Origin of the sequence: Flavobacterium sp. HBTb2-11-1, from assembly GCF_009826975.1 — a bacterium.
GTDB lineage: Bacteria > Bacteroidota > Bacteroidia > Flavobacteriales > Flavobacteriaceae > Flavobacterium.
Genome location: NZ_WUMO01000001.1, coordinates 173,015 through 288,357, shown reverse-complemented (window position 1 = coordinate 288,357; position 115,343 = coordinate 173,015). Strand labels below are relative to the sequence as shown.

The 115,343-nt window shown below is 33.9% G+C and carries 99 protein-coding genes and 1 tRNA gene (2 of these 100 running past the window's edge); 59 read left to right on the top strand and 41 right to left on the bottom strand.

The annotated features are described in order from the left end of the window. The 5 genes from GR162_RS01345 to GR162_RS01325 all read right to left on the bottom strand — a co-directional run. A protein-coding gene (locus GR162_RS01345) for an HlyD family secretion protein (RefSeq protein WP_160780707.1) crosses the window boundary here: on the bottom strand, nt 1-244 show its 5' end (the start). Its footprint begins 1,052 nt before the window's first position; only the first 244 of its 1,296 coding nucleotides appear in the window; it begins with the start codon at nt 242-244; the stop codon falls past the left edge of the window. 2 nt (nt 245-246) lie between these two features. Further along, nucleotides 247-2,439, bottom strand: a complete 2,193-nt coding sequence (locus GR162_RS01340; RefSeq protein ID WP_160780706.1) for a peptidase domain-containing ABC transporter — start codon at nt 2,437-2,439, stop codon at nt 247-249. A 316-nt stretch (nt 2,440-2,755) separates the two neighbouring features. Then, the gene (locus tag GR162_RS01335; RefSeq protein ID WP_160780705.1) at nt 2,756-2,989 is read right to left on the bottom strand and encodes a hypothetical protein; all 234 of its coding nucleotides are present in this window, start codon (nt 2,987-2,989) and stop codon (nt 2,756-2,758) included. A gap of 224 nt (nt 2,990-3,213) precedes the next feature. Then, the gene (locus tag GR162_RS01330) at nt 3,214-3,396 is read right to left on the bottom strand and encodes a hypothetical protein (protein WP_160780704.1); all 183 of its coding nucleotides are present in this window, start codon (nt 3,394-3,396) and stop codon (nt 3,214-3,216) included. A gap of 63 nt (nt 3,397-3,459) precedes the next feature. Continuing rightward, nucleotides 3,460-5,016, bottom strand: coding sequence for a vitamin K epoxide reductase family protein (locus GR162_RS01325; RefSeq protein ID WP_160780703.1), 1,557 nt, complete (start codon nt 5,014-5,016; stop codon nt 3,460-3,462). Nucleotides 5,017-5,585: 569 nt separating this feature from the next. On the opposite strand from GR162_RS01325, the gene GR162_RS01320 reads away from it, so the two are divergent. From GR162_RS01320 to GR162_RS01310, 3 genes are read left to right on the top strand one after another with little or no spacing between them, the layout of a single operon-like run. Further along, complete coding sequence (locus GR162_RS01320) at nt 5,586-5,729, top strand: rSAM-modified peptide (RefSeq protein ID WP_085949278.1); 144 nt, start codon at nt 5,586-5,588, stop codon at nt 5,727-5,729. 42 nt (nt 5,730-5,771) lie between these two features. Then, nucleotides 5,772-5,915 carry an rSAM-modified peptide gene (locus tag GR162_RS01315; protein WP_085949277.1) on the top strand — a complete coding sequence of 48 codons (144 nt, stop codon included), beginning with the start codon at nt 5,772-5,774 and terminating at the stop codon, nt 5,913-5,915. A gap of 41 nt (nt 5,916-5,956) precedes the next feature. Next, a complete protein-coding gene (locus GR162_RS01310; RefSeq protein ID WP_085949277.1) occupies nt 5,957-6,100 on the top strand; it encodes an rSAM-modified peptide in 144 nt (47 codons plus the stop codon). Nucleotides 6,101-6,123: 23 nt separating this feature from the next. Here the strand turns inward: GR162_RS01310 and GR162_RS01305 are convergent, their stop codons facing one another. Then, nucleotides 6,124-7,899, bottom strand: coding sequence for a helix-turn-helix domain-containing protein (locus GR162_RS01305; RefSeq protein ID WP_160780702.1), 1,776 nt, complete (start codon nt 7,897-7,899; stop codon nt 6,124-6,126). A gap of 165 nt (nt 7,900-8,064) precedes the next feature. Between GR162_RS01305 and GR162_RS01300 the strand changes: the two genes are divergently transcribed. From GR162_RS01300 to GR162_RS01280, 5 genes are all read left to right on the top strand, one after another. Beyond that, nucleotides 8,065-9,243, top strand: coding sequence for an acyl-CoA dehydrogenase family protein (locus GR162_RS01300; protein WP_160780701.1), 1,179 nt, complete (start codon nt 8,065-8,067; stop codon nt 9,241-9,243). Nucleotides 9,244-9,334: 91 nt separating this feature from the next. After that, the gene (locus GR162_RS01295) at nt 9,335-10,117 is read left to right on the top strand and encodes a DUF3050 domain-containing protein (protein WP_119788994.1); all 783 of its coding nucleotides are present in this window, start codon (nt 9,335-9,337) and stop codon (nt 10,115-10,117) included. 132 nt (nt 10,118-10,249) lie between these two features. Then, nucleotides 10,250-11,023: a helix-turn-helix transcriptional regulator gene (locus tag GR162_RS01290; RefSeq protein ID WP_160780700.1), complete on the top strand. Its 774-nt coding sequence runs from the start codon at nt 10,250-10,252 to the stop codon at nt 11,021-11,023. 67 nt (nt 11,024-11,090) lie between these two features. After that, on the top strand, nt 11,091-11,519 hold the full coding sequence (locus GR162_RS01285; protein WP_160780699.1) for a hypothetical protein: 429 nt from the start codon (nt 11,091-11,093) through the stop codon (nt 11,517-11,519). A 52-nt stretch (nt 11,520-11,571) separates the two neighbouring features. Continuing rightward, nucleotides 11,572-12,324 carry an SGNH/GDSL hydrolase family protein gene (locus GR162_RS01280; RefSeq protein WP_160780698.1) on the top strand — a complete coding sequence of 251 codons (753 nt, stop codon included), beginning with the start codon at nt 11,572-11,574 and terminating at the stop codon, nt 12,322-12,324. 189 nt (nt 12,325-12,513) lie between these two features. On the opposite strand, the gene GR162_RS01275 is transcribed toward GR162_RS01280, so the two are convergent. Together GR162_RS01275 and GR162_RS01270 are read right to left on the bottom strand one after the other, a co-directional pair. Then, nucleotides 12,514-12,600: transfer RNA gene (locus GR162_RS01275), tRNA-Ser, on the bottom strand. 60 nt (nt 12,601-12,660) lie between these two features. Continuing rightward, complete coding sequence (locus GR162_RS01270) at nt 12,661-13,533, bottom strand: LysR substrate-binding domain-containing protein (RefSeq protein ID WP_160780697.1); 873 nt, start codon at nt 13,531-13,533, stop codon at nt 12,661-12,663. Nucleotides 13,534-13,624: 91 nt separating this feature from the next. Between GR162_RS01270 and GR162_RS01265 the strand changes: the two genes are divergently transcribed. Next, nucleotides 13,625-14,866, top strand: coding sequence for an MFS transporter (locus GR162_RS01265; RefSeq protein WP_160780696.1), 1,242 nt, complete (start codon nt 13,625-13,627; stop codon nt 14,864-14,866). A 225-nt stretch (nt 14,867-15,091) separates the two neighbouring features. Here GR162_RS01265 and GR162_RS01260 read toward each other — a convergent pair whose 3' ends face one another. From GR162_RS01260 to GR162_RS01235, 6 genes are all read right to left on the bottom strand, one after another. After that, a complete protein-coding gene (locus GR162_RS01260) occupies nt 15,092-16,120 on the bottom strand; it encodes an asparaginase (RefSeq protein WP_160780695.1) in 1,029 nt (342 codons plus the stop codon). After that, a complete protein-coding gene (locus tag GR162_RS01255) occupies nt 16,110-17,246 on the bottom strand; it encodes a 1-acyl-sn-glycerol-3-phosphate acyltransferase (RefSeq protein ID WP_160780694.1) in 1,137 nt (378 codons plus the stop codon). Before GR162_RS01255 ends, GR162_RS01260 begins: the two co-directional genes overlap by 11 nt. A 64-nt stretch (nt 17,247-17,310) precedes the next feature. Continuing rightward, nucleotides 17,311-18,090, bottom strand: coding sequence for a TatD family hydrolase (locus GR162_RS01250; RefSeq protein WP_160780693.1), 780 nt, complete (start codon nt 18,088-18,090; stop codon nt 17,311-17,313). Between the two features lie 379 nt (nt 18,091-18,469). Further along, nucleotides 18,470-20,119: a S41 family peptidase gene (locus GR162_RS01245; RefSeq protein ID WP_160780692.1), complete on the bottom strand. Its 1,650-nt coding sequence runs from the start codon at nt 20,117-20,119 to the stop codon at nt 18,470-18,472. A 132-nt stretch (nt 20,120-20,251) separates the two neighbouring features. Beyond that, nucleotides 20,252-20,977, bottom strand: a complete 726-nt coding sequence (locus tag GR162_RS01240; RefSeq protein WP_160780691.1) for a tol-pal system YbgF family protein — start codon at nt 20,975-20,977, stop codon at nt 20,252-20,254. 2 nt (nt 20,978-20,979) lie between these two features. Next, nucleotides 20,980-21,564, bottom strand: coding sequence for an RNA polymerase sigma factor (locus GR162_RS01235; protein ID WP_160780690.1), 585 nt, complete (start codon nt 21,562-21,564; stop codon nt 20,980-20,982). A gap of 130 nt (nt 21,565-21,694) precedes the next feature. Here GR162_RS01235 and GR162_RS01230 point away from each other — a divergent pair, with 130 nt between their 5' ends. The 5 genes from GR162_RS01230 to GR162_RS01210 all read left to right on the top strand — a co-directional run bounded on the left by GR162_RS01230 (nt 21,695) and on the right by GR162_RS01210 (nt 28,380). Then, a complete protein-coding gene (locus GR162_RS01230) occupies nt 21,695-21,994 on the top strand; it encodes a hypothetical protein (RefSeq protein WP_066033048.1) in 300 nt (99 codons plus the stop codon). A 182-nt stretch (nt 21,995-22,176) separates the two neighbouring features. Next, nucleotides 22,177-23,154, top strand: a complete 978-nt coding sequence (locus GR162_RS01225) for a hypothetical protein (protein WP_160780689.1) — start codon at nt 22,177-22,179, stop codon at nt 23,152-23,154. Nucleotides 23,155-23,266: 112 nt separating this feature from the next. Continuing rightward, nucleotides 23,267-25,219 (top strand): PKD domain-containing protein, encoded by a 1,953-nt coding sequence (locus GR162_RS01220; RefSeq protein WP_160780688.1) that lies wholly within the window; start codon nt 23,267-23,269, stop codon nt 25,217-25,219. 151 nt (nt 25,220-25,370) lie between these two features. Then, nucleotides 25,371-27,998: a CHAT domain-containing protein gene (locus GR162_RS01215; protein ID WP_160780687.1), complete on the top strand. Its 2,628-nt coding sequence runs from the start codon at nt 25,371-25,373 to the stop codon at nt 27,996-27,998. Beyond that, the gene (locus tag GR162_RS01210; protein ID WP_008466159.1) at nt 27,943-28,380 is read left to right on the top strand and encodes a retropepsin-like aspartic protease; all 438 of its coding nucleotides are present in this window, start codon (nt 27,943-27,945) and stop codon (nt 28,378-28,380) included. The genes GR162_RS01215 and GR162_RS01210 overlap by 56 nt, the downstream gene beginning before the upstream one ends. A 67-nt stretch (nt 28,381-28,447) precedes the next feature. Here the strand turns inward: GR162_RS01210 and GR162_RS01205 are convergent, their stop codons facing one another. From GR162_RS01205 to GR162_RS01180, 6 genes are all read right to left on the bottom strand, one after another. Further along, nucleotides 28,448-29,698 carry a TCR/Tet family MFS transporter gene (locus GR162_RS01205; RefSeq protein WP_160780686.1) on the bottom strand — a complete coding sequence of 417 codons (1,251 nt, stop codon included), beginning with the start codon at nt 29,696-29,698 and terminating at the stop codon, nt 28,448-28,450. Between the two features lie 621 nt (nt 29,699-30,319). Then, complete coding sequence (locus tag GR162_RS01200) at nt 30,320-33,496, bottom strand: efflux RND transporter permease subunit (protein WP_160780685.1); 3,177 nt, start codon at nt 33,494-33,496, stop codon at nt 30,320-30,322. A 91-nt stretch (nt 33,497-33,587) separates the two neighbouring features. Further along, complete coding sequence (locus GR162_RS01195) at nt 33,588-34,655, bottom strand: efflux RND transporter periplasmic adaptor subunit (RefSeq protein ID WP_008466154.1); 1,068 nt, start codon at nt 34,653-34,655, stop codon at nt 33,588-33,590. A 12-nt stretch (nt 34,656-34,667) separates the two neighbouring features. Beyond that, on the bottom strand, nt 34,668-35,999 hold the full coding sequence (locus tag GR162_RS01190; RefSeq protein ID WP_160780684.1) for a TolC family protein: 1,332 nt from the start codon (nt 35,997-35,999) through the stop codon (nt 34,668-34,670). Between the two features lie 88 nt (nt 36,000-36,087). Next, nucleotides 36,088-36,687 (bottom strand): TetR/AcrR family transcriptional regulator, encoded by a 600-nt coding sequence (locus tag GR162_RS01185; protein ID WP_160780683.1) that lies wholly within the window; start codon nt 36,685-36,687, stop codon nt 36,088-36,090. 107 nt (nt 36,688-36,794) lie between these two features. Next, on the bottom strand, nt 36,795-37,316 hold the full coding sequence (locus GR162_RS01180) for a YceI family protein (RefSeq protein ID WP_008466148.1): 522 nt from the start codon (nt 37,314-37,316) through the stop codon (nt 36,795-36,797). A gap of 265 nt (nt 37,317-37,581) precedes the next feature. On the opposite strand from GR162_RS01180, the gene GR162_RS01175 reads away from it, so the two are divergent. Both GR162_RS01175 and GR162_RS01170 read left to right on the top strand, forming a co-directional pair. Next, nucleotides 37,582-38,556, top strand: a complete 975-nt coding sequence (locus tag GR162_RS01175; protein WP_160780682.1) for a polyprenyl synthetase family protein — start codon at nt 37,582-37,584, stop codon at nt 38,554-38,556. A gap of 75 nt (nt 38,557-38,631) precedes the next feature. Then, a complete protein-coding gene (locus GR162_RS01170; RefSeq protein WP_091128762.1) occupies nt 38,632-38,985 on the top strand; it encodes a hypothetical protein in 354 nt (117 codons plus the stop codon). A gap of 21 nt (nt 38,986-39,006) precedes the next feature. On the opposite strand, the gene GR162_RS01165 is transcribed toward GR162_RS01170, so the two are convergent. Both GR162_RS01165 and GR162_RS01160 read right to left on the bottom strand, forming a co-directional pair. Next, nucleotides 39,007-39,402 carry a hypothetical protein gene (locus GR162_RS01165; protein ID WP_160780681.1) on the bottom strand — a complete coding sequence of 132 codons (396 nt, stop codon included), beginning with the start codon at nt 39,400-39,402 and terminating at the stop codon, nt 39,007-39,009. Nucleotides 39,403-39,476: 74 nt separating this feature from the next. Then, entirely contained in the window at nt 39,477-40,028 is a 552-nt protein-coding gene (locus tag GR162_RS01160; RefSeq protein WP_066033057.1) for a hypothetical protein, read from the bottom strand. Nucleotides 40,029-40,145: 117 nt separating this feature from the next. Between GR162_RS01160 and GR162_RS01155 the strand changes: the two genes are divergently transcribed. The 7 genes from GR162_RS01155 to GR162_RS01125 all read left to right on the top strand — a co-directional run bounded on the left by GR162_RS01155 (nt 40,146) and on the right by GR162_RS01125 (nt 50,598). Then, the gene (locus tag GR162_RS01155) at nt 40,146-42,923 is read left to right on the top strand and encodes a 2-oxoglutarate dehydrogenase E1 component (RefSeq protein WP_160780680.1); all 2,778 of its coding nucleotides are present in this window, start codon (nt 40,146-40,148) and stop codon (nt 42,921-42,923) included. 97 nt (nt 42,924-43,020) lie between these two features. Continuing rightward, the gene (odhB, locus tag GR162_RS01150; protein WP_160781216.1) at nt 43,021-44,271 is read left to right on the top strand and encodes a 2-oxoglutarate dehydrogenase complex dihydrolipoyllysine-residue succinyltransferase; all 1,251 of its coding nucleotides are present in this window, start codon (nt 43,021-43,023) and stop codon (nt 44,269-44,271) included. Between the two features lie 217 nt (nt 44,272-44,488). Beyond that, entirely contained in the window at nt 44,489-46,942 is a 2,454-nt protein-coding gene (locus GR162_RS01145; protein ID WP_160780679.1) for a TonB-dependent receptor, read from the top strand. A 63-nt stretch (nt 46,943-47,005) separates the two neighbouring features. Beyond that, the gene (locus GR162_RS01140) at nt 47,006-47,338 is read left to right on the top strand and encodes a hypothetical protein (RefSeq protein WP_008466137.1); all 333 of its coding nucleotides are present in this window, start codon (nt 47,006-47,008) and stop codon (nt 47,336-47,338) included. Nucleotides 47,339-47,353: 15 nt separating this feature from the next. Next, nucleotides 47,354-47,653, top strand: coding sequence for a hypothetical protein (locus tag GR162_RS01135; RefSeq protein ID WP_111368866.1), 300 nt, complete (start codon nt 47,354-47,356; stop codon nt 47,651-47,653). Between the two features lie 5 nt (nt 47,654-47,658). After that, nucleotides 47,659-49,209, top strand: a complete 1,551-nt coding sequence (locus GR162_RS01130) for a PepSY domain-containing protein (RefSeq protein WP_160780678.1) — start codon at nt 47,659-47,661, stop codon at nt 49,207-49,209. Between the two features lie 276 nt (nt 49,210-49,485). After that, the gene (locus GR162_RS01125; protein ID WP_160780677.1) at nt 49,486-50,598 is read left to right on the top strand and encodes a PepSY domain-containing protein; all 1,113 of its coding nucleotides are present in this window, start codon (nt 49,486-49,488) and stop codon (nt 50,596-50,598) included. 58 nt (nt 50,599-50,656) lie between these two features. On the opposite strand, the gene GR162_RS01120 is transcribed toward GR162_RS01125, so the two are convergent. Both GR162_RS01120 and GR162_RS01115 read right to left on the bottom strand, forming a co-directional pair. Then, nucleotides 50,657-51,004, bottom strand: a complete 348-nt coding sequence (locus tag GR162_RS01120; protein WP_066033062.1) for a toxin-antitoxin system YwqK family antitoxin — start codon at nt 51,002-51,004, stop codon at nt 50,657-50,659. A 211-nt stretch (nt 51,005-51,215) separates the two neighbouring features. Beyond that, nucleotides 51,216-52,211 carry a TlpA disulfide reductase family protein gene (locus GR162_RS01115; protein WP_066033063.1) on the bottom strand — a complete coding sequence of 332 codons (996 nt, stop codon included), beginning with the start codon at nt 52,209-52,211 and terminating at the stop codon, nt 51,216-51,218. A 158-nt stretch (nt 52,212-52,369) separates the two neighbouring features. On the opposite strand from GR162_RS01115, the gene aspS reads away from it, so the two are divergent. The 18 genes from aspS to GR162_RS01025 all read left to right on the top strand — a co-directional run bounded on the left by aspS (nt 52,370) and on the right by GR162_RS01025 (nt 72,426). Continuing rightward, nucleotides 52,370-54,121: an aspartate--tRNA ligase gene (aspS, locus tag GR162_RS01110; protein ID WP_160780676.1), complete on the top strand. Its 1,752-nt coding sequence runs from the start codon at nt 52,370-52,372 to the stop codon at nt 54,119-54,121. Nucleotides 54,122-54,429: 308 nt separating this feature from the next. After that, nucleotides 54,430-54,624, top strand: a complete 195-nt coding sequence (locus GR162_RS01105) for a cold-shock protein (protein ID WP_007137066.1) — start codon at nt 54,430-54,432, stop codon at nt 54,622-54,624. 244 nt (nt 54,625-54,868) lie between these two features. Continuing rightward, nucleotides 54,869-55,234 (top strand): NADH-quinone oxidoreductase subunit A, encoded by a 366-nt coding sequence (locus GR162_RS01100; protein ID WP_008466117.1) that lies wholly within the window; start codon nt 54,869-54,871, stop codon nt 55,232-55,234. Nucleotides 55,235-55,377: 143 nt separating this feature from the next. Then, nucleotides 55,378-55,926 (top strand): NADH-quinone oxidoreductase subunit B, encoded by a 549-nt coding sequence (locus GR162_RS01095; protein ID WP_008466114.1) that lies wholly within the window; start codon nt 55,378-55,380, stop codon nt 55,924-55,926. Between the two features lies 1 nt (nt 55,927). Next, nucleotides 55,928-56,449, top strand: coding sequence for an NADH-quinone oxidoreductase subunit C (locus GR162_RS01090; RefSeq protein ID WP_066033065.1), 522 nt, complete (start codon nt 55,928-55,930; stop codon nt 56,447-56,449). A 21-nt stretch (nt 56,450-56,470) separates the two neighbouring features. Beyond that, nucleotides 56,471-57,709, top strand: coding sequence for an NADH-quinone oxidoreductase subunit D (locus GR162_RS01085; RefSeq protein ID WP_160780675.1), 1,239 nt, complete (start codon nt 56,471-56,473; stop codon nt 57,707-57,709). Between the two features lie 76 nt (nt 57,710-57,785). Then, nucleotides 57,786-58,316 (top strand): NAD(P)H-dependent oxidoreductase subunit E, encoded by a 531-nt coding sequence (locus tag GR162_RS01080; protein ID WP_008466111.1) that lies wholly within the window; start codon nt 57,786-57,788, stop codon nt 58,314-58,316. A 1-nt stretch (nt 58,317) separates the two neighbouring features. Further along, the gene (nuoF, locus tag GR162_RS01075) at nt 58,318-59,688 is read left to right on the top strand and encodes an NADH-quinone oxidoreductase subunit NuoF (RefSeq protein ID WP_160780674.1); all 1,371 of its coding nucleotides are present in this window, start codon (nt 58,318-58,320) and stop codon (nt 59,686-59,688) included. 92 nt (nt 59,689-59,780) lie between these two features. After that, a complete protein-coding gene (locus tag GR162_RS01070) occupies nt 59,781-60,812 on the top strand; it encodes a 2Fe-2S iron-sulfur cluster-binding protein (RefSeq protein WP_008466109.1) in 1,032 nt (343 codons plus the stop codon). Between the two features lie 3 nt (nt 60,813-60,815). After that, nucleotides 60,816-61,868, top strand: coding sequence for an NADH-quinone oxidoreductase subunit NuoH (gene nuoH, locus GR162_RS01065; protein WP_160780673.1), 1,053 nt, complete (start codon nt 60,816-60,818; stop codon nt 61,866-61,868). Between the two features lie 88 nt (nt 61,869-61,956). Continuing rightward, complete coding sequence (locus tag GR162_RS01060; protein ID WP_160780672.1) at nt 61,957-62,502, top strand: NADH-quinone oxidoreductase subunit I; 546 nt, start codon at nt 61,957-61,959, stop codon at nt 62,500-62,502. After that, entirely contained in the window at nt 62,503-63,042 is a 540-nt protein-coding gene (locus GR162_RS01055; protein WP_066033069.1) for an NADH-quinone oxidoreductase subunit J, read from the top strand. It begins immediately after the preceding gene. Further along, entirely contained in the window at nt 63,042-63,362 is a 321-nt protein-coding gene (gene nuoK, locus GR162_RS01050) for an NADH-quinone oxidoreductase subunit NuoK (RefSeq protein WP_008466103.1), read from the top strand. The genes GR162_RS01055 and nuoK overlap by 1 nt, the downstream gene beginning before the upstream one ends. A gap of 6 nt (nt 63,363-63,368) precedes the next feature. Continuing rightward, nucleotides 63,369-65,252 (top strand): NADH-quinone oxidoreductase subunit L, encoded by a 1,884-nt coding sequence (gene nuoL, locus GR162_RS01045; RefSeq protein ID WP_160780671.1) that lies wholly within the window; start codon nt 63,369-63,371, stop codon nt 65,250-65,252. 10 nt (nt 65,253-65,262) lie between these two features. Continuing rightward, nucleotides 65,263-66,702, top strand: coding sequence for a NuoM family protein (locus GR162_RS01040; RefSeq protein WP_160780670.1), 1,440 nt, complete (start codon nt 65,263-65,265; stop codon nt 66,700-66,702). A gap of 67 nt (nt 66,703-66,769) precedes the next feature. Then, the gene (locus GR162_RS01035) at nt 66,770-68,161 is read left to right on the top strand and encodes an NADH-quinone oxidoreductase subunit N (protein ID WP_160780669.1); all 1,392 of its coding nucleotides are present in this window, start codon (nt 66,770-66,772) and stop codon (nt 68,159-68,161) included. Between the two features lie 163 nt (nt 68,162-68,324). Continuing rightward, the gene (locus GR162_RS01030) at nt 68,325-69,095 is read left to right on the top strand and encodes a Bax inhibitor-1/YccA family protein (RefSeq protein ID WP_160780668.1); all 771 of its coding nucleotides are present in this window, start codon (nt 68,325-68,327) and stop codon (nt 69,093-69,095) included. 481 nt (nt 69,096-69,576) lie between these two features. After that, nucleotides 69,577-72,426 (top strand): T9SS type A sorting domain-containing protein, encoded by a 2,850-nt coding sequence (locus tag GR162_RS01025; protein WP_160780667.1) that lies wholly within the window; start codon nt 69,577-69,579, stop codon nt 72,424-72,426. 68 nt (nt 72,427-72,494) lie between these two features. Here GR162_RS01025 and GR162_RS01020 read toward each other — a convergent pair whose 3' ends face one another. Beyond that, nucleotides 72,495-74,048 (bottom strand): aldehyde dehydrogenase family protein, encoded by a 1,554-nt coding sequence (locus GR162_RS01020; RefSeq protein ID WP_160780666.1) that lies wholly within the window; start codon nt 74,046-74,048, stop codon nt 72,495-72,497. 180 nt (nt 74,049-74,228) lie between these two features. Here GR162_RS01020 and GR162_RS01015 point away from each other — a divergent pair, with 180 nt between their 5' ends. After that, nucleotides 74,229-75,185, top strand: a complete 957-nt coding sequence (locus GR162_RS01015) for an MBL fold metallo-hydrolase (RefSeq protein ID WP_160780665.1) — start codon at nt 74,229-74,231, stop codon at nt 75,183-75,185. Nucleotides 75,186-75,237: 52 nt separating this feature from the next. Beyond that, nucleotides 75,238-75,528, top strand: a complete 291-nt coding sequence (locus GR162_RS01010; RefSeq protein ID WP_091128809.1) for a type II toxin-antitoxin system RelE/ParE family toxin — start codon at nt 75,238-75,240, stop codon at nt 75,526-75,528. Nucleotides 75,529-75,530: 2 nt separating this feature from the next. On the opposite strand, the gene GR162_RS01005 is transcribed toward GR162_RS01010, so the two are convergent. The 3 genes from GR162_RS01005 to GR162_RS00995 all read right to left on the bottom strand — a co-directional run bounded on the left by GR162_RS01005 (nt 75,531) and on the right by GR162_RS00995 (nt 77,730). Next, the gene (locus GR162_RS01005; protein WP_160780664.1) at nt 75,531-75,842 is read right to left on the bottom strand and encodes a hypothetical protein; all 312 of its coding nucleotides are present in this window, start codon (nt 75,840-75,842) and stop codon (nt 75,531-75,533) included. Between the two features lie 138 nt (nt 75,843-75,980). Beyond that, the gene (locus tag GR162_RS01000; protein WP_160780663.1) at nt 75,981-76,520 is read right to left on the bottom strand and encodes a 3-hydroxyanthranilate 3,4-dioxygenase; all 540 of its coding nucleotides are present in this window, start codon (nt 76,518-76,520) and stop codon (nt 75,981-75,983) included. A gap of 118 nt (nt 76,521-76,638) precedes the next feature. Beyond that, complete coding sequence (locus GR162_RS00995) at nt 76,639-77,730, bottom strand: endonuclease/exonuclease/phosphatase family protein (RefSeq protein ID WP_160780662.1); 1,092 nt, start codon at nt 77,728-77,730, stop codon at nt 76,639-76,641. 229 nt (nt 77,731-77,959) lie between these two features. Between GR162_RS00995 and GR162_RS00990 the strand changes: the two genes are divergently transcribed. The 3 genes from GR162_RS00990 (at nt 77,960) to GR162_RS00980 (ending at nt 80,162) form a co-directional block, all read left to right on the top strand. Next, complete coding sequence (locus GR162_RS00990) at nt 77,960-78,859, top strand: LD-carboxypeptidase (protein ID WP_160780661.1); 900 nt, start codon at nt 77,960-77,962, stop codon at nt 78,857-78,859. Between the two features lie 151 nt (nt 78,860-79,010). Beyond that, nucleotides 79,011-79,382: a YraN family protein gene (locus GR162_RS00985; protein WP_160780660.1), complete on the top strand. Its 372-nt coding sequence runs from the start codon at nt 79,011-79,013 to the stop codon at nt 79,380-79,382. A 123-nt stretch (nt 79,383-79,505) separates the two neighbouring features. Beyond that, nucleotides 79,506-80,162, top strand: a complete 657-nt coding sequence (locus GR162_RS00980; protein ID WP_008466087.1) for a hypothetical protein — start codon at nt 79,506-79,508, stop codon at nt 80,160-80,162. Between the two features lie 504 nt (nt 80,163-80,666). On the opposite strand, the gene GR162_RS00975 is transcribed toward GR162_RS00980, so the two are convergent. The 3 genes from GR162_RS00975 to GR162_RS00965 all read right to left on the bottom strand — a co-directional run bounded on the left by GR162_RS00975 (nt 80,667) and on the right by GR162_RS00965 (nt 85,364). Further along, nucleotides 80,667-81,221: a DUF5683 domain-containing protein gene (locus GR162_RS00975; protein ID WP_160780659.1), complete on the bottom strand. Its 555-nt coding sequence runs from the start codon at nt 81,219-81,221 to the stop codon at nt 80,667-80,669. A gap of 176 nt (nt 81,222-81,397) precedes the next feature. Continuing rightward, on the bottom strand, nt 81,398-84,763 hold the full coding sequence (gene mfd / locus GR162_RS00970; protein ID WP_160780658.1) for a transcription-repair coupling factor: 3,366 nt from the start codon (nt 84,761-84,763) through the stop codon (nt 81,398-81,400). Then, nucleotides 84,756-85,364: a hypothetical protein gene (locus tag GR162_RS00965; protein ID WP_160780657.1), complete on the bottom strand. Its 609-nt coding sequence runs from the start codon at nt 85,362-85,364 to the stop codon at nt 84,756-84,758. The genes mfd and GR162_RS00965 overlap by 8 nt, the downstream gene beginning before the upstream one ends. 321 nt (nt 85,365-85,685) lie before the next feature. Between GR162_RS00965 and GR162_RS00960 the strand changes: the two genes are divergently transcribed. Then, complete coding sequence (locus GR162_RS00960; protein ID WP_160780656.1) at nt 85,686-86,624, top strand: L-threonine 3-dehydrogenase; 939 nt, start codon at nt 85,686-85,688, stop codon at nt 86,622-86,624. A gap of 74 nt (nt 86,625-86,698) precedes the next feature. Here the strand turns inward: GR162_RS00960 and GR162_RS00955 are convergent, their stop codons facing one another. Next, the gene (locus GR162_RS00955) at nt 86,699-88,579 is read right to left on the bottom strand and encodes a M1 family metallopeptidase (protein ID WP_160780655.1); all 1,881 of its coding nucleotides are present in this window, start codon (nt 88,577-88,579) and stop codon (nt 86,699-86,701) included. Nucleotides 88,580-88,643: 64 nt separating this feature from the next. Further along, nucleotides 88,644-90,278 (bottom strand): S8 family peptidase, encoded by a 1,635-nt coding sequence (locus GR162_RS00950; protein WP_160780654.1) that lies wholly within the window; start codon nt 90,276-90,278, stop codon nt 88,644-88,646. A gap of 598 nt (nt 90,279-90,876) precedes the next feature. Between GR162_RS00950 and GR162_RS00945 the strand changes: the two genes are divergently transcribed. Further along, nucleotides 90,877-95,925, top strand: a complete 5,049-nt coding sequence (locus GR162_RS00945) for a LamG-like jellyroll fold domain-containing protein (RefSeq protein WP_160780653.1) — start codon at nt 90,877-90,879, stop codon at nt 95,923-95,925. 73 nt (nt 95,926-95,998) lie between these two features. Here GR162_RS00945 and GR162_RS00940 read toward each other — a convergent pair whose 3' ends face one another. Continuing rightward, nucleotides 95,999-96,856: an MBL fold metallo-hydrolase gene (locus tag GR162_RS00940; protein WP_008466075.1), complete on the bottom strand. Its 858-nt coding sequence runs from the start codon at nt 96,854-96,856 to the stop codon at nt 95,999-96,001. Between the two features lie 74 nt (nt 96,857-96,930). Beyond that, complete coding sequence (locus tag GR162_RS00935) at nt 96,931-97,851, bottom strand: hypothetical protein (RefSeq protein WP_160780652.1); 921 nt, start codon at nt 97,849-97,851, stop codon at nt 96,931-96,933. A 332-nt stretch (nt 97,852-98,183) separates the two neighbouring features. Between GR162_RS00935 and GR162_RS00930 the strand changes: the two genes are divergently transcribed. The 4 genes from GR162_RS00930 (at nt 98,184) to sufD (ending at nt 102,335) form a co-directional block, all read left to right on the top strand. Further along, nucleotides 98,184-98,513 carry an iron-sulfur cluster assembly accessory protein gene (locus GR162_RS00930; RefSeq protein WP_160780651.1) on the top strand — a complete coding sequence of 110 codons (330 nt, stop codon included), beginning with the start codon at nt 98,184-98,186 and terminating at the stop codon, nt 98,511-98,513. Nucleotides 98,514-98,598: 85 nt separating this feature from the next. Next, a complete protein-coding gene (gene sufB / locus GR162_RS00925; RefSeq protein ID WP_008466071.1) occupies nt 98,599-100,047 on the top strand; it encodes a Fe-S cluster assembly protein SufB in 1,449 nt (482 codons plus the stop codon). Nucleotides 100,048-100,205: 158 nt separating this feature from the next. Further along, nucleotides 100,206-100,952, top strand: a complete 747-nt coding sequence (gene sufC, locus GR162_RS00920; RefSeq protein WP_008466070.1) for a Fe-S cluster assembly ATPase SufC — start codon at nt 100,206-100,208, stop codon at nt 100,950-100,952. Between the two features lie 66 nt (nt 100,953-101,018). After that, nucleotides 101,019-102,335 carry a Fe-S cluster assembly protein SufD gene (gene sufD / locus GR162_RS00915; RefSeq protein ID WP_008466068.1) on the top strand — a complete coding sequence of 439 codons (1,317 nt, stop codon included), beginning with the start codon at nt 101,019-101,021 and terminating at the stop codon, nt 102,333-102,335. A gap of 111 nt (nt 102,336-102,446) precedes the next feature. Here sufD and GR162_RS00910 read toward each other — a convergent pair whose 3' ends face one another. Both GR162_RS00910 and GR162_RS00905 read right to left on the bottom strand, forming a co-directional pair. Beyond that, nucleotides 102,447-102,815, bottom strand: coding sequence for a hypothetical protein (locus tag GR162_RS00910; protein WP_160780650.1), 369 nt, complete (start codon nt 102,813-102,815; stop codon nt 102,447-102,449). Nucleotides 102,816-102,817: 2 nt separating this feature from the next. Beyond that, nucleotides 102,818-104,167 carry a serine hydrolase gene (locus GR162_RS00905; protein WP_160780649.1) on the bottom strand — a complete coding sequence of 450 codons (1,350 nt, stop codon included), beginning with the start codon at nt 104,165-104,167 and terminating at the stop codon, nt 102,818-102,820. A gap of 217 nt (nt 104,168-104,384) precedes the next feature. Here GR162_RS00905 and GR162_RS00900 point away from each other — a divergent pair, with 217 nt between their 5' ends. From GR162_RS00900 to GR162_RS00870, 7 genes are all read left to right on the top strand, one after another. Continuing rightward, on the top strand, nt 104,385-105,599 hold the full coding sequence (locus GR162_RS00900) for an aminotransferase class V-fold PLP-dependent enzyme (RefSeq protein ID WP_160780648.1): 1,215 nt from the start codon (nt 104,385-104,387) through the stop codon (nt 105,597-105,599). A gap of 14 nt (nt 105,600-105,613) precedes the next feature. Beyond that, a complete protein-coding gene (locus GR162_RS00895; RefSeq protein ID WP_160780647.1) occupies nt 105,614-106,039 on the top strand; it encodes a hypothetical protein in 426 nt (141 codons plus the stop codon). 2 nt (nt 106,040-106,041) lie between these two features. Next, complete coding sequence (locus GR162_RS00890; RefSeq protein ID WP_160780646.1) at nt 106,042-106,467, top strand: SufE family protein; 426 nt, start codon at nt 106,042-106,044, stop codon at nt 106,465-106,467. A gap of 129 nt (nt 106,468-106,596) precedes the next feature. Next, a complete protein-coding gene (locus GR162_RS00885) occupies nt 106,597-107,007 on the top strand; it encodes a GxxExxY protein (RefSeq protein ID WP_160780645.1) in 411 nt (136 codons plus the stop codon). Between the two features lie 94 nt (nt 107,008-107,101). Next, nucleotides 107,102-107,425, top strand: a complete 324-nt coding sequence (locus GR162_RS00880; RefSeq protein ID WP_008466058.1) for an SUF system Fe-S cluster assembly protein — start codon at nt 107,102-107,104, stop codon at nt 107,423-107,425. Between the two features lie 74 nt (nt 107,426-107,499). Then, the gene (locus GR162_RS00875) at nt 107,500-108,009 is read left to right on the top strand and encodes a DUF2480 family protein (RefSeq protein WP_160780644.1); all 510 of its coding nucleotides are present in this window, start codon (nt 107,500-107,502) and stop codon (nt 108,007-108,009) included. Nucleotides 108,010-108,088: 79 nt separating this feature from the next. Continuing rightward, on the top strand, nt 108,089-109,039 hold the full coding sequence (locus GR162_RS00870; protein ID WP_160780643.1) for a DUF3078 domain-containing protein: 951 nt from the start codon (nt 108,089-108,091) through the stop codon (nt 109,037-109,039). A 96-nt stretch (nt 109,040-109,135) separates the two neighbouring features. On the opposite strand, the gene hflX is transcribed toward GR162_RS00870, so the two are convergent. The 4 genes from hflX to GR162_RS00850 all read right to left on the bottom strand — a co-directional run. Next, on the bottom strand, nt 109,136-110,368 hold the full coding sequence (hflX, locus tag GR162_RS00865) for a GTPase HflX (protein ID WP_160780642.1): 1,233 nt from the start codon (nt 110,366-110,368) through the stop codon (nt 109,136-109,138). A gap of 166 nt (nt 110,369-110,534) precedes the next feature. Further along, the gene (locus GR162_RS00860) at nt 110,535-111,392 is read right to left on the bottom strand and encodes a hypothetical protein (protein WP_160780641.1); all 858 of its coding nucleotides are present in this window, start codon (nt 111,390-111,392) and stop codon (nt 110,535-110,537) included. A gap of 137 nt (nt 111,393-111,529) precedes the next feature. Continuing rightward, nucleotides 111,530-112,867, bottom strand: coding sequence for a DUF5689 domain-containing protein (locus tag GR162_RS00855; protein ID WP_160780640.1), 1,338 nt, complete (start codon nt 112,865-112,867; stop codon nt 111,530-111,532). 18 nt (nt 112,868-112,885) lie between these two features. Further along, on the bottom strand, nt 112,886-115,343 hold the 3' portion of the coding sequence (locus tag GR162_RS00850) for a TonB-dependent receptor (RefSeq protein ID WP_160780639.1). Its footprint extends 362 nt past the window's final position; only the last 2,458 of its 2,820 coding nucleotides appear in the window; its start codon lies off the right edge, out of view — the gene reads right to left on this strand; it ends in the stop codon at nt 112,886-112,888.

The following is a 115,343-nucleotide window of genomic DNA, read 5'->3' as shown; positions in this document are numbered from 1 at the left end:
CTAAAATCGCTTCAATTCGCCCAGAAGACTTGGATACTATTTTTTCTGGCGGAATATTAGTTGTAATTACAATTTCTGTTTTTACGGCATCTGGATACTTCACAAACCAAGAAACAAAAAACAGCATAATAATAATGGCAAATATCAAAACGGTTCCCCATCGTATCATCCAATGCGGCACTTTGGTCAGGATATCCTGAACCTCTTCACTTCTTAATTCAAATGTATTGTTATTTTCTGCCATGACTAATTTCCTAACTGTAATTGATTTTTAACCAATTCAAAATAATTTCCTCTTTGTTCAACCAACGTGGTATGATTTCCTATTTCAATAATTTTACCTTTATCCAGAACTACGATCTGGTCTGCATTCATGACTGTGCTTAGTCGATGCGCAATTACAATAACTGTTTTGTTCTTAAAGAAAATACCAAGCTTCTGCATAATCTCTTTTTCATTGTTGGCGTCAAGGGCTGAAGTTGCTTCATCGAAAAATAAAATTTCAGGATTTTTATATACTGCTCTGGCAATCAGCAATCTCTGTTTCTGCCCAGTGCTCATTCCTAATCCTTCTGCACCAATTTTGGTGTTATAGCCCAATGGGAGTTCGCTTACATATTGTGTAATATTCGCTACATCAGATGCATAAAGCAATCGTTCTTTGTCGATTCTATCAGCCCCAACTGCAATATTATTTGCAATTGTATCAGTGAAAATATACCCCTCTTGCATAACCGCTCCAATATTAGATCTCCATGCTTTCTGTGAAATATTTTTCAATTGAGCACTTCCAATACTGACTTCACCTTTGTCTGGATTATAAAACTTTAGCAGCAGCTTCATCAAAGTTGTTTTTCCACTTCCGCTTACTCCCACTATTGCTGTCACCTTATTAGCTGGAATCTTTAAACTTAAGTTATCTAAAACAGGAATGTCTGAACCTAAATACCTATACGAAACATTTTTTAGTTCGATATCTGAATCATACGGCACATCTATAGACTGATGTTCCTCTTCTTGTGTTTCATCTTCTTTTTCGTGAATTTCAGATAATCTTGCCAATGAAATTTTAGCATCCTGAAGCTCTCTCACAAATTGGATCAGCTGTGTAATTGGCCCATTTAAACTGCCTACAATCGAATTAATGGCCAACATCATCCCTAGCGTTATAGAACCATCGATAACTAATTTTGCTGATAAAAAAGTAATGAAAATATTTTTTAATTCATTTATTACCGATGAGCCAATGCTTTGCGACTGCTCTAAAACCAGACCTTTTATCGAAACTCTAAACAATCTTGCCTGAACATATTCCCAACCCCAGCGTTTCTGTTTTTCTGCATTATGAAGCTTAATTTCTTGCATTCCGTTTATCAGCTCCATTACTTTGCTCTGCTCAACAGAAACTTCAGCAAAACGCTTGTAATCCAAAACTTCTCTTCGTTTTAAAAACATGCTTATCCATCCAAAATAAAGGAGGCTACCGACAAAAAACACCAAAAATATCTTTAGATTAAAATAAGCCAGAACTGCTCCCAATACAAACATATTAATAACAGAAAATAGCACATTTAAAGAGGATGTTGTAAGTATTTTTTCGATTCTACGATGATCATTAATTCGCTGCATGATATCACCAGTCATCCTTACATCAAAAAAAGAAATCGGAAGATTCATTAACTTAATAAAGAAATCAGAAATTAATGAAATATTGATGCGAGTGGAGAGGTGAAGCAGTATCCAGCTTCTTATAAGTTCTAAACCTGTTCTCCCAGCAAAAAGAAACAGCTGTGCAAATAGAATTAGGTAAATGAAATGAATATTCTGATTCTGAATTCCGACATCGACAATGCTTTGGGTTAAAAATGGAAATATCAATTGTAATAAACTACCCGCAAAAAGCCCAATAGCAAGCTGAATAAGAAATGATTTGTATTGAAAGAGATATTGGGAAAGGAATTTGAATCCTAATCCTGAATTTTCTTCTTTATCAAAATTAGATTGAAAAAATTTTGGAGTTGCTTCAATCAATAATGCAATTCCTTCCTTTGTTTGATCATCAGCATTGTTACCTATCCAAAACTTTACAAATTCATCTTTAGTGTATTCTAAAAGACCAAAAGCTGGATCTGATATATAATACTTCCCTTTTTTTATTTTATAAAGTACGACATAGTGATTATCGTTCCAATGCAAAATACATGGCAGCGGAGCTTCTTCGATTCTTTTTACAGAGAGTTTTACTCCTAAAGTTCTAAATCCTATTTTTTCGGCAGCATCACTTAAAAAAAGCAAATTGCTTCCTTCACGAGTTGTTTCGCTAATATCTCTCAACTCCTGAATATTGATTGTTTTACCGTAATATTTAGCAATAATTTTTAAACATGTCGGTCCGCAATCTTTATTATCTGCCTGCGTATAATGAGCAAATTTTTTCAATTTATTATGATTTATTCTAGACCAAATTAAGAAAAAAATTTCTTGTTAATCCATAAAAAAAACAGAGAAGACCTAAATCTTCTCTGTTTCAGTATTTAAAAACAAATTTTTAGCAACACAATTTCTTTAGGACATGGCCGCTGGTTACCCTAACCAAATAAAAACAACCTTGCGGCCAACTCCTAAGAATCTCAGCACCAATCATCAATACTGAGAATATGCTCAATGTTCCACGATTGAGCGCCTATACATTCAAAAAAAACATGACTAAATTCTAAATAAGGCTATATCGTATTACTTTTAAAAAAGTTAAAAATCAACAACAAAGACGACTTGTATCACAAATACCTGATGATGTATTTAGCGGACAAGTTTCGCCTGATGGTATTAAAAAACATCCTGCCTCTAAAGCATAAACCCAGCACTCTGGAATTCCTCCTTTCATGGTTTTCTGTTCGGCTTTATTAATGCACTGAGCACCCTCTAGGTTTAAAATCTTCTTTATCATAATTAATACCGTTTTTTTATCTAGCAACGGCATTATTTCCATTGCTTTTTAATATTAAAAATTAGCAAGCAGAATATTTCTCAACAGCAGAATCATGGCAATTGAGTTCTTGCAGATACTCGCTTTCCAAAATGTTTTTCTGTTCTTTTTTTGTCAGCTTTCTTGTTTCTTTGCTTTTCAAAATCTTTTCTAACATAACTGGCTATTTACATTTTTTGGTTTAAGCCTCAAATCTGTAATAAATAACTTGATGCTTAAAAATCTTCTTAACAGCCTCCAACATAACTATCTGGTATACAGTTCCAGTACGCCGGAACAGCTCCAAATTCTGTACATCTTTTAGCTTTAAATCCATCTTCACAAATCGGAGCGTGATCTCCATTCATTGTTTTCATCTCATTTGCAGTCAATTCTACCGCGCCTTTCAATTTCAAAATGTTTTTTAACATCACTGCAGGTTTTTAAGTTGGGGTTAACTAATTTCTATTTTAACAGTCGAAATTTCTGTTTTCTTAGGCTATTTTTTCTAACACTTGAACTTCATCTACATAATCATTTAAGAAATATTTCAATTCGTTCAATTCATATTCATTCGGAAATAACCTTTCGTTTACAATTTTAATAGGTGTATAATTAAAATTGTTCATCGAGCACCAATCATATTGTTTCTGAATTTCTTGATTTATCATCATGCTAACAGAATCAACATTCCATTTTTTTAACCACTTTTTGTGTGGCATTCTTTTAATATACCAATCTGAAATCGCTTCAACTGTTTTTCCAGGTGTTGTTCTGTTAATAGTCAAAAGCCTTTCGACAATTGCTTTGTAAGGATTGTCATTATTTTCTGGATTAATATTAAAAAGAATGTTCAAAAATATTTTATCTGGAAACTTCAATACCAATTCAAAAGCTTCTTGAAAAGTTTTATAACAGTGTCCGCAGCTTGGACTAAGAATTACAGAAAGTCTAACTCCCGCATTTCTATTTCCGAATGTCAAACCTCTTAAGTCTTCAAACCCTTTGTTGTATTTTACTTTTTTAGATAAGAAATTCAATAACGAATAGTTTCTTTTAAATTTCTTAAGTTCTTTGAGCGAATTTTCATTATCAAGCATTTTTCTAATCATCACTTTAACTGCCGCCCAGATTGGTATTAAAAGCAATAAAGAGAATACATAAGGAAAAATTTCATTAAAGCTGAAACTTAAGGTAAAAAGATCTGACGAGAACCAAACAATGCTTTGCGCCAATATTAAAAATGATATTGCCAAACACATGATGCACCATTTTTGAATCTCAAATTTCTGAATCCAGATCGAGCAAACTATTATTGGAATAGCCAATAAACTCAAGAATCCAACAAAAACCGCTGAACTTAAAGGCTGAACCAATATGGCTATAATACTTGAGCTAAAGAAAAGCAATGGCAAATCTGAAAAACTCAACCATTTATTTGCAATATCATCATTGAAGCTTATTACAGAGTGACAAGAAGAATTGGAACTTAAATTACAGAATTTTGAAATTACTGTGTTTTTAACTCCCCATCTCTCTTGCACGATAAATATACTTACAATTAAACCTAAAACCGATGTTATCAAAAACGAAGCGCTAAACCAATCAAAATGGTTATAGTATAAAGATAATCCTGCTACAAGTGCAAGAGGCAGAAAATATTTTAACCAGTTGTATTCTATTTTTAAATTATCTCTTGCCACAACATTGTTTGGTTCAATGGCCACAATTACTCCATTCCAATCTAAAAGGAATTTATCATAAGATAATTTTTGGCTTCCTTTTTTTGATGTAGTGATTCTAACACCACTTTTAATCTTTTCAACAAGCGTCAATTCATCTTTAAAATATGCTAAAAAGTTTGATGGTAAATCTTCAATCTGTTCTTTAGAAACTCTTACAGCAGCATTCTCTACAGAAAGCAAATCAAACGAGTCTGTAATGGCAAACAAACTCGGATAATTTGGGTGAGACAAAAACAGATCCTTAAACTCATTTTTGATATCTGAGTAGCGGTTGATTTGCAGAAATTTTTGGACAAGTTTTAACATCGCTTTTGATCGTTTTTAAATCATTTTACACTGCAAAGATTGGGGATTTTATTGATAAAAATCGCATAAACACATACATTTTATTAATTATACCACATACAATTTATAAATTATACCAAGTATAGCAACCTTTACAATATACTGATTAACAATTACTTAGAAGTTTGTTTTTTCAATAAAAAGCTTAGAAAGCCTATTTTCGATTAACGGCTTTGCTTTTTATCTAGTTTTGGATAAGCAATAATCTAAACATTAAAAAACATGAAAAATAGACTCATAAAAATAGATGTTTTTTTTAAAAAAAATCACACGAATTGGGTTTGAAAAAAAGACTAAAGAGTCAATTTAAGTTTCTAAAAGATAAAAAAAGCATTTCCAAAAATTGATCTAAGCAGTACATTTTCCGACAAAATTAACCCACTTACAAAGCTCTTTTTCTCACTGCTTTTAAGCCTAAAAAATCCCTAATAAACTATTTATAATAATGCATTTAGGGATCTCATAAAAATCGTTTAAAAATATTACGAAAGATTTATAGTACTAATTTATTAATTCAAACAAAATATATCATGAAAAAGTCAAAATTAACATTCGAAGATTTTCTACTAGATACAATTTCTAAGAAAGAACAGAAAACAATTAAAGGAGGAGATGAAGAGCCGCTTCCTGAGCCATATCCAAGTAAAGGAAATGGTGGAAATGGAAGTACATAAACAGAACGAAAACATTTAAAAGTAAATCAAAAAAATCAAGTCATGAAAAATAGCAAATTAACATTCGAAGATTTTCTACTAGATACAATTTCTAAAAAAGAACAAAAAACAATTAAAGGGGGAGATGAAGAACCGCTTCCTGAGCCATATCCAAGTAAAGGAAATGGTGGAAATGGAAGTACATAAACAGAACGAAAACATTTAAAAGTAAATCAAAAAATCAAGTCATGAAAAATAGCAAATTAACATTCGAAGATTTTCTACTAGATACAATTTCTAAAAAAGAACAAAAAACAATTAAAGGGGGAGATGAAGAACCGCTTCCTGAGCCATATCCAAGTAAAGGAAATGGTGGTAACGGAAGTACATAAAAATTACAATCAATTTATTAAAACTAGATATTATTCGCAAACTGAGCTGGAGACACTCCAGTTCTTTTGCGAAATGATTTTGCAAAAGAAACTGCATTTTTAAATCCTACGCTTTCCGCAATTGCTTGTGTAGAATATTTGCGGTACAAATGGTTTGTAATCATTTGGTTAATAACATAATTAATCTTCAACTCATTAGAATATTCACTAAAAGATTTTCCAAATCTTTTATTCACAACATAAGATAGATAAGTAGTATTGGTTTTTATTTTTTTAGCGACATAAGAAAGCGTAAAATCAGCATTTAAATATTCTAGTTTTTCTTCTAAAGCCAATAATTTTTCGACTATCTTATTTTCTTTAGCCTCATCAATACTCAAATTTGCATTTTCCTTTTTCAAAGCCACATCTTCTGTTTCAACAACCTCCTTAGCCGCTTTTTCAAAAGGTTCTTTCTCTATTCTTGTTTTTTCAATTTCTTTTTTCTCCAGATTAGCTTTGAACTCTTCAATTAAAGCGTTCATTTTCTTTTGGGCTTTATTTTTATCCCGAATATTTTTGATGAGGAAAAATACAATTCCGATTACTAGAATAACATAAAATATTTTTAATGCTTTATTCCAAAACACTTCATATTTATACTTCTCCTGAACACTAATCATCTCGTCACTAAGGTCTGCTGTTCCCAGTTTGTAGTTTACCTCTAATGTCTCTTCCCTAAGATTTCCTTCATATTTCTCATAAGCATCCAAGTATAGCTTGGAATATTTATAAGCCTGCTCGGGTTCATTTTTGATACTGTAGATTTTAGCTTGTATATAATTAGACTTAAAATAACTATTATCTATAGTCTTAGTCTTTTGGCTAATAGAATCTACCTTTTTTAAAAATATAAGAGCTTTATCGTATTTCTTTATAGAATAATAAAGATCCCCTAAATTATAATTCGCAATTTGATACAAATCTTCATTATCAGTCTGTTTTGCATAAAAAGAGATATCGTAATAAATTTTTTCCGCATTTACATAATCCTTTTTAATCAAATAAATATTTCCTAAACTAAGTTTAGAAATAGTCTTATTGTCAATAAATCTATCCGAATAGGCTATACTTTTTTTATAATAATACTCTGCAGAATCTAATAGATATGCTTTCTCTCGATTCTTATAATAATATCCTTCATAAGAATTTCCAAGGTTTGTGTAGGTATTACTTTTAGAATTCTGAAACTGATCTTTTTCATACAAACTCTCATTCTTATCGAGGAATGCATCATTCTGTCTTAATATTTTTATAGACAACTGATAATTACCAACGCCTTCATTTAGTAAAGCAATATTGGCTTTAAATTTTACAATTTGTACAACATCATTTATTTTAGAAGAAAGTTTGACTCCTTCCTGATAACTGCTAAGAGCTTTACCATAGTTTGATCTTTTCCAGAAAGTAAGGCCTCTGTAGTTGCATAAATACGCATGTAACTTTATTTTATCATTAGACTCTGGAATTTTAGCTAAATGCTTTATTGCTTCTGTATACATTTTATCAGATTGACTAGCATTTCCTTTTAGTTGATACAGGTAAGAACCTGCAGCATAAGCGAAGGCTTGATGAATCTCATTTTTAGACTTAATCATCTGATTTACATAGGATAAACCCTCATCATAATTTCCATTAATGCTAAAACGGATTTTATCCTGTAATTCTAAGTACTTTTGTTCCGTGAGCTCTCCTGTAGTTTGAGCAGACCCAGTGGAAAATATTAGTAGTAAAAAGAAAAAAGAGATGATCAGCCTCATTAAGTTTGTTTTTGGAATTCAAAAATAGTCTATAAATTATCAAAAAACTACAATTTATTTGCCAAATTCCTATTAATTTTATTTTTGCGATAAATAAATATAACATTTTAACTTGTATTTGTTATATTTTTATTATGTAAATTTGCTTTGCTAAATTTAAAAATCATGAAACCAGACCTATTTCAATCTCCAGATTATTTTAACTTAGACGATTTACTATCTGACGAACATAAATTAGTTCGCGAATCTGCTCGTGCTTGGGTTAAAAAAGAAGTTTCTCCTATTATAGAAGAATACGCGCAAAAAGCAGAATTTCCTAAACAAATTATTAAAGGTCTTGGAGAAATCGGTGGTTTCGGACCTTATATTCCTGTAGAATATGGCGGAGCAGGATTAGACCAAATTTCTTATGGTTTAATTATGCAGGAAATAGAAAGGGGCGATTCTGGTGTAAGATCAACCTCATCTGTTCAATCTTCTCTAGTAATGTACCCAATTTGGAAATATGGAAACGAGGAACAAAGAATGAAATATCTTCCAAAGCTTGCTACTGGAGAATATATAGGCTGTTTCGGATTAACCGAACCAGATCATGGTTCTGATCCTGGAAGTATGATCACTAATTTTAAAGATATGGGAGATCATTATCTTTTAAATGGTGCTAAAATGTGGATTTCTAACGCCCCTTTTGCTGATATTGCGGTTGTTTGGGCTAAAAATGAAGAAGGAAGAATTCACGGTTTAATTGTAGAACGAGGAATGGAAGGCTTTACAACGCCAGAAACTCATAACAAATGGTCACTTCGTGCCTCTGCAACAGGAGAATTAATCTTTGATAATGTAAAAGTTCCAAAAGAAAACCTTCTGCCAAATAAATCTGGTCTTGGTGCTCCACTGGGCTGTTTAGATTCAGCTCGTTACGGAATTGCATGGGGAGCAATCGGAGCTGCTATGGATTGTTATGATACGGCTTTACGATATTCGAAGGAAAGAATTCAGTTCGGAAAACCGATTGGAGGAACTCAATTACAGCAGAAAAAACTGGCAGAAATGATTACCGAAATCACAAAAGCACAATTATTAACTTGGCGCTTAGGTGTTTTAAGAAATGAAGGTAGAGCAACTTCTGCTCAAATTTCGATGGCAAAACGCAACAACGTAAATATGGCCATTACCATCGCTAGAGAAGCAAGACAAATGCTCGGAGGCATGGGAATTACTGGCGAATACTCCATCATGCGCCACATGATGAACCTTGAAAGTGTTATTACGTATGAAGGAACTCACGACATACATTTATTGATAACGGGTATGGATGTGACTGGAATTCCAGCATTTAAATAAACACTAATTATTAAAATATACATAAAATCAATCTAAAAAGCTTCTTCTTGACGGAGAAGCTTTTTATCTTTGCATCAAAATTTTTTCAAAAATGAATATCGAAACGATAAACAAAAGCATTCAACCTCAAAAAGACCAACTATTAAACCACTCTTTATACAATAAGATTCAAAATATAAATGATCTTCACAGTTTTCTAGAAACTCACGTTTTTGCTGTTTGGGATTTTATGTCACTTTTAAAAGCCTTACAGGCCAAACTTACTTGTACAACAACACCTTGGTTTGCTACCAAAAATCCAGAAACACGTTATTTGATTAATGAAATTGTTCTTGCAGAAGAGAGTGATTTAAGTATTGATGGAAGAAGACAAAGCCACTACGAAATGTATCTTGAAGCTATGGAAGACTGTGGCGCAGATACAACAGGAGTTTTAAAATTCTTATCAGAGGTGACCTCTCTTCATAATATATTCGTTGCAATCAAACAAAGTTCACTGCATCCCAATGTAAAAGCCTTTTTAGATTTTACTTTTAGAGTTATCGAAGAAGGAAAACCACACGAAATTGCAGCAGCATTTACTTTTGGAAGAGAAGATTTGATTCCGAGTATGTTTACTGAAATTTTGAAAAACTTCCAGAAAAACCTTCCGGAAACCGATTTAGCAAAATTACTATACTATTTTGAAAGACATATCGAATTGGATGCCGATGAACATGGACCAATGGCTATGCAAATGATTACAGAACTGTGTGAAAACGATGCTCAAAAATGGAAAGAAGTTGAAGAAGTTTCGATTCTTGCTCTAGAAAAACGCATCGGACTTTGGAATGCTATCGAGGAAGAAATTTTGATGAAAGCCGAAATGGTTTAAAATTACTATAAGTTATGTAACATAACTTATTTCTTAAAAATTCCAATAACTGAAACTGTTTAATGACAGATAAGTTATTGGAATTTTGTTTTTTCATACCTTTGACATTCAGCCTGTTGAAAATACTTTCAAATGAACATTATCGATTTCATTCCAACAGAACAGTTAAGACCTTTTATTAAGACTTACAGAATTATCGAAAGCGAAGACGAATTGGTAAACCGGGTTTTGCCCAGCACTTCTCTAGCAATTGCTTTTCGCTGCAAAGGCGATGTTAATTATATTAAAGAAAATCAGAAAGATAAACTACCCATTTCTACAATTTCGGGTATTCGCAAATCAGTACGATTAATTAATTATGCAAAAGATACGGCAACTCTTGTCGTTCAATTTAAAGAAGCTGGAGCTAAAGCTTTTTTTAAAGAACCACTTCATGAATTATTCGAAGAAAGTGTTTCGCTCGACAACTTTATTCCACAGCAAAAAATCGCCGTTATCGAAGAACTTTTAGCGGAAGCAAAAACCAACAATCAAAAAATTGCTGTTATAGAACAGTTTCTTTTATCAAGACTGCACAATTACAAACCCGACAATTTAATCTCTGCGGCCATTACTATCATACAATCTAAAAAAGGTATCATTAAAATAAAAGAACTTGCCGATGCGCTTTTTATCAGTCAAGATGCATTTGAGAAAAGGTTCCGAAAAACAATTGGATCTTCTCCAAAACAATTTTGCTATGTTGTTCGCATAAAATCAATCATCGATCACAAACAAAAAAATCAAAACCTCATCGATCTGGCTATTGATGCCGGATATTTTGACCAGCCACATTTTAATAAAGATTTCAAGTTGTTTACAGGACAAACTCCAAGTGAGTTTTTCAATTTCCCATCTTTTTGGTAAATCAATGATTTTTTACAAGGATTAAGTTTTCGCAATTCTGAATTTTACATCAATAAAAACAGGAGTTATGAAAACAAATATTTTAATCGGAATTGTCTTTTTGACATTATTCAACTATAGAACAAATGCTCAATCCTCAAGAATTAATCCAGAAATTGAAACTAAAAAATCAGAAACCATGCAACAAATTTTTATCGACCAATTTATCGTTCCCGAAAAATCAAAACAAGAGTTTTTAGAACGAGTACAAATCAACCGCAATTTTATAAAGCATTTAGACGGATTCATAAATGACAATGCATATGAGCGTACTGACGAAAATGGTAATTTAATTTACATAACAATTGCTGTTTGGGAAAATGAAATGGTCTTGAAAAACGCCAAAGAGGCCGTGCAAGCTTACTATAAAAAAGAAGGTTTTAATATCTCTGAAATGTTCGCAAGATTAAATATCACCATGGAAAGAAATATTTATAAAGAAGCCATAAAACCGTAACACCCTATTTAACGTAACTATTTGTTTAAAGCCATTTTAATTTAAAAAAATTATGAAACCAGATTTTAAACAGATAGTTATTGTTATACTTTCAGGATTTCTTCTAAGTTGCAGTTCAGACGAACCCTCATCTCCTATTACAACAACTCCGCCAGTTGTAAATCCACCCACTACAAATCCTCCAATTTCAAGTTCTGTAAATTATTTAGCATTAGGCGACAGTTATACTATTGGTCAGAGCGTTTGTGAAACGTGTCGTTTTCCAGAACAGCTAAAAGCAAGTTTAAACGCCATGTACTCCAGTACAATTTCATTAAAAATAATTGCAACAACTGGCTGGACAACATCTAATTTGCTTTCAGCAATCGAATCGCAAAAACCAGAATCCAATTATGATTTGGTAACGCTTTTAATTGGAGTTAACAATCAATATCAGCACAAAAGCTTTTCAGTTTACGAAAAAGAATTTCCTGAATTGGTCAATAAAGCCATTATGCTGGCTAAAGGTGATCGAAAAAATGTTGTAGTCATTTCTATCCCAGATTATGCTTACACGCCTTATGGAAAAAGTTTATTTGGAGAGCAAACCAGTACAATTTCTTCAGAAATAGATCAATACAATTCTTTCGCAGAAAACTATTGCAATAACAGTCAGGTTGCTTTTGTTTCGATTACAGATATTACACGTATGGGATTAAGCAATCCAAATCTTGTTGCCTCAGACGGTTTACATCCCTCTCAAGCAGCTTACAAAATGTTTGTAGACAGAATGATGCCGAAAGTCAAAATCGCTTTACAGAATTAGATTTTTAATTATTAGACGCAGAATATTCATTTAAAATAAGTTAATCCCCTCGCGGTAACTATCGGGAGACTTTCATTCTTTTACATTATTAAAATTGAATTTAAAAGCAATATATAAAATAATCATCACTATTTTGACAAATAAAAATCCCGCAATTCCATTCTGGATGAAATTGCGGGATTAGTTTTGCAGAGAAGAAGGGATTCGAACCCTCGATACAGTTACCCATATACTAGCTTTCCAGGCTAGCTCCTTAAACCACTCGGACACCTCTCTATTTTGGTCTGCAAATAACACAAAAAAATCTGACTTTACAAAAGTAAAATCAAAGTTACTTCAGATGCTCTTTCTAAATTCTTCCATAAATAGTTTTACGGCCTTTTTCTGGTAACCCCCCATTGTCAACATATATGAATCTCTTTTGGTCGAAACTCCCGTAATTTGTATTGCTTTAAGGCTATGTTCCCAACCTTTCAAAGCTTTTTCAGCTACAATAGTTGCCCAATCGCTATTTTCTACCATTTGCAGTAAAGCATGAATCGAATTTAATTCGATCGAAATTTTTGGTTTCATGTTATGTTTTACAAACAGCAACTCTACGTATTCGCGTGAATTAGAACCTTTTCCCGGAATAATCAAAGGTACTTCAGCTATTTTTTTAAATGGTATTTTGTCTATTTCAGCCAAAGCATGATTTTTTGAAACTGCCATAACCATATTTGAAGTAAACAAGGGCACTTTCTGAATTGGAGGACCAATTTCGTGAGACGAAATTACCAAAACCAAATCCAATTCATTATTAATCAGTTTTTGTTCTAAAGCTTCTGTCGTACCATATTCTACAATTATCCTCAAATTCTGGTATCTTTTGGCAAATGCATTTACTACGGGCAGAATCAATAATCCAAAAATATAGGTTACGCCAATTCGGAGTTCGCCGCCAATCATTTCGTTTAAATCCTCAATCGCCTGTTTACCGTTTTCTAGATTTTCAACCACTTTTTTAGCATGAATCAGAAAAACAGCTCCTGCTTCTGTCAACTGCACTTTTTTTCCAATTCGCTTAAACAATGGCATTCCGAGCTCTTCTTCCAGCTTTTTAATTTGTTGCGAAAGTCCCGATTGCGTTACAAAACACAATTCTGCCGCTTTGGTAAAGTGCAAAACCTCAGCCGTTTTAATAAAATATTGCAATTGATAGAGTTCCATATTGATAAGTTTTAGTACTCATTATAAGTAAAATTATTAATTTTTCTAATGAAATCATAATTCCGAACTTTGTAATCAAATAATAAAGATCATGTTTAAAGCCTTAAAATCTAAAAATTTCAAGTTATTCTTTTACGGACAATCTGTTTCAGTTATCGGAACCTGGATGCAGAAAACAGCCGTAAGCTGGATGGTTTACAGCATAACAGGATCAGTCTTTTTGTTGGGATTGGCGACTTTTTTAAGTATGATTCCGTCTTTGTTTCTTGCACCGCTTGCGGGAAGTATTATTGGACGTTACGATAGACACCGCGCTATGATGGTATTGCAGTCTTTAGCCATGCTTCAGGCAGGAACCTTGGCTCTACTTATTTATCTCAAAATTTATAATATCAATTTTATTCTAGCACTGAGCCTTATTCAAGGAATTATCAATGCTTTTGATATGACTTGCCGCCAAACCATGATGATTGACATTGTTGACAATAAAGAAGACCTTCCAAACGCAGTTGCTCTTAACTCGACTATGAACAATTTTGCCCGAATCGCGGGGCCTGCACTTGCGGGAATTATTCTGCATCAATATGGAGAAGACATCTGTTTTATCGGAAATTTTGTGAGTTATGTGCCCGTTTTGATTTCGCTAATGCTAATGAAAATCACACCACATATCAAAGCCGAAAACAAACTTAAAATGCTGGACGATCTTATGGAAGGACTTGATTATGTAAAAAAAGAAACTGAAATGGCAAGAATGCTCTTAATGTTAACCTGCAGTAGTTTATTTGTAATTTCTTTTAATACTTTGATGCCTGTTTTTGCAAAAGATATTTTTAGCGGAAATGCTGAAACTTTCAGCTGGTTTGAAAGCGCTGCCGGAATCGGTTCTGTTTTATCTGCGGTTTATTTAGCCAATTTAAAATCAGCTGAGAATATGGGAAAATTAATGATTGCGGCTAGTTTATTATTAGGATTCAGCATTATTATTCTCGCAGTTTCAAGCAGTATTACCCTCGCATTGATCTGTATGACGCTAAGCGGAATCGGAATGATGGGACAAACTTCTTCTATCAATATTTATATTCAAACGCACAGTATTGTGAGCATGCGTTCTAGAAGCATCAGTTATTATATGATGGCGTATCAAGGAATGATTCCTGTGGGAAGTTTAATTATTGGATATGTTTCTCACTTTGTAGGTGTAAGAGCTACTGTTGCGCTTCAGGGAGTTATCTGTATTCTTTCTGTGATTGTTTATGTGTATTATAAAAAACATAAAGCTTCTGATGAGTTGGAAACTTGTCCGATTGAGTATAGAAATTCCAAATTTTAAAAATTCCAAATTCCAATTTTTTCCGCAATGTTGTCATCCTGACGAAGGAAGGATCACACTAGTAATTCCGTATGCAAGAAAACCAATCTTTGTCGAGTTTCTTGTGTGATCCTTCCTCCGTCAGGATGACAAACTGAAACGGATAAAGGAAACTTTCAACAAAAAAATCCCATACTCCAACTTTACATTTTGGAATTTGGGATTTTAAATATTGGAATTTTGAAACTACGAAATTTCCCCGCGAAGTGCAGTTTCAAAAATATCTTTAAACTCGTTTTGCGGAATATTATGCCCAAGCAAATACATTAATTTGGTAATTGCAGCTTCTGTCGTGATGTCTTTCCCAGAAATAACTCCTAAAGATTTCAAAGCTGTACTGGTTTCGTATTGTCCCATGTTTACGCTTCCGCCCGAGCATTGCGTTACGTTTACGATATGTATTCCAGATTTGATGGCTTTTTCGATTAAGTTTAAAAACCAATCTTCAGTTGGTGCATTTCCAGAACCGTAAGTTTCGAGAATAATTCCTCTCAAACCTTTAGTTGCAAGGATGGAAGCCAGAACAATTTCACTCATTCCTGGGAACATTTTAATGATGGCAACGTGATTGTCTAAATTCTTATGAACAATCAGTTTTGCATTTTTATTTACAGGAAGAAATAAATGTCTGTTTAATGTTAAATGAACACCAGATTCTACCAATTCAGGATAATTTGGTGCTGTAAAGGCTCTGAAATGTTCAGCATTTACTTTAGAAGTTCGGTTTCCGCGGTATAATTTGTATTCAAAATATAAGCAGACTTCTGTAATAACTGGCTTTCCGTTTTCCTGAAGAGAAGCAATTTGAATTGCTGTTATCAGATTTTCTTTGGCGTCGGTGCGCAAATCTCCAATTGGCAATTGCGAACCTGTAAATACAACTGGCTTTGACAAATTTTCCAGCATAAAACTCAATGCCGAAGCCGAATACGACATGGTATCAGATCCGTGAAGCACCACAAATCCGTCGTAAGAATTATAATTTTCCTCGATAATTGTGGCAATCTTCGTCCACATTTCGGGATTCATATTTGAAGAATCTATTGGATGTTCGAACGAAATTGATTCAATTTCACAATCCAATTGTTTGATTTCGGGAATCTTCTGAATTAATTTACCAAAATTGAAGGCTTTCAGTGCTCCAGTTTCAAAATCTTTGCTCATACCGATAGTTCCTCCGGTATAAACCAATAATATTTTTGCTTTAGATGACATCTTGGTATTTTAATTTGTTGACAACAGGATTGGCGTACATAGCTAAAAATCCTTGTCTTGTCACAGGATTATCGCTTCCGATTCTCATTTCTAAACGACGTTCAAAAAGCTGTTTTTCGCTCTCTTTGTATTTATGAGCAAATTTGTCTATTTCGTTTAAAATATCGTAAGCAATAAAATTTGTCGGCCATAATTGATAGTTGGTCAAAATAACATCATCGATCTTTTGCGCCAACGCTTGAACCTGCTTGTTTGCATTGTCATTTTCAGCTACAATCTGATCAATTTCTGTATTCAGAACATCTCCGACAGAAATATGTATTCTTTTTTTAGTTCCCATGATACCACTCAAAATGGTCATGAAATCTTCATTTTTGTCTTTTACGTAAACCTCGTTGTTTGCTTCCGCCATCAATTGTGGCATTTTCAAAACATCTGTCGGATCGTATTCGTATGAAATAGAGACAGGAACTATTTTTAATTTCTTAAGATAATTCATCAAATCTTCTTCATCAGAAGCCATTCCAATCATTTTTAAAACTCCTGGATTGGTTTCGTCATTTCCATCTTTTGTTCTTCCTTCTCTTTGAGCAATCCAAACCGAACGGTTTTCGCGAAGCAGCAATTGTCCCATATATTCAGACAACAATTTTGAACTTTGAAGCATTTCTCTTGGAGACAAACCTCTTAGAACCAAGAAGTTTCTATTTAATTTTGCCAAAGTTGCCAAAAAAGCTTTCTTCACTAAATTGTCTCCAATTGCCGAAGCTGTCATTACTAAACCATGTTCAAACAAACAGACATTTAGCAAGGTTGTATCCAAAAGAATATCTCTGTGATTTGAGATAAATAGATAAGAAGTATTGGGTTCCAGTTTTTCAAAACCTGATGTGGTAAGACCTTCAGAGCTTTTTTCTAAAACTTTTTGGATCGTGTTATAAATAAAGTTGCATTGAAAATCTCTTATCGAATGGGTTTTCTTCAATTGTTCCTTCCAAACCTCATCTTCTACATCCGGAAAAGTAAAGTTCATCATGGTTTTCATCATAGGATGATTGACCACCGCATGAAGTGCTTCATTTATTTCGGAATCATAAAACGGTCGAATGGCATCAAATTTCTGCATTATTTATAATTGTTTAAAGTGGGCAAAAGAACAAAAAAAAATTTAAAGTTTTGTAAGGCTCAGGTTAAATCCCAAAAACGTCTTTTGAGTTTTGGGTTGTGATTGCTGCAATTTCTTCTGTAGAAACGACATACACATCACTTAATTTAGCTATAACGTTGACCAAATAACTGCTTTCATTTCTTTTTCCTCTATATGGAATGGGCGCTAAGTACGGTGAATCGGTCTCTAAAACAATATGTTTTAAATCGATTTGATTTAAAAACTGATCAATTTTCCCGTTCTTAAAAGTAACAACTCCACCAATTCCCAATTTCATATTATAAGAAATGGCGCGCTCTGCTTGTTCTAAAGTTCCGGAAAAACAATGAAAAATCCCAAATAAATCTTCAGATTTTTCTTCTTCTAATACTTCAAAAATCTCATCAAACGCTTCTCTGCAATGAATTATAATGGGTAATTTATACTGTTTTGCCAGCTGAATTTGTCTTTTAAAAGCAATTTGCTGTTCTTTTAGATGTGTTCTATCCCAATACAAATCGATTCCGATTTCGCCAACTGCGTAGAATTTTCTTTTAGACAATTCTGTTTCCACATGAGCCAATTCTTCCAAATAATTATCTTTCACATAAGTGGGATGCAAACCCATCATTAGAAATATATTTTCAGGATAATTTTTTTCTAAATCGTACATCGATTGTGTTGCTGCAGCATCGATTGCAGGAATAAAAAAACGTGTAATTCCCGCATCAATAGCGCGCTGAATCATTTCGTCACGATCCTGATCAAATTCTTCAGAATATAGATGCGTGTGAGTATCGGTAATAATAGGTTTTGAATTCAAGGCTGTAATTTTAAAGTGCCAAAATTACGACAATATTAAAAGAATAGCAATTCTGTTGCGATTGAGATACGCGGATGAAACGAATTCACTTTGTGAAAACACGGATTGTCACGGATTTTATTTTTGTCACGCTGAGAGGAGTCGAAGCCTTAATCGCTAATCTTTATGGATTCTCAATGAGATTCTTCGACTTCACTCAGGGGTGAAAAAAAACCTTTGTCAAAAGTTGTACACTTTGACAAAGGCCAGAACAATAACAACCTATTCTTTATCATTCTAAGGAACGAAGGACCTCACAAGAAGCTTCGAGGAGAAAACCCCCATTTTTTCTCTCGATCAGCTAGTGCGATCCCTCGTTACTCAGTACGACAAACTAGATTTATTTTCCTGTTTCTATATATAGCAAAGCGCGTTCCAAAACTTCATCTCTGCCTTCTTTTATCCCTTTTATTGTTGGTTTTACCTCAATATCGGGTACAATTCCTACACGTTGGGTTTCTCTTCCGTCTGGATAATAAACTCCAATTCCTGAAAAGCCTGTATGAAACCCGCTAAAATCAAATTCAAAAACGTTTCCGTCTGCTCCTGCAGTCTGACTTCCTATTATTCTGGTATTTCCCGCTGTTTGAAAACACATTGCCGTCCATTCTGACTGGCTTATAGAATCTTCATTAAGCAATACAATGACTTTCCCTTTATAATTTTCTTTATTTTCGGTTCCACATTTTCTTCCCTCTGTCCATTCATAACGTCCAGGATAGTTTAAATAAGGCATTGTGTACTGGCAAAATTCTTTTTCCTGCGAATTCAAAAATGCAGCAATCTCTTCAAAAGTTCCGTTTGGATAATTTCTCATATCAAAAACAATTGCTTTTGTCAATTTGAGAGCATCAATCATATCAGGAACATTTTTAGGTTTAATAACACCCATGTTTACATAACCGATATTATGATCCAAGAGTTTGAATTTATCTTTCTTTTTCTGAGCTCCTTTTTTAAATTCATTTCGGTGTGAATCATGATAATTAAACCAAGTCATTTCTTTTGTCTCGCATTTTCCATCATTCATAAATTCTACATTTACCTTTTCAGATTCGCTTACTAAAATTGAGCGTAGAACTTTGTCCAGAAAAGCGGCTTCGTTTGAAGCAGAAATCATATCTCTTTTCTCTTCGATAATTTCTCTGATGCTCCTATTGTTTATTTTAGTAATTACAGTTCCTATTTTGATGTTGTCAGCTTCTGCCAGACTATCTCCCAAAATTTCAGTAATTACCAATTTTTCATCTATTACTTTACCAGTCGCAGGAAAATAATAAAAGCTCTTTTTAGCTGTAGCTACAGATGGATATATATGAAACTCTACATGACTGTCATCAAGTTTTGCTGCTGTCTTTCTAAGTACTTTATAAAAATCTTCTGGAGTATTCGACTGAACAACAGAAGGTAAAATTTCATTTAAAGTTTTATCCCATCTCTGATCCATTACATATTTGTACGGGAAATAATATTCTACCACATTCCAATATGCATACAGCATCAAAAGCTTTGTGTTTTTATCAGTATAATCTAGATTAAAATAATTTTTTAAATTTTTAAAACCGTCGAAACTGGGTCCAAATTCTTCATTGCTCTGAAATCTATTTTCTTCAATAAACTTCAATTTCTTCGAAAGTTTTTTAGAAAACAGTTTATCATTAAACCAGCTTAAATCGAAATTTTTGTCAAAGAATTTAACGTCTTTTGGCACAGCAATCGGAGCAACTTCTTTTATTGTCCCCAAATCATCGATCCAATTTTCTAAGATCAACGAAAACTCTTCTTTGGTTTGTGCTTTGTCTATTAAAGGCAATTTTTCTAAAAGCTGATTGTCCCAATTCAATTCTCCGCTGGCAACTTTCGGATGATAATATTTTAAAAATCCCCAAACTTTACAAGTCGCAGCCAATTTTTCGGTCTGGGTAATATTACCCAAACCAAAAATGGTCTGAGAAAAAACAAGAAGAAAAATTATTACAATTTTTTTCATTTAGTTTTCTGGTTAACTTAAATTGTTTTTGGAACAAGTTCTTGTAAAAAGAAAATCGAATTTAGAACTAAAATTCCAAATTCGATTGAGGTTTCCCGTAAAGGGATAAAATTTTTCTTAAATAATTAGAATTTAATCCAATTCTTCTAAAAGCTGTTCTACTTCATCATAATCTTCATAGTCTTGCGAAATGGTCTGTAAAATGGCTTTACAGTCATCATATTTCCCTTGTTTTAGTTTAGATAAGGCTAGATTCCATTTTGCTTTTTCTTTATAAACAGAATTTCCAGCTTCCAATTCTTTAAATATATTTTCTGCTTTTACGTATTTGCCAACTTGCAATAATGAAACGGCGTAGAAATACTTAATCTCGTCTGAATTGTTTTCTTTTAAAATCATTTCAAAAATCGGAATCGCGGTTTCATATCTTTTCCCGTTGAAATTATTCTCTGCTTGTTTTAAAATGGCTTCAGAAACGCCTCTTTCTGTAAAATAAGCACTTTCTGGATGATTATAATCTTCAAAATTTGGATAATGCTTATAATCAAAGAAAAACAATCCGAACATAATAATTATAGATGCCGCTGCCGCAAAATACCACGGTTTGAGCGAAGCCACTTTATTTTCCTTTTTATTAAAATATTTATCTGAAATTTTGGTCAAGTTTCCTTTAAAGATTTCTCTTTCCTGTTCTTGTCCGAATTTATTCTCCAACTGAAAATGCATTTCTTTGAAACTTTCAAACTCGGAGGCTAAAGCAGCATCTTCAGATAATTGTTTCTCAAAACTGTTTTTTTCATCAACGGTCAGTTCGCCTTGAAGATATTGATCAAATAATATATAGCGTTCTTCGTTCATGATTAATTGTTTTTTAAAGAGTTAAAATTTTTCGCTTCTTGAATCCACTGCGTCAGCTGGCCCACACACAACGATTTCTTCTTTCGGACATAACCGTAAGTCACATTGAGTTTTTGGGCTACTTCTTCCATTGATTTCAGAGAAAAACTGAGTTTCAAAACTTCTTGGCATTTCTCTCCCAATTTTTGGAACATGGTTTCGAAAAGCTTCTGTTTTTCATCAAATTCTTCTGCCTGTGCAATCAATTCGTGAGCAGATTCATTGATAGATACCACATTCTCATAAATTGTTACCCCTTTATTGGCAGAATTTTTCAATTCGTTTAGCCAGCGTCTTTTGCAGAGCAAGAAAAAATAGGCGTCAAACGGACAAGTGAGCTGAAGTTTCTTGGCTTTCGCCTGATTAAAAAGCAAAATCATAATTTCCTGAATCACATCTTGCGCCTGATCTTTATCTCCAGAATTATTGGTGATAAACTGAACTACTTTGGGCGCAAATTTTTTATATATCATTTCGATAACTCGTGAATCGTTTGCAACAAGTCCGTCGATATATTTTTGATCAGGATGAATTTTATTTTGATCCATAAAAAAGCATTTTACAGCTAATTTAAAAAAAGAATCTTAAAAATTTTAAAAAATAAGAGGTAACAATATTACAATCAATTGTATATATCGAAACGAAAGTCTTTTAAAAACCTTTAAAAAATTAAAAGAAATGGAAAGTTACCAATATATCAATGAAAAAAATCTAGACCGGTTTTACGAAATAATCGCTGCTAAAACACGTAACGGTTTTGTAATTACAGAACAAAATGAAAAACTGCCTTATGTGGTTTTGTCTAAAGAAAAGAAAAACATAAATCATACTTTTCATTTGTTTCTAAGCGTATTCACTTTTGGCATCTGGCTAATTGTCTGGATTTATCTTATTCTAAAATTCTCCCGCAAAAAAGACATTTTGGTCGCTGTTGACGAAGATGGAAATCTTTTTGAAGACAAATGCATTTCTATTTAAAAAAAACTGGGTAACAAATTTTAAAGTCAATTGATATAACCACATAAAAGCCCTTTAAAAATAATTTTTAAAAAAGAGGGTAACAAAATCTAACCCGAGTTGATGTAACATTAAAATTAATTAACCAAATCTGAAAACTACTTGAAAAACAATCAAGCCAGATTTATAAAAACTAGAAAATTATGAAAACAAATTTTAAAAAAATCGGACTTTTAATAATAGCGATGACAATGTTCGCAAGCTGCGACAATAGTGACGGAGACGATATCAAACTTTCGCCACCCACTTCTGCTGCGTTTAAAAGCATTAATGAAAAAGGAGTAAAAAGAAACACGCAAAATTTTACCATTACCGCGGGAAACGGCGTTGTTACCTTAACTTCAGCAAAGGGTGTAAAGCTCTATATTAATGGTGATTGCTTAACCAAAAACGGAAATCCTGTAACCGGACAAGTCGATATTGAATACATCGAACTTTTTGATAAAGGAAATATGTTGGTTACCAACAAACCAACTATGGGAATTACCGCAGACGGGAAGAAAAATCTTTTAATTTCTGGAGGAGAATTCTTCATTAAAGCAACTCAGGGAGGGGTCGAATTGCAAACTTCTTGCAGTATGAACATGATTGTTCCGACAGCATTGACAAATGGTTTTGATAACTTAATGACTTTATGGACTGGAGTTATCGAGGAAGATGGCGATTTGGCTTGGAGGGAAGCAAATGCTGATGGTACTGATGGAAAAGGCGGTGTACAAGGTGAATTAAACAATTATTATGTGACTTTCGGTAAATTCGGTTGGACCAATGTAGACCGTTTTTACCACGATCCAAGACCAAAAACAACTCTTTTAGTTGATGTTCCAGACGGATACAACAATACAAACAGCGCCGTTTTTCTTTCTTACGATGGAGAAGGCAAAAATGCACTTGCTCAATTGGACACTTACACAGCTGAAGGATTATTTAGCGAACATTACGGTCAAATTCCGATTGGATTAGCGTGCCACATCATTTTTGCAACCGAAGATAATGGCAACTGGCGCTACGCCATAAAAGGAGTTACAATCTCTGCAAACGCAGTTTACGAATTTAATTTAGCCGAAACAACAGTCGGCACCGAAGCTCAACTAGTTGCTGCAATTAATGCCATACAGTAACTTCTAAATGCTTTTTTTGAGAAAAAGTGGTGATTTGCTCATCACTTTTTTTTACATTTAATCTTGTTTGAGATTTCAGTCAGAAATTTTTAAACCTCAAAACTATCTAGTTATGAAACCACAACTGTCTATTTTCTTTATTTTATTTTCTATTCTCGCAGTAGGACAAACCAAAGTGAAAGACACCATAACACGAAGAGCCAATATAGGTTTTATTCAAAACGGAAATCAGGTTAATTTTAAACCAGAAACCCCGCCTTTGATTCCGATTGCGGGTGCGCCCAAACCAAGTTATTCTTATTTATGGGAATTGGGAGACGGCCATTACAGCAAAGAAGCCGAACCTAAACATGTATATAAAAACAAAGGAACTTACACGACAAGGCTTGCTGTAACGAATAATTATGACAACGGAAAACCTCCAGCAACTCGCCCAAAGAAAGTGGCCATAAACGATATTACAGACACCAATTATAAGGACATTGCTTCTATTGCCGATCAGAATGGTTTTGCGATTATTAAAAATTGCGATCCAATTCCAGAACAAGAAATGGTAGTTGTGGTAAGTTATCAGAATCTTGAAAATTATGTTTCTAGCGGAAAGCTTTATTTATTTTATAATGAAAAACAATTCAAACACCATAATTTCGAATTAAGTGATTTCAGAACGTATGCAGGCGAACGCGAAGTGAAAGAAAATCTAGTTGCTGCGACTGATGATTTAAATGACTCGAATACTTTTTTGGCTTCCGCCGAAGGGAATTTCAAAACCAAAAAATACAGAAATACCACAACAGAAGAAGATTTGGAAGCTTCACTTTTAGATGCCAATAAAACCTATCACAATGTTTCTATTTTAGAATTTGATGATGCGAATCCGGGAGAAACACGAAATGTTTTTTACACTTTCAAAACCACTCCTGAAATGATAAAAGATACTAGTGCAACGGTTACCATGAGAGGAATTTTTGTGCCAAACAGAAGCTATAAAAACCATAAAGTGAAAAATCTGGAAATGGAAATTGTAACTTCTCACGATCCAAACAAAATGGGCTCTAACGGAAGTTTTATAAATTACAGATTAGTGCGTTTCAAACGAGTAAATTTTAAAACCCGTTTTCAAAATAATGGTGAAGGTCCAGCAAGAAAGATCCGTTTGGAAACCGATGTTCCCGACATGTTTGACAAAAAAACTTTTCAGATTGAAAGCATGTATCCCGAATGTCCGATTTGTCCAAAAGGTGAAGAACCAACCGTAAGCTGTCTCGATACGATTATCAAACAGAAACAAATCATTTTTACTTTTAAAAACATTTATCTTCCTGGAAGCGAACAGAAAAATGTACATGAAAAAGATTCTACAAAAGGTTTTGTCAAATATTCCATGAAGTTTGGTGAAGATTTTCATAAGGTAAAAACCAAAAGCCGAACTGCCATTATTTTTGATAAAAACGAACCTATTATTACCAATTATGCGACTACCAGATTCCTTCCTGGAATTTCGATTGGCGCCAAAGCAGGTTATAATTTTTATCCAGATCTAGATAAATCGACGAGCTATTTTGTGGGCGCGACGCTTTCGCCTTTCAAATCGTATCGTTTTTATTGGCAGGTAGAATGGGAAAATGCTTTAAACCAATACGACAGCAAAGTAAACGTCTCTGAAGAATTTAATACAAATGCCAATGGAATGAGACAATTGGTACGCACAACGACGGCAACCGAAAATAAAAATGTCAATTGGGAAATTCCTGTTTTAATTCGATATAATATCAATAACTACATTGGAGTTGGAGCGGGAATTCAGGCGAATGTAAATGTGTATTCAGAACAGAATCAAACGATCACGGTCGATACTTTTGAAGGCGATAAAGAAAACTTTTTGATCAGTTCGACAACAAGTTCTAATACGATAAAAAACAATTTCTCAGGCTTTAAAACAGGGCTTTTATTTGACTTAACAGCTGGTTTCGCCAGAATCGGACCTAGTTTGGGCGCGCGCTATGTGATTAATTTTGAACAGAATTTTAATTATTTTCAGGTGTATGGAATTTGGAAGTTTTAGAGGTTATACCGCAGAGATGCACAAAGGTTACGCAGAGATACACAAAGAATATTTTGCCACGAATTTCACTAATTTCCACTAAATTTAAGTAATGCTATTTTGAGTTTCGATTTATAAAAATTCGTGAAATTAGTGGCAAAAACAATATAATATGAACTTACATCACTTATATGGTTTTATTTTCCTTTTCCTGTGTCTGAATGTTTTCGGACAAAGTCAGGAGGATAAAATATATAATGCTGTTGACAGTTTTACCGCGAATCCTTCCACGGAAGCGTTGCAGAATTTAAGAAACATAGAAAGTGATTTCTGGAAAAGTGCCAAGACCAAAACCAAAGATGAATTGTTGGCAATTGTCATTTTAAATTGCAACAAAGCGTATTATGAAAATCAGTTTGGACAGAATTTAGATGCGGTGAAAAGCTACGAAAAAGCTTGGATGATTTACCAGAAAAACAAACTTAAAAATTATGATATAATTGAATTCTGCCTGAAACCTTTGGGCAATTTATATACCGTTTTGGGCGATTATGAAAATGCCGAAAATACGATAAAACAATATTATTTTATTGCCAGCCAGGAGAAAAACAAGAGCCAAAAAACGGCCGCCATTCTTAATCTTTCAAATGTTTATCAAAATACTGGTAACGTTTATAAAGCAATAGAATTGATTGAAAAAACAATCCAGACCGAAAAACTTTCTGCTGTTGAAAAAGGTCTATTATTGAATAATTTGGGAACAAACTATGTTTTATCTTCTAAAAAGGCTGAAGCTGAAACTTCATTTTTGAAAGCGGTTTCTCTTTTAAAAAATGACAAATCGCAAACCGAAACTTTAGCAAATGCATATCGAAATCTGGCTCAGTTAAAAGTAGATCAAAACGATTTTAAAAAAGCTTCTGAATTTTTCGAAAAGGCGAAAACTGAATTCAATAAAAATCCGAAACGGGAACCTCGAAAAATAGGGCAATTTTATTATGAAGCCGCTTTTATTTCTTTTTCTGAAGGCAATATTGTTGATGCTCAGCAAAATCTAGAAATCGTTTTTAAAACACTTCTTCCTAATTATTCGGCTTCCAAAAATAGGCTCCCAAATGGGAATTCGCTTTATGCCGAAACGGTTTTATTAGATGCTTTAGATTTGCAGGCCTTAATTTATTTAACCGAAAATCAGCCGAAAAATGCCTTGAAAAGTTATGAGCTTTCTTTTAAAATCGAAGAAATGATTCAGTCGCTTTTGGTTTATGAAAATTCAAAAATTATAACACAAGTAAGAAACCGAAACAGAACAGAAAAATGCATTGAAATTTATCTTTCATTGTTTGAAAGAGAACGAAAAATGAATTATATCGAAAGTGCTTTTCTATTGTCTGAACAAACAAAATCGGTTGTTTTAAAAAAGCATCTTAAAAATATTGAAACGATTTCAAGAGAAGAAAAACTGATTTTGCAACAGCTTCAAAATTGGAATACCGCCATTTTGAAAGAACAGCAAAAATTAGAAGCGGCTAATATTTCTAAAATCAATGAAGCCGTTAAAAAACAGAATGAATTGATGCTGCTTTTGAAAACAAAGCAAAACAAAACCGATCAGAAAAAGAGTGCTGAATTGGACTTGGCTAAGTTATATAACAAACTGGAAAAAGACAATGCGGTATTACTGGAATATTTTTTTGGAAGTCATTGCATCTATAATTTCATTCTCGAAAACAAAAAAATCACACTGCACAAAATTGAAACAGCTGATAAGGAATTGCTTTCATTCATTGACTTTTTTAAAGATCCATCTGCAATTGCCAACAATCCTAAAAAGTATAATGCACTTGGAAATAAAATCTATCAGAAACTTCAAATTCCAAAAGTTGAAAAACATAAAAATTTGATTCTTGTTCCAGATGGAATTCTGTCTTTTCTGCCTTTTGAAGCTTTAATAAGCGAAACCTCAAACACAACCAATTTTACAAAAATGCATTATCTGCTGGATAAGTTTGATGTTTCTTATAACAATTCTGCAGAATTATATTTGAACACAAATCCGCTTTCAAATGGCAAAAAGAATATTTTAGGTCTTTTTCCAATTTTCGAAAAAACCAATTACGAACTTCCTTTTTCGAAAAATGAATTGCAATCTATAAAACATAATTTTGACGGACAGTTTTTTGAGAATAAAAATGCTGATTTCTCAAACTTTAAAAACAGCGCAATAGGAAAATCGATTATACATCTCAGCACACATGCCTCTTCGGGCGATCTGGAAACTCCGGCAAGCATCAAATTCTACGATCAAGAAGTTTTATTTTCTGAATTGTATAATTTACAGCTCAATCCTGATTTGGTGGTTCTGAGCGCTTGTGAAACCGGAATTGGAAAACTCTATAAAGGCGAAGGTGCTCTTAGCGTAGCAAGAGGTTTTCAGTTTGCGGGAGCACAAAATCTATTATTTTCTTTGTGGAATGTAAACGATTATACAACTTCTGTTTTCATGGATTATTTTTATAAAGAGGTAAAACATAATTCGTCTTTTGCACAGGCAACGGCAAATGCAAAAAGGGAGTTTTTAAAAGATGAAAACGTTCCAAATGCAAAAAAGTCACCTTATTATTGGAGTGCTTTTGTGTATTATGGCACTCTTGAAAAGCCTGAAAAGCAACCCAATTATATGTTGTATATCATTAGTTTTTTGGCGATAATTGGCTTATTTTTGGTTTTCAATCATTACAGGAATGGAAAATCTTCACCAAATTCTCAAAATAGAGAAGTACAAAAAAATAAAGTTTAAAATCACCAAAACCCAGCATTTGCAGATAAAAGCCAAAATAAACGGCATTTCTGGAAATTTCATTTTAGACACTGGCGCATCCAATACCTGCGTAGGCTTTGAGTGTATTGAACGCTTCGAACTTTCTGCTAAGAACTCTAAAACAAAAGCTTCTGGAGCAGGCGGAACTGGAATGACAACACAGATTTCGTCTCAAAATAAATTGCAGTTAGGAAGCTGGAAAAGCAAAGATTTCAGCATCGTAATTTTTGATCTTTCGCACGTAAATGAGGCTTTAGAATCTTTTAAGGCAAAAGCTGTTCATGGCATTATTGGCGCTGATGTCCTATTGGAAGGAAAAGCGATTATTGACTATTTTAATCATTATTTGTATTTGAAATAGAAATTCCAATCAAAAAAAATTCAAATTCCAACTAAAAAGTCTTCAGTAAAATGAAGACTTTTTAGTTTTATAGTATTTCCTGACTCTCGATTTCTGTTTTCTGAATGGCGTGTTTTTTCAATGAAAAATAAGCAACAATAGTACTCAACAACATTAAAACTCCACCCAAAATAAAAGGTGCTCCAGCAAATTTAAACGGCGCATCGTCGTGTGTGAAAAAGTAAAATGTATTAGCCATCATGGGCGGACCAATAATCGAAGAAGCACTCATTAAACTAGTTAAAGTTCCTTGAATTTCTCCTTGTTCACTTGGCGCTACTTTACTTGCTACAACAGATTGCAATGCCGGACCAGCAATTCCGCCAAGGCAATAGGGAATTAAAAACACAAACATCATCCAGCTTTCTGTTGCAAAAGCAAATAATAGCATTCCGATTGTGTATAAAGCTAAACCAATGTAAATGCTTTTCTCATTTCCGATTTTTGGATTGATGTAACGAACTAATCCTCCTTGGACCACTCCAACCAATAAACCTATTATTCCCAATGAAATTCCGATCATTCTTTCATCCCAATTAAATTGATAGATGGTAAAGAAACTCCAGTTGCTTTGCACCGCATGAGAACCCACATATAGTAAAAAAATGGCAACAATTAATCCGATTAATGTTGGGTGTTTTCTTAAGCCTAAAATGGCTCCAATGGGATTGGCACGTTTCCAATCGAATGGTCTGCGGTTTTCTTTTTTAAGTGATTCAGGTAAAATGAAAAATCCGTAAAGGAAATTAAGCATGCACAGAACTGCAGCCGCATAAAAAGGAACTCTTGAACCGTATTGTCCTAAAAGACCTCCAATAACAGGTCCGATGATGAATCCTAATCCAAAAGCAGCACCTACTAAACCGAAGTTTTTAGCTCTGTTTTCAGCCGTACTAACATCGGCAATATAAGCGGAAGCAGTTGTAATACTCGCGCCTGTTATACCCGCAATAATCCTTCCGACAAAAAGCCAGATAATAGTTGGCGAAAATGCCAATAAAAGATAGTCTAATGAAAATCCGAAAAGCGAAATTAAGATAATTGGCCTTCTTCCAAATTTATCACTTAAATTTCCAATTACAGGAGCAAATACAAACTGAGTTATCGCATACGCGAAAGTCAACCAACCGCCAATTTTTGCGGCTTCGCTGATGTCTCCGTGAATCAATTCTTCGATTAATTTTGGTATTACAGGAATAATAATTCCCCATCCTGTAATGTCTATTAACATAGTTATGAAAATAAAACCAATCGCTGCAGATTTGTCTTTTTGTAGCATAATATTTTTTGTAAGGTGATGCAAATAAACAGATTTTTCAATTAACAATAAAAAAATCCCAAATCTCAAACGGTTAAATTCCAAAGTTCAAATTCCAAATTCCAATTGAAAGAGCTCTTTTTTTCACGCAGATTTAAAAAAGATTTAAGCAGATACACGCTAATCTTTTCCTATTAATCTGCGTGAAAAATTTTTAAAGAATCAATAAAAAACCCAAATTCCAATTTGAAGAACTTAGTATTGAATTATTAAAACTGATATATTTTTTCACGCAGATTTAAAAAAGATTTAAGCAGATCAACCCAGATTTTTTCTAATTAAATCTGCTAAAATCTGTTGAATATGCGTGAAAATTTTTAAAAGAATCAATAAAAAAATCCAAATTCCAATTTGAAGAATTTAGTATTGAATTATTAAAACTGATATATTTTTTCACGCAGATTTAAAAAAGATTTACGCAGGTCAACCCAGATTTTTTCTAATTAAATCTGCTAAAATCTGCGTGAAAAATTTTAGTATTAATTAAAAAAAATCCCAAATTCCAATATGAAGGAATCTGAGATTTTTCATTGTGAAATTCCGAATTCGGGCTCGGAATTTCACTATCAAAAATTAAAACTATTAATGAGTGTGTTTAGGATTGAAACCGTCTTCGCTTAATTCTGCTGGCGTATAATCCGCGTGCATTTCAGCTTCGTAGTCGATTTTTTCGCCTTTAGAGAATTTTCTAATGATTTTCTCCATAATATCATAGATTACAGGAACCACAATTAAAGTAAGGAATAATGAAGAAATCAAACCTCCAATGATTACCCATGCCAATCCATTTTTCCATTCAGCTCCTGCTCCAGATGCCAATGCAATTGGGAACATACCAAACACCATCGCAATTGTTGTCATCAAGATCGGACGTAAACGAGCGTGGTTTGCCTGAATCAAGGCATTTCTGATTGATTCTCCAGCCGCTCTTCGCTGATTGGTATAATCCACAAGCATGATCGCATTCTTACACACCAGACCAATCAACATGATTACCCCTAAGATGGTAAAGATATTTAAAGTATTGTTTGTTAATGCCAAAGCAAATAAAACTCCAATGAACGAAAGCGGAATAGCAAATAATACGACAAACGGGTGAACGAAACTGTCATACAATCCAACCATTACAAGGTAAACCAAAATAATAGCTGCTAATAATGCGATTCCTAAAGTACCAAATCCTTCCGATTGGTTCTCTTGGTCACCACCCCAGATGTAGTTAACTCCAGTTGGTTTTTGCAATTTATCTAATTTTGCCTGCCATTGCTGAACGATTGTTCCTGCTGGCACCCCAACGTTCTGACCTTGTACGGTTACAGAAGCTGTTTTATCTCTACGCTCTAATTTACTTGGTCCAGAACCTTCAGTAATTGTTGCAAATTGATTTAATTTAATCTGCTGACCAGCATTGTTGATGAAAATCAAGTTACTAACGTCAGTGATGTTTTTTCTATCAAATTCGTTGTATTTAATGTTGATGTCATACTCGTATTCACCAGCTCTAAATTTACCATCTGTGTTACCACTGTAAGCAGTCTGCATGGTTAAACCAACTGTTTGAAGGGTTAAGCCTAAAGCAGCCATTTTATCTCTGTCAACTTGAACGTTGATCTCTGGGTTTCCGTCCTCAACTGTTAATTTAATCTCAGTTGTTCCAGGAATGGTGCGTAATTCAGCTTCAGCAAGTTTAGCAAATTTCATGGCACTTTCTACGTTTGGACCTGTTACGATCAAACCTAAAGTGGCATCTTCTGCTGTACCTAAGATACCGACTGGAACTGTTTTTACTTTTGCTCCAACTAAAACTTTTTCTAGTTTACGTTTTACTTTTGCAGCGTATACGTTGGCATCATCTGTACGATCTTTTTGATCGATCATTTTAACGTCAATCTCTGCTTTGTATGCAGTTGCCTGAGCTGCTCCTAAACCTTCACTGGTTTGTCCAACTGTTGTAATTTGGCTGAAAACATATTTCTCTCCTTTTAAGAAAGCTTCTGCTTTTTGCGTCATAAAGTTTGTCTGTTCTAACGAAGCGTCTTTTGGCATCTCGATTTGAACCAAGAACTCACCACTATCAGATGATGCGAAGAACTCTCCTCCAATGTATCCGCCTCCCATTAACCAGAAGATCGTTCCAAAGAACATTACCACAATAGCAACCATTGTTTTAATATAGTGATCTAAACACCAGTTTAATAAGTTCGATACCCAGTCAGTAAAACGAGTTAAGTAGCTTTCAAATCCAAGGATAATTCTTCCGAAAAGATTTTTACCTTCAATATGCTCTAATTTTCCGAAACGTGATGATAACCACGGAATAATCGTAAATGAAGCCAATAATGAGAACATTGTAGAAATAATTACTGTAACACAGAATTGTGTAATAATGTTTGACACTAATCCTGTACTCATTGCGATCGGTAAGAACACCACCACAATTACTAAGGTAATCGAAGTTACGGTTGCACCAATTTCTGCAGTTCCATCATAAGCGGCACGAATTCGGCTTTTACCCATCTCCATGTGTCGGTAAATATTTTCAAGTACAACGATCGCGTCATCCACAAGAATACCAACTACAAGAGATAAACCAAGTAAAGACATTAAGTTAAGTGTATAACCTAATAAATAGATTCCAATAAATGTTGCAATCAACGATGCTGGAATAGACACCATTACGATCAATGAGTTTCTAATACTGTGCAAGAAGAACAACATTACGAATGCTACCAGAATAACCGCAATTAACAAGTCATGTACAACAGAATCTGCAGCTTCAAGAGTAAAGACTGTACTATCTTTTGCTACTTCTAATTTTAATTGAGCCGATTTATAATCGTTCTCTAATGTTTTAATTGTTTTAATCAACTGCTCACTTACCGCAACGGCATTCGCATCTGATTGTTTTACAATTTGAAGTACAATTGCACTTTTTTGATCTACACGCGCAATTTTCTCTGCAATTTTTTGCGTATCCTGAACATCTGCAATTTCTCCTAAACGAATTTGAATTCCGTTTTGAGAAGAAACCACTAAGTTTCTTAATTCGTCAACATTTTTATATTTACCCGCTAAACGGATTAAGATTTTTTGATTACGAGTCTGGATGTTACCCGTTGGGAAATCCAAGTTTGAACTCAAAATGGTCTGCTGCACTTGAGGAACTGAAAGTCCATAACCTTGCATTTTTACTGCGTCAAGGTTTACCTGAATCTCACGCTCTTGACCACCAATAATGTTTACCTGAGCAACCCCTTGTACACGAGATAAAACTGGAGCAATCTTTTTATCGATCAAATCGTAGAAAGCTGCTTCGTCCATTTTACCATTCGCACCAAGCGTCATAATTGGTAAATCACTCAAAGAGAATTTAGTCAATGACGGCGGATCCGCATCTTCTGGCAAATCACTCAAAATCGCATTGATTTTACGCTGTGCATCATTCATCGAAATATCAACATTCGCATTTGAAGTCAATGTGATTGATACAATCGAAAGACTCTCGTAAGACTTCGAGTCGATTTTTTTGATATTTTCAAGAGACGCAATCGCATCTTCAATTTTCTTTGTTACTGTATTTTCAACCTCACTTGGAGAAGCTCCAGGATAAACAGTTGAAACCGTAATTACGTTGGTTTCGAATTTTGGGATCAGCTCGTAGCCTAATTGGCTGTAACTGAACAATCCACCTAGTGTCAGAATCGTAAACAATACAATTACTAACGACGGACGTTTTATGGATATTTCGGCTAATTTCATATATTTTTTCTTTATGCTTTAAGCTGTAGGCAGTAGGCTTTAAGCTTTTAAATTGCTTATAGCCTATCGCTTAATGCTTATAACCAAATAATTATTTAATAATTTCTACTGTATTTCCGTCTTGTAGGTTGATTTGACCTGTAACAATTACAGTTTCTCCGTCATTTAAACCGCTGATAATTTCAACTTTATCTCCTAAAATTCTTCCAGCAACTACTTTTCTTAATTTAGCAACACCGTTTTCTACAACAAAGATTTCGTTACTGCTCACACTACCAACAAATGCATTTCTAGGAACTACTTTTAAGTTTTGTTTTTGGTTTGTAGAACCGAAAGTTGCAGTTCCGTACATACCTGCTTTTAAGTCATTGCTTGCATTGTTTGTAATTTCAATTTCAACAGGGAAATTTAAAGATGCATCTGCTTTTGCAGCGATGAAAGTAATTTTTCCTGAGAAAGTTTTGTCAGGATAAACGCTAGCAGTAATATTTACTGTGCTTCCTAATTTTAAGCTTGCTACTTGAGTTTCGTTTACAGTAACATTCAATTTTAATTTAGAAACATTTACGATGTCAAATAAGGCTGTTGCTGGCATTCCAGCTAAAATAGAACCTGGTTCAATATATTTTTTGTTGATATATCCGTTAATTGGCGCTTTTACTCTTGTATCTCCAACATTGATTTTTGCTTGAGTATAATTAGATTGAGCGTTAGTCAAAGCCAATTTTGCCTGATCTAATTGCTGTTTTGTAACACCGCCAGTTTTAAAAGCGTTTTCATATCTAGCATAATCAGATTTTGCATTTTGGTAAGCTGCTTCAGCTGCCTGAGCATTTACGTTGATAACGTCTCCTCTCACTGTTAAAAGAGTTTGTCCTACTTTTACATAGTCACCTTCTTTTACTAAAACACTAATTACTTTTCCAGATTTTTCAGCAGAGAAAGTCAATTCCTGAATTGGCACAAAGTTTCCATTAGCAGTAAAAGCCAAATTAACATCTTCTGTTTTTACTGTTGCTACTTTTACAGAAACTGCTGCGTTTTTTTCTGCTACAATTGCAGTTTTCGCTTCGTTTTCTGCTTTGTTCTTATTTAAAATGTAGCTCACTCCAAAAAAAGCTACAATTATGATTACGACTGTTATAATTATTTTCTTCATTGTAATAATTTGTTATTTAGTAAGAGATTTAAGTTCGCCTTTTGATTTGATTAGAGATATTTCGGCAATTTTATAATTTAAAACCGCTCTTGTAAAGTTATTTTGAGCTTCAAGTGATGCATTTTCTGCGTCTAGCAAATCGGTTAAAGATGCTAAACCTTGAAGGTAATTGTTTTTAGTGTTGCTTAGAATTTCTAACGCTAAACGCATATTTTCCCTTTGGTTTTCAATAGTTACAAGATTATTATTAATCTGCGTCATTGCATTTCTATAATCTAAATCAAGAGAAAGTTTAGTGTCTTTGATATCTTCTTGCAGTTCTCTAATTTGAACATCAGCTTGTCTAACTTTGGCACGGGTTCCGAAACCAGTAAAAATTGGTACGTGCAGGTTTAAAGCAACAGCTGAGAAATCCGACCAATACACTCCTTTATCTGGTTTTGCAAACCAAGGCATTTCTGGTCCTTGTCCGATATAGTTATAACCTGCGGATAGTGAAAGCGTAGGATAATAACCTGCTTCAACCGCTTTTTTATTGAATACTAAAAGTTCTTCTTGTTTTTTCAAAAGCAAATATTCTGTTCTGTTTTCAATATTTGGCTCTTGTGTCAAAGCAGCTGGTACAACTTCAAATTCTTCTTTTGGCATAACGATTTGAGTTTCTATAGGCATACCCATATAAAACTTTAATGCATTTTCCTGTAACTCGATCTGATTTTTAACCTGCTGACGATCTGTATCAATGTTAGACAATTTTACGATAATACGGTCTAAATCAATTTTTTTAGCTAAACCGTTATTAAACTGACCTTGAACGATGTCGCGAACTTTTTGAGTATTTACGTAGTTACTGTCTAAAAGAATAAGTCTTTCTCTTTGCACATAAACTGAATAGTAGTTATTTGCAACTCTTTCAATAACTTGCTCTTCAGTTAACTGATCATTTATTTGATAAAACTCACGAGTCGTTTTTGCGGCTCTCAAACCTGTAAAAACAGATTGATCAAATAATGCTTGAGTTAAAGAAATCCCTGCAGTTGATGTCCATTTTTGACCAAATGCTGCCTGAATCGTAGTTCCTGGTGCGCCGAATGCAGCTCCATCAATAACCGTTGTCTGAATTACCGGATTATAAGTTAAATTCCCGTTTGCACTAATTTGCGGTAAAGCTCTCGAACGTATTTCCTGAATCTGATACTCACTATTTTCTACCTGAAGTTTTGCTTTTTTAGCATCAGCCTTATTTTGAAGCGCATAATTGACCGCGTCTTTCAGGGTTAAAGTGGTTTGTGCGTTGACAGAGAAGCCAATGGTGCACAAAAATATAAGAAGGATTCTTTTCATAAGTAGTTAAATATTTATTTTTAAATTTTGAGATAGTATCGTCATTTTCCTTCCTCACTCAGAATAATGGCGATTGAATATATTTGGATTAATTATTTATTCTTTTTAGCTGTTTTTCTAATTCTTCGACTCCTTTTTCAGTAGCCATTGCACGAGTATGATATTCTAATGCTTCAAGCTCAATTCTTTGCGCCTCGCTTTCAGAAACCGTATTTTCGTTAATATGAAAAATGAGTGTATAGTAAAACTTAACATATATTTCTACATTTAGATCACTTCTGTAAAGTCCTTCGCGAATTCCTTTTTCGATGTTATCTCTAAAACATTGTGTACACTGGTCGATTTCGAAAGAAAGAATATTTTGGTAAATCTCAGGATAATGTTTTTTTAACTGATAAATTGGAGACGTGTCTGCATTATTTTTAAACATGTCGCGGAACATTTCTCTGATCTCAAAATTCTCATGAATAGCATTATAATTCTTCGCTATAATGGTATCCATAATTTCGTGAACTTGTCTATGAACCATTGAGGTACTTTCTTCAATCAAAACTTCCTTATTGCAGAAATATTTGTAAATCGTTTTTTTTGAAATACACATTTCACCTGCAATATCATCCATCGTAACACTCTTAAAACCAAGCTTCAAAAATAATTCACTTGCTTTTGCTATAATCTTCTCTTTCATTTTAAATTCTCGATTGCATCACAAATATACTTTGGAAACTAAAATTAAAAAAATAGTTTCCTTATTATTTGTAATAATTTTACATCAAATTATTGATTTGGTAAGATTTATATGCTAAATTCTAAATTTGCTATAAGTTTAATATCTTTACCTAAAGCACCTCCCGAAGCATGGTTGAAAGAACTGTAATCTAAACCAAAGTCCTCACGTTTGATATTTCCTTTGATTTCAAAAGCTACTTTCTTTTCTCCGTTATAAATATTTTCTCCCAGAAATTCAGCATCTAATTCAACTACTCTAGTAATATCTTTTATAGTTAAATCTCCTTTGAAAAAATTGATGTTCTGATTTACTTTTTGAAACGATGTCGATTTGAAACTGATGATCGGATGCTCATCTTCTTCAAAAAAATCCTGAAGCTGTAAATAAGCATCTATAGATTGGAAACTTTCATTTTTGTTGTTGATGTCTAATGAGAATTCGACAGAAGCATCTTCAATTTCATTATCTTCAATATTCACATACCCATCAAATTTATTTGCATCTCCTCCCAAATAAGCAGTTCTTGATCGTCTCATTTTCAATAAAACATCTGACTGGCTAGAATCTAAGGTCCATTTTGTTTTCATAAATACTTGATTTAATTGATTTTACGAATCATTAAAACTTTTCACGGAAACTTTTATAGTATTCTAAGTTTCCATTTTATCGCTGCAAATATAGACAGGAAACTTTGAATACCAAAAAAGTTTCCAAGTTTTTTGATTTTTTTTTTAACATATTAGAAATGAGAAAGGTTAAAAGCCCTTTTTAATGATCTATACGCTTTTAACATTTCATCTCCAGAAATTAATATTTGAATTGTATCTTTGGGGCTCGAAATCAGAATTCATTATGCACGATATAAGTCAGTACCAGGATTTTTTCATTAATTATCTACAAAGCCAAAACATACATAAAGAGCCTAAAAATCTTTACGAACCTATAGAATACATTTTAGGACTTGCCGGAAAACGTATCCGTCCAGTTTTAACATTAATGGCCGCAGAAGTTTTTGATACTGAGTACCAGACGGCACTTCCGGCAGCAATGGCAGTTGAAGTTTTTCATAACTTTTCGTTGGTTCATGATGATATTATGGATGATGCGCCTTTGAGAAGAGGACAAATTACCGTGCACGAAAAATGGGATTTAAATACGGGAATTCTTTCTGGAGATGCCATGCTTATTTTGGCATATCAATATTTCGAACAATACGAACCAAGTGTTTTTAGAAACTTGGCCAAATTATTTAGCAAAACAGCTCTTGAAGTTTGCGAGGGACAGCAATGGGATGTAGATTTTGAAACTCGCAAAGATGTTACGATTCCTCAATACCTTAAAATGATTGAATACAAAACAGCTGTTTTGGTGGCGGCTGCCATGAAAATGGGTGCCATTGTTGCTAAAACTTCTGAAAAAGAAGCTGATTTAATTTATGATTTTGGATTAAATTTAGGTTTGGCTTTCCAACTTCAAGACGATTATCTAGATGCTTTTGGCGACCCAGAAACATTCGGAAAACAGGTTGGAGGAGATATTATAGAAAACAAAAAAACGTATTTATATCTGAAGGCTTTAGAATTTTCTTCTGATGAAAAAGCTTCTGAATTAGAAAAATTATTCACGCTTCAACTGGAAGATAATACAGAAAAAATAGCAACCGCTAAAGCCATTTTCAACGAATCCGGAGCATCAAAAGCCACTCAGGAAGCAATCGAAATGTACACTTTTAAAGCTTTTGAAACATTAGAAAAAATGGAAATAAGCAATGAGAAGAAAAACGTTTTGAGAACTTTCGGAGAAAATTTAATGGGACGTAAAGTTTAAAAACTAGCAATTCAAAAATCAATTTCAATAACAAATTCTACAATCATAAATCAGTAATCTAAAATCTAAAATCATATGTTTGTAGCACCAGCAAATACCGAATCATTATTAGCGCAGGCGCAAGCAGAGACTTTATATCTGAGTCTTATTGAACAGCTTAATAAAGATTTTAATTTAGCGAATGAAGGAATTGATTTTCCAATGAGCATTTCTCCAGATGAATTAAAAATTCAGCTTCACGAAAAAGTCTATAGAATGATTCAGTATAAATTTGCTGAATATTTAAATCTCCTTTATATCATTGACGTTCCCGAAAATGAAATCAAACAATTAGATGGTTCTGATTTAGTCATTCTTGCTGAACAAGTTGCTTTCTTAATTTTAAAAAGAGAATGGCAAAAGGTTTGGTTTCGAAATTATTATAAATAAGGTTCTAAGTTTTTTCAATACTTATATCTCATCCCATACATATAACTTTTCATTTTCTTTTACATCTATCTCATCATTTTTATCTAATGGAATATATTTACCATCTTCCAAAATAAAAACCTGTTCGTTATTTAAAATTTTATTTAGTTCTTTAGTCAATAGCTCTAGCTCTTCATTTAGGCTATTTCCTCCTGAAGCTCCAATGTGAAAATGCCAATCACATTCTTTATTATGATTTTCAAAGCCAATGGTTATTTCCAAATCATAAGTCGCTACCCACAAAAATCTGTTTCCTTGGATACTTTTAATAAAACAATCAAAAGATTGATCTTTTTTAAAATCAATATTTCCTACAAAATCAGGATAATTCTCTTTTAAATATTGCAAGGTTATTTTAGAAAATAAAGCTTGGTCCACTTAAATATTTTTTTTTACAAATTGAAGACTTAGAATCTTAGCATCTCAGTCCCGATAGCAATCGGGATAGCAACTTAGAAATACACTCTCACAAAAGGCATAAATCCGGAGCCGTAAAGACTTTTATTGGGATCATAAAGAACATCGTAACGTGCTCCAATTGTTACATTTTTTGTTCTATAACCTGCTCCTAGATATAAAGCTGTGTTCCAATAAGAATCAGAAAAACCTGGATGATAATAATTCTCTTCATAGTCAGTATCAACCCTAACCTGCTCTAATTCAGCTGACAACTGGATTTCGGGGATTGGATTTACTAAACCTATAAGACTTCCTCCCCAAACGAAAGATTCGTAATAATTTTTTTGATATAAATAGCCAAATTGAAGACCCGCTCCAACTGCTACAATTTCGTTAACATTGTAAATGGCGCTTGGCATTACCGATATATTGGTATATCCTGAACCAAATCCGAGACCTAAACCGCCTCCAAATTGAACTTTATCCCAAAAATGGTTACTATTGTCAATGACATATTTTTGTTGTGCAATACTATAACTTGAAAATAAGACAGCCAAAATCACAAAAAAATATCTGCAATCGATTGAAAATTGAATTTTATTCATAGTTAACGTTTATTTTAACAAATTTTTACGTAAAAGTACGTAAAAAAAAGATTTAAATAAATGCGATTGTTGTACTTTTGCCTTTCTATATAACAAAAAAGTATATTCACTCATATTATGGATAGGTTTTCATTTTTAAACGCAGCGCATACTGAGTTTTTTGCACAATTATACGATCAATATTTAGTTAACCCAGACAGCGTTGAGCCTAGCTGGAGAAGTTTCTTTCAAGGTTTTGACTTTGGGCAAACGACTTATAATGACGAAAATCCGGTGCAAACGATCGTTGAGTACGTGACTAGCGATAACACAGATTACAGTCAGATTTCTGAAAAACTAAAGAAAGAATTTAACGTTCTTAAATTAATTGACGGATACCGTACGCGCGGGCATTTATTCACGAAAACAAATCCTGTTCGTGATCGTAGAACTTCATCTCCAACTTTGGATATTGAAAACTTCGGATTATCTACAGCAGATCTTTCAACTGTTTTTGACGCTGCTCAAACAATCGGAATGGCGCCTTCTTCATTGCAAGATATCGTAAATCGTCTAAAAACTATTTACTGCCAGCATATCGGTATTGAGTATATGTACATTAGAAATCCTAATGTTGTAAAATGGATTCAGGACAAATTAGCTGTAAATACAAATCAGCCTAATTTCTCTACAGAGGAAAAGAAAATAATCTTAAATAAATTAAACGAAGCCGTTTCTTTTGAGAACTTCCTTCACACTAAATATGTTGGACAAAAACGTTTCTCATTAGAAGGTGGAGAATCTATCATCCCAGCTCTTGACGCTTTAATTGAGCAAGCTGCAGAAAAAGGTGTTGAACAATTCGTAATGGGAATGGCTCACCGCGGTCGTTTGAACGTTTTGGCAAATATCTTCGGAAAATCTACTCAAGACATTTTTGGTGAGTTTGATGGAAAAGACTACGATCAAGAGTATTTTGACGGTGACGTAAAATACCACTTAGGTCTTACTGCAGACAGAAAAACAAGATCTGGAAAAAGCATCAATATCAATTTAGCGCCAAACCCTTCTCACTTAGAAACTGTTGGAGCGGTAATTGAAGGTATCACAAGAGCAAAACAAGAAAGACATTTCCCAGAAAATATTTCAAAAGTATTGCCAATCGCTGTTCACGGTGATGCGGCTATCGCTGGTCAAGGTATTTTGTATGAAATCATTCAAATGTCTTTATTGGACGGATACAAAACTGGTGGTACAATTCACATCGTAATCAACAACCAAGTTGGATTTACAACAAACTATTTAGATGCTCGCTCATCTACTTACTGTACAGACGTTGCCAAAGTAACGCTTTCTCCAGTATTACACGTAAATGCTGACGATGCAGAAGCTGTTGTTCACGCGGTATCTTTTGCATTAGATTACAGAATGCAGTTTGGACGTGACGTATTTATCGATTTATTAGGATATAGAAAATACGGACATAACGAAGGTGACGAGCCTCGTTTCACTCAACCTGTTTTATATAAAATCATTGCTAAACATAAAAACCCAAGAGACATCTATGCTGAGAAATTACTTTCAGATGGTGTAATTGATGCTTCTTATGTAAATGCTTTAGAAAAACAATACAAATCTGCTTTAGAGGAAAATTTAGAAGCTTCTCGTAAAAAAGATTTAACCATTATTACTCCATTCATGAAAAACGAATGGGAAGGTTTTGTTCAGGTTACAGACACGCAAATGCTTCAAAAAGTTGATACTTCTTATCCAAAAGAAAAATTAACTCAAATTGCAAATGCACTTTCTAATTTGCCTGAAGACAAAAAATTCATCAGTAAAATTCAAAAATTAATCAACGACAGAAAAACAATGTTCTTCGAAACTAATCTTTTAGATTGGGGTATGACTGAGCATTTAGCATACGGATCTTTATTACAAGAAGGTTTTGATGTTCGTATTTCTGGACAAGACGTAGAAAGGGGAACTTTCTCTCACCGTCACGCTGTAGTTAAAGTTGAAGATTCTGAAGAAGAAGTAATCTTAATCAACAGCTTAGAGGACAAAAAAGGAAACTTTAATGTTTACAACTCTCACTTATCTGAGTACGGAGTTTTAGGTTTTGATTACGGATATGCATTGGCAAGTCCAAAAGCTTTGACAATCTGGGAAGCACAATTTGGAGATTTCTCTAACGGAGCTCAAATTATGATTGACCAATACATTTCTTGTGGTGAAGATAAATGGAACAACCAAAATGGTATTGTTCTTTTATTACCTCACGGATACGAAGGACAAGGTGCTGAGCACTCTTCTGCTAGAATGGAGCGTTATTTACAGCTTTGTGCAAGACATAATATGTATGTTGCAGATTGTACAACGCCTGCTAACTTCTTCCACTTATTAAGAAGACAATTAAAAACAAATTTCCGTAAACCGCTTGTAGTATTTACTCCAAAAAGTTTACTACGTGATCCAAGATGCGTATCTCCAGTAGAAGATTTAGCAAATGGAAGTTTCCAAGAAACTATTGACGATACTACAGTTAACAAAAAAGATGTTAAAACATTAGTTTTCGTTACTGGTAAGTTCTACTATGATATTACTGCAGAAAGAGAAAACAACGGAAGAAAAGACGTTGCTGTTGTTCGTATCGAGCAATTATTCCCTTTCCCAGTTGAGCAGATTAAAGAAATCATTGCACAATATCCAAATGCAGATGACTATGTTTGGGCTCAGGAAGAACCTAAAAACATGGGAGCTTACAGCTATATGTTAATGAACTTTGATCTAGTAAAATGGAGATTGGCTTCATTAAAAGCATATTCTGCTCCAGCATCAGGAAGTTATACACGTGCTAAACGCCGTCATGCTGATGCAATTAGAATGGTATTCGATAAAAATTTATTTAGATAATTAAAAAATAATTGTTTCAAGTTTCATGTTCCAAGTTTCAAGTCTAACACCCTGAAACATGAAACATGAAACGATAAAAACCTTAAACAAAAACAAGATGATTTTAGAAATGAAAGTCCCATCACCAGGGGAATCAATAAAAGAAGTTGAAATTGCAACTTGGTTAGTAAAAGACGGAGATTATGTAGAGAAAGATCAGGCTATTGCTGAAGTTGATTCAGATAAAGCTACTCTTGAATTGCCTGCTGAAATGAGCGGTGTAATTACACTAAAAGCTGAAGAAGGTGATACAGTTGCAGTAGGTGCTGTAGTTTGTTTAATTGATACAGATGCTGCTAAACCAGCAGGAAGCGGATCTGCAGCTCCAGCAGCAGAAGCTCCAAAAGCTGAGGCTCCTAAGGCTGAAGTAAAAGCAGAAGCTCCAAAAGCTGAGCCAGTTCAAGCTCCAGCTGCTACAAGCTATGCAACAGGAACTCCATCTCCAGCAGCAAGAAAAATATTAGACGAGAAAAATATTGCTCCAGCTTCTGTAACAGGAACTGGTAAAGGTGGCAGAATTACTAAAGACGATGCAGTAAATGCAACAGCTGTAGCTTCAATGGGAACTCCAACTGGAGGAAACCGTGGAACTGAGCGTACAAAATTATCTATGTTACGTCGTAAAGTAGCAGAAAGACTAGTTTCAGCTAAAAATGAAACAGCTATGCTTACTACTTTCAACGAAGTAAACATGACTCCAATCAACAATATCCGTAATGAATACAAAGATGCTTTCAAAGCTAAACACGGTGGTTTAGGTTTAGGTTTCATGTCATTCTTTACAAAAGCAGTTACAAGAGCGCTTCAATTATATCCAGATGTAAACTCTATGATCGATGGAGATTACAAAGTAGGATACGATTTCTGTGATATTTCTATCGCAGTTTCTGGACCAAAAGGATTAATGGTTCCTGTTGTTCGTAATGCTGAAAATTTAACTTTCCGCGGAATTGAAGCTGAAATCAAAAGATTAGCTTTAAGAGCTCGTGATGGTCAAATTACAGTTGACGATATGACTGGAGGAACTTTCACAATCACAAACGGTGGTGTTTTCGGAAGTATGTTGTCTACTCCAATCATCAACCCTCCTCAATCAGGAATCTTAGGAATGCACAACATCATCGAGCGTCCGATTGCTGTAAACGGAAAAGTTGAAATTCACCCAATGATGTATGTGGCTCTTTCTTACGACCACAGAATCATCGACGGACGTGAGTCTGTTGGTTTCTTAGTTGCTGTAAAAGAAGCTTTAGAAAACCCATTAGAATTATTAATGAATGGCGACGCTAAACGTGCTTTAGAATTGTAATTTTTAAATAATTTTCGACAATACAAAAGCCTGTTCTTTCATTAGAACAGGCTTTTTTTGCTTAAAATTAGCTTAAGATTAGCTTAAGATGTTAATTTTTTGAATTATTGAAAATTTTATCCTTTAAAAAATATTTTATTTAGAATAAATAAAAACAACTTGTTTGATTGCTCTCCAGCAATTAAATTTGCACTATCAAAATTAATTCTAAATAAAAATGAAATTAAAATTTACGATTTCTGTTTTAACTTTTTGTTTTTTCTTATTGATGGGCAATACAATCTCTGCACAAGAAAAAGCTACTATAAAAGGAAAAATATCTTTAAATAATAATGAATCTCCTGAGGGAATTTCTCTAGCTTTAAAAGGTACAAGATTTGGAACAACTACCGATGAAGAAGGTAACTACAAAATAAAAAATGTTAAGCCCGGAACTTATACCTTAAAAGTCTCAGCTGTTGGTTATAATGCTACAGAAAAAAAGATTACAGTTTCTGAAGGACAGGAATTAACTGAAAATTTTAATATCTCATCAAACTCAGAAGAATTAACAGAGGTAGTCGTAAATGGGCGTAAGAATCAATTTGTGCGCAAAGAGAATCAACAAGTTTCAAGATTGCCACTTAAAAATCTTGAAAACCCACAAGTTTATACTACCATTACTGCTGGAGTTTTAAAAGAACAAGTAGTTACAACATTTGATGATGCATTAAAAAATGCTCCAGGCGTAACACAGCTATGGGCTTCAACAGGTCGTGGAGGAGATGGAGCAAGTTACTATTCATTAAGAGGATTTCCGGTTCAGGCAACTATTGTAAATGGCGTACCAGGTTTAACAAACGGTAGTCTAGATCCTGCAAATATTGACAGAGTTGAAATTATCAAAGGCCCTTCTGGAACTTTATTTGGAAGCAGCTTAATTTCTTATGGAGGATTAATCAATACTACAACAAAAAGACCATACAAAGGGTTTGGTGGAGAAGTAACCTATACTGGAGGGAGCTACGGACTAAACCGTGCAACTGTAGATCTTAACACTTCGCTTAACGACAAAAAAACACTTAACTTTAGAGTTAATTCAGCATACAATAAACAAGAGAGTTTTCAAGATGCTGGATTTATAGAATCATTTTTCATAGCACCATCATTATCTTATGAAGTGAATGACAGATTATCATTCTTAGTAAATACAGAATTCATGAGCAATGAAACAACAAACCCAACAATGTTGTTTCTAGACAGAGCAAATCCGTTAAGAGTTCACAATATTGCTGAATTAAAATACGACAACAACCGTTCTTACACAAGTAACGAATTAACAATCAAAACGCCTTCTTATAACATTCAGGCACAAATAAATTACAAGCTTTCTAGCCAATGGACTTCACAGACTATTTTCTCGACAAGTAATGCTAAGTCAACTGGTAATTATGCTTATCTATATGAAGGAACCAGTAATCCTGCATTTGCGTCTATTAAAGAAGGTATTGTTTTAGCAAGATTTTTCAATTATCAAGATAACAAAAACACCACTTTTGACATACAGCAAAATTTTATCGGAGATTTTAAAATCGGAAATTTAAGAAACAGACTTGTAGTTGGTTTAGATTACTACAACAGAGTTGGTCTTGATCGTGGTACAGGATATTTTGGAAATGGATATGTTTATATTGGAGACGATTTAGCATCTTTCAACGCAATCTTTGGTCCCACAAATGGCGATACAGGAAATTTAACAAAAGCTGGATCTGATGCAATTGTAGGAAACGCTCCAAGAAACAACAACAAAACAAAACAAGAAGTTTACAGCGCTTATTTCTCTGATGTAATTAACTTCACTCCTGCTCTTTCTGCAATGGTAAGTTTACGTGCAGACCGCTTTATAAATACTGGAGATGTTTCAACTGACGATGATAATTACAACCAGACTTCTCTATCTCCAAAATTCGGATTAGTTTATCAGCCAATCATTGATAAGGTATCTATTTTTGCAAACTACATGAATGGTTTTTCAAACGTAGCACCAAGCGAAAATGTAAATGGAACAGTTAGAACTCCAGTGACATTTGATCCAGAACATGCTAATCAATTAGAATTTGGTACAAAACTGAATATTTTTAAAGATAAAATTTATGCTACTTTAAACTACTACGATATTAAAGTTTCAAACATGGTTTATAGCGTTAGACCAAATGCAACTGACGTGACAAACTATCAAGATGGTGCGCAGCACAATAAAGGTTTTGAAGCTGAATTTATTGCCAATCCAATTACTGGGTTAAATATTATTCTGGGTTACAGCTATAATGACGCAACGCTAACCAAAGGAGATGCTGACTTCGTAGGATTCAGACCAGAAAGTGCAGGAGCTTACAACTTGGCAAACTTATGGGCAAGCTATAAATTCACTAATGGATTACTAAGAGGATTTGGTGTAGGATTTGGAGGGAATTATGTTGGAGACAATAAAATCATGAACCGATCAGTTTCAGGAACATTTACAATTCCAGAATATACTGTACTTAACTCTTCTTTGTTCTATAACACTGAAAAATTCGGGATAACACTTAAGTTAAACAATATCGCAAACAAAGAAATCTATGACGGATGGTCAACAATACATCCAAAAGACCCTAGAACTTTTGCAGCAAGTTTTATTTATAAGTTTTAATAAAAGTCAAACAAAAACACCTTTCTTTCATTGGAAAGGTGTTTTTTATATTTTTTAATGATTATGATTACAATTGCCAGCCTTATCGTTTTCTTAGCTTTTTACACACTGTATTATACTTCTAAAAGAGCAGTATTGTCGTATGATTTAGGTTTTGAAAAATGGATGCAGAAAAATCCAAAGCAAACCAAAATCATCGGATTGATGCTTTTGCTTTCTGCTTATGCAATGTGGCTTTTTACACAATCATTGGGTTGTGGCACTTTGATGTTTTTCATTCAGCTAATGACTGTGGGAAGTTTAATCATTATCCTTACGCCTTTAAAAAAAATAAACAGCAAGTTACTTTTGGCCTTACTCATTTTTGTTGCTGTAACTGAACTTTATTACAACTAAAATCCACTTTAAAATATGCCAGCAAATCCAAAATATCTAAATCCTTCTTTTTGGCCTCGTTTTTCCAAAATTACTGCTGCAATTTTAGGAGGATACTTTGTTTCTGTTACTTTTCATTTGGCTTTAGCGGCTTGGTTTAGCCGAAAAGATGTGTTAATCACAATGGCTTTCAGCGGTTTTATCCTTTGGGTGGCCTTAATGATTATTGCTTTCTTAGCCAAAAGCGGTTGGAAAATTTGGGGAGTTTACATTCTGCTGTCTCTACTTTTTTGTCTTTTCATTTATCTCGGTCAAACCTATAATACGGCACAATAATATTTATGAATAACCGTCATTACAATATCTATTTTCACACGCATACTGTCAGCGGAATTGTTATCAGCGTAGTTCTTTTTGTAATTTTCTTCGCTGGATCTTTTTCTTTTTTTAGAGATGAAATCATCAATTGGGAAAGAAGTGAATCTACAGCAATTACAAGAGAAATTCAATTAGATTACAATGATGCACTTCAGCATCTTGACAAAAAATATGTTTTGTACGGAAGAAATCTTACCATTTCTAAACCGTCTGTAGAAAATAGAGTTGCTGTATATATGGAAGGGACTAAAGATACCTTAGCTCCAAAAAAACAGCAAGCGGGAGAGTTCTTTTATCTAGACAATAAAAATTACAAAACCTACACTTACGAAGAGTCTTATTCATTAGGCGAACTTTTATACCGTCTTCATTTTTTAGCACAAATTCCTTATCCTGCAGGGTATTATTTGTCTGGATTTACCGCTTTATTTTTCCTATTCGCAATCATAACAGGAGTTTTATTGCATTGGAATAAAATTGTTTCTAACTTTTACATGTTCCGTCCCAAAGAAAAATTAAAAACGCTTTGGACAGATGCACACACTGCTTTAGGAATGATTGGTCTGCCATTTCAATTTGTGTACGCGGTTACAGGAGCATTTTTCATGATTAAACTCTTAATCGTAGCGCCAGCTGTAATGGCTTTGTATAAAGGAGATCAAGATAAATTATATAAGGAACTGGAATATACTGATCCAGATTATAAATTTGAAAATAAAAAATTGGCAAATCCATTTAATATTAATGAACTGGTTGCCAAAACTAAAAAGAACTGGGCTGATTTTGAAATTACTCGTGTTTTCATCCAAAATTATGGAGATGCCAATATGCACGTTTTGGTTGAGGGCGAACTTTTAAGCCATAAAAAATTTACAGGAATTGGAAAAGTAGTATACAGAGTTTCTGACGGAAAAGAAATTGCCAAAAAAGACCCTATTGCACAAACAAGCTATTTAGATGTTGTAAAAAATGTTTTATACCGAATACATTTTGGAGATTATGGCGGATATGCCTTAAAAATTGTTAGTTTCCTTTTAGGAATTATAACTTGTTTTGTCATTATCTCTGGAGTTATGATTTGGCTTGTGGCCCGACAGAAAAACAATATGCCAGAAAAGAAAAGACGTTTCAACGCTGCTGTTGTTCGTATTTACTTGGCGATTTGTTTAAGCATGTATCCAATTACAGCTTTGGCATTTATAGGAAGCAAAATTTTCTATCCTTTAAGCCAGTCTAATTTATATGCGCTTTATTTTGGAGGTTGGCTCTTGCTGACGATTTTCTTTATCATTAAAAAAAATGACGCTTTCACCAACAAATTCTCTCTGATTTCAGGAAGTATTTTAGGATTCTTAATTCCAATTACAAATGGAATTGTTTCTGGAAATTGGTTTTGGAATTCTTTTATGGATAATAAATTTCAGATTTTCTTCATAGATGTTTTTTGGATTTTCCTTGCTGGAATTTCTTTATACACAACGTATCATTTAAAACCTAAAAAAGCAGTTTCTTAATTTTTAGCCACTAAGGCACGAAGGCGCCAAGTTTTTATTTAAAGCTACAGATTAGAAAAATGGAATGATTTTCTCTCGCAGATTTTGCAGATTAAGCAGATAAAAATATTAAAAAAAACTGCTCAATCTGCAAAATCTGCGGGAAACAAAATCTTTGCGACTTTGCGACTTTCCGAGATTTTTCTTTGACCAACACTTACCTTTACAAACAAAATGCTTTAGAAATATTTGCCCTATATAGATTTTGAGCATACTTTTACGCTTTTAATCAAAAAAATGGGATTCAAAACCAAAATACGATTTATACATAAATGGCTCGGATTAATTTCTGGGATTATTGTTTTTATAGTCTGTATTACGGGTTGCATTTTCTGTTTTCATGATGAAATAAAAGACAATACCAGAAAAGAATGGCGTTTGGTTGAACCTCAAAACAAACCTTTTGTGCCACCATCTCAACTGCAGGAAAAAGCAAAAGAAGTCGTCCCTAATAACAAAGCCACAATGATTGCTTATTATGGAAAAAACAGATCGGCGATTGTTTATACTTATTCTGACACGGGAAATCTTTACTTATATTTCAATCCGTATAATGGGAAATATCTGAAATCTGAAAATCCAGAAACTGACTTTTTCATTATTGTAGAATACATTCATTTGTATCTCCTTCTACCCGATTATATCGGAAAGCATATTATTGGCGGAGCGACCATCATTTTTATTTTATTGCTCATTTCAGGAATCATACAATGGTGGCCAAAACGAAAAAGTGACATTAAAAGAAGTTTTACCATAAAATGGTCAGCAAAATGGCGACGCGTCAATTACGACTGGCATAATACTACAGGTTTTTACATTTCTATAATAGCCTTAATTTTAGCCATAACCGGACTTACTTTTACCTATGAATGGGTTGGCGACGGAATTTATAAATCTTTCAATTTTGGAGGAGACAAGGGTGTTGAAACAAAAACACCTATAATTGACACGACCTCTTTCAAAGCAAATTCGGTTACAGCAATTGACAAAGCATTTGTTCAAACTCAGAAACTGCAGCCAAAAGCAGAAATGTTTTTTATAATGATTCCGCAGAAAAAAGGCGATATTGTCAGCACAGGTGCTTATCCGCATACGTTACGCTATGATCAGCAGAGTAATTATTATTTTCATCCGTCAAGCGGAAAATTAATCCAAAGCCAAACTTTTGATGAAAAAAGCCTCGGACTGCAAGTTGTCGAAATGAATTACGGAATACACACGGGACAAGTTTTAGATCTTCCAGGAAAAATAATAGCTTTTACTGTGAGTTTAATTGCTGCCGCACTTCCTGTCAGCGGATTCATAATTTGGTTTGGAAGAAGTAGAAAATCTAAAAAAAGTAAAGCATAAAAAAACCGTCTCATTAAAAACGAAACGGTCTTTTTATAATTGATTTTTGAAATTATGACTAATTTCTGTTTGCTAAAGCATTTTTCTGTAAACTTTTAACTGAGCTTACTTTGTTGTCTACATAAGCAACTTCGCTTAAACTGTTTTCATTAAAGTAAATCCATTTTCCTGTTTTAACTCCGTCTGTGTATTCTCCAACGGCTTTTTTATTTCCATTTTCGTCATAAGATACCCAGACACCGTCTAATTTACCGTCTTTAAAAAAGCCTTCTTGCTGCACTTTACCATTGTCATAGTAATACGTTGCTTTTACCTTATTCCCAGCAGCTTCTAATTCAGGCTTTCCTTCTTGTGCAACTACAATTCCAGAGAACAATATTGCAGCTAAAATTACACTCTTTTTCATATCTTTAGGTATTTAATGTTAAGAAATCTTTATCAAATATAGTTAATTGTTTACATTAAAAAAACTTTTGCTTAACAATTTGGTAACATAGAATAAAAACTTAACATTGGAAAAATGCATAAAATAAAAAAACCAGCGTTAAGGCACTGGTTTTACTGGTATTCTAGAAATATTTGAGTTTTACGATAACGTTGTAAATTTCGTAAATAAATTAGTTCAATAATGCGCTAAGTTGTTTATCTAGTTCAGGATCAGATGGTCTTGATGCATCAGATTTCACAATATTTCCTTGTGGGTCTATTAAGATAAATCGCGGAATTCCTGTCACACCATAATTCACAACAAACTCAGATTCCCAATCTTTATCTGCAAACAATTGAACGCCTCCCAATTTTTTATCGGTTACAAACTTTTTCCATTTTTCATTGTCTTTTGCTTTGTCAATAGAGATGCTTACAAATTCAATATTTTTTCCATGGTATTTCTCTTCAATTTTTTGCAAATACGGGATCTCAGCTCTGCAAGGCGCACACCAAGTAGCCCAAAGATCGATATAAACATATTTTCCCTTTAAATCAGAAAGCTTTGTTTTTCCTCCTTTAAAATTTTCGTAGTCAAATCCAGGAGACGGTTTTCCTACCATCTTATTTGCTTTAGAAACTCTTTCATACTCTTCGGCTGCATATTGGTGGAAACTTTCAAAACTGCGTTTTAGAGCTGTTTTAAATTCTGGAGCAAAATTTCCTTTTTCTAAACTCTCTGTATCCGCTTTTAATTTACTATCAAGCAAAGCAGTAAATTCGCCTGATTCTTTAGCAAAAGCATCTTTCTGAAAGCTTTCGTCTTTTAAAGCCTGTTGTGCCAAAAAATTACTTTCATCCACACCTTTACCTTTATATACAATCGTTTCATCAAATTCTTTGGCATTCATGGTTAAATTGAGTTCAGAATTTGGCTTTAAATATAAATTAGACGATTCTGTTCCATCAGAAAAAACATAGAATCCTTGAGGAGCATCAAAAGTAGCAGCAAAAATTTCTTTTTTATCAATTGGAATTACTTGCCTGAAATTATCTCTTCCTTTAATCACTAAAGTATCACTATTTCTATTGGCAATTTTAGCTGTGAACTTAATTGAATTTTTGCTTTGGGCAACAATATAAAGTGCATTGAAAATTACCAAACCTGCAACAAAAAGTTTTTTCATAGGTATTAATATTAGTTTTTAGATGAATCAAAACTAAAGAAATTAAAGCTTCGGATTTTTAGAATTAACAAAATATTTAAAATTATTCTGAATCAACTTATCACTTTACTATATTAATTTGAATTTTGTGTTTACTTTTGCAGTCTAAAATTTTGATTATGTATAGAAGTCATAATTGTGGCGAATTAAACGCTTCAAATATTAATACCGAAGTTACACTTGCGGGCTGGGTTCAAAAATCACGTGATAAAGGATTTATGAATTGGGTCGATTTACGCGACCGTTATGGAATCACACAACTTATTTTCGACGAAAGTCGTACCGATAAAACTGTTTTTGAATTGGCCAAAACTTTGGGTCGTGAATTTGTAATTCAGGTAAAAGGAACTGTTATTGAGCGTGAAGCCAAAAACAAAAATATTCCAACTGGTGAAATCGAAATTTTAGTTTCTGAATTAACAATTTTGAATACTGCTCTTACTCCTCCATTTACAATCGAAGATGAAACTGACGGTGGAGAAGACATCAGAATGAAATATCGTTATTTGGATATTAGAAGAAATCCTGTAAAAAACAGTTTGTTATTCCGTCATAAAGTAGCAATGGAAGTTCGCAAATATCTTTCTGATCTGGATTTCTGCGAAGTTGAAACGCCTTACTTAATTAAATCTACTCCAGAAGGAGCAAGAGATTTCGTTGTGCCAAGCCGTATGAACGAAGGTCAGTTTTACGCTTTGCCACAATCTCCACAGACTTTCAAACAATTATTGATGGTGGGTGGAATGGATAAATATTTCCAAATCGTAAAATGTTTCCGTGACGAAGATTTACGTGCAGACCGTCAGCCAGAGTTTACTCAGATTGACTGCGAAATGGCATTTGTAGAGCAAGAAGATATCTTGAATATTTTTGAAGGCTTGACAAGACATTTATTAAAAGAAATTAAAGGCATTGAAGTAGATAAATTCCCAAGAATCACGTACGACTATGCCATGAAAACATACGGAAATGACAAACCGGACATTCGTTTCGGGATGAAGTTTGGAGAATTGAACGAATTTGCACAGCATAAAGAATTTCCTGTTTTTAATGCAGCCGAATTAGTTGTCGGAATCGCTGTTCCTGGAGCCGGAAATTACACTCGTAAAGAAATAGATGGATTAATTGACTGGGTTAAACGTCCTCAAGTTGGAGCGTCTGGAATGGTTTACGTAAAATGTAACGAAGACGGAACTTACAAATCATCTGTAGATAAATTCTACGATCAGGATGATTTAACAAATTGGGCAAAAGCAACGGAAGCAAATCCTGGTGATATGATTTTTGTTCTTTCTGGTCCAGCTAATAAAACTCGTGCGCAATTATCTGCACTTCGTATGGAATTGGCAACTCGTTTAGGATTGCGTAATCCTGAAGAATTTGCTCCATTATGGGTTGTAGATTTTCCATTGTTAGAGTTAGACGAAGAAAGTGGGCGTTACCATGCTATGCACCACCCTTTTACTTCGCCAAAACCAGAAGACATGGCTTTATTGGAAACAGAACCAGGAAAAGTTCGTGCAAATGCATACGATATGGTTTTGAATGGTAATGAAATTGGAGGTGGATCTATTCGTATTTACGATAAAGCAACACAACAATTAATGTTCAAATATTTAGGATTTACTGAAGAAGAAGCAAAAGCGCAATTCGGATTCTTAATGGATGCTTTTCAATTTGGAGCACCGCCTCACGGAGGGCTTGCTTTTGGTTTAGACAGACTTGTTGCTATCTTAGGAGGACAAGAAACCATTAGAGATTTCATTGCATTCCCTAAAAATAATTCTGGACGCGACGTCATGATCGATGCCCCTGCAGCAATTGACGATGCACAATTGAAAGAACTTCGTATAAAAGTTGATATTGCTTAAAAGCAGTAAAATAATCATAAAAAATATTAAAGCCGTTGAAAATTCAGTGGCTTTTTTATTTTAACAAAATGTTAAGAAAAATCTTAAATGATAATTTTTTTAAATTATCATATTCTTACAATTTTAATATTTTTATATTCTTACAATTAATGATTCGCAAATTATGCTATTTTATAAACAAATTGATGCAATAAACCGCGTAAAAACACTGTAAATCAATAATTTTTACAAAAAATTAACACGTATTTGTCTTTTGTATGATTTTATATGTTACATTTGTTTTATTATAAATTATTATTACAATTACAATGCGTACAGGTACAGTAAAATTTTTCAATGAATCTAAAGGTTATGGGTTCATTACAGACGAAGAAACAGGAAAGGACATCTTCGTTCACGCTTCAGGAATTAACGCGGAAGAATTACGCGAAGGTGACCGTGTAAGCTACGAAGAAGAAGAAGGAAGAAAAGGGAAAGTTGCTGCTAAAGTAGCAGTGATCTAAGAAAAATATAGCAATTATTTTTTTTTGCCTCTGAATGGTCTCAGAAGACGTCCCGAAAATATCGGGACGTTTTTTTTTACCCCAAATCTTAAAAAAATATTAAAATACCACCTTGTTATTTATAATGAATAAAAATTAGACATAAACGCCGTTTGGCACCCTACTTAAATCCTTTTTTAACTTGTGTTTTACAGACTTCCAAGTTATCTTTGTGGCTCATTTTTTAAGTATAAAATCAAAGTTTATGCAATCTGATCAATACAGTTACATTCCTATTTTAATGCAGTTTATTCTAGCTGTTGGTTTTGTGGTAGGAACAATCATCATTTCTGGGAAATTAGGACCAAAAAGATCCTCTGAAGTTAAAGATCAAAACTTCGAATGCGGTATCGAATCTGTTGGTAATGCCCGTATTCCTTTTTCTGTAAAATACTTCTTAGTTGCCATTTTGTTTGTATTGTTCGATGTAGAGGTTATTTTCCTTTATCCATGGGCAGTAAACTTCAAAGACTTAGGAATTGAAGGAATGTTAAAAATGTTAGTTTTCATGTCTTTGCTTTTGGTTGGGTTCTTTTACATCATCAAAAAGAAAGCATTAGAGTGGGAATAACGATTTTAGATCTGAGATTTAAGATTTATCTAATTCTGAGATTTAAAATTTGAACTCAAAATTTAAAGTACTGATTTAAAAAATTGATTTTACTTTTTTAGAATTACAAAATCTAAAATCTAAAATCAGAAATCTAAAATAAAATGAGCGATTCAAAAGTAAATATGGTTGCACCGCCAGAAGGAGTTGTTGGCGAAGGTTTCTTCGCGACAAAACTTAATGATGTTGTTGGTTTAGCAAGAGCCAACTCATTATGGCCGCTTCCTTTCGCGACTTCATGCTGTGGTATCGAGTTCATGGCAACAATGGCATCTCACTATGACTTAGCTCGATTTGGTTCTGAGCGTGTGAGCTTCTCGCCAAGACAGGCAGATATGCTTTTAGTAATGGGAACTATTTCTAAAAAAATGGCGCCAATTTTAAGACAAGTATACGAGCAAATGTCTGAACCTCGCTGGGTAATTGCTGTTGGAGCCTGCGCTTCTTCAGGAGGTGTTTTTGACACGTATTCTGTTCTTCAAGGAATTGATAAAGTTATTCCTGTTGACGTTTATGTGCCAGGATGCCCGCCAAGACCAGAACAAATTGTTGATGGAGTTATGAGACTTCAGGAATTGGTAAAAAGCGAATCGGTGAGACGAAGAAGCTCTCCAGAATACCAAGAATTATTAGCTTCATATAATATCTCATAAGATGGCCTTAGAAAACACCCTGATTCAAGACAAACTTGTAGAAACATTTAATAATGATGTTTTTAACTTTCAGCAAGAAAGAGATATTTTTTCTTTAGAAGCTTCGGCTGATAAAATTACAGCCTTGATTCTATTCCTTAAAAACGATCCAGAATTACGTTTTCATTTCTTAACAGATTTATGCGGAATTCACTATCCAGATAACGAAACAGAACGTCAGTTTGCGGTTGTTTACCATTTACACAACTGGTATGAAAACAAACGATTAAAAATCAAAGTTTTCTTAAATGGTGAAAAACCAGAAATCAAATCGATTACCAATATTTTCTTGAGTTCAAACTGGATGGAAAGAGAAACTTACGATTTCTTTGGAGTTAACTTTATAGGACACCCTCAATTGAAACGTATTTTAAATATGGACGAAATGCAGTCTCACCCAATGAGAAAAGAATTCCCACTGGAAGACAGCGGAAGAACTGACAAGGACGACAGATTCTTTGGAAGAACAACATCAAATTGCTAAAAAATAATTCAACATTATAAAATGTCAGAACTATTATTACCACCAGAGCATCGTTATGCTAAAATAATTAAGGAGAGATTAAACGACGACGGAAGCGAACTTTCTGTACTGAATTTAGGTCCTACACACCCTGCCACACACGGTATTTTCCAAAATATCCTGCTGATGGATGGTGAAAAAATTCTTGAGGCTGAGCCAACGATTGGCTACATCCACAGAGCATTCGAAAAAATTGCCGAAAATCGTCCTTTTTATCAAATTACACCACTTACAGACCGTATGAACTATTGTTCATCTCCTATTAATAATATGGGATGGTGGATGACAGTAGAAAAACTATTAGGTATTGAAGTTCCTAAAAGAGCTCAGTATTTAAGAGTTATCGTTATGGAGCTGGCTCGTATTACAGACCACATTATCTGTAACGGGATTTTGGGTGTAGATACTGGTGCGTATACTGGTTTCTTATACGTTTTTCAATTTAGAGAAAAAATCTACGAAATCTATGAAGAAATTTGTGGAGCTCGTTTGACTACAAATATGGGAAGAATTGGTGGTTTTGAAAGAGACTGGTCTCCAGAAGTTTTCAAAAAACTAGACAAATTCCTAGAAGAATTCCCACCTGTTTGGCAAGAATTCCAAAATTTATTCGAGAGAAATAGAATTTTCCTTGATAGAACTGTAAACGTTGGTGCAATCACTGCTGAAAAAGCAATAGCTTACGGATTTACAGGTCCAAATTTACGTGCTGCTGGAGTCGATTACGACGTACGTGTTGCACAACCTTACTCATCTTACGAAGATTTCGATTTTATTGTTCCTGTTGGAAAATCAGGAGACACTTATGATCGTTTCTGTGTTCGTAATGCTGAAGTTTGGGAAAGTTTAAGCATTATTCGTCAGGCATTAGAAAAAATGCCTCCAGGAAATGAATATCACGCTGAAGTTCCAGATTACTACCTTCCTCCAAAAGAAGATGTTTACACTTCTATGGAATCTTTAATTTATCACTTTAAGATTGTAATGGGAGAAGTTCCTGTACCAGTTGCAGAAATCTACCATCCAGTAGAAGGAGGAAATGGAGAAATCGGTTTCTATTTAATAACAGACGGAAGTAGAACTCCATATAGATTACATTTCAGAAGACCTTGCTTTATTTATTATCAAGCATTCCCAGAAATGATTAAAGGTGCCATGCTTTCTGATGCAATTATCATTCTTTCAAGTTTGAACGTAATTGCAGGAGAATTAGACGCCTAAAAATTTAGATTTTAGAAGATAAAATTTAGATTAAAAAATTTGTGCCTTTGCGCCTTTGTGGCAAAACAAGAATAAAATGGAAAGAAAACATTACAAACAAGAAATAAACATGACTGAGGCATTGATGAACCGCATCAATGAATTAATCAGTCATTATCCTGAGGGCAAACAAAAATCGGCTTTATTGCCTGTTTTGCACGAAGTTCAGGATGCACACAACAACTGGCTTAGTATTGAATTGCAAGATAAAGTTGCCGAGATTCTTCAGATAAAACCAATCGAGGTTTATGAAGTGGTTACTTTCTATACGATGTTCAACCAGAAGCCAATTGGTAAGTACATGTTTGAGTTCTGCCAGACTTCTTGTTGCTGCTTACGTGGTGCCGAAGATTTAATGGATTATACTTCTGAAAAATTGGGCATTAAAATGGGTGAAACAACTCCAGACGGAATGTTCACTATTGCCGGTGTAGAATGTTTAGGTGCTTGCGGATACGCTCCAATGATGCAATTGGGAGATTTCTACAAAGAAAAACTGACAGAAGAGAAAATCGATCAGATCATTGCTGATTGTAGAGAGGATAAAATAATATTACACGATAAATAAGATGTCACAAAAAATATTATTAGATAAAATCAATATTCCTGGAATTAAAACCTACGAAGTGTATCGCCAAAATGGCGGTTATGCTTCTGTAGAAAAAGCTTTAAAAACACTTACTCCAGATGAAGTTACTGAAGAAGTAAAAAAATCAGGATTACGTGGTCGTGGTGGTGCAGGTTTCCCTGCTGGAATGAAATGGAGCTTTATTGATAAAAAATCAGGAAGACCAAGACACTTAGTGTGTAATGCCGACGAATCTGAGCCTGGAACATTCAAAGATCGTTATTTGATGGAATTTATTCCTCACCTATTGATCGAAGGAATGATTACTTCAAGCTACGCTTTGGGCGCTAACCTATCATATATCTACATACGTGGAGAATATATGTGGGTTTTCAAAATCTTAGAAAGAGCAATCGCCGAAGCAAAAGCTGCCGGTTGGTTAGGAAAAAATATATTAGGATCAGGTTATGACTTAGAACTTCACGTACACTGTGGAGCTGGAGCATATATCTGTGGAGAAGAAACAGCATTGATCGAATCATTGGAAGGTAAAAGAGGAAATCCTCGTATTAAACCACCTTTCCCAGCCGTTTCTGGTCTTTGGGCAAATCCAACCGTTGTAAACAACGTTGAAACTATTTCAACTGTGCCTTGGATTGTAAACAACTCTGGAGATGATTATGCTAAAATTGGAATTGGACGTTCTACAGGAACTAAATTAATTTCGGCTTCTGGACACATTAAAAATCCTGGTGTTTACGAAATAGAATTAGGTTTAAGCGTAGATGAGTTCATGAATTCTGACGAATATTTAGGAGGAATGTCTTCTGATCGTCCTTTAAAAGCATTCGTACCTGGAGGTTCTTCTGTTCCAATCTTACCTGCTGATTTGATTTTCAAAACAGCAAACGGAGAAGATCGTTTAATGACTTACGAATCTCTTAGTGATGGTGGTTTTGCTACTGGATCTATGTTAGGTTCTGGAGGATTTATTGTTTACAATGACACAGCTTGTATCGTTAGAAACACTTGGAACTTTGCCCGTTTCTACCACCACGAATCTTGTGGACAATGTACGCCTTGCCGCGAAGGAACAGGATGGTTAGAAAAAATCTTATGGAGAATCGAAAACGGTCAAGGCCGTGAAGAAGATATCGAATTATTGTGGAGCATTCAAAGTAAAATTGAAGGAAACACAATTTGTCCGCTTGGTGATGCCGCTTCTTGGCCTGTAGCTGCTGCGATTCGTCACTTTAGAGATGAGTTCGAATATCATGTTCGTTTCCCTGAAAAAATCAAAAATAGAGATCACTTTGTCGCTGAACCTTTTTCACAAGTAAAACATTTAGTTGGCAGTAAAGTAATCGTATAATATAAAAAGCAGAAAGTTATAAAGTTCATAATGTTAAAAAGGACAGCAATTCTTTTCAATATTCCGACTTTCAACATTCAAATCATAAAGAGATGAAAGTAACCATAGACGGTCAAAGTATAGACGTAGAACCAGGAACAACGATCCTGCAGGCTGCACGTATGATTGGTGGAGATTTGGTGCCGCCAGCCATGTGCTATTACTCAAAATTAAAAGGCAGCGGAGGAAAATGTCGTTGTTGTTTAGTTGAAGTTTCTAAAGGTAGTGAAGCTGACCCAAGACCAATGCCAAAATTAATGGCATCTTGTGTAACAGGATGTATGGACGGAATGGAAGTAAACAGTAAATCTTCTGCCAGAGTTACCGAAGCACGTAAATCTGTAACAGAGTTTTTATTGATTAACCACCCATTAGACTGCCCTATTTGTGATCAGGCGGGAGAATGTGATCTTCAAAATTTAAGTTTTGAGCACGGAAACCCAAAATCACGTTATATTGAAGAGAAAAGAACATTTGAACCAGAAGATATCGGTCCAAATATTCAACTGCATATGAACCGTTGTATTTTATGCCAAAGATGCGTACAAGTTGCGGATCAATTGACAGACAACAGAGTTCACGGAGTATTAGATCGTGGTGATCACGCTAATATCTCAACTGGTATTTCTAAAGCTATCGATAATGAGTTCTCTGGAAACATGATTGATGTTTGTCCGGTTGGAGCTTTAACAGATAAAACTTTCCGTTTTAAATCAAGAGTTTGGTTTAACAAACCTTATAACGCGCACAGAGAATGTACTACTCCAGGGTGTTGTGGTAAAACTACGGTTTGGATGTTTGGAGGAGAAATTCAGCGTGTAACGGGTCGTAAAGACGAGTACCATGAAGTTGAAGAATTTATTTGCAACAGCTGTCGTTTTGATCACAAAGATGTTAATGACTGGGTAATTGAAGGACCAAGAGAGTTTGAAAAAGACTCTGTAATCAACCAAAACAATTACACTCAAAAATTAGAGAAAGTTCAAATCGATACAGAAAAGAACATTCTTTTAGGTAGAGATATCGACCGTAAAAAGATTAGTATGGCAGCAATTCCATTAACTGATAAAGACCAAAAACAATAAGAAATGGAAAGTGCATTTATTATAGAAAAGAGTGTTGTTATTGTTGTCGTTTTTGCGGTAACAATGATTATGGCAATGTATTCTACTTGGGCAGAACGTAAAGTTGCTGCTTTTTTGCAAGACCGTGTTGGACCAAACCGAGCTGGATGGGGAGGTTTATTACAGCCACTTGCAGATGGTATGAAATTATTCTCAAAAGAAGAGTTTTTCCCAAATACGCCAAATAAATTTTTATTCGTTGTAGGTCCGGCAATTGCAATGAGTACAGCCTTGATGACAAGTGCTGTAATTCCGTGGGGAGATCGTTTGCATCTTTTTGGAAGAGACATTATTCTTCAAGCTACCGACGTAAATATTGCTTTATTATACATTTTCGGAGTTCTTTCTGTAGGAGTTTATGGTATCATGATTGGTGGATGGGCTTCTAACAACAAATTCTCTTTGATGGGAGCTATACGTGCAGCTTCTCAAATGGTTTCTTACGAAATTGCAATGGGATTATCAATTATTGCTTTATTGATGATGACTGGAACAATGAGTTTAAAAGAGATCTCCTTACAGCAGCAAGGAATGAACTGGAATGTTTTTTATCAGCCGTTATCATTCTTAATTTTCTTAATCTGTTCGTTTGCAGAAACAAACAGAACTCCTTTTGACTTAGCAGAATGTGAAAACGAGTTAATTGGAGGTTACCACACAGAATATTCGTCAATGAAAATGGGATTCTATTTATTTGCTGAATATGCAAGTATGTTTATCTCTTCTACTATTATTTCTGTATTATTTTTCGGTGGATACAACTACCCAGGAATGCAATGGATGGTAGAAAATGTAGGTGTAAATACAGCTAACTTATTAGGAATTGGAGCATTATTTATAAAAATATGTTTCTTCATTTTCTTCTACATGTGGGTACGTTGGACAATTCCAAGATTTAGATATGACCAATTAATGAACTTAGGCTGGAGAATCTTAATTCCACTTTCGATTATTAATATCATGATTACAGGTGTTGTTATTTTAAGACACGATATTGCAGCAGCTTTAGGATTCTAAGAACCGTAATAAGCTTCAAATAAAAACAAAAATAGATTTTGAATTTGATTGAATATCAAATTGTAAATCATAAACTATAATAGTAAAAATGTCAATAGAAACTATATCATTATCGGGTAGAAAAAAGGTGGTCTCAAATAAGGAGATGTCTTTTGTTGAGCGATTGTATCTTGTGGCGATTGTAAAAGGTTTAATCATTACTGTCAAACACCTTTTCAGAAAAAAAGTTACCATTCATTACCCAGAACAGGTTCGTGAAATGAGTCCGGTTTACCGTGGTCAGCACATGTTGAAACGCGATGAGCAAGGTCGCGAAAACTGTACTGCTTGCGGATTATGTGCATTATCATGTCCTGCTGAAGCAATCACTATGAAAGCTGCAGAACGTAAACCTGATGAAAAACACTTATATAGAGAAGAGAAATACGCTGAGATCTATGAAATCAATATGCTTCGTTGTATTTTCTGCGGTTTATGTGAAGAAGCTTGTCCAAAAGACGCTATTTACTTAACTGAGTCTAAAGTGTTAGTTCCTGCTAGTTACAACAGAGAAGATTTCATTTTCGGGAAAGATAAATTAGTAATGCCCTTAGAAATGGCTATGAAAAACGCTCAACTTAAAAATGCTAACTAAATGATACATATTCCTGATTTTGCACACGCAACAACTATTCAAGTTATCTTTTGCTTTTTAGCGTTTATTACCGTTATTACTGCTTTCTTGACTATTTTCAGCAGAAACCCGATTCACTCGGCTATTTACTTAGTGATTTGTTTCTTTTCTATTGCTGGTCATTATTTACTATTAAATTCTCAGTTCTTAGCTGTTGTTCATATAATAGTCTACTCCGGAGCTATTATGATTCTGTTCCTGTTTACCATCATGTTGATGAACCTGAATGAACAGCGAGAAGTTCACCGTCCTAGAATTACGCGTTTAGGTGCTATTGTGTCCTTCTGTTTAATATTGATTGTTTTAATTGCAATCTTTATTAACTCAAAACCAATTGTTGGTGAGTACGATTCTACTGGAGAAGATTTCCAATCAATTAAAGTTTTAGGTAAAATCTTATTGGACGAATATATGGTTCCATTTGAATTTGCTTCGATCTTGCTTTTGGTTGCTATGATTGGAACAGTTCTATTGTCTAAAAAAGAAAAATTAAATAAATAATGGGTAATATATTAAATCAAATAGGTATTGAAAACTACATCTTTTTGAGTGTTGTACTTTTCTGTATTGGTATTTTTGGTGTATTGTACAGACGAAATGCTATTATCGTTTTCATGTCTATCGAAATTATGTTGAATGCGGTAAACCTTTTATTTGTTGCTTTTTCAACTTATCATCAAGATGCGCAAGGACAAGTTTTTGTGTTCTTCTCGATGGCGGTTGCTGCAGCCGAAGTTGCGGTAGGATTGGCCATTTTAGTTTCTATCTTTAGAAATATCGGATCAATCAGTATCGATAATTTAAAAAATTTAAAAGGATAATCAGAAATGGATACCAATTTAGCTTTAATTTTAGTTTTAACTCCTTTACTAGGTTTTCTAGTAAATGTCTTTTTTGGAAAAAGCTTAGGAAAAACAGTTTCTGGTGCAATCGGAACTATTGCCGTAGCAATTTCTTTTGTAGTTTCTCTTTTACTTTTTAATCAAATAACTTCAACTGGAAAAGGAATTGAAGTTACTTTATTTGATTGGATACAAATTAGCAACTTAAAAATCAATCTTGGATTTTTATTAGATCAATTATCTGTTCTTTGGTTACTTTTCGTAACTGGAATTGGATCTTTGATCCACTTATACTCTATCAGTTACATGCACGATGATGAGAATATGCACAAATTCTTTGCCTATTTAAATCTATTCGTATTCTTCATGATTACGCTTGTAATTGGAAGCAACTTATTAGTTCTTTTCATCGGATGGGAAGGTGTTGGACTTTGCTCTTACCTATTAATTGGATTTTGGCATAAAAACCAAGATTACAATGATGCTGCAAAAAAAGCTTTCATCATGAACAGAATTGGAGATTTAGGTTTATTAATCGGAATGTTCATCATCGGATCGATGTTCTCTACATTAGATTATGCAACTTTAAAAACTGCAATTGCAGGAGCGACTAACTTAAATTTACCATTACTTTCTTTAGCTGCTTTATGTTTATTTATTGGAGCTTGTGGTAAATCTGCTCAAATTCCGTTATACACTTGGTTACCTGATGCGATGGCTGGACCAACTCCAGTTTCTGCATTGATACACGCGGCTACGATGGTTACTGCTGGTATCTTTATGGTAACAAGATTAAACTTTGTTTTTGACCTTGCAACAGATGTTCAATCTGTAATTGCAATTATTGGAGCAATCACTTCACTAGTTGCCGCTACAATTGGCTTAGTTCAAAACGATATCAAAAAAGTATTGGCTTACTCTACAGTTTCTCAATTAGGTTTAATGTTTTTAGCATTAGGATTTGGAGCTTATGAAGTAGCTGTTTTCCACGTAATCACTCACGCTTTCTTCAAAGCTTGTTTATTCTTAGGTTCTGGATCTGTAATTCACGGATTACACGGAGAGCAAGATATGCGTAACATGGGAGGTTTGCGTAAAGCAATGCCAATCACGTTCTGGACTATGTTGATTTCTTCATTAGCAATTTCTGGAGTTCCATTCTTTTCTGGATTCTTCTCTAAAGACGAAATTTTATTGACAGCTTTCCACCACAGTATTCCATTATATGTTGTTGGATCAGTTGCTTCAATCATGACAGCTTTTTATATGTTCCGTTTAATGTTCTTGACTTTCTTCAAAGAATTTAGAGGAACAGAAGAACAAAAACATCATTTACACGAAAGCGGTTCATTAATTACTATTCCGCTTATCATCTTAGCTATTTTGGCAACTTTTGGCGGATTAATCAGTTTGCCTGGAAACAGCTGGTTAAATGGATACCTTGCTCCTCTTTTCACGAAAGTAGCTGAAGAACACCACCACTTAGGCCCAACTGAATACACTTTGATGGGTGTTGCAGTTTTAGGTGGATTACTAGGAATTTTAATCGCTTACGTAAAATACTTTAAACAAGATAATGTTCCAGAATCTGATGAAAACATTACTGGTTTAAGCAAAGTTTTATATAACAAATATTATGTAGACGAAGTTTACGATGCAGTATTTGTTGCGCCAATTAATAGTTTATCTAAATTCTTTAGAGACTATATCGAGACAGGATTATCTGCTCTTGTTTTTGGATTAGGTAAAATAGCAAACGAAATTGCTTTCCAAGGAAAAAAATTACAAACCGGAAGTATAGGATTATATCTATTTGTTTTTGTTTTAGGACTTTGTGCAATTGTTTCCTATATATTTTTAGCTCAATAATATTATTACTATGAACGTTTCTACTATATTAATTATACTTTTAATTGGTGCATTTGCCACTTATTTTTCTGGTGACAAACTAGCTTCAAAAGTTGCTTTATTATTTAGTTTAGCAGCTTTAGGATGTTCAATTGTATTATTGAATAATTATAATGCTGGCGAAAATATTAGCGTAATCAGCAACTGGATCAATCAGCCTAAAATTTCTTTCGCTTTAAATGGTGACGGACTTGGATTTGCAATGGTTTTATTAACCGTAGCTTTAACTCCGATTATTATATTTTCTTCTTTTGGAAATGAATATAAAAATGCAAAAGGCTTTTATGGATTAATCTTGTTTATGGCTTTTGCTATGGCGGGAACTTTCTTAGCAGCTGACGGTCTTTTATACTATATCTTCTGGGAGCTAGCACTTATTCCAATCTACTTTATTGCTTTGATTTGGGGTAATGGCGATGCTGAAGAGCGCAGAAAAGCAGTGGTTAAATTCTTTATTTATACACTAGCAGGTTCGTTATTCATGTTGACTGCTTTTATTTATTTATACACAAAAGCGGGTTCTTTCTTAATCGAAGATTTATACAAAGTAAACTTATCTGCTTGCGAGCAATTCTGGGTTTTCTTGGCTTTCTTTTTAGCTTATGCTATTAAAATTCCAATTATTCCTTTCCATACTTGGCAAGCAAATGTGTACCAAAAAGCACCAACAGTTGGAACAATGCTTCTATCTGGTATCATGCTAAAAATGGGATTGTACAGTGTTCTACGTTGGCAATTGCCACTTGCACCAATCGCGGCTAAAGAATATATGCATATTTTTATTGCTTTAGGAATTGCTGGAGTTATTTACGGTTCTATCGTAGCTTTAAGACAAAAAGATTTAAAGAAATTATTAGCTTATTCTTCTCTTGCTCACGTTGGATTAATTGCTGCTGGATCTTACACTTTGACTCTTGACGGTTTTAGAGGATCAGTTATGCAAATGATCGCTCACGGTTTTGTTGTGGTAGGATTGTTCTTTGCTGCTGAAGTAATTTTTAGAAGATACGAAACGAGAGAAATTGGCGAAATGGGAGGAATCCGTGCTCAATCTCCAAAATTCACATCGATGTTTTTAATCTTAGTATTAGCTTCTGTTGCATTACCAAGTACATTTAACTTCGTTGGAGAGTTTACAGTATTATACAGTTTATCTCAAATCAATATCTGGTTTGCTATTCTTGGCGGTACTACTATTATTCTAGGCGCTTACTATATGTTAAGAATGTTCCAGCATGTAATGTTAGGAGAAACTAATTCTAAAACTTTTGCAGATGTTACGCTAAACGAAGGAATTTCATTTGCTGTAATCATTGCAGTTTTATTATTCTTTGGTTTCTATCCAAAACCAATCACAGATTTGATTACACCAAGCTTGGAAAACATTTTACAAGTTATCAATAAGAACTAATATTTTAAACAAAAAATAAATTAGGATTTGAGCTTAAAAATTGAAATCCTAAATCAAAAAGATAAAAATGAATACATTAATAGCTATAACAGGATTGGGTATTTTCTGCCTATTGTTTGAAATTCTTAATTTAAGAAAGGCGATCGTTCCTATTACCATTTTGGGTCTAGTAGGCGTATTGGCACTTAATTACTGTGAATTTGGAGCAGAACAAAGTTATTACAACAACATGATAGCAGTGAGTAAGTTTTCTACAGCTTTTTCATCATTGTTTATCGTTTTGACTATTTTCCTTGTAGCATTAAGCCATAATTTTTACCATAATCATCCAACAAAAATTTCTGATTATGTTGCTATTAAAGTTTTCTTACTAGCTGGAGCTGTAGCAATGGTTTCTTTTGGAAACTTAGCAATGTTCTTCTTAGGAATCGAAATTCTATCTATTGCTTTATATGTTTTAGCGGCAAGTGACCGTTTGAATATAAAGAGTAACGAAGCAGGTATGAAATATTTCTTAATGGGATCTTTTGCTTCTGGAATTATTTTATTCGGAATCTGCTTGATTTACGGAGCAATGGGAACTTTTGACATCAGTGAAATCCATGAGAGTGCTTTATCTGCAGAATTACCGATCTGGTTTCCTATTGGATTGATTTTAATGATTATCGGAATGTTATTTAAAGTGGCAGCTGTTCCTTTCCACTTCTGGGCTCCAGACGTTTACGAAGGTTCTCCAGCTCTAACAACTGCCTTGATGAGTACTTTAGCAAAAGTAGTAGCTATTGCAACTCTATTTAAGCTAATCTCTGGCATGAATGTAATTGCTTCACTCGACAATCAAGATCTTTTACATACGTTTGAAGTTATTGTAGTTATCATTTCTATTGCTTCAATGTCTGTTGGTAATATCATGGCATTACGACAAGTAAACGTAAAACGTATGCTTGCTTTCTCTGGAATTTCTCATGCAGGTTTCATGTTAATGACATTATTAACGGTTTCTGCTTCTGCTGGAGTTCTACTGTATTATACTGCTGCATATGCATTGGCAGGGATCGCGGCTTTCAGTGTAATCTTATATGTTTGCAGAGATCATGATAATGAAGATATTACAAACTTCCATGGTTTAGGAAAAACAAATCCGCTATTAGCTGCAATCCTTACAGCCTCATTATTGTCAATGGCCGGAATCCCAATTTTCTCTGGATTCTTTGCCAAGTTATTCTTATTCGACCAAACCATTCAAGCAGGATATATTGGTTTAGTAATCGTTGCAGTAATCAACTCAATTATAAGTGTTGGATATTATTTTAAACTTATTATTGCAATGTATTCTAAAGAACCTAATCAAGAAAGAACAGGAAAACCATTCCTTATTTATGCTACAGCTGTGGTATCAATTGCTTTAAACATTGCATTAGGTTTATTCCCATCATTAGTTTTAGACTTATTGAAATAAGATAACCTCTTGATTTAAAATACTCGAAAATCCATTAAATTAATTTTTAATGGATTTTTTTTATGCCTTACATAAGAACAGAAATTCATGTTAAAAAATTCTTTCCAATAATTGCACTTCAAAAAATCTCCATATATTTGAGTTCAATTAAATGTATTAAAATATGAACTTTAATTCAAAAAATCCATTTTTAAACAGTAAGCGTTTTTCATCAAACGCTGAACCAAGGACAGAAGTACACCAAGCTCAGATTATTGACTACAATCAAGAAATGACGGTGTCTGGAACTATCAACAAAACAGCAATCTTATTCCTTATTTTGTGTGGTGCTGCTATGGTAACATGGTGGATGACTTTTAACGGAATAAATCCAATGTTGCCTACAATTGGCGGTGCTATTGTTGGTTTCATTTTAGTATTAGTTTCTTCGTTTAAACCACAATTATCTCCTTACCTAGCTCCAGGATATGCCCTATTTGAAGGATTATTCATAGGAGGTATTTCTGCAATATTTGAATTAAAATTTCCTGGAATCGTAATTAATGCAGTTGGTGCAACTCTTGTTACTTTCTTGGTTTGTCTTGGTTTGTATAAATTTAGAATCGTTAAAGTTACAGAACAATTCAAATCTGTTGTCGTTGCGGCTACATTAGCAATTGCAACATATTATTTAATTTCTTGGGTTGTATCAATGTTTACAAGCTGGACACCTGTTCATTATGGAAATTCTATGATGAGTATTGGTATCAGCGTTTTTGTTATCATCATCGCTGCTCTTAACCTTTTCTTAGATTTTGATTTAATTGAAAAAGGCGCGAGAGAAAAAATGCCAAAGTTTATGGAATGGTATGGAGCAATGGGATTAATGATTACATTGGTATGGTTATACATCGAATTCTTAAGACTCCTATCTAAATTTGCCAGCAGAGACTAGTCAGTCCTTATAATAAAATTGAAGCCCCTTTGAGTAAAATCAAAGGGGCTTTTTTTATGTCTAATAGGGTACTATTTTTACTGAGGTTTTATATTCAGGACTAAGAAACTTTTAAAAATAATCTGTTATTCAAAACCAAAAAGAATCCATTTCTTACAAAAATTTGAAATGTAATTTTTGTAATTAAAAAAAATTATCACTAATTGAATTTCTTCCAATTTTAATCACAAAATTATCAAATACTAAGAAAATACGCCTTTTCGCAATAATCCAAAAAATGTGTAATAAATTACAATTAATGCAATAAGTTGCATTTTTAACATTCAAAGAGCAAAAAAAATTAAGTATCCTCTTTTTTTTGGCAAAAAAATTATACTATTTAAAATTAATATATAATTTTGTGTAATCGATTACAATTAAACCACTTGGAATCGTAAGTAAAACCACTTACTTATTTTATTAACTATCTTAAACAAACACTATGAAAAAAAACCTACTTTTCGTGGCTGTCTTTCTTATGACAGTCCAATTATGGGCCCAAACCATTCAGATTAATGAAGCTTCTGGCTGGTTGGAATCTGCCTTTGTAAAATGGCAGCCAGTCAGCGGCGCCCAAACCTATAATGTGTATTACACGGGTAACGGATTTACAGACCAAAAAATTGATGACCAGCTAATTAGAAGTTACGGCTCTTATTTTCGTGCTGATATTCCAGGACTTAAAGCTGGAACGTACACTTTAAAAATTAAGCCTGTTATAAATGGTACTGAAGGAACTGGAACGACAACAAGCAGCCTAACCGTAGCTGCACATGACAGAAATGGTTTTGCATTTGAAGGCGGACGTGTTCCGGGAGGATACAAAGCTGACGGAACTCCCAAAGACAATGCCGTAATCCTTTACATTACACAAAATACCAAAAACACCATTTCGATGAATATTACCGGTGCAAGTTCAAATCCTTGTATTGGTCTACAAAATATTCTTTACGCCATTAAGAAAGGAAAAGATACACGTCCGTTTATCATTCGTTTAATTGGAAATATCACCGATATGACCGTTATGGAAGGTGGCGACGTTGTCATTGAAAATGCAAACAATGCTTCTAGCTATGTTACCATTGAAGGCATTGGAGACGATGCAGTTGCAAATGGATGGGGAGTTAGACTGAAATCAGCCTCAAACATAGAAGTAAGTAATCTGGGATTTATGAATTGCGATAGTACTGCTGGTGATAATGTGGGAATGCAACAGGACAATGACCACGTTTGGGTTCATAACTGCGATTTATTCTACGGAAATGCAGGAAGCGATGCTGACCAGATAAAAGGCGACGGCGCGCTTGACAATAAAACTTCGACTTATATCACGTTATCTTACAACCACTTTTGGGATAATGGAAAAGCAAGTCTTTTAGGTTTAAGCGAAGGAACAACTTCAGGATTGTACATCACGTATCACCACAATTGGTTTGATCACTCAGATTCTCGCCATCCTCGTGTTCGTTATTATTCAGCGCATATTTATAATAATTATTATGATGGAGTTTCTAAATATGGAGCAGGATCAACTCTTGGCTCATCTCTTTTCATGGAAGGAAATTATTTTAGAAATAGCAAACACCCAATGCTGACTTCTTTACAAGGTTCTGATATTTGGGATGAAGCCAATCAAGTAAATAACGCTGGAACAATGGGAACATTCTCTGGTGAAGCTGGAGGAAGCATCAAAGCTTTCAACAATACTTTTGATGCTTCTAACGGAACAAATAATATGCGTTTTGTAGCTTATAATGATCCGAATCCGTTGTATAATATCTCTGGAAAAATAAGCTCTACAACAGATTTTGATGCTTATGTGGCTGCTACAAGGGGCGAAGTGGTAAGCAGTGCAGTAAAATCTAAATCGGGCGCTAATGTTTACAACAACTTTGATACCGATGCGAATTTATATGTAAAAAATTTAGTAATTGATAGTCCAGCAACAGCTAAAGCTAAAGCTACTCAATATGCAGGACGTGTTTCTGGAGGAGATTTAAAATGGACATTCAACAATGCTACAGATGATACTTCTTCTTTAGTTATTACAGCATTAAAAACTGCTCTTACAAACTATACTGGAACTTTAGTTGCTGTACAAGGAGAAGGAAATCCGCCTGCTGGAACGCAGACTTTAACTTTGACTTCTGCTTCAAACAACAATCAAACTGTTGCAAGCGGTACAGCAATTTCTTCTATCGTATTTACATGGGGAGGAGATGCAACCGACGCAACTGTTACAGGATTACCTGCTTCGGGATTGACTTTTGTAAAGAATACTACAGCAAAAACTATCACCATTTCAGGTACGCCAACTGCAACAGTTTCATACTCAATTGCAACTTCTGGAACTAGTGGTTCTCCAGCCACTGGCTCAGGAACTGTAACAGTTACTGCTGCTGGAAACCAAACTTTAACTTCAACAGGAAATAATAGTCAGACTGTTTCTTCTGGAACTGCTATCGCTTCAATCGTGTTTACTTGGGGCGGAAACGCTACAGATGCAACTGTAACAGGATTACCAGCTTCTGGTTTATCTTTTGTAAAAAATACAACTGCAAAAACCATAACTATTACAGGAACTCCAACTGCAAATGTATCGTACTCTGTAACAACTTCAGGTACTGCAGGAACTCCTGTAACGGCATCAGGAACTATTACGGTTACAACTGGTTCTACTGGCGGATCTGAAATTCATAATTTTACAACTTCCGGAAAAACGAGTACATTTTATTCTATTACAGGAAATATGAATTCAACTCCAGGTTCTGTAACTTACAATGGATTAACACTTACTGAGCGTCTGAAAATTGAAACAAGCACATCAATAACATATACAACGACTAGTCCATCAACCTTAACTTTGGTTTTTGATTCTACTTTTACAGGAAGTATTAAAGTAGACAACGTTTCGTATGCAGCATCTGCTGGCATTGTAACCGTTTCTGTTGCAGCAGGTTCTCATTCTATTACTAAAAATTCTGTTGCCAACTTATACTATATCAGCACAGTTTATAGCGGAAGCACTCTAAAAATGGCAACAGTTAGCGATTCAGCAACAACAGAATCTGCAAAAATAGTTTTATATCCAAATCCTGTTTCGAGCACTTTATACTTATCAGACCCAGAACAGAAAGTACAAAAAGTACTTATCTATAACATTTCTGGAAACTTAGTAATTAAATCTGGAAATTCTGAAAGCATTGATACGAGCAGTTTAATTCCAGGCACTTATCTAGCAAAAATTTCTACTGTGGACGGATCAATTAATCAAACACTTATTAAAAAGTAAAACTGACTTAACTAAACTCAAAGGGCTTCCTAATATGGAAGCCCTTTTTTATATCAGATTTTGCAAATCTACAAATCAAATTTAATTCCCTGCGCTAATGGAAGATTTGTAGTATAATTGATTGTATTAGTTTGACGTCTCATATAAATTTTCCAAGCATCAGACCCTGATTCACGTCCGCCTCCAGTTTCTTTTTCACCACCAAAAGCGCCACCGATTTCAGCACCAGAAGTTCCGATGTTAACATTTGCAATTCCGCAATCAGAACCTGTTGCAGACAAGAATCTTTCTGCTTCACGCAAATTATTCGTCATAATTGCAGAAGACAATCCTTGTGCGACACCATTCTGAATTTCGATTGCATTCTCTACTTCGCCTGAATATTTAATTAAATATAAAACAGGTGCAAAAGTTTCATGCTGAACAATATCAAATGAATTTTCAGCTTCAGCAATCGCAGGTTTAACATAACAGCCGCTTTCATAACCTTGTCCAGAAAGCACTCCTCCTTCAACTAAAATTTTTCCGCCTTCGGCTACAACTTTATTTAAAGCCGCTGCATACATTTCCACTGCGTGAGTGTCAATTAGGGGACCAACATGATTGTTTTCGTCAAGAGGATTTCCGATTCTTAACTGTTTGTAAGCTGCCACCAATGCATCTTTTACTTTATCATAAATACTTTCATGAATAATCAGTCTTCTAGTTGAAGTACAACGTTGTCCAGCCGTTCCAACAGCTCCGAAAACAGCTCCGATAACGGTCATTTTAATATCGGCATCAGGAGTCACAATAATAGCATTGTTTCCTCCAAGTTCTAATAATGATTTGCCTAATCTTCCTGCCACAGTCTGAGCAACAATTTTTCCCATTCTGGTTGAACCTGTCGCAGAAATAAGCGGAATTCGAGTATCAGCAGTCAATAACTCTCCTATTTTATAATCACCGTTTATCAAACATGAAATTCCTTCTGGAAGATTATTTTCTTTAATAACCTCAGCTATAATGTTCTGGCAGGCGATACCGCAAAGAGGTGTTTTTTCAGAAGGCTTCCAAACGCAGACATCACCAGAAATCCAAGCTAAAGCTGTGTTCCAAGACCAAACTGCAACTGGAAAATTAAAGGCCGAAATGATTCCAACAATTCCCAACGGATGATATTGCTCATACATACGGTGTCCTGGTCTTTCAGAATGCATTGTTAATCCGTGAAGCTGACGAGATAAACCAACTGCAAAATCACAGATATCAATCATTTCCTGAACTTCTCCAAGACCCTCTTGAAATGATTTTCCCATTTCATAAGAAACCAGTTTTCCAAGAGCTTCTTTATTTTGTCTCAATTTTTCTCCAAACTGACGTACAATTTCACCACGCTGTGGCGCAGGAATCAATCTAAAAGTTTTAAACGCTTCTGCAGCTGTCTGGATTGCTTTTTCATAATCTTCTGCTGTTGACATTTTTACCGAAGCAATTAATTTTCCGTCAACTGGCGAATAACTTTCTAGAATTTCTCCAGATGAAAAATTATTAATTCCTGTTGATGTTCCTTCATTTATTGTCTTGATGCCCAATTTTTCAAGAGCTTCCTTCATTCCAAATTGCGATGCTATTGTTGTCATTGTAACTTTTTTAGTTAAAATTGTTATATTTTTATGTAAAGATATTGTTTTCGAATTAATTTCCCATTGAAGTTAATTCATAAATGAAAGTAAATTTAAGTTTATTTTATAGTATTAACAGAAACAAAACTTCAATATTGGATTTATTTAATGAAATTTGCATTACTTAAAATTAAAAATATGACCTCTTACATTAGGCTTCTCCTTTGTTTTCTTTTAGTAACAACCAATATATTTTCTCAAAAAGCAAAATCCTCATTTCAAGTAGTTCCTTTAGGAATAAAAGGCGGAATTGACGAAAAAAATCTTTCCGCTTATTTAATAGCTCCATCAAACACAACCGATTATATCTGTCTCGACGCTGGAACTGTAAATGCTGGAATAGAAAAAGCCATAGAAAAGAAAACGTTTAAAGTTTCTACAAGCGAAGTTCTAAGAAAATATATCAAAGGATATTTGATTTCCCACGCGCATTTAGATCATGTTTCGGGATTGATTATAAATTCTCCTGCCGATTCTTCTAAAACGGTTTACGCTACCAATAAATGTATGGAAATGATGGAAAACCATTATTTCAACGATCAGACTTGGGCTAATTTTGGAGATGCAGGCCCTGGTTTTCGTTTAAAAAAATACCATTTTCAAACTTTGAATCTGGGAGAAGAAACTTCTTTAACTAATACCAAAATGACAGTTAAAGCTTTTTCTCTTAGCCATGTTAATCCGTTTGAGAGTACCGCTTTCTTAATTAAAAATGAGAATGACTATTCATTATATTTAGGAGACACAGGCCCTGATGAAGTAGAAAAAAGCAATAATCTTCGCGATTTATGGACAGCAGTTGCTCCATTGGTAAAAGAAAAGCAATTAAAAGGAATTTTTATTGAAGTTTCGTTTCCTAACGAACAGCCTGACAAATTTTTATTTGGTCATTTAACCCCAAATTATTTAATGAAAGAACTTCATGTCCTAGAGGATTTAGCAGGAAAAGGTTCTCTTGAAAACTTTAAAATTATCATCACACATTTGAAACCGCCTGCAAAGAATATTGCTAAAATAAAAGAGCAGTTAAAAGCTCAAAATGATTTAGGCTTGAAGATTATCTATCCTGAGCAAGGGAAAAAACTTGAATTATAGAAAATAAATTTGTAAGTTATTTTTTATAATTTAGCCAAATAAATTATATTAAATGGAAATTGTTTGGTCAAAAAAAGCAAAATATAACTTTTACTCTATTCGAAATTATTTAGAATTATATTGGTCACCATTAATAGCAGAAAAATTTATTCTCGATGTATTAAGAGTAAATAAGTTATTAGAAAAAAACCCTCAAATAGGAAAATATAGGGATGATTTAGAATGCCGGGAAATAGTAATCTCAAAACATATTACTTTATATTATGCAATAAAAGAAAATCAAATAAAACTGATTGCTTTTTGGAATAATCGCCAACGGCCTTTAAATCCTTATGATTTGTAAATCTATATAAGTTTTTTACTTCTTAATTCTGCCAGCATTTCTTCATGAGTAATAAAATCTCCATTTTCGAGATCACGTTTACCCTGCTCGATTTCCTCTTTTAATTCTAATCTAAAGTTTTCTTCTGGAGAAAGAATTTTAGCAATAGAAAGCATTTCATCGGCAGAAAAAGTCTGAGTCTTTAACTTACGATAGAACGTTGGACTTGGAATACCAACTTGCTCAATAATATAGCTTTTTTTAAAGGGAGATTTATCAATTAAACTCTCAATATTATCGATTATATTTTTATATGCGATTATTTCTTGTATCATAATTGAGTGTTTTTTGTTTCATATATGATACAAATGTAGAAAATATTTTCTTATTTGAATGAAAATACACCAAAATAAACCCGTCAGGTTTTAAAAACCTGACGGGTTTTGTTTTTTAATCAACTAAAAATTTATTTCTTACTTCTTCGCTACAAACCTAGGATCCGTTTCCATAACAGTTCCGCAGTTATTGCAAGTTCTTAGTTCTTCTGAATTGTAAAAATGCTCAAAATGAGGCAGAAAATCTTTCTCGATATTATGAAGTTCAAAATAGACTTCGTACAATTTATGATTGCAATTGTCACAATGCCAAAGCAAACCATCAGTAAAACCTTGTCCGGCACGTTTTCTTTCGATCACAAGTCCGATAGAGCCTTCTGAACGAACAGGAGAATGTGGCACTTTTGCCGGATGCAGATACATATCTCCAGCATTTAATTCCATTTCCTTTCGTTGGCCATCTTCCTGGATTACCACTTTTATGCTTCCTTCTAGCTGATAAAAAAGCTCTTCTGTTTCGTTATAATGATAATCTTTTCTTGCATTTGGTCCCGCCACAATCATCACAATATAGTCTCCAGAATCTACGTAAAGATTTTTATTTCCAACTGGCGGTTTTAATAAATGACGGTTTTCGTCAATCCATTTAGTTAAGTTGAAAGGTTTTGCTATTGCCATTTTTATTCAAAATTTATGAAAAGCTAAGGTAGTGAAATTGTAGAGACGCACCGCAGTGCGTCTATGGGTTTGTATTTTAATTTCTGAAAACGTTAGACGCACTACAGTGCGCCTCTACTTAAAACTCCTTTATCAAATACACATAAACCGGAAGGTGATCACTAAAACCTGCTTCACTGAGTGTATTACGCAACGGATAACCCTTATATGCACCTGAATTTTGAATAAGATAAGGTCTATTGAAAATACCTGCTTTCCAAAAATTAAAAGTCGAAAAATCTGATTTAACCAAAGAAGCCGTCATGATAATTTGATCAAAAATATTCCAAGAGTCACGATACGCAATCGTTCCTAAACCTTTATTGGCAAGTTCTTCAAACGGATTAAAAACGTCAAATTCAGCAACTTCAGTTTTTACACCTTTTGCTCCTAGCCCAGTTTTTATACTTTTATTGAATGGTCCATCATTAAAATCTCCCATTGTTAATACTTTTGCCTTCGGATTAATCTGCTGTAATGAATCTATAATTTTTCGGTTCAATTTTCCTGCAGCTTCGCGGAATAAACTTGTTGCCTTTTCTCCACCCGATCTGGATGGCCAGTGATTGACAATAATATGTATTTCTTCATCTTCTAAAAATCCTGAAACTAAAAGCTGGTCTCTTGTGAAAACACGATTTTTATTTTCTTTTTTAACTTCAATTTCATCATCTAAAACCTCTGATTGTTCTTCTTTTTTAGGAACTTCTTTTTTATAAATGATTAAAGGAATATTAGAAAAAGAAGTCGGGCGAAAGTATTTTTTCTGATAGAGCAAAGCTACATCAATACCACGTTTGTCTGGAGAATCAAAATGAATGATTCCTAAATCCAACGATTGTAGTTTCGGTTCTTTTATTAAATCTTCTAAAACACCGCGGTTTTCAATTTCTGCTCCACCAACTAAAGTAGGGGCATTTGAATTTTCTGGTGTTCCAATTTCAGATAAAACTTTTGCTAGGTTTTTTAATTTCTGCTGATATTTTTCTGTTGTCCAATGTTGCGCACCGTTTGGCGTCCATTCATCATCGTTTGTAAATGTGTCATCAACAGTATCATAAAGGTTTTCAAAATTGTAAAAAGCTACTGTGTGTATTTTATACTTTTTGGATTGAGACTGCGTTTGAAATGAAAAAAATAGAACTATTAAAAAGACTCTGAAAAAGTGCATATATTAGTATTTTAAAAAACATTTCAATATTACTCTTTTTTATTTAATTGTAAGAAATTTCAAATAAATTTAAAATCTAAAATTTCTATATTTGTTTTTTCATACAAATGAAAAGAAGCAAATGATGATCATGAAAAACCTTTTAAATACTAAGAAGCTAAATATTCTGTTTCAACTCGCATTTCTTATTTTTGCTTTACAATCATTCAACTGTCAATCTCAACAAAACATGATAACACCGCCTTATTTACAAAAAGGAGATACTGTAGCGCTTTTAGCAACAGCTAGAAAAAATATCGATGACAATTTAAAACCTACAATAGATTTGTTGCACAGCTGGGGTTTAGAAGCCGTAATTGGATCAACAATCGGTTTGGATTATAATCAACTGGCAGGAACAGACGAACAGAGAGCTGCCGATTTCCAGAAGCAATTAGACAATCCAAATATTAAAGCAATTTGGTGCGTTCGCGGCGGATATGGCACGGTTAGAATGTTAGATTTATTAGATTTTACTAAATTCAAACAGCACCCAAAATGGGTTATCGGTTTTAGTGATGTAACGGTACTACATAACCATCTAAATACGATGGGATATAAATCTATTCACGGTATTATGCCTGTTACTGTTCCTAGAGCAACTCCAGATGCCGTAAGTTCATTAAAAGCCGCTTTGTTTAACGAACCTATTTCCTACTCTATTAGCCCATCTCCAATGAATCGTTTGGGAAGTGCAACGGGAGAATTGGTTGGAGGTAACTTATCTATTTTATATAGTTTATTAGGATCTCCATCTGCAATTGATTGCAAGGATAAAATTTTATTTATAGAAGACTTAGATGAATATCTCTATCATATCGACCGTATGATGATGAATCTAAGACGTAACGGATGTATCGAAAATCTAAAAGGAATTATCATTGGAGGCATGACAAGCATGAAGGACAATGAAGTGCCTTGGGGGAAAAATGCTTTAGAAATTATTGATGATGTAACTAAAAAATATAACATTCCCGTGATTTTTAATTTCCCAGCTGGACATATTAGAGACAATAGAGCTTTAATTATGGGAAATACCGTTTCTATAGAAGTTACTGCTTCTGGAAGTACAGTTACTTTTAAAAAGTAATGCTACGTTGCTTATACTTTAAGTAAGTCTAAATACCACATAAAATCTCGCAAAGACGCGAAGTTGCAAAGTTTTAATACTCTTTGTGCCTTCGCGTCTTTGCGTGCAAAAAAACTTGAAACTTGAAACCTGAAACAAAAAAATAAAACCCATGGCAGAACATAATGATTTAGGGAAATTAGGCGAAGATCTCGCCGCTGCATATCTTGAAGAAAACGGATATTCAATTGTAGAACGAAACTTTGTTATACAGAAAGCAGAAATAGATATTATTGCACAAAAAGATTCCACTTTGGCCATTATTGAAGTAAAGACCCGTTCGAGCTTAGATTTTGGTTCTCCACAAGATTTTGTCAAGCAAAAAAAGATTCACTTACTCATTAAAGCAGTAAATGCCTACATAAACGATAGGGAAAAGGATTTTCAAGAAGATTTAGAAATCCGTTTTGACATCATTGCAGTCCATAAAAACGGGGAATCATTTGCAATTGAACATCTTACTGACGCTTTTTATCATTTTTAACATAATTTTTTATTGTTATAATTGTAACAATTTGTTTTTTTATTTATCTTTGCAAAGAATTATAACATCGCAATGTTAAATTAACAAACCAACTCAACTGTTACCAAAAAAAAAAAAAGAATTATGAAAACTGTTTCTTCTATTGTAGAAAACTACATTAAAACAAAACCATTTTTATTAAATGCCCTGTCACTCGGAATTATTAACCTAACATCACTTTCGCGAAATATTATGACCGAATTAGAAAGTGAGTTTGGAAAAGAAGTAAAACAAGGCGCTGTAGTAATGTCTTTAAAACGACTGACGGAAGAACTAGATTTTAAACTGAACCACAAAATCAATAAAGTAATAAAAAATATAGGTGAAATCACCGTTCGTTCCGAACTTACAGATTACACTTTCGCAGCATCAGAAACTGTCTTAAACAAACAAGCAGATTTAATTTCGGATATTAATGCTTTATCTGATATTTTTTATACCTCATCTCGTGGAGTAAACGAAACTAATATCGTAGTAAGCAGCAGTGTAAATCATTTAGTTGAAAAACACTTTATGAGAGAAAAATTAATTCAGAAATTAGATAATTTAGCTTCTATTACTGTAAAATTACCTAAAGAAAACATTGTTGTTCCCGGAATCTATTATTTCATTTTCCAACGTTTGGCTTGGGAAGGAATTATCATCAATGAGGTAATTTCGACTTCAAATGAGTTTACCATTTTAGTTGGAGAAGATCAAGTTGATGTAGCTTTTAAAGTAATTAAAGACTTGAAAAACTAAATTAAATAAGATATTAAGAATCGTTTGATTCTTCTTTATAACACAAAATCCTTTCATCTTTCATTAAAAGATAAAAGGATTTTTTTTTTGAGTAAAATAACGCCTAAGTATAATTCCATTTTTATCAAATAAGAATATTCTCAAAAGACAGTCCTAAAATAAATTTTATTTCTGCAAAAGCGTCAATATGACACTTACTTGCAAAAGGCCACTTTACACTGCATTTTACGTCTTTTATATAAAAAACTAACAAAAAATCCGAAATAAGTTTTTTTAAATATAATTTATTACGAATAATATTTTTATATATTTGCTAACGCATCAAAAAACAAGAGAGATTTTTGATTGTACAGCCAAACTAATATTGAATTAAATTGTTTGAAATAAAGTCGGTTGCTAGAATTCAAATTAATACCACTTTTTTCAAATTGACGATACAATTATCTAACCAAAACCACAATAATGCCATTAAATCACTCTTCGGAGTGATTTTTTTTACAAATATCAGAAAGAGTAATTTAGAGCAAACCCAAAATTAGTATTGAATGTGATATCGTTTTTTATAACAGCAGGTTTAAATGCCAACCTTTCATCAACATTGAATTGCGATAAAGCGGCATCTATATTAGCATCAATAATATTTAAAACATAAAATCCCACTATAAATAGAGCTGATAAATCCCTGTATCGCTGATATTCTTTTTGGGCAGTTGTCAATTGGCTTTCTGATAAGCGTGCTAAAAATTCAGAATCGCTTTTTTTACCTTCAAGCCTATTTTTGTATTCGTCTCGGTATAAATTATATTTTTTCTGATTGTCAATATAAAAATAAGTGCTTGTTCCAATTGCTCCGTACACTAATGGAACTTTCCAGTATTTCTTATTATAAATTTGCCCTAAGCCTGGTAAAACAGCTGAATAAAATGCTGCTTTTGCTGGACGAAGCGGATCAATCCTTTCCGATTTTAAAGAATCTTTCGAAATGATTTTGTTTTTTTCTTGAGCGAAGATTGTAGTGAATCCTAAAAATAAAAATAGGAGAATAAGCTGGTTCTGCATATAAAGTTGTCTTTGAAAATTTGACTCAAAGAAAACTTTTTAGTTCTAAGATTTTTCTTAAATAAAAGATAAAGAAAGCTTAATTTTTTATATTTCGTTTGCCACGAATTACACGAATTTTCACGAATTAAATTTAAGATTAGTGGAAATTCGTGTAATTCGTGGCAAACTTTATTTTACTCCTCAAACAACTCCATCAACTCCAAAGCTCGTTTAATTGACTTCACATTTTCAAAAGTCAATAACAAACGTAATCCGTTTACGGTTTGTTTTTCTTTCATTTTGCAAAGTGTCGCATGTTTTTGAACGAAGTTCAAGACATTTCTAAACTTCACCGATTGATAGTAATCGGATTGTTGATCAGAAACGAAATAACCAATCATTTTGCCTTGTTTCAAAACTAATTTCTCGATTCCGACTTTAGTCGCAATCCATTTTATTCTTATGCTGTTTAATAACGCAACAGCAGGTTTTGGCAATGGCCCGAAACGGTCAATTAGTTTTTTCTCAAATTCCTGTAGACCAGCTTCGTCTTTTATAGCGCTCAATTCGTTATATAAAACCAAACGTTCCGAAACGTTATTGATATATTCATCTGGGAATAAAAGCTCAAAATCGGCATCAATTTGAATGTCTTTTACGTATTCTTTCGTGTCAATATCATTTTCCTCTGGATACAATTCTTTGAATTCGTTTTCCTTCAATTCTTCGATCGCTTCGTTCATGATTTTCTGATACGTATCAAAACCAATTTCATTGATGAAACCACTTTGTTCACCTCCTAATAAATCTCCCGCACCACGAATTTCAAGATCTTTCATCGCAATATTAAAACCGCTTCCCAATTCGCTGAATTGCTCCAATGCCTGAATACGCTTTCTCGCATCTTCCGTCATGGATGAATACGGCGGACAGATGAAATAACAGAACGCTTTTTTGTTGCTTCGCCCTACTCGACCTCGCATTTGATGCAAATCTGATAATCCAAAATTATTGGCATTGTTAATGAAAATAGTGTTGGCATTTGGAACGTCCAATCCGCTCTCAATGATTGTGGTTGCGACCAAAACATCAAAATCTCCGTTCATGAAACCTAACATCAATTCTTCGAGTTTAGCGCCATCCATTTGTCCGTGGCCAATTCCGACTCTTGCATTTGGAACCAAACGCTGAATCATTCCTGCCACTTCTTTTATATTTTCGATTCGGTTATTGATAAAGAAAACCTGTCCGTTTCTTTGAATTTCATACGAAATCGCATCTCTGATAATTTCTTCATTAAAACCAACCACATTCGTTTCAATTGGATAACGATTTGGCGGAGGCGTTGTAATTACCGATAAATCTCGCGCCGCCATTAACGAAAACTGTAAAGTTCTCGGAATTGGCGTTGCGGTTAACGTCAGCGTATCAACATTGGCAGCAATCGTTTTTAATTTATCTTTTACGTTTACTCCAAACTTTTGTTCTTCATCAACAATCAATAAACCAAGGTCTTTAAAAACCACATTTTTGTTTACCAATTGATGCGTTCCAATAACAATATCCAGTTTTCCGTCGGCTAAATCTTTTAAAGTCTGCGCTTTTTGTTTCGCAGTTCTAAATCTATTTAAATAGCCAATTGAAACCGGCATATCTTTCAAACGTTCTGAAAAAGTTCTATAATGCTGATAAGCCAAAATCGTAGTCGGAACTAAAACGGCAACTTGTTTGCTATTATCAACCGCTTTAAATGCGGCACGAATCGCAACTTCTGTTTTCCCAAAACCAACGTCACCACAAACCAAACGATCCATTGGGCGATCGCTTTCCATATCGGCTTTTACTTCCGCCGTCGATTTCATTTGGTCAGGCGTATCTTCGTAAATAAACGAACTTTCCAACTCATTTTGAAGATAACTATCAGGCGCAAACTGAAAACCTTTTTCCAAACGACGCTTTGCATACAACTGAATCAAGTTGAAAGCAATATGTTTGACACGCGCTTTGGTTTTCTGTTTTAAAACTTTCCACGCATTGGAACCTAATTTATAGATTTTTGGAGGCGTTCCATCTTTTCCGTTGTATTTCGAGATTTTATGAAGCGAGTGAATGCTCACATACACAATATCATTATCGGCATAAACCAATTTTATGGCTTCTTGGGTTTTGCCTTCAACCTGAATTTTCTGCAATCCGCCAAACTTCCCGATTCCGTGATCGATATGCGTTACATAATCGCCTACAGAAAGTGCTGTTAATTCTTTTAAAGTGATATTCTGCTTTTTCGAATAGCCGTTTTTGATATTGAATTTATGATAACGCTCAAAAATCTGGTGATCGGTATAAGCCGTTATCTGATTTTCTTCATCAATAAAACCTTGGTACAAAGGCAATACAATGGTATGATATTGTTTTCTGATGTTTTCTGAATTGGCTTCGTCTAAGCTTTCAAAAATATCGTGAAAACGTTTCGCCTGCGTTTCATTTGAACAAAACAGATAATTGACATATCCGTTAAAATGATTATCGCTCAAATTATTCAGCAATAAATCAAATTGTTTGTTGAAAGAAGGCTGAGGCTGAATATGGAATTCGAATTTTTTAGTGGTTTTAAAAACTGGTCTGGAAGCCAATTCTACAACCGAAAAATCCAAAGCTCGTTTTATAAATGAAGCCTGATTTAAAAACAATTGCTCCGGAGTGGCATGTTTTATTTCTTTCGACAATTTCTCAAAAGCTTCTTCTGCTCTTGCAAATTGTTTGTCTAATTGGCTAAAAAGTCCTTCGGTATTTTGAATGAAAAGAACTGTTTTTTCGGCAATATAATCTAAAAAACTCTCACGGTTTTCCTGAAAAAGTTTGTTCTCGACATTCGGTATAATCGTGATTTTTTTATGCGTTTCTACCGATAATTGCGTTTCAACATCAAAAGTTCTGATGCTGTCTACTTCATTTCCGAAAAACTCAATTCTATACGGATAATCGTTTGAAAAAGAGAATACATCGACAATTCCTCCTCGGACTGAAAATTCGCCAGGTTCTGTAATAAAATCTACTCTTTTGAATTCGTATTCAAACAAAACTTCGTTGATAAAATCAATCGAAATTTTATCATTCAAAGCGACTTTTAAAGTGTTTTTATCAAGTTCTCTTCTCGTAACTACTTTCTCAAAAAGTGCTTCTGGATAGGTAACAATTACGGCTGGTTTTTTTCTAGAATTGATTCGGTTTAAAACCTCAGCGCGAAGCAGAACATTGGCATTATCGGTTTCATCAATTTGATACGGACGACGAAATGACGCTGGATAAAACAATACATCTTGTTCTCCAATCATCTGTTCCAAATCGTTTAGGTAATACGCAGCTTCTTCTTTGTTGTCTAAAACAATCAGAAAAGGCCGTTCGGTTTTCCTAAAAACGGAACGGATAATAAATGAAACAGCAGATCCCAACAATCCGCTGATGTTCATTTTTACCTGATTTCCTTCTAGTAAACTTTTGGCAATCTGCTCTGCTTTTGGCAGATTATCATATGTAGTATATAAGGCGTTTTTACTCAACTTTCGGTATATTTGGATCTATTGGCGGCGCCGAATTCGGAATCGCACGTGTTGTATCTAACATTCTAAGGAAATCTTCTTCTCCTTCTTCTTTCGGGATTTTGGCTTTTTCGACAATTTTATCCATTTGTCTTTCCAACGAAATCAGTTCTTTATTGATTTCCTGTATTAGAAAAACCACTTTATCGTCTGGAATTTTATTTAAATGGATGAACAAATCCAGCATTCTAATTTTAGTAATCAAAATAGAAATACGGCTTTTGATTTGAGGCTGGTTAAACTGAGCTGGAATATTGTTATTTAGAGCCATTGCTTTTCTAGAAATAGCTGCCGATTTTTTCTGAAATGCACCAATTGTCTTTCTAGGCTTTTCTCCAATTTCTTTCATAAATTCACGCCACTCCGTCCAAGAATTCAATTGCGATTCTGAGATTTCATTAATCGGCTCATCTAGAAAAGTCCAGCCTTTATTTATATTATTAAAAATAGCTTCTTTCTTTTTCGCTTCTTTTGCATTTTCTGCAAGGCGTTTTTCATTTTCATTTTGGCAAGAAAATAACACTGTTGTCAAAAGCAGAAAAAGAGATATTGGGTATTTCATTGATAAAATATAGTTAGACTGCAAAGTTACGAAGTAAATTTACAATTATGAATTCTGTTTTTTGCTAAAGATTCTATAAATCAAGGTTATTTTTTTGTGTTTTAATGGCGATTCGGGTAATTAATCAGAAATATTTCATTTGATGGTTTTCCAATAAAATAGCGCTTTTTCAAGGATTCTCAAAAAGGCACAAAGACACACTCTTAAAAGAGAATAATATAACAAACAAACTTTTTAATTATTGAATTTATAATTTATCCTTTAAAAAAGCACAAGTAATTGCGAAAACGTTATATTTGTGTCTCTAAAAATCATCAAGAAATGAATCCTAAAATATTGATCATTGGCGCCTGCGGTCAGATTGGAACAGAACTGACGCAAAAACTGCGTAAATTATACGGAACCGAGAATGTTATCGCTTCTGATATTAGAAAATTAAATACTGATGTTGTTAATTCAGGCCCTTTTGAAGTGGTCAATGCTTTAGATTTCAATCAGATTGAACATTTGGTTGAAGTGCATAAAATCACAGATGTCTATCTGATGGCGGCTCTTTTGTCTGCAACTGCTGAGAAAAACCCAGCTTTTGCTTGGGATTTAAATATGAATTCGCTTTTTCATGTTTTGAATTTAGCGAAAGCAAAAAAAATTCAGAAAATTTTCTGGCCTTCTAGTATTGCTGTTTTCGGGCCAACAACTCCAAAAGAAAATACGCCTCAATATACCATTATGGAGCCTTCTACAGTTTACGGAATCAGTAAACAATCTGGCGAAAGATGGTGCGAATATTACCATAATGTTTATGGCGTTGATGTTCGCAGTATTCGTTACCCAGGCTTAATAAGCTGGTCTACTCCTCCGGGCGGCGGAACTACAGATTATGCCGTTGATATTTTCTACAAGGCCATTGCCGATAAAAAGTACGAATGCTTTTTATCGTCTGAAACTAAAATGCCAATGATGTATATGGATGATGCAATTGATGCAACAATTAATATCATGAAAGCACCAGCTGAAGAAATCAAAATACATTCTTCATACAATTTGGCTGCAATGAGTTTTACGCCAACTGAAATTGCTGCTGAGATTAAAAAACATATTCCAGAATTTGAAATTACCTACAATCCAGATTTCCGTCAGAAAATTGCAGACAGCTGGCCAGCAAGCATTGACGATACTGAAGCAAGAAAAGATTGGGGATGGAATCATAAATTTGATTTGGAAACTATGACAAAAGATATGCTGGAGCATTTGAGTTAAATTTCAATTACCATAAAAAACAAAAATCCCGCTTAGAAATTCTAAACGGGATTTTTTATATTCCAATTTGAATATTATTTCACTTCAAAAACATTGTTTGTTTGTTTTACGTCAGCCATTAATCCGCTTGGATCGATAGTGATTTTTTTGATTGACGTTTTGTTTTTGTCAATTGTAAAACTATAGTTTTGCTGTGCCCAAGCCCAATCTTCTAAAACTGTTCTTTTTTCGTTCGGATTTGGATTTGGTTTAACAAAATTCATCATTCTTAACGGAATATAGAATGTTTCAGATGTTCCGTCTGTATAATCCACTTTTAAATCGATTGGCATTGGCATTCTTCCAATTCTTTCTAAAGAAACTGTTGTTTTTCCTGCATTATCAGCGACGTCTTTAATTCCGTAATCAATTGTATTAGTGGTTTGTGTCCAGTCAATCAAATACCAATCCAACTCAGCTCCTGAAACTCTTTCAGCTGTTCTTTTGATGTCGTTTGGAGTCGGATGTTTGAATTTGAAATCGTTGAAATATCTTTTTAAGGTTGCATCAACGTTATCTTTCCCAATTACATATTCTAACTGAGAAAGAAAAAGACTTCCTTTGATATAAGAAGAAATACTGTATGGACGGTTTTCGTCATAACGATCTCCGTGAGTTGTCTGTGGCTGTTCTTTTCCAGAATTTACTAAACTGTAATATGCTTTATAATTTCCAGCAAAAGGGTTTACTTCTTTTTTGTCTCCTTTTAATTCATTCAAAGCACTGTCTTCGATGTAAGTTGTAAAACCTTCATCCATCCAAGGGTGTTTTGATTCGTTTGAAGCCAGAATATGTTGGAACCAAGAGTGTCCTAATTCGTGCGTTGCAGTTCCTAGAATTCCTTCAAGAGTTCCGTTTCCTAACATTAAAGTACACATTGCGTACTCCATTCCACCGTCTCCACCTTGAATAAATGAATATTGTTTGTATGGATACGCTCCAACTCTTTGGTTGTAATATTCCATTACCTTAACCATTAAAGGCTCTAATTGTTTCCAGTTTGCCGTTGTTTTTTCGTTGTTCTTGTAGAAGAAATGCAAATCAACATCATTTGGTCCTTTTACAATATCATGTGTATATTCCTTGTCAGCAGCCCATGTAAAATCGTGAACATTGGGCGCAATAAAATGCCATGTAAGTGTTTTAGCTTTTTTAGGATATGCAACCGTTACACCTGCATCTTGGTAACCGTGACCAATTGAATTTTTGTCTTGCAAATATCCTGAACCACCAATTGTGTAATCTTTATCGATTGTAATTTTTACATCAAAATTACCCCAAACGCCATGAAATTCTCTTGCGATGTACGGATCTGCGTGCCATCCTTCAAAATCAAATTCTGCTAATTTTGGATACCATTGTGACATAGAAAGTTCAACTCCTTCAGAATTGTTTCTTCCTGAACGACGAATCTGAACTGGAACTTGTCCGTCAAAATCTAATGTAAAAGTCGTTTTAGAATTTGGAAGGATTGGTTTAGCTAAAGTCACTTCTAAGATTGTTCCTGAAACTCTCGTTTGAGCAGTAACACCATCTTGTTTGAAGTTTGTGATTTTTAAATACCCAATTTCGTTAGGTTTTAAAGTTTCAATACGGCTTTGTTTTACTTCTTTTCCGTCAGCTTGTTTTACTTTGTTTACCATTCTTCCGTCTGGATCTTTAATAAAATGAAGACGCGCATCCATTTCACTTCCTGGTTGAAAAGCATTTGGATATAAATGATAGAAAACCTTTTTTAGAGTATCAGAAGAGTTGTTGGTATAAACCAATTCTTGTTTTCCTTTGTACTGATAGTTTTTTACATCCATCGAAACCTCCATTTTATAGTCAGCGTGCTGCTGCCAATATGGAGCGCTTTGTGCAAAAGCCGAATTAAACCCTAGGCTAAGGAAAGAAAGTAAAATAATTTTTCGCATGTTAATATGTAATAGAAAATGGAAGAGCTTTCGCCCTTCCATTGGATTAATAGTGTATTATTGTTTATTTTTTAGACATCTTTTCAGCCATTAATAAAGCATTATAAGCGTTTACCATCTTAGCTGTTTTTGATGATTCTACAGAAGAAACTGCTTTTGGGCTTTCACCTGGATTTTCGCTTTCACCCAAAACAACCATTGAAGGAAGAGCGACTCCAGAGTCCATTAAAATCTTTTTAACCTGAGCTGCTTTTAATTTTGGATAATAAGAACGAATTAATGCTGCAACACCTGCCGCATTTGGAGAAGCCATTGATGTTCCTTGCAAATATTTGTATTTATTGTTTGGCACCGTTGCGTAGATTTCTTCTCCTGGAGCAAAAACGTCTACGTTGATTTTTCCGAAGTTCGAGAATGGAGCCACAACGTTTTCACCATACGATTTATTAATCGCTCCAATTGTAATTAAATTGTCTGCAAACTCTTTTACGTTGTCTTTAGAATCGTTTGGATAATTGATGTTTTTGGCCTCATCAATATTGTAACCATCATTCCCTGCTGCATGAACAATTAAAACGTCTTTTTTAGCCGCATATTGAATAGCATCGTAAACCCATTGTTTGTGTGGAGAGAAGCTTTTTCCAAAACTTCCGTTGATTACTTTTGCTCCATTGTCTACTGCATAACGAATTGCTAAAGCAATATCTTTATCGTACTCGTCTCCATCTGGAACTGCTCTAACAGTCAAAATTTCAACGTTTGTTGCTACTCCGTCTCCACCTAAATTATTTCCTCTAATTTGAGCAATAATTCCCGCAACGTGTGTTCCGTGAAGTGCTTTTTCTTTATCTGGGCCAAAAACTACATTATTACCATAATGATTGTTTTTAATGTCTTCTGGATTATCACCAACGATTTTTCTTCCGTCAAAATCTTTGTTCAAGTTGTAGTTTAACTGATCGTCAACTTGTTCTTTGTATTCTGTGAAATCTGCTTCTGGATCAAAAGTTGGACCTGCATTTGTAAAAATCTGAGTCATAATTGCTTTACTTCTTGCCACTTTCGGATCTGTAGAAGTAATTGCACTTAAGTCTTCTATTTTATATGTTGACTTATTAAGCTCTTTTTTAATAGTATTATGAACCTCAAGCAAAAAGTCTACTTGCTGTTTATCTTTTAAAGCTTTTTCATATTTCTCTGTGTATTGCGCCAAAGCTGCTTTATATTCTGGAGAACCATCATCAGCTTTTTTTACGATACGTGTCATTTCTAGATTTTCATGAACAGCATCTCCAAGGAAGTTCCATCCGTGAACGTCATCGATAAATCCGTTTTTATCATCATCGATTCCGTTTCCTGGAATTTCTTTTTTGTTTGTCCAGATCATTCCCTGCAAATCTTCATGCTCGATATCGACACCAGAATCTACAACTCCTACAATTACTTTCTGCCCTTTTTTGCCTTGCAGCAATTCAGCATAAGCTTTGTCAACACTCATTCCTGGAATAGAATCTTTTATTAAATCAAGATGGCTCCATCTTTTTAATTCATTTTCGCTAAGAGGCGCTTTTTTCACAACCGCCGCCGGCGCTGTAATAAACTCCTTTGAAGTAGAAACCTGCGCTTGAACTGTAGCGCTGCATCCTGCTAAAACAAGCAATGCAAAAGCAGATAATTTAAGAGGTTTTATATGACTCATGTATCTATAAATATAAGTAAAGTTAAAAGATGGGTCTAAATTATGCTTTTTTGTTACAAAAAACTAACTGTTAACAATGTGTTATGAATTTTTGACGAAAAATACTGAAATCTATAATATTCGCAAACATTTACCTATCAAATCATTATAGATGTAATTGTATTCATTCAAAAATATACTTATAATGGTTTGAACCGTAAAAAATCAATAAAAAATATAGTCTTTACGGCTTTACGTAAGGTTTACTCCTATAAATCGCTTATACTTGTGCGGCCTAACTCTAAATCATATTTTATGGAAGATAAAACTACTCTTATTGTTGCAATATTAGTTCAAAACCATTCGAAGTTGCGCTTCAACCAACAATATTGCAATTGGTTAAAACAAAAAAATTCATTGTGATTCATTGAAAGTGGGATTTTTCACAACATAATTTATTCGTTATGCCTTTCGGTAAAAAAATCTAAAACGAATATTGCACAATTACTCTGACAAAATCTATGAACAGACTTATCAAAACAAACGATTTGTTGCTGTTTTTAGCAGATTTTTCAATTTAAATTCGTCTCACCAATTAATTAACCCAAATATTTACTCTATGAGGAAAATTTTACTTTTAATTTTAATTCTCTCTTTTTTACAAATAAATGCCCAATGTTGGCAAACAGTAACTTCTGGATACAGCTATAATGCTGCTCTACAAACAGATAATAGTTTGTGGAGCTGGGGCAGCAATAAAGATGGGCAATCAGGAGATGGCACTTTACTAAACAATTCTTCGCCGAAAAAAATCGGAACAGATACTGATTGGAAAACAGTAGTTACCGGAACTAATCATACAGTTGCTTTAAAAAAAGATGGCTCTTTGTGGGCTTGGGGCAACAATAAATATGGGCAATTAGGAGACGGTACCAGCGTAAACAAAAGTATTCCCACACGCATAGGGTCTGCTACTGATTGGCAAACAATTACTGCAGGAAATCAATATACAGTAGCCTTAAAAAAAGATGGAACTTTATGGGCTTGGGGAGATAATTATTTTGGACAATTAGGCAATGGTAACAGTTCAGATCCCAGCATCCCTACACAGGTTGGAACAGATAAAGATTGGAAAACGATAACGGTAGGGTATTTTCACACAATTGCCTTAAAAACAGATGGCAGTTTATGGACTTGGGGAGGAAATGATGATGGACAGCTAGGAGATGGTACAGCAACTAAGAGTTATTCTCCAAAAAAAGTAGGAACAGATACTGACTGGAAGACAATCTGTGGAGGAGGGAGTCATACCCTTGCTATAAAAACAGACGGATCTTTATGGGCTTGGGGACAGAATACCTATGGCGAGTTAGGAAACGGTACAACTATAAATAGCTCTATTCCGATAAAAATAGGAACATCCACAGATTGGAAAACTTTAGGCGCGGCGGGAGATCATTCAATTGCAATAAAAACTGATGGCTCTTTATGGACCTGGGGATATAATTCGCATAACGAATTAGGAAATGGCACATATTCAAACAGCCTTACACCTGTACAAATAGGAAGTGGAAAAAGCTGGCAGGCAGTAACCGCAGGCTGGTACTACACAACTGCAGTAAGTACTGATGGTGTTATGTGGACTTTTGGAGATAATGCAGATGGACAATTAGGTGATGGTACAACTGTTAATAAAAATGTCCCTGTAATTGTTCCTTGCTCCGATATGTTGAGTCTTAATATAAATGTGGTAAATGTAACTTGTTTAGGCATGCACAATGGTTCTGCAACTGCTATTGTAGGAGGAGGAACCGCTCCTTACACTTATTTATGGTCTAACGGAGGAACAGGTTCTTCAGTAAAAGATTTAGCGCCTGGCACATATACATGCAAAGCAACAGATGCGTCTTCATTAACAACTATAATTGCGTTTACCATTACTGAACCCAATCCTATCTTTTTTACTGCAACAAGCGTTGATGCTTGTAATGGCAATAACGGAAGTATCACCATTATCGCAAATGGAGGAACAAAACCTTATCAATATTCTATTTCGTCCCCTTTTTATCAATCTTCAAATATATTTACTGGTTTATCTGCCGGAAATTATGATGTCCTTGTAAGAGATGCTAATGGGTGTATTTTTTTGAGTAGTATAACAATTAGCAACAATAATACAGCGCCGCCAATTGCAAATTCACAAATATTTGATGAAGGAGCAACTGTTGCCAATTTAGTAGCCAGCGGCACAAACATTAAGTGGTATGCTAATCCTATATCGTCGAATGTTTTAAGTTCATCAACTGTTTTACAAACAGGTACATATTATGCATCGCAAACAATCAACGGATGTGAAAGCTCTTCAAGATTAGCAATAAGTATAACTATTAAGCCAATTCAAATTGATGACAAAATACCTACAAATGGCTTGATCGCTTACTTTCCTTTTAGTGGCAACGCAAATGACGTTAGTGGAAATAACTCAAATGGATCTGTTGCAGGTGCTGTTTTAACAACTGATAGGTTTGGAAACAGCAATAGTGCCTATAGTTTTAACGGAACTGGCAGTTATATTGATGCTACTATTGCCAGTATTCCTCAAGGCAATGCCGCAAGAACAATTTCTGGCTGGTTTAAAACAAATACTCCAAATCCAGGAGAAAATGGAGATGTCTGTATTTTTAATTATGGTGCGTTATCAAGATTTCAAAGATTTGGACTTACTGTTTACTCGAAAGGTTATCTTGAAACTTCAACCGGGCCAAATGCCATAGGTGATGATTTTTATGTAAACAACTTTAATTACTTAAGTAATGACTGGTATTTTTTTGCAATTACCTATAACGGAACCAAAGTATCATTATATGTAAATGGTGTATTTGTTTCAGAAAAAAATGTTGCCTTAAATACTACGAACAATCTTTTTAGAATAGGAAGACGAATTTCAGGAGATACAACTAATGAGTATTTTAAAGGAGAAATCGATGATATTGGTATCTGGAATCGTGTTTTGACTCCAGAAGAAATTTCAGCTTTGTATACCCCTGGAGAGCAACCTGCTTATACTTTAATTCCAGATCCAAATTTTGAACAAAAATTAATCAATTTAGGAATAGATAGATTTCCACTTGATGGAAAAATCCATACATCTAACATTAACACCTTAACTTCTTTAGATGTTAGCAAAAGTAATATTTCAGATTTAACAGGAATACAAGACTTCGTAGCATTAACTGATTTGAATTGCAGTCAAAATTCATTAACAACATTAAATGTAAGTAAAAATACCGCTCTAACTACTCTAGATTGTAATACCAATAGAATAACCTCTTTAGACGTAAGTAATAATATTGCTTTGCTTAATTTGATCTGCTATTCGAATCAATTAACATCTTTAAATGTTAAAGCAAATACGGCGCTAACAAAATTGGACTCGGGTTCAAACCAATATACTTCTTTAGATGTAAGCTCAAATACTGCGTTAACATTTTTAGGCTGTAATACAAGTCAATTAACTCGTTTAGATGTAAGTAATAATACAGCTTTAAATTTGCTGGATTGCCGCGAAAATAAATTAACCTCATTGGATGTTTCCCAAATTACTACTCTAACAGAATTGTATTGTCAATCTAATCAATTAACAAATTTGAATCTAAGCAAAAATAAAGCTTTAGAATTTGTAAATTGTTCAAAAAACCAACTAACCACTTTAGATGTTAGCGTAAATACTTCGTTAGTTGGATTATATACTAATTCCAATCAATTAACGAGTCTAAATTTAAAAAATGGAAACAATAATAAACTTGTCTATCTAAATTTTACCAATAACCCAAGTTTAACTTGCATACAGGTTGATGACGTGGCTTACGCTAATGCAAACTGGTCAAGCAAAAAAGATCTCACTGCAAACTTTAATTCGAACTGTAATGACGGCTATACTTTAATTCCTGATCTGAATTTTGAAAAAGCTCTAATCGCTAAAGGAACTGATTCTGGAACTCCAGACGGAAGAGTTCTTACCTCAAAAGTAGCTTCGGTAACTGAATTGTTTATTATGAACAAATCAATTAACAGTTTATCTGGAATTGAAGATTTTAAGTCTATAAAAACTCTTTTTTGCGATGGAAATCAAATTACCAGCATCGATCTTTCTAATAATATTGCTTTAGAAGATTTATCTATAGGCGATAATCAGTTAACAGCTTTGGATGTTTCTAAAAATATAGCCTTAAAAAGTCTCTACTTTCACAACAACCAACTAGACAGTATAAATGTTTCTAAAAATACAGCTTTACGATGGTTATATATGACTGGAAATAAGGTAAAAGATTTAAACGTTTCAAAAAATATTGCTTTAGTGCACTTAACCTGTAATTCCAATTTATTAACTACCCTTGATCTTTCTCAAAATACAGCTCTTGAAGATTTAATCTGCGATCATAATCAATTGACAGAATTAGATATTTCTAAAAATATTTTACTAAACGGTTTGTATTGTAACAGCAATAAACTAACCGTTTTAAATACTTCAAAAAACACTAATCTGGTCAGAATCGAATGTGATTCTAATAAAATTACTCGTTTAGATACTTCTAATAATCTTTTATTAAGCGGTTTAAATTGCAATTCTAATTTATTAACGTCTCTTGATATTTCAAAAAACACTGCTTTAGACTATCTAAAATGTGCTTCTAATCAATTAATTAATCTTAATTTAAAAAACGGAAACAATACCAAATTTATCAATACCACTATGGTTGATAACTTGAAAAACAACCCGAAATTAACCTGTATTCAAGTTGATGATGTAGCTTATGCGAATAAAAACTGGATGAATGCTAAAGATTCTTGGGCCACTTACAATACCACTTGCGCAGTAGAATATGTAGCGCTTCTTGACACTAATTTTGAACAGAGGTTAATTGATTTAGGAATTGATACCGATGGTCTTAATGGAAAAATCACAGTTGCCGATGCAACTTCGATAACAAGTTTAGACCTTTCAAATAGCAATATTAAAAATCTGACGGGTATTGAATATTTTACTTCATTAACAACTTTAGATATAAGCTATAACCAAATTACCTCTCTTGATGTAAGCAACAATTTACTTTTAGAAACGTTGAATGCTTCTTCAAATCAGCTTACGACATTAGATTTATCCAAAAATACTAGACTTAGAATTGTTTATGTTGTTAATAACCCTTTGGTTTACTTAAATCTTCGAAACGGAAACAATGCTAATTTTATTCTGCCATCAAATACTGGAAAGAAATCTGCTTCTGCATTGTATACTACTTTCTTGGGACTTACAACTCTCAGCTGTATACAAGTTGATGATGAGAATTACTCAAATGCAAATTGGTCAAGCATCAAAGAATCGACCACTGCTTATTCTAATACTTGCAAAAGTCTAGGCATTGACAAATCTGAGTTTAGTCAAGTTATTGTATATCCAAACCCAACAAAAGGAGAAATGAACATCCATAACATTGCATTAGACAAAGCAACAGTTTACAACTCATTAGGTCAATTAGTAAAATCTTTTACATTATACAATACAAACACAGAGAATACGGTCGATTTGTCTGGATTGCCAAAAGGGATTTATTATATATACTTAATCAATGGAGATGCTGCTTCTGCGAAAAAAGTAATAATAGAATAGATTTAGAATTTAATTTGATTTAAAAATCCCGTTTTCAGAATGTTGAAAACGGGATTTTTTTTATTTGATTTTGCTACAAAATTTCTTCGCAAGTAAAAACATCTTTCAATCGAACACCTTTTTCGGTATGTTCAACAGTAATTATTTGATTGTGGGCATCGTGTTCCAGAAACAAATAATGATTGTTATCTGCAGCCAAATTCAAGAACTTTGATTTCTCCGGCATTGTCAGCAAAGGTCGCGTATCGTAACCCATAACATACGGCAACGGAATATGTCCGGCTGTTGCTAATAAATCGGCACAAAAAACAATCGTTTTATCTTGATATTTGATATAAGGAATCATCTGTTTCTCGGTGTGGCCATCGACATAATAGATGTCGAAATTTAATTCTTTAGAAAAACCAAAATCAGATTCAGGTCTCTCAATAAAATGTAATTGGCCGCTTTCTTGCATTGGCAGAATATTTTCAGACAAAAAAGATGCTTTTTCACGGGCATTAGGTTTTGTTGCCCATTCCCAATGATTTTCGTTTGTCCAAAATTTAGCGTTTTTAAAAGCTGGTTCGTAACCCGTTTTATCCGAATTCCACTGAACGCTTCCGCCACAATGATCAAAATGAAGATGCGTCATAAAAACGTCTGTAATATCGTCTCGGTTAAAACCATATTTCGCTAAAGATTTATCTAAAGAATGCGATCCCCAAAGCGAATAATACCCAAAAAACTTTTCTGATTGTTTATCGCCCATTCCTGTATCAATCAAAATAAGACGATTTCCGTCTTCGATCAATAAACATCGAGCAGCAATATCAATTAAATTATTAGCATCGGCAGGATTTGTCTTGTTCCAGATTGTCTTCGGAACAACACCAAACATTGCACCTCCGTCTAGTTTAAAATTTCCGGATTCTATTGGGTAAAGTTTCATGAGAATGATTTTCTAAAAGAACAAAGCTAGAAAATTCAAACTCCTTTTGCTAAATTTTAAAGTCAAAAAAACTTTTATTCTAAAGTTACAGAAGTGCTTCCCATTATTTCCTGCTTATCAAAGTAATTCACAAAATAAGTTCCCTTCTTAAACTGGTCAGCATTCAAAATTCCGTACGCATTTACCGATTTGCCTTGAAAATCTGTACTTACTATAAAACTGTAAACAAGCGCTTTCTCATTACCAAATTCAATCAGTTTATTATCTCCCAAAACGGTGTTTTTCTGATCTAAGACTTGAACATAAAAAACTCTTTTTCCAGTTTTTGCAACGGCATTTCCGTTAACAGTAAAACTAATTTTAAGTTTTTTTGTATTCTTTGCTTTCGTTGTTTCCAATTCGGCTCCAGAACTTTTTTCACGAAGCGCAACTGCTTTAAAATTGCTTAGATACAATTTTGAAGCATCTTTTAAAGTCGATTCTAACTTTTTTTGTTTAGAAACCAATGTGTCGTTTTCCACCTTTTGTTTATACATGACAACATTCTGGCTTTCAATTTCGGTCAGTAAATTTTTATTTTGAGATTTCAGTTTTTTAATTTCCTGAACTCTGCTTTCTAATGATGCATTCAAATCTGAAAGCTGATTTCGATAAACTCTTATCTGCTCCGCCGATGGATTATTAGAAGCTTTAATAATTGCGACTAAGTTCTCAACATTTTTACGCTCTAACTCTAATTCTTTAGATAAAGCTGTTTTTTCTAAAATAGCCTGATCGTATGCATTTTTTAATGTATTTAGAGAATCCAAAATATTCTTTTGCTCACTTGTTTCCTTACTTTCAAATGAGATGCTATTGGCAATACTTTCCTCTTTTACTTCGCTATTATTCTTATCAGGTTCACTGCTAAAAACCCAGACCACAGCACCTACTCCTAAAACAAAAATTATAGCAAACATGGGTTTAAACCACTTTATTTCATTTTGTTTTTTCATAATTACTCCAAATTTTTTGCAAAAATAATTGAATAAAAAATGGCTTTAATCAGTAGAAATACTTGTTTTTTAACATTTAGGAGCGATATTTGCAGCTTAATTCTAAAAAAGGATTTCTTTTTAAATTTTAGAACTGTTTTTAAGATCGATTTTGTCAAAATAAGTATTATCTATTTTCTCATTTGTTATAATAATGTGAACCGTTATGGAAAAAGGTTTTTAAGTCGTATCTTTGCAGACAATTTCTATTTAACATTGAAAATTAGCGTTTTAAATCTGTAATAATTTTTATACAGAAGTAAATGTTCATTAAAAACAAACATCTAAGAACCATGATAAAAGTTTCTGATACTGCCAAAAAGAAAATCATCGACTTAATGAAAGACGACGGTTTTGATGCTGCGCACGACTATGTAAGAGTTGGTGTAAAAAGCGGCGGATGCTCTGGTTTATCTTATGAGTTAAAATTTGATAAAACCAAAAACGACAACGACAAAATATTTGTAGACAACGATATATCTATTGCTGTTGAAAAAAAATCATTCCTTTATTTAGCTGGAACAATCTTAGAATTTTCTGGCGGATTAAACGGAAAAGGTTTTGTTTTCAATAATCCTAACGCGAGCAGAACTTGCGGATGCGGAGAATCATTTTCTCTTTAGTCAAAAGCTGAAAGTTCTCAAGTCATAAAGACTTTGATTGACTTTCGAATTTTAGACTTCAAAACATTAGACAACAACAAAAATAATGAGCAAATACACCGAAGACGATTTAAAGATCGAACTGGAAACTAAAGAATATGAGTACGGATTTTATACCAATATAGAATCTGAAACTTTCCCTATTGGCTTAAACGAAGAAATTGTAAGAGCTATTTCTCTTAAAAAAGAAGAACCTGAATGGATGACCGAATGGCGTATCGAAGCTTTCCGTGCTTGGAAAGAAATGATCGAACCAGAATGGGCAAACGTAAGTTATGAAAAACCAGACTTTCAGGCGATTTCTTACTATTCAGCTCCAAAACAAGTAGATCCTAATAAAACTTTGGACGATGTTGATCCAGAATTATTAGAGATGTACAAAAAATTGGGAATCTCTATCGACGAACAGAAAAAAATGAACAATATCGCAATGGATATTGTTGTCGATTCTGTTTCTGTTGCTACTACTTTCAAGAAAACTTTGGCTGAAAAAGGAATTATTTTCTGTCCGATTTCTGAAGCAATCAAAGAACATCCAGAATTAGTGAAAAAATATTTAGGAACTGTTGTACCTCAAAAAGATAACTTCTACGCAGCGTTAAACTCAGCAGTTTTCTCTGACGGAAGTTTCTGTTATATTCCAAAAGGCGTTAAATGCCCAATGGAACTTTCAACTTATTTCAGAATCAACCAAGCAGGAACTGGACAATTCGAAAGAACGCTGGTTATTGCTGACGAAGGAAGCTACGTTTCTTACCTTGAAGGATGTACTGCTCCAAGTCGTGACGAAAATCAATTACACGCTGCTGTGGTTGAATTAATCGCTTTGGATGATGCTGAAATTAAATATTCTACCGTTCAAAACTGGTTCCCTGGAAATAAAGAAGGAAAAGGTGGAGTTTACAACTTTGTAACCAAAAGAGGTTTATGCGAAACAAACGCTAAAATTTCTTGGACACAAGTTGAAACAGGTTCTGCCGTAACTTGGAAATATCCTTCTTGCGTATTAAAAGGAGATAATTCAGTAGGAGAATTTTATTCTATTGCTGTAACAAATAATTTCCAACAGGCGGATACTGGAACAAAAATGATCCATTTAGGAAAAAACACTAAATCGACTATTATTTCTAAAGGTATTTCGGCTGGAAAATCACAAAATAGCTACCGTGGTTTAGTGCAAATCTCGCCAAGAGCAGAGAATGCAAGAAACTTTTCTCAATGTGACTCATTATTAATGGGTAACAATTGTGGTGCACATACTTTCCCTTATATCGAAAGTAAAAATCCAACTGCAAAAATCGAGCACGAAGCAACTACAAGTAAAATTGGAGAAGATCAGGTTTTCTATTGCAACCAAAGAGGTATTCCGACTGAAAAAGCGATTGCCTTAATTGTAAACGGTTTCAGTAAAGATGTCTTGAACAAACTTCCAATGGAATTTGCTGTTGAAGCACAAAAATTATTAGAGATTTCTTTAGAAGGATCTGTAGGTTAAAAAAATTTCAGGTTTCAGGTTTCAAGTTTTTGATCCTAAACTTACTTTTGCAACCATTAAAAAAGAATTTTATATCATATTAAAATAAAAGATTTTTCAAAGTTTCGCTTTTCAGCACAACTGAGAACTTGAAACTTGAAACTTTAAACAAAAAAAAGATGTTATCAATAAAAAACCTTCACGCCGCAATTGGTGATAAAGAAATCCTTAAAGGAATTAATATAGAAGTAAAAGCTGGAGAAGTTCACGCTATTATGGGACCAAACGGTTCTGGAAAAAGTACACTTTCTGCTGTAATTGCAGGAAACGAAAACTATGAAGTTACAGATGGTGAAGTAATTCTTGACGGAGAAGATCTTGCTGATTTAGCTCCTGAAGAAAGAGCGCACAAAGGAGTTTTCCTTTCTTTTCAATATCCAGTAGAAATTCCTGGAGTTAGCGTCACTAACTTCATGAAAACGGCTATCAACGAAACTCGTAAAGCAAACGGACAAGAAGAAATGCCTGCTAACGAAATGTTGAAAGTAATTCGCGAGAAATCTGAATTATTAGAAATTGACCGTAAATTCCTTTCTCGTTCTCTTAACGAAGGATTTTCTGGAGGAGAGAAAAAAAGAAACGAGATTTTCCAAATGGCAATGTTAGAGCCAAAATTAGCTATCCTTGACGAAACCGATTCTGGTCTTGATATCGATGCTTTAAGAATCGTTGCTAATGGTGTAAACAAATTAAAAAGCGACAAAAACGCTATTATCGTAATTACACACTACCAACGTTTGTTAGATTATATCGTTCCTGATTTCGTTCACGTTCTTTACAACGGAAGAATCGTAAAATCTGGAGGAAAAGAATTAGCATATGAGCTAGAGGAAAAGGGTTACGATTGGATCAAGGCAGAAAACTAGTTTAGAGTTACAGTTTGCAGTTTGCAAAAACTCATAACTCATAACTCATAACTTACAACTAAGAAAATGGATTTAAAAGAAAAATTAGTATCGTCTTTTATGGCTTTTGAAGAGCGTGTCGATGTACATTCAGATTTACATGACATACGCACAAATGCTTTAAAAAACTTCGAAAATAAAGGTTTCCCAACCAAAAAAGAAGAAGCTTGGAAATATACATCGTTAAATGCCATCCTAAAAAATGACTTTACGGTTTTTCCAAAGCAAGAAAATGCAATCGAATTTAACCAAGTAAAAAAATACTTTTTACACGAAATTGATACTTACAAATTAGTATTTATCGATGGGGTTTTCAGTTCGCATTTATCTTCTACAACGCATGACGGAATCGATGTTTGCTTAATGTCTTCGGCATTGACCAAACCAAAATATAAAATGGTTATTGATACCTACTTTAATCAAATTGCGAGTAAAGATGACAGCTTGACTTCATTGAATACGGCTTTTGCAATTGAAGGTGCATTTATCAATATCCCAAAGAAAAAGGTGGCTGACAAACCAATTGAGATTATGTATTTCTCAACTGGAAATGAAGCTGCTTTAATGGTTCAGCCAAGAAATTTGGTTATTGTGGGCGAAAATTCACATGTTCAAATTATTGAGCGTCACCAAAGTTTGAACGAAAATCCGGTTTTAACAAACTCTGTTACAGAGATTTTTGCCCAAAAACGTGCGATTGTTGATTATTACAAAATTCAAAACGATAATAACGAAGCGAATTTAATTGACAATACTTACGTTTCTCAACAGCAAGAAAGCCATGCGTCTGTTCATACTTTCTCATTTGGAGGAAATTTAACTCGTAACAACTTAAACTTTTACCATTTCGGAGAAAGATTGACAAGTACACTTAACGGAATTTCTATCTTAAATGACAAACAACACGTTGACCATTATACTTTGGTAAACCACGCAACGCCGAACTGCGAAAGTTTCCAAGATTATAAAGGAATTTTCTCTGATCGTTCGACAGGAGTTTTCAACGGAAAAGTTTTGGTTGAAAAAGAAGCTCAAAAAACAAATGCTTTCCAAAAAAGCAACAATATTTTATTGAGTGACAAAGCAACTATCAATGCAAAACCTCAATTGGAAATTTTTGCTGATGATGTAAAATGTTCTCACGGATGTACTGTGGGACAATTGGACGAAACAGCAATGTTCTACATGCAGTCACGCGGAATCCCGAAAAAAGAAGCTAAAGCTTTATTGATGTACGCATTCTCAAATGCCGTTATCGAAAGCATCAAAATACCAGAATTAAAACAAAGAATTACTAAAATCATTGCCATGAAATTAGGTGTGAATTTAGGATTTGATTTGTAATTCATTTAACCGCAAAGAGCGCTAAGATTTACGCAAGGTTCGCAAAGTTTTTCATTAAGCTTGTGAACTTTGCGCTTTTTACTTGGCTCCCGATAGCTATCGGGATTGCAGTTAAACTTCTTCCTTGTGAAAGGTTTTTAGCAAATTAAAATTGTTACTAAGAGGTGAGTAAAAAAAGTTTATTGGATCTTTTTCCAAATTTATTTTGAATGTTATTTTGCCCAAACCTATCTCTTCAACATCTTTTAAATCAACTTTAGTATCATCAAAATAAATACTTTTTTCATCAAATTCTATTGTTTTATATTTCTTGAACATTTGCATCAAAATAAACGAAGACAAAGAAAACACTATACATAATAACAAGGCAAGGGTTTCCACAAACGCACTATAAAGCAAAAAGCCTAATGAGCCTATGAAAATTATTTTTGAAACTAAATTATACCAAAAACTAATTTCATGATTTAATTTATACTTCATAATTATTTCCTCAAACTATCAATTACATCCCTCAAAAACCCATTAAAATCAAATCCTGGTTCTTCTTCCCTCACCCCCATTCTCACAATCACCATATCTTTTGACGGAATAATCGCTACCATTTGCCCTTGGTAACCACTGCAATAAAACATATCACGAGGAACGTCTGGAAATTTTCCTCCTGCGTTTAACCAGAATTGTGCTCCGTATTTTCCTTCAGAAGTATTGGTTGGAGTTGCTGTATATTTTACCCAGCTTTCATCAAGGATTTGCTCTCCGTTCCAGTTTCCTTTATGAAGATATAATAATCCAAATTTTGACCAGTCTCTTGGAGTTGCCCATCCGTATGATGAACCTACAAAGGTTCCAGACATATCTTGTTCTACAATCATCGAATTCATTCCGATTTTGTCGATTACGGCACTGTACCAAAAATCTAGATATTCTTGCTGTGTTTTAAAATGTCTTCTTAAAATCAGTGACAATAAATTGGTTGTTCCTGAAGAATAATTCCAATGCGTATTTGGTTTAAATTGAGCAGGTTTTTCCAATTGCACTTTTCCCATATCTTCGGCTTGAAAAAGCATTTTTGTTGCATCGCAAATCGTACTGTAATTTTCTTCCCATTCTAAACCAGAATTCATGTGAAGCAAATCGTTAAGCGTAATGTTTTTTCGTTCATCCTTTTGCCATTCTGCAACTGGCGCAGGTTTATAAATATCGATTTTTCCTTGTTTTGCCAGAACTCCAAAAGCAGAACTTGTTATACTTTTGGTCATCGACCAACCTAGAATTTTACTGTCTTTATTAAAACCTGTATCGTATTTTTCGGCAATTAAATGATCTTTGTATAAAACGACAATTGCACGAGTTCTTTTAATTCTTCCTCCCGTTTTATCAAACGCATTATCAACCGCTTTTTTCAATTTGGAATAATCAATATTCGCGAAAGTAGAATCTTTTGGTTCGTTATTTCCGTATGGAAAAGGAAGATTGTTTTCTAATTTTGTTCTTTTTGGAAGCAGATATGGTTTTGTAATATCAAAATCATCGTTAATCAAAGTTGCCCCAAGACCTTCGCGATAAATAGCTTTCCTTTCTTTCAATCCGTAAACAGAAGAAATAGCAAATTTCCCAGCATCATCGATTGAGTTTTTAGCCAAATCAACCAAATTGATATCATTGTCGGTTTTCTGAATTAAATCCAACGGACGATTGTCAATAAAATGCCCTGACGCAACACTTTTGGCCGAGAAACCAGAAATCAAATCAAGCTTCGGATAGGTCGTAAATCCGAAATACAAAAAAGCAAGAACCAAAACAAGAAGAAGTACTTTGAAAAATTTTTTCATGATGATTAGATATTTTACTGCAATATAAATAATTTATGTTCACGATTTTAGAACTCAAATTAGAAATCTGTTTCGGATAATTCAGAAAAGCAAATCATTTTTTGCAGAATCAGTATTTGCTCCTGTAACAATGACGCCATAAAAGGAAATTATAGAATTCCTGTATAAACAAATTTAGTTTTAGTACTTTTGTAAATAGATTTTTTCTAAATAAGACATGCTAGATATTCAAAAAATAAGAGCTGATTTCCCGATACTTTCGCAAACTGTAAACGGAAAGCCATTAGTATATTTCGACAATGGAGCTACTTCGCAAAAACCACAAGTTGTAATTGATGCAGAAGTAAAATATTATAACGAAATTAATGCCAACATTCACCGTGGCGTTCACACTTTAAGCCAGTTAGCAACTGATGCTTATGAAGTTTCACGCGAAAAAGTAAAAAACCATATCAACGCAAAACATGCTCATGAAGTACTTTTTACTTCGGGAACAACACACGGAATTAACTTAGTTGCAAACGGTTTTGCTTCGATTTTAAAAGCTGGTGACGAAGTTGTGGTTTCTTCATTAGAACATCACAGTAACATTGTGCCTTGGCAAATGTTATGCGAAAAAACAGGTGCAGTTTTGAGAGTAATTCCAATTGATGAAAACGGAGAATTAATCATTTCAGAATTTGATGCTTTACTTTCTGAAAAAACGAAAATCGTTACGGTAAATCATATTTCAAATGCATTGGGTGTAATCAATCCAATAAAATATATTATCGATAAAGCGCACGCTGTTGGTGCTGCAGTTTTAATTGACGGTGCGCAGGCCGTTCCGCATTTAAAACCGGATGTTCAAGAATTAGATTGCGATTTTTATGCTTTTTCTGGCCATAAAATGTGCGGTCCAACGGGAACTGGAATTCTTTACGGAAAAGAAGCTTGGCTGAATAAACTTCCTCCTTATCAAGGCGGTGGTGAAATGATCAAAGAAGTTACTTTCGAAAAAACAACGTACGCAGATCTTCCACATAAATTTGAAGCTGGAACTCCAAATATCGCGGGCGGAATCGTATTAGGAACTGCAATTGATTATTTAAACAGTGTTGGTTTCGAAAACATTCAGGCTTACGAACACGAACTTTTAGCACACGCTACAAAACGTCTTAATGAAATTGAAGGTATTCGAATTTACGGAAACACCAAAAATAAAGCTTCTGTAGTTTCGTTTAATATTGATGGAATCCATCCGTATGATGTTGGTTCTATTATAGATAAATTAGGAATTGCCGTTAGAACTGGACATCATTGCGCACAACCCATTATGAATTTCTTCTGTATTCCGGGAACAATTCGTGCTTCGTTTTCTTTCTATAATACTAAAGAGGAAATCGATCAAATGGTTGATGCAGTTAAGAAAGCACAAACTATGTTAAGCTAACAAAAACAAATTATATGCGAATAGTATCATTATTACTCCTGACGCTTTTTATTGCTACGGGATGCTGCAGTCAAAAAAAAGCAGATATGAAATCTACACAAATTGAATATTCTGCAATGTCGAGAGGCTATTACAAAAGTATTGTAGTCCAAAATAAATCGGTTTCTGTTGTTAAAGAACGCAACGCCGAAGCTGTTAAAAGCAATATTGATGATGCAAAATGGAATAAAATTGTTGATGCCTATTCAAAAGTAAATTTAGAAAGTCTTTCTTCTCTAAAAGCGCCAACTGACAAACGTACTTATGATGGCGCAGCGATAGGAAATTTAAAAATAACTAAAGATGGAAAAACATACGAGACAGCAGGTTTCGACAATGGTTTTCCGCCAAAAGAAATCGAAAAACTAGTAAACTTATTAGTTGATTTTTCTAAAGAATAATTATGACAATAAAAGAAATACAAGACGAAATAATAGACGAATTTTCAATGTTCGACGACTGGATGCAACGTTATGAGTACATTATCGAACTAGGAAAAAGTCTTCCGTTAATTAAAGAAGAATACAAAACCGACGATAATCTAATCAAAGGCTGTCAATCTAAAGTTTGGTTGCAAGGTGAAGAACAGGGAGATAAAATTGTCTTTACAGCAGACAGCGATGCAATTTTGACCAAAGGTATAATTGCGATTTTAATTCGTGCTTTCTCTAATCAAAAAGCAAAAGATATTCTGGAAGCTGATACTGATTTTATAGACGAAATTGGCTTAAAAGAGCATTTATCTGCAACTCGTGCCAACGGTTTGGTTTCGATGATAAAAAACATCAAAATGTACGCTTTAGCTTTTGACGCAAAAAACAAAAGTTAAAAAAATTTAAACCATATACGTCATTTAAGAAAATTAAAGTTTGGCTTTAAATAAATGACTTATATGGTTAGAAAAAATAAAAAGTAGGTTTTATCTTTCTTTTTTATTTGTGTTATTGCCAAAAAAACAATGATTACAAAGAAATATTTGACTGATTTAATTTACAAGGTAAATGGAGCGGCGATTGAAGTTCATAGAAAAATTGGAGCAGGGCTTTTAGAAAGCATATATCATCAGTGCATGATTAAAGAACTTTCTATAAGAGGAATTAATTTTGAATCCGAATTGAAAATTCCTGTTGAATATAAAGGTTTGCAATTAGAATCAGATTTAAGATGCGATCTATTTATAGAGAATTGTTTAGTTCTTGAACTAAAAGCAGTCGATCATATAATTCCAATTCATGTTGCTAAATTAATGTCTTATATGAAACTTCTGGAGTCACCAATAGGATTAATGATAAATTTTAATGTAACAAATATTTATCACGAAGGTCAAAAAACATATGTCAACGATCTATATCGCTGGCTAGAAGAATAAAAATAAATTTATTAAACCACATAGTCAATACAAGAAAATTTAAGTTTTGCTTTAAATGAACTTATATTACTTATATGGTAAAAAAACCAAAAAAATGGAACAAGAAATAGACACAAACGAATTAGGAGAATCAATCGTAAGAGTTTTAAAAGGCATTTACGATCCTGAGATTCCTGTAGATATTTACGAATTAGGATTAATCTACGACGTAATGGTAAACACAGATTACGAAGTAAAAATCCTTATGACGCTTACCTCTCCAAACTGCCCAGTTGCAGAAAGTTTGCCAAGAGAAGTAGAAGAAAAGGTAAAAGCAATCGAAAACATTAAAGATGTAGACGTTGAAATTACTTTTGATCCACCTTGGAGCAAAGATTTAATGAGCGAAGAAGCTAAATTAGAATTAGGAATGCTTTAAAAAAGTATACAGCTTGCAGTCTCAGTCTCAGTGCTCAACTGCGGCTGAAAACTGTGACTGAAAACTAAAAGGAAATGGAAGAAATCATCAATAAAGTTGCCAATAGTGCTTTAGAAGTTTTTGATCTTGAGGATTATTACCCAAAAGGAATGCACGTGCAGATTGACATTTCACAATGGCTTTTGGAAGGATTTTTATTGAAAGAAAAAGACTTTAGAGAGCACCTTAAAAACCACGATTGGTCTCAATATCAAGATCAATATGTTGCTGTGTATTGCAGTACAGACGCTATTATTCCGGCTTGGGCATTAATTTTAGTTGGTGTTCATTTGGCTCCTTTTGCCAAAAAAGTAGTAAACGGAACTATAGAAGATCTTGACGCTAGCCTTTATGAAGAGCTTTTAAGCAAAATAGATTATTCTGTATACAAAGGCAAACCGGTTATTGTAAAAGGCTGTTCTAGAAAGCCAGTTCCTATGCGTGCTTACATTTTGGCTACTAATTATTTACAGCCATTTGCCCGAAGCATTATGTATGGCGAAGCATGTTCGGCAGTGCCTTTATACAAAGAATCTAAGAAATAACCTGCAATAACAATGCAGCAAACCTTAACTTTCCATTGGTTTTTAGTATATTTGGTAATACACTTCTAAACTAAAGACCATGAGAAAGCTAACCCTATTACTTTTCATTTTAGTAAATTTCACATTTGTACAAGCCCAAAACACAGAAAAAGAACTAGCGCAAAACACCGAAAAAGCCGTAAAAAAAATCAATGACACAATTGAAAAAGAAGGCTGGAAAGCAAAAGGAACCGTGTCGCTTTTATTAAATCAGTCCAGTTTCAATAATTGGATTGCTGGAGGTGAAGATAGCTTTTCTGGAACACTAGGAATCAATTACGACTTCAATTACAAAAAAGACGATTTAACTTGGGATAATAAAGTTCTCGCGTACTACGGTCTATTGCAAACTAAAAATGCCGACTTCGAGAAAAAAACAGACGATAGATTTGAATTCAATTCAATAGTTGGAAAAAGAGCATTTGGAGAATGGTATTACTCTTATTTCTTAAACTTCAGAACGCAGTTTACAACCGGATACATTTATGGCCAAGATGAAAATGGAAAAGAAATCAGAACCGAAAACACCAAATTCATGTCTCCTGGTTATCTAACTACTGGTCCTGGTATTTATTGGTCCAAAGATGAAAATCTTAAAATAAACTTTGCACCGCTAACCTCAAAATTCACCTTTGTAGACAAAGCGTATACCTCTGCTATTGATCCAGCTACAGGCCTGCCTTATCCCGACGGATATTATTTTGGAGTCGATGCCAATAAAAGCATGCGTTACGAACTCGGATTCTATGCTTCTGTTTATTACAAATTGGCCATTATGACTAATGTAACTGCCGAAAACACTCTAAATTTATATTCAAATTACTTGGAAGATCCTCAAAACGTCGATATTAATTATTCGCTAAACATTGTCATGAAAGTAAATAAATTTCTATCGGCCAATTTTTCTTTCCAGACCATATATGATGACAATGCTTTTCAGGGTTTTCAAACCAGAGAAGTATTTGGGCTAGGAATTAATTTTGGTTTTTAATTTTCAGAACCAAATTATAAGGTTTTGAATTCGACAGTTCAACATCAATTTTATTATAAAAAAACGGCTTTTGATTTCTCATAAGCCGTTTCTATTTTATTCCTCATCTTCTTTTTCAACTGCATCCTTGTAATCTGGATATAAGAAATTGTTGTAAGGAAAACGCGTAATATGGATTTGGCGAACGGCTTCATAAACCGTTTCTCTAAATTCTTCAAAATTCTCTTTATTTCTAGCAGAAATAAATAATGCTTTGTCCTGACCTACATTACTCATCCAAGTTTGTTTCCACTCGTCAAGTGTCCAGTGTTTTCTGGTTCTTTCTGTAATCAAATCATCTTCATCAATGGTAAGATGTTTGTAAGCATCGATTTTATTAAAAACCATAATAGTTGGCTTGTCGTTGCTTTTTATCTCTTGCAAAGTCTTATTTACAGACTCGATATGATCTTCAAAATCTGGATGCGAAATGTCTACCACATGAAGCAATAAATCGGCTTCACGAACCTCATCTAACGTACTTTTAAACGAATCGACTAATTGTGTTGGAAGTTTTCGAATAAATCCAACTGTATCAGAAAGTAAAAAAGGAAGATTTTTAATCACTACTTTTCTAACTGTTGTATCTAAAGTTGCAAACAATTTATTCTCAACAAAAACATCACTTTTACCAATTGCATTCATCAAAGTCGATTTTCCAACGTTGGTATATCCAACAAGAGCTACACGAACCATAGCTCCACGGTTGCTTCGTTGAATGCTCATTTGTTTGTCGATCGTTTTGATTTTATCTTTCAATAACGAAATTCGATCGCGCACAATACGTCTATCGGTTTCAATCTCTGTTTCTCCAGGTCCACGCATACCAATCCCTCCTTTTTGACGCTCAAGGTGTGTCCATAAACCAGAAAGTCTCGGAAGCAAATATTGACATTGCGCCAATTCTACCTGAGTTCTTGCATATGAAGTTTCGGCTCTTTGCGCAAAAATGTCTAGAATCAAGTTGGTTCTATCTAAGATCTTGCAGTCAATAATTCTTGAAATGTTTTTCTGCTGTGATGGCGTTAATTCATCATCAAAAATTACAGTCGATATTTTGTTTTCTTTTACAAAAAGATTGATGTCATCAATTTTTCCCGTACCCACAAAAGTTTTCGGATTAGGGCGTTCCATTTTTTGCGAAAAGCGTTTAATAACTTCACCTCCCGCGGTAAAAGTCAAAAACTCCAATTCGTCTAAATATTCATTTAGTTTTTCTTCACTTTGATTCTGAGTGACAATACCAACAATTACTGTTCTCTCAAAATTTATAACTTCTTTTTCTAACATAGTCTTGAATAAGGTGCAAATTTAATCATTTGTCAGCTACAATCAATTATACAATTTTGTTTTTACATTTATATTTAGAAGAATACATTACAAAAAAAATGGAACCCGTTAAGATAAACTCAACTAAAGTTCCACTTTTCAAATGAATGGTCTAAGTTTAAAACCCTTATTCGTAAATAAACGTTTTTTCCGTTTTCACAATTCCGTTTTCTTCTATCTGAGAGCAAGAAATCGGATAGTTTAATTTGTTGTATTTGTATTTTCTGCTTATTGCAACTAATGCTGTAGATGATGGGCTGAAATTAACTTCATTATTATAAGAAATTGATTCAAACTCAAACTCTTCTTCGTGATATGAAATCATAGGAACAATTACTTTGTAATTATCCCCAAAAAGACTTTGAACGATTAATTGATCAACCGATTTTTTATCATCATAAGTAAATGATTTAGAGATTTTATCTCCAACCAATCCCTTATGTCTTGACACATTATCGTTTACATAAACGTATTCTAATTTGCCAATGATAGCCTTGTTTCTATCGCGTGACGTACGTCTTACAATAATTCCGTTTTCAACAAGATATTCAATATCATCTACTAAATTCTGATGATTCGTACTCTTTTTTGTTGTTACTTTTACTCTTGCTCCCTCATAAACAAATGAAACAGTTTTGGTAATGTAATTTGGTCCTTCCTGGTATTTTTTTACAAATTTGGTAATGTTGTTGTCAGCATCGTAAGTGTAATTGATTACTTCTTTCCAGTCGCTTCCCACTTTATCTTTTACCGTCATATCCAGCAATCCATTCTTGTTGTAATAAAAATGCTGTACAACATCTGAAGTGGTTATTGTTTGAAGCTTACCATCTTTAAAAACCATTGTTTTGTTAACAATTTCGCCGTCTTTAGAGTTCTGGTAATTTGTTTTTACAATGTTGATCTGCTTTAGCTTAACATTATCTTGACTGTGCATCAAGAAAGGAAACACCATCAATAAGATGGCAATAAAGTAGGTTCTCATATTTGTTTTTGTATTGATTTGGGACGACCAAAATACAAAATTCAATTAAATTTTAACAATTTGAAATACAAAAACTACAAACTTTTCAATAATACTCTAAAATTCAGCCTATTAATTTTCTTTTTACAAAATACCGCTTACTTTTCACCAAATATCTTAATATCATCAACCATAAAAGCACCATTTAATGTTTTGTCCTTTCCAGATCCGATGTATTTAAAAGCAATATTGATGTTTCCAGAATAAGCTGAAAGATCTATTCCTCCCGAATTTATAAACTCACGCGCAGGAGTTGAAAGTGTTGGAACCTTTGCTTCCAATTTTGTCCATTTTGCTTTGGTCACGCTTGCGCCATCAAAATTAGTTGAAACGTAAATCTCGAGCGTATTTAACGGAGAATCAATTTTCAAATCGTGTTGTGCACTTCTAAAAGAAAGCACTGCATTTTTATATCCTGTTAGATTTATTTTAGGCGAAACAAGCCAAGCCACGTTCTCGGCTGCAGTTGTGCTTGTTGTATTGAATTCTGCATAACCATTACCAGAATATACCATACTTTTCCAGAGTTTTGTTGCTTTTTCTACAATATTACTCCAGCCTGGAAGCGCAAAATTGACATTGTTTTTAACCGACTGAAAGTCTTCTGAAAAAAATGGAGTATTTCTTTTTCCATTCATCACAATATCACTTTCGTATCGAACCATAAATTGATAATCTGTACCAAATTTGGTTAGAATTCCTTTCACTTTTCCGCTTCCTTCCGGTACAGCATGATCTGCAAATTTTGCATAACTACTGGTTCTAAAAATAATCTGATTTCCTGTTTTGTCTCTCAAATACCAGTTTGTTGAACCTCCAACATTATTAGATTCTTCAAAATAATGGCGTCCTAATGCGGCTTCGGTAAATTCCACATCTTTTAATTCTATCAAAGTATTTAGCTTAGAATCCGAAAGCGCTTCTTCCACAGAAAGTGATTTAACCAACTGGTTCTCGTCTATATTTGTGCACGAAGCGTTTAATACATTTTTATATTCGTTTTGGGAAATTCTGCCAATTGTTGGATCACCAGCATTACTCACATACAAACTCCCAATTCTTAAACCGCCGTAATACAAATCTGTAAATTGATTTTTAAGTTTTACAAACACTTTATTTCCCACTCGGAAATCTATATAAGTATTTGTGGCATCAATAGGCACGCTGAAACCAATTGCTGACGCTTTTTCAGTTTCTTTGGTCTGCAATGAAATAGTCTTAAAAAAATTGCCTCCTTCGTCGCTCGAAACTACGTAAGCTTCAATAATGTCGTCATACAAATATTGTTTCGCTGTTGTACCCGAAAGCTCATAGACTTTTTCTACGCTTTTATTTACAGTAAAATTGGGTTGATTACATTTTAACTCTGGTGTTTCAACTTCTTTACTGCAAGCATATAATAGTGATAAGATAAAAAGCAAAATTAGTTTTTTCATGAGAAATAAATTTTCAGTTTATAAACCGATTGTAAGATTTAGAAAATAAGTTCGGCCATAGCCATAATAATATTTCGGACCGAAAGATGGTGTTCCGCTTGAAACATCTTGATTCAATGCTCTAAAATTGGCATTTCTTGCCTGTTCAAAACCGCCTGTTTTATATATTAAATCCAAAACATTATTGACACTGGCAAAAAGTCCCACATATTTTTTATGAATACGCCAAGATTTGCCTCCGTTAAAATTCAGCAACATGACAGGTTTAAATTTTTCTTGTTTTAGCAATTCATTCCCTCTTTCGGAAGTTGCCTCAGGAAAAGGAAAACCATTTGCCGGATTGATGTAAAATTGAGATGTTCTAGAAATTGGCGAAACATCGATATAACTTTCAGCTAAATAATTAATGTTAGCTCCAATCCACCAAAACTTTGGATCGCGGTATTCTATTCCAAATGAATAGGCTTGCTGAGGAGTTCCCGGCTGTTTGTAATTCTTTAAATAAGCTGGCCCAAAATCAAAAGTGCTTTGTGCTCCTTCTTTTGCCCTATTGGCATCGTTTACAATCATTACATCCGGATTGCTGCGATAGATGTAATTCCCGAATGCTGCCGATAAAGTTGTTTTTAATGTTGGCCAAATTTGATATTCAAAACTTAATTCTGCTCCTGTATTTTTCTTATCCAAGTTGGTCAGAGTTTGGCTGACAAATGCATTTGTCGAATCATAACCAGAACCATTGTCAAAAATACCTTCAGCATAGAAATAAGAAGTTCTGGAAGTATTTTTAATTGCTGTATAATAGGCTGTTAAGCGTAATTTGAGTTTTGCTGAACGATATACATAATTAGCCTCAGCGCTGCTGATATTTTCACTTTCAATTCCGTCTACGGCATTATTATTCAAACGTGAATTTGAAAAAGTATTCCGCAGAGAAGGCGCTCTTGTAAAATGTGCGGCATTAAAAAACAACAATTGTTTTCCTGAAATTTTATAAGTGAAACCGCCTTTGAAACCGAAATTCTCAAAATTTACTTTCTCACTTTTTCCCAATGAATTTGTCGGATACAATCCGTTTTGATACAATCCTTCTCTCTGATAATCTGTCATCGAATAAGATTGTGTCAAGAAGAATTCTGTTTTATTATAACTAAATTTAAACTGCGTGAAAACATCTAAAGTATTAGCCAATAAATTGTAATTGTATCCGTAAATATCTCCTACTCCAATTTGGCGATTTGGATGCAGCAAATCTGATTGCGAAAGATTTCCTTTGTAAAACGGATCTATATCTTCAAAATAGGCTCCGCCAAGAAGATCCAGCAAATACTGAAAATTATGCGATTTTAATTTCTTAAAGATAAATCCGCCATCAAAAGAAATATTAGGAGTTATCTGTGTATTCAGATTTGAATTTACTGCTAAAGTTCCATCATCTGTTCTGTCTTCATAAAGCACGTAATGGCTCTGCGCAGGTACATAACTACTCTGTTCTATTTTTTGATTGGCAAAATACATTTCGTTCCAATTAATCTGCGGATTGGCTAAAAATGCGATTTTGCTTTTTTCTGCATTTTCATAATCTGGAGTAAATTCACCCGAAAACTCACCTTCATCTTTTGCATAAAGCGAACTAAAATAACTTGGCATTTTTTTGTAATAAACAGGATCTGGACTATCGGCATTTTGATAATCGATATTGGTGTTTCCAACTTTCCCAAACTGATACATTATTCCCGAATTCAAACTGGTTTTATCATCAATTTTAAAATAATGATTGAGCATAAGGAGCGGCTCCTCTACATTCTTCATTTTAGCATTTCGCTTTTTACCATTCTGGTATCCCCAATACGAATTGTATTTTTCACCCATTAAATCGGTAACTTCATTGGTATTGGCTGAATTCTTTCCGCGCGAATTTGGTGTATAAAACCCTGTAAAATTGATTGAATTCCTTTTGTTTAATTTCTTTTCAACACTAAGAAAAAAAGAATCAGCATCGAAATTTGTGCCTTCAAAATAACCTTCATCAGCCCAACGCTTTCCTGCCGAAACCACAAAAGCCCACCCAGAAGCATTCATTCCTGAGGCATAAGTTCCGATTGCTCGCCACAAGTAAGTAGTATTGCTTCCAGAAAACGTGAGCGATGCTCCTTTTCTATACAAAGAAGCGCGTGTAAAAATCTGCTGTGTACCCAAAATACCCCCAAAAGTATAATTGGAAGCTGCTGTTCCAACCGAAAATTCCTGATTGCGAAGCACATTATTTAGACCTCCCCAATTGCTCCATTGTGGTCTGCCATCATAGATTTTGTTCATGGCCATTCCGTTGAGCATTGTGATTGCATTTTCGCTGTCTAAACCACGAACACGAAATCGAGCTTGTCCCCAATTGAAAGCCGCTGCCTGCATAAAAGCATCTCTTGATGATTGCAAAAGTCCCGAAGTCATTTCAGACGAACTGTTGTCATCAGAA

Excerpts from the sequence above, each read along its gene's own strand:
- GR162_RS01190 (WP_160780684.1), bottom strand. The coding sequence starts at position 35,999 with ATGAAAAGAATCCTTCTTATATTTTTGTGCACCATTGGCTTCTCTGTC.
- GR162_RS00960 (WP_160780656.1), top strand. The coding sequence starts at position 85,686 with ATGAATCCTAAAATATTGATCATTGGCGCCTGCGGTCAGATTGGAACA.
- GR162_RS01005 (WP_160780664.1), bottom strand. The coding sequence starts at position 75,842 with ATGATACAAGAAATAATCGCATATAAAAATATAATCGATAATATTGAG.
- GR162_RS00995 (WP_160780662.1), bottom strand. The coding sequence starts at position 77,730 with ATGCACTTTTTCAGAGTCTTTTTAATAGTTCTATTTTTTTCATTTCAA.
- GR162_RS01265 (WP_160780696.1), top strand. The coding sequence starts at position 13,625 with ATGTTTAAAGCCTTAAAATCTAAAAATTTCAAGTTATTCTTTTACGGA.
- GR162_RS01315 (WP_085949277.1), top strand. The coding sequence starts at position 5,772 with ATGAAAAATAGCAAATTAACATTCGAAGATTTTCTACTAGATACAATT.
- sufC (WP_008466070.1), top strand. The coding sequence starts at position 100,206 with ATGTTATCAATAAAAAACCTTCACGCCGCAATTGGTGATAAAGAAATC.
- odhB (WP_160781216.1), top strand. The coding sequence starts at position 43,021 with ATGATTTTAGAAATGAAAGTCCCATCACCAGGGGAATCAATAAAAGAA.
- GR162_RS01180 (WP_008466148.1), bottom strand. The coding sequence starts at position 37,316 with ATGAAAACAAAATGGACCTTAGATTCTAGCCAGTCAGATGTTTTATTG.
- GR162_RS01070 (WP_008466109.1), top strand. The coding sequence starts at position 59,781 with ATGAAAGTAACCATAGACGGTCAAAGTATAGACGTAGAACCAGGAACA.
- GR162_RS01300 (WP_160780701.1), top strand. The coding sequence starts at position 8,065 with ATGAAACCAGACCTATTTCAATCTCCAGATTATTTTAACTTAGACGAT.
- GR162_RS00980 (WP_008466087.1), top strand. The coding sequence starts at position 79,506 with ATGAAAACTGTTTCTTCTATTGTAGAAAACTACATTAAAACAAAACCA.
- GR162_RS01000 (WP_160780663.1), bottom strand. The coding sequence starts at position 76,520 with ATGGCAATAGCAAAACCTTTCAACTTAACTAAATGGATTGACGAAAAC.
- aspS (WP_160780676.1), top strand. The coding sequence starts at position 52,370 with ATGTATAGAAGTCATAATTGTGGCGAATTAAACGCTTCAAATATTAAT.
- GR162_RS01080 (WP_008466111.1), top strand. The coding sequence starts at position 57,786 with ATGGAAAGAAAACATTACAAACAAGAAATAAACATGACTGAGGCATTG.
- GR162_RS01245 (WP_160780692.1), bottom strand. The coding sequence starts at position 20,119 with ATGAAAAAAATTGTAATAATTTTTCTTCTTGTTTTTTCTCAGACCATT.
- nuoF (WP_160780674.1), top strand. The coding sequence starts at position 58,318 with ATGTCACAAAAAATATTATTAGATAAAATCAATATTCCTGGAATTAAA.
- GR162_RS01220 (WP_160780688.1), top strand. The coding sequence starts at position 23,267 with ATGAAACCACAACTGTCTATTTTCTTTATTTTATTTTCTATTCTCGCA.
- GR162_RS01255 (WP_160780694.1), bottom strand. The coding sequence starts at position 17,246 with ATGCAGAAATTTGATGCCATTCGACCGTTTTATGATTCCGAAATAAAT.
- GR162_RS00875 (WP_160780644.1), top strand. The coding sequence starts at position 107,500 with ATGGAAGAAATCATCAATAAAGTTGCCAATAGTGCTTTAGAAGTTTTT.
- hflX (WP_160780642.1), bottom strand. The coding sequence starts at position 110,368 with ATGTTAGAAAAAGAAGTTATAAATTTTGAGAGAACAGTAATTGTTGGT.
- GR162_RS00900 (WP_160780648.1), top strand. The coding sequence starts at position 104,385 with ATGCTAGATATTCAAAAAATAAGAGCTGATTTCCCGATACTTTCGCAA.
- GR162_RS01130 (WP_160780678.1), top strand. The coding sequence starts at position 47,659 with ATGAATAACCGTCATTACAATATCTATTTTCACACGCATACTGTCAGC.
- GR162_RS01205 (WP_160780686.1), bottom strand. The coding sequence starts at position 29,698 with ATGCTACAAAAAGACAAATCTGCAGCGATTGGTTTTATTTTCATAACT.
- GR162_RS01210 (WP_008466159.1), top strand. The coding sequence starts at position 27,943 with ATGGAAAATCTTCACCAAATTCTCAAAATAGAGAAGTACAAAAAAATA.
- GR162_RS01040 (WP_160780670.1), top strand. The coding sequence starts at position 65,263 with ATGAACGTTTCTACTATATTAATTATACTTTTAATTGGTGCATTTGCC.
- GR162_RS01230 (WP_066033048.1), top strand. The coding sequence starts at position 21,695 with ATGGAAAGTTACCAATATATCAATGAAAAAAATCTAGACCGGTTTTAC.
- GR162_RS01185 (WP_160780683.1), bottom strand. The coding sequence starts at position 36,687 with ATGAAAGAGAAGATTATAGCAAAAGCAAGTGAATTATTTTTGAAGCTT.
- GR162_RS01155 (WP_160780680.1), top strand. The coding sequence starts at position 40,146 with ATGGATAGGTTTTCATTTTTAAACGCAGCGCATACTGAGTTTTTTGCA.
- GR162_RS00910 (WP_160780650.1), bottom strand. The coding sequence starts at position 102,815 with ATGAAGTATAAATTAAATCATGAAATTAGTTTTTGGTATAATTTAGTT.
- GR162_RS01325 (WP_160780703.1), bottom strand. The coding sequence starts at position 5,016 with ATGTTAAAACTTGTCCAAAAATTTCTGCAAATCAACCGCTACTCAGAT.
- GR162_RS01175 (WP_160780682.1), top strand. The coding sequence starts at position 37,582 with ATGCACGATATAAGTCAGTACCAGGATTTTTTCATTAATTATCTACAA.
- GR162_RS01215 (WP_160780687.1), top strand. The coding sequence starts at position 25,371 with ATGAACTTACATCACTTATATGGTTTTATTTTCCTTTTCCTGTGTCTG.
- GR162_RS00855 (WP_160780640.1), bottom strand. The coding sequence starts at position 112,867 with ATGAAAAAACTAATTTTGCTTTTTATCTTATCACTATTATATGCTTGC.
- GR162_RS01170 (WP_091128762.1), top strand. The coding sequence starts at position 38,632 with ATGTTTGTAGCACCAGCAAATACCGAATCATTATTAGCGCAGGCGCAA.
- GR162_RS00985 (WP_160780660.1), top strand. The coding sequence starts at position 79,011 with ATGGCAGAACATAATGATTTAGGGAAATTAGGCGAAGATCTCGCCGCT.
- GR162_RS01290 (WP_160780700.1), top strand. The coding sequence starts at position 10,250 with ATGAACATTATCGATTTCATTCCAACAGAACAGTTAAGACCTTTTATT.
- GR162_RS01020 (WP_160780666.1), bottom strand. The coding sequence starts at position 74,048 with ATGACAACAATAGCATCGCAATTTGGAATGAAGGAAGCTCTTGAAAAA.
- GR162_RS00935 (WP_160780652.1), bottom strand. The coding sequence starts at position 97,851 with ATGAAAAAACAAAATGAAATAAAGTGGTTTAAACCCATGTTTGCTATA.
- GR162_RS00975 (WP_160780659.1), bottom strand. The coding sequence starts at position 81,221 with ATGCAGAACCAGCTTATTCTCCTATTTTTATTTTTAGGATTCACTACA.
- GR162_RS01195 (WP_008466154.1), bottom strand. The coding sequence starts at position 34,655 with ATGAAGAAAATAATTATAACAGTCGTAATCATAATTGTAGCTTTTTTT.
- GR162_RS00950 (WP_160780654.1), bottom strand. The coding sequence starts at position 90,278 with ATGAGTCATATAAAACCTCTTAAATTATCTGCTTTTGCATTGCTTGTT.
- GR162_RS01335 (WP_160780705.1), bottom strand. The coding sequence starts at position 2,989 with ATGGAAATAATGCCGTTGCTAGATAAAAAAACGGTATTAATTATGATA.
- GR162_RS01105 (WP_007137066.1), top strand. The coding sequence starts at position 54,430 with ATGCGTACAGGTACAGTAAAATTTTTCAATGAATCTAAAGGTTATGGG.
- GR162_RS01145 (WP_160780679.1), top strand. The coding sequence starts at position 44,489 with ATGAAATTAAAATTTACGATTTCTGTTTTAACTTTTTGTTTTTTCTTA.
- GR162_RS01120 (WP_066033062.1), bottom strand. The coding sequence starts at position 51,004 with ATGAAAAAGAGTGTAATTTTAGCTGCAATATTGTTCTCTGGAATTGTA.
- GR162_RS00965 (WP_160780657.1), bottom strand. The coding sequence starts at position 85,364 with ATGAAATACCCAATATCTCTTTTTCTGCTTTTGACAACAGTGTTATTT.
- GR162_RS00860 (WP_160780641.1), bottom strand. The coding sequence starts at position 111,392 with ATGAGAACCTACTTTATTGCCATCTTATTGATGGTGTTTCCTTTCTTG.
- GR162_RS01295 (WP_119788994.1), top strand. The coding sequence starts at position 9,335 with ATGAATATCGAAACGATAAACAAAAGCATTCAACCTCAAAAAGACCAA.
- GR162_RS01085 (WP_160780675.1), top strand. The coding sequence starts at position 56,471 with ATGTCAGAACTATTATTACCACCAGAGCATCGTTATGCTAAAATAATT.
- GR162_RS01100 (WP_008466117.1), top strand. The coding sequence starts at position 54,869 with ATGCAATCTGATCAATACAGTTACATTCCTATTTTAATGCAGTTTATT.
- GR162_RS01260 (WP_160780695.1), bottom strand. The coding sequence starts at position 16,120 with ATGTCATCTAAAGCAAAAATATTATTGGTTTATACCGGAGGAACTATC.
- GR162_RS01330 (WP_160780704.1), bottom strand. The coding sequence starts at position 3,396 with ATGTTAAAAAACATTTTGAAATTGAAAGGCGCGGTAGAATTGACTGCA.
- GR162_RS01090 (WP_066033065.1), top strand. The coding sequence starts at position 55,928 with ATGGCCTTAGAAAACACCCTGATTCAAGACAAACTTGTAGAAACATTT.
- GR162_RS01095 (WP_008466114.1), top strand. The coding sequence starts at position 55,378 with ATGAGCGATTCAAAAGTAAATATGGTTGCACCGCCAGAAGGAGTTGTT.
- GR162_RS01015 (WP_160780665.1), top strand. The coding sequence starts at position 74,229 with ATGACCTCTTACATTAGGCTTCTCCTTTGTTTTCTTTTAGTAACAACC.
- GR162_RS00940 (WP_008466075.1), bottom strand. The coding sequence starts at position 96,856 with ATGAAACTTTACCCAATAGAATCCGGAAATTTTAAACTAGACGGAGGT.
- GR162_RS01035 (WP_160780669.1), top strand. The coding sequence starts at position 66,770 with ATGAATACATTAATAGCTATAACAGGATTGGGTATTTTCTGCCTATTG.
- nuoH (WP_160780673.1), top strand. The coding sequence starts at position 60,816 with ATGGAAAGTGCATTTATTATAGAAAAGAGTGTTGTTATTGTTGTCGTT.
- GR162_RS01030 (WP_160780668.1), top strand. The coding sequence starts at position 68,325 with ATGAACTTTAATTCAAAAAATCCATTTTTAAACAGTAAGCGTTTTTCA.
- GR162_RS00890 (WP_160780646.1), top strand. The coding sequence starts at position 106,042 with ATGACAATAAAAGAAATACAAGACGAAATAATAGACGAATTTTCAATG.
- sufD (WP_008466068.1), top strand. The coding sequence starts at position 101,019 with ATGGATTTAAAAGAAAAATTAGTATCGTCTTTTATGGCTTTTGAAGAG.
- GR162_RS01285 (WP_160780699.1), top strand. The coding sequence starts at position 11,091 with ATGAAAACAAATATTTTAATCGGAATTGTCTTTTTGACATTATTCAAC.
- GR162_RS00905 (WP_160780649.1), bottom strand. The coding sequence starts at position 104,167 with ATGAAAAAATTTTTCAAAGTACTTCTTCTTGTTTTGGTTCTTGCTTTT.
- GR162_RS00885 (WP_160780645.1), top strand. The coding sequence starts at position 106,597 with ATGATTACAAAGAAATATTTGACTGATTTAATTTACAAGGTAAATGGA.
- GR162_RS01310 (WP_085949277.1), top strand. The coding sequence starts at position 5,957 with ATGAAAAATAGCAAATTAACATTCGAAGATTTTCTACTAGATACAATT.
- GR162_RS00945 (WP_160780653.1), top strand. The coding sequence starts at position 90,877 with ATGAGGAAAATTTTACTTTTAATTTTAATTCTCTCTTTTTTACAAATA.
- GR162_RS01235 (WP_160780690.1), bottom strand. The coding sequence starts at position 21,564 with ATGGATCAAAATAAAATTCATCCTGATCAAAAATATATCGACGGACTT.
- sufB (WP_008466071.1), top strand. The coding sequence starts at position 98,599 with ATGAGCAAATACACCGAAGACGATTTAAAGATCGAACTGGAAACTAAA.
- GR162_RS00955 (WP_160780655.1), bottom strand. The coding sequence starts at position 88,579 with ATGCGAAAAATTATTTTACTTTCTTTCCTTAGCCTAGGGTTTAATTCG.
- GR162_RS01025 (WP_160780667.1), top strand. The coding sequence starts at position 69,577 with ATGAAAAAAAACCTACTTTTCGTGGCTGTCTTTCTTATGACAGTCCAA.
- GR162_RS01200 (WP_160780685.1), bottom strand. The coding sequence starts at position 33,496 with ATGAAATTAGCCGAAATATCCATAAAACGTCCGTCGTTAGTAATTGTA.
- GR162_RS01240 (WP_160780691.1), bottom strand. The coding sequence starts at position 20,977 with ATGAACGAAGAACGCTATATATTATTTGATCAATATCTTCAAGGCGAA.
- GR162_RS01115 (WP_066033063.1), bottom strand. The coding sequence starts at position 52,211 with ATGAAAAAACTTTTTGTTGCAGGTTTGGTAATTTTCAATGCACTTTAT.
- GR162_RS00930 (WP_160780651.1), top strand. The coding sequence starts at position 98,184 with ATGATAAAAGTTTCTGATACTGCCAAAAAGAAAATCATCGACTTAATG.
- GR162_RS01280 (WP_160780698.1), top strand. The coding sequence starts at position 11,572 with ATGAAACCAGATTTTAAACAGATAGTTATTGTTATACTTTCAGGATTT.
- GR162_RS01055 (WP_066033069.1), top strand. The coding sequence starts at position 62,503 with ATGATACATATTCCTGATTTTGCACACGCAACAACTATTCAAGTTATC.
- GR162_RS00990 (WP_160780661.1), top strand. The coding sequence starts at position 77,960 with ATGATAACACCGCCTTATTTACAAAAAGGAGATACTGTAGCGCTTTTA.
- GR162_RS00895 (WP_160780647.1), top strand. The coding sequence starts at position 105,614 with ATGCGAATAGTATCATTATTACTCCTGACGCTTTTTATTGCTACGGGA.
- GR162_RS01140 (WP_008466137.1), top strand. The coding sequence starts at position 47,006 with ATGATTACAATTGCCAGCCTTATCGTTTTCTTAGCTTTTTACACACTG.
- GR162_RS01305 (WP_160780702.1), bottom strand. The coding sequence starts at position 7,899 with ATGAGGCTGATCATCTCTTTTTTCTTTTTACTACTAATATTTTCCACT.
- nuoL (WP_160780671.1), top strand. The coding sequence starts at position 63,369 with ATGGATACCAATTTAGCTTTAATTTTAGTTTTAACTCCTTTACTAGGT.
- GR162_RS01125 (WP_160780677.1), top strand. The coding sequence starts at position 49,486 with ATGGGATTCAAAACCAAAATACGATTTATACATAAATGGCTCGGATTA.
- GR162_RS00870 (WP_160780643.1), top strand. The coding sequence starts at position 108,089 with ATGAGAAAGCTAACCCTATTACTTTTCATTTTAGTAAATTTCACATTT.
- GR162_RS01010 (WP_091128809.1), top strand. The coding sequence starts at position 75,238 with ATGGAAATTGTTTGGTCAAAAAAAGCAAAATATAACTTTTACTCTATT.
- GR162_RS01270 (WP_160780697.1), bottom strand. The coding sequence starts at position 13,533 with ATGGAACTCTATCAATTGCAATATTTTATTAAAACGGCTGAGGTTTTG.
- GR162_RS01060 (WP_160780672.1), top strand. The coding sequence starts at position 61,957 with ATGTCAATAGAAACTATATCATTATCGGGTAGAAAAAAGGTGGTCTCA.
- GR162_RS01135 (WP_111368866.1), top strand. The coding sequence starts at position 47,354 with ATGCCAGCAAATCCAAAATATCTAAATCCTTCTTTTTGGCCTCGTTTT.
- GR162_RS01225 (WP_160780689.1), top strand. The coding sequence starts at position 22,177 with ATGAAAACAAATTTTAAAAAAATCGGACTTTTAATAATAGCGATGACA.
- nuoK (WP_008466103.1), top strand. The coding sequence starts at position 63,042 with ATGGGTAATATATTAAATCAAATAGGTATTGAAAACTACATCTTTTTG.
- GR162_RS01160 (WP_066033057.1), bottom strand. The coding sequence starts at position 40,028 with ATGAATAAAATTCAATTTTCAATCGATTGCAGATATTTTTTTGTGATT.
- GR162_RS00880 (WP_008466058.1), top strand. The coding sequence starts at position 107,102 with ATGGAACAAGAAATAGACACAAACGAATTAGGAGAATCAATCGTAAGA.
- GR162_RS01320 (WP_085949278.1), top strand. The coding sequence starts at position 5,586 with ATGAAAAAGTCAAAATTAACATTCGAAGATTTTCTACTAGATACAATT.